At 73.2% G+C, this 115,169-nt stretch carries 96 protein-coding genes (1 of these 96 only partly in view); 51 read left to right on the forward strand and 45 right to left on the reverse strand.

Features of this window, described 5'->3' with window-relative positions:
• From AC07BS_RS12690 to AC07BS_RS12720, 7 genes are all read right to left on the reverse strand, one after another.
• Positions 1–741 carry the 5' portion of an MgtC/SapB family protein gene (locus AC07BS_RS12690; RefSeq protein WP_478640461.1) on the reverse strand. The gene continues 57 nt to the left of window position 1, outside the view, so the window shows 741 of its 798 coding nt (coding positions 1–741); its start codon is at positions 739–741; its stop codon lies beyond the left edge, outside the window.
• 171 nt (positions 742–912) lie between these two features.
• Positions 913–2,352, reverse strand: a complete 1,440-nt coding sequence (locus AC07BS_RS12695; protein ID WP_478931929.1) for a trypsin-like serine peptidase — start codon at positions 2,350–2,352, stop codon at positions 913–915.
• Positions 2,353–2,760: 408 nt separating this feature from the next.
• Positions 2,761–3,894 carry an XdhC family protein gene (locus tag AC07BS_RS12700; protein WP_478640465.1) on the reverse strand — a complete coding sequence of 378 codons (1,134 nt, stop codon included), beginning with the start codon at positions 3,892–3,894 and terminating at the stop codon, positions 2,761–2,763.
• Positions 3,895–3,913: 19 nt separating this feature from the next.
• Positions 3,914–5,302, reverse strand: a complete 1,389-nt coding sequence (locus tag AC07BS_RS12705) for an NCS2 family permease (protein ID WP_478640468.1) — start codon at positions 5,300–5,302, stop codon at positions 3,914–3,916.
• A 78-nt stretch (positions 5,303–5,380) separates the two neighbouring features.
• On the reverse strand, positions 5,381–7,759 hold the full coding sequence (pucD, locus tag AC07BS_RS12710) for a xanthine dehydrogenase subunit D (RefSeq protein WP_478931932.1): 2,379 nt from the start codon (positions 7,757–7,759) through the stop codon (positions 5,381–5,383).
• Between the two features lie 4 nt (positions 7,760–7,763).
• Positions 7,764–8,252, reverse strand: coding sequence for a (2Fe-2S)-binding protein (locus AC07BS_RS12715; protein WP_478931934.1), 489 nt, complete (start codon positions 8,250–8,252; stop codon positions 7,764–7,766).
• A complete protein-coding gene (locus AC07BS_RS12720; RefSeq protein WP_478931936.1) occupies positions 8,243–9,139 on the reverse strand; it encodes an FAD binding domain-containing protein in 897 nt (298 codons plus the stop codon). The genes AC07BS_RS12715 and AC07BS_RS12720 overlap by 10 nt, the downstream gene beginning before the upstream one ends.
• Positions 9,140–9,303: 164 nt before the next feature.
• On the opposite strand from AC07BS_RS12720, the gene AC07BS_RS12725 reads away from it, so the two are divergent.
• Together AC07BS_RS12725 and AC07BS_RS12730 are read left to right on the forward strand one after the other, a co-directional pair.
• Entirely contained in the window at positions 9,304–10,983 is a 1,680-nt protein-coding gene (locus AC07BS_RS12725; RefSeq protein ID WP_478932111.1) for a PucR family transcriptional regulator, read from the forward strand.
• 208 nt (positions 10,984–11,191) lie between these two features.
• Complete coding sequence (locus AC07BS_RS12730) at positions 11,192–11,965, forward strand: hypothetical protein (protein ID WP_478932113.1); 774 nt, start codon at positions 11,192–11,194, stop codon at positions 11,963–11,965.
• Between the two features lie 173 nt (positions 11,966–12,138).
• On the opposite strand, the gene AC07BS_RS12735 is transcribed toward AC07BS_RS12730, so the two are convergent.
• On the reverse strand, positions 12,139–12,867 hold the full coding sequence (locus AC07BS_RS12735) for a GntR family transcriptional regulator (RefSeq protein ID WP_478640475.1): 729 nt from the start codon (positions 12,865–12,867) through the stop codon (positions 12,139–12,141).
• Positions 12,868–12,985: 118 nt separating this feature from the next.
• On the opposite strand from AC07BS_RS12735, the gene AC07BS_RS12740 reads away from it, so the two are divergent.
• Both AC07BS_RS12740 and AC07BS_RS12745 read left to right on the forward strand, forming a co-directional pair.
• The gene (locus tag AC07BS_RS12740) at positions 12,986–13,804 is read left to right on the forward strand and encodes a (2Fe-2S)-binding protein (RefSeq protein ID WP_478931938.1); all 819 of its coding nucleotides are present in this window, start codon (positions 12,986–12,988) and stop codon (positions 13,802–13,804) included.
• A gap of 196 nt (positions 13,805–14,000) precedes the next feature.
• The gene (locus AC07BS_RS12745; protein ID WP_478640478.1) at positions 14,001–15,050 is read left to right on the forward strand and encodes a DUF2637 domain-containing protein; all 1,050 of its coding nucleotides are present in this window, start codon (positions 14,001–14,003) and stop codon (positions 15,048–15,050) included.
• A gap of 20 nt (positions 15,051–15,070) precedes the next feature.
• Here the strand turns inward: AC07BS_RS12745 and AC07BS_RS12750 are convergent, their stop codons facing one another.
• Together AC07BS_RS12750 and AC07BS_RS12755 are read right to left on the reverse strand one after the other, a co-directional pair.
• Positions 15,071–15,685, reverse strand: coding sequence for an ATP-binding protein (locus AC07BS_RS12750; protein WP_478640481.1), 615 nt, complete (start codon positions 15,683–15,685; stop codon positions 15,071–15,073).
• Positions 15,686–15,809: 124 nt separating this feature from the next.
• Positions 15,810–16,901, reverse strand: a complete 1,092-nt coding sequence (locus tag AC07BS_RS12755; protein WP_478931941.1) for a protein phosphatase 2C domain-containing protein — start codon at positions 16,899–16,901, stop codon at positions 15,810–15,812.
• A gap of 2,178 nt (positions 16,902–19,079) precedes the next feature.
• Between AC07BS_RS12755 and AC07BS_RS12760 the strand changes: the two genes are divergently transcribed.
• Positions 19,080–19,769, forward strand: a complete 690-nt coding sequence (locus AC07BS_RS12760) for a helix-turn-helix transcriptional regulator (RefSeq protein WP_478640485.1) — start codon at positions 19,080–19,082, stop codon at positions 19,767–19,769.
• Positions 19,770–19,790: 21 nt separating this feature from the next.
• Here the strand turns inward: AC07BS_RS12760 and AC07BS_RS12765 are convergent, their stop codons facing one another.
• The 4 genes from AC07BS_RS12765 to AC07BS_RS12780 form a co-directional block, all read right to left on the reverse strand.
• Complete coding sequence (locus AC07BS_RS12765; protein ID WP_478640488.1) at positions 19,791–20,288, reverse strand: methylated-DNA--[protein]-cysteine S-methyltransferase; 498 nt, start codon at positions 20,286–20,288, stop codon at positions 19,791–19,793.
• A gap of 1 nt (position 20,289) precedes the next feature.
• A complete protein-coding gene (locus AC07BS_RS12770; RefSeq protein WP_478931943.1) occupies positions 20,290–21,804 on the reverse strand; it encodes a DNA-3-methyladenine glycosylase 2 family protein in 1,515 nt (504 codons plus the stop codon).
• A gap of 103 nt (positions 21,805–21,907) precedes the next feature.
• Complete coding sequence (gene rsgA, locus AC07BS_RS12775; RefSeq protein WP_478640492.1) at positions 21,908–23,005, reverse strand: ribosome small subunit-dependent GTPase A; 1,098 nt, start codon at positions 23,003–23,005, stop codon at positions 21,908–21,910.
• Between the two features lie 198 nt (positions 23,006–23,203).
• Entirely contained in the window at positions 23,204–24,379 is a 1,176-nt protein-coding gene (locus tag AC07BS_RS12780) for a YihY/virulence factor BrkB family protein (RefSeq protein ID WP_478640495.1), read from the reverse strand.
• A gap of 237 nt (positions 24,380–24,616) precedes the next feature.
• Here AC07BS_RS12780 and AC07BS_RS12785 point away from each other — a divergent pair, with 237 nt between their 5' ends.
• The 13 genes from AC07BS_RS12785 to AC07BS_RS12845 all read left to right on the forward strand — a co-directional run bounded on the left by AC07BS_RS12785 (position 24,617) and on the right by AC07BS_RS12845 (position 36,225).
• Positions 24,617–25,885 carry a GAF domain-containing protein gene (locus tag AC07BS_RS12785; RefSeq protein WP_478640496.1) on the forward strand — a complete coding sequence of 423 codons (1,269 nt, stop codon included), beginning with the start codon at positions 24,617–24,619 and terminating at the stop codon, positions 25,883–25,885.
• A gap of 72 nt (positions 25,886–25,957) precedes the next feature.
• Positions 25,958–26,554 carry a GNAT family N-acetyltransferase gene (locus AC07BS_RS12790; protein WP_478931947.1) on the forward strand — a complete coding sequence of 199 codons (597 nt, stop codon included), beginning with the start codon at positions 25,958–25,960 and terminating at the stop codon, positions 26,552–26,554.
• Positions 26,555–26,681: 127 nt separating this feature from the next.
• Positions 26,682–26,765, forward strand: a complete 84-nt coding sequence (locus tag AC07BS_RS12795; RefSeq protein ID WP_362250088.1) for a putative leader peptide — start codon at positions 26,682–26,684, stop codon at positions 26,763–26,765.
• A gap of 118 nt (positions 26,766–26,883) precedes the next feature.
• Positions 26,884–28,581, forward strand: a complete 1,698-nt coding sequence (locus AC07BS_RS12800) for a nitrite/sulfite reductase (RefSeq protein WP_478640499.1) — start codon at positions 26,884–26,886, stop codon at positions 28,579–28,581.
• A 91-nt stretch (positions 28,582–28,672) separates the two neighbouring features.
• The gene (locus AC07BS_RS12805; protein WP_478640501.1) at positions 28,673–28,837 is read left to right on the forward strand and encodes a hypothetical protein; all 165 of its coding nucleotides are present in this window, start codon (positions 28,673–28,675) and stop codon (positions 28,835–28,837) included.
• The gene (locus AC07BS_RS12810; protein WP_478931949.1) at positions 28,834–29,517 is read left to right on the forward strand and encodes a phosphoadenylyl-sulfate reductase; all 684 of its coding nucleotides are present in this window, start codon (positions 28,834–28,836) and stop codon (positions 29,515–29,517) included. The genes AC07BS_RS12805 and AC07BS_RS12810 overlap by 4 nt, the downstream gene beginning before the upstream one ends.
• The gene (cysC, locus tag AC07BS_RS12815) at positions 29,499–30,068 is read left to right on the forward strand and encodes an adenylyl-sulfate kinase (RefSeq protein ID WP_478931951.1); all 570 of its coding nucleotides are present in this window, start codon (positions 29,499–29,501) and stop codon (positions 30,066–30,068) included. The genes AC07BS_RS12810 and cysC overlap by 19 nt, the downstream gene beginning before the upstream one ends.
• Positions 30,069–30,156: 88 nt before the next feature.
• Positions 30,157–31,074, forward strand: a complete 918-nt coding sequence (gene cysD, locus AC07BS_RS12820) for a sulfate adenylyltransferase subunit CysD (RefSeq protein WP_478640507.1) — start codon at positions 30,157–30,159, stop codon at positions 31,072–31,074.
• 2 nt (positions 31,075–31,076) lie between these two features.
• The gene (locus AC07BS_RS12825; RefSeq protein ID WP_478931953.1) at positions 31,077–32,402 is read left to right on the forward strand and encodes a sulfate adenylyltransferase subunit 1; all 1,326 of its coding nucleotides are present in this window, start codon (positions 31,077–31,079) and stop codon (positions 32,400–32,402) included.
• Positions 32,403–32,585: 183 nt separating this feature from the next.
• On the forward strand, positions 32,586–33,686 hold the full coding sequence (locus AC07BS_RS12830) for an aliphatic sulfonate ABC transporter substrate-binding protein (RefSeq protein ID WP_478931954.1): 1,101 nt from the start codon (positions 32,586–32,588) through the stop codon (positions 33,684–33,686).
• A 55-nt stretch (positions 33,687–33,741) separates the two neighbouring features.
• Positions 33,742–34,575, forward strand: a complete 834-nt coding sequence (locus AC07BS_RS12835; RefSeq protein WP_478931956.1) for an ABC transporter ATP-binding protein — start codon at positions 33,742–33,744, stop codon at positions 34,573–34,575.
• Entirely contained in the window at positions 34,562–35,461 is a 900-nt protein-coding gene (locus AC07BS_RS12840; protein ID WP_478640513.1) for an ABC transporter permease, read from the forward strand. The genes AC07BS_RS12835 and AC07BS_RS12840 overlap by 14 nt, the downstream gene beginning before the upstream one ends.
• An 11-nt stretch (positions 35,462–35,472) precedes the next feature.
• Positions 35,473–36,225, forward strand: coding sequence for a sirohydrochlorin chelatase (locus tag AC07BS_RS12845; RefSeq protein WP_478640514.1), 753 nt, complete (start codon positions 35,473–35,475; stop codon positions 36,223–36,225).
• 25 nt (positions 36,226–36,250) lie between these two features.
• Here AC07BS_RS12845 and AC07BS_RS12850 read toward each other — a convergent pair whose 3' ends face one another.
• Positions 36,251–36,883, reverse strand: a complete 633-nt coding sequence (locus tag AC07BS_RS12850) for a LysE family translocator (protein ID WP_478931959.1) — start codon at positions 36,881–36,883, stop codon at positions 36,251–36,253.
• Between the two features lie 113 nt (positions 36,884–36,996).
• Positions 36,997–38,208, reverse strand: a complete 1,212-nt coding sequence (locus AC07BS_RS12855) for a macrolide family glycosyltransferase (RefSeq protein WP_478931960.1) — start codon at positions 38,206–38,208, stop codon at positions 36,997–36,999.
• A 105-nt stretch (positions 38,209–38,313) separates the two neighbouring features.
• Between AC07BS_RS12855 and AC07BS_RS12860 the strand changes: the two genes are divergently transcribed.
• A complete protein-coding gene (locus AC07BS_RS12860; protein ID WP_478931962.1) occupies positions 38,314–39,186 on the forward strand; it encodes a phosphotransferase enzyme family protein in 873 nt (290 codons plus the stop codon).
• Between the two features lie 31 nt (positions 39,187–39,217).
• On the opposite strand, the gene AC07BS_RS12865 is transcribed toward AC07BS_RS12860, so the two are convergent.
• From AC07BS_RS12865 to AC07BS_RS12875, 3 genes are all read right to left on the reverse strand, one after another.
• Positions 39,218–40,162, reverse strand: coding sequence for a zinc metalloprotease (locus AC07BS_RS12865; protein ID WP_478640519.1), 945 nt, complete (start codon positions 40,160–40,162; stop codon positions 39,218–39,220).
• A gap of 208 nt (positions 40,163–40,370) precedes the next feature.
• Positions 40,371–41,105, reverse strand: coding sequence for an exonuclease domain-containing protein (locus AC07BS_RS12870; protein WP_478931965.1), 735 nt, complete (start codon positions 41,103–41,105; stop codon positions 40,371–40,373).
• Between the two features lie 115 nt (positions 41,106–41,220).
• A complete protein-coding gene (locus AC07BS_RS12875) occupies positions 41,221–42,471 on the reverse strand; it encodes an SAV2148 family HEPN domain-containing protein (protein WP_478640522.1) in 1,251 nt (416 codons plus the stop codon).
• Positions 42,472–42,730: 259 nt separating this feature from the next.
• Between AC07BS_RS12875 and glgX the strand changes: the two genes are divergently transcribed.
• Both glgX and treY read left to right on the forward strand, forming a co-directional pair.
• A complete protein-coding gene (gene glgX, locus AC07BS_RS12880) occupies positions 42,731–44,863 on the forward strand; it encodes a glycogen debranching protein GlgX (RefSeq protein WP_478640525.1) in 2,133 nt (710 codons plus the stop codon).
• 46 nt (positions 44,864–44,909) lie between these two features.
• Complete coding sequence (gene treY / locus AC07BS_RS12885; protein WP_478931968.1) at positions 44,910–47,234, forward strand: malto-oligosyltrehalose synthase; 2,325 nt, start codon at positions 44,910–44,912, stop codon at positions 47,232–47,234.
• 45 nt (positions 47,235–47,279) lie between these two features.
• On the opposite strand, the gene AC07BS_RS12890 is transcribed toward treY, so the two are convergent.
• Together AC07BS_RS12890 and zapE are read right to left on the reverse strand one after the other, a co-directional pair.
• Positions 47,280–48,167: a polysaccharide deacetylase family protein gene (locus AC07BS_RS12890; RefSeq protein ID WP_478640528.1), complete on the reverse strand. Its 888-nt coding sequence runs from the start codon at positions 48,165–48,167 to the stop codon at positions 47,280–47,282.
• Positions 48,168–48,202: 35 nt separating this feature from the next.
• Positions 48,203–49,327, reverse strand: a complete 1,125-nt coding sequence (gene zapE / locus AC07BS_RS12895; protein ID WP_478640529.1) for a cell division protein ZapE — start codon at positions 49,325–49,327, stop codon at positions 48,203–48,205.
• Positions 49,328–49,399: 72 nt separating this feature from the next.
• On the opposite strand from zapE, the gene AC07BS_RS12900 reads away from it, so the two are divergent.
• Complete coding sequence (locus AC07BS_RS12900; RefSeq protein ID WP_478640531.1) at positions 49,400–50,173, forward strand: pyrimidine reductase family protein; 774 nt, start codon at positions 49,400–49,402, stop codon at positions 50,171–50,173.
• Positions 50,174–50,333: 160 nt separating this feature from the next.
• On the forward strand, positions 50,334–50,855 hold the full coding sequence (locus AC07BS_RS12905; RefSeq protein WP_478931971.1) for an indole-3-glycerol phosphate synthase: 522 nt from the start codon (positions 50,334–50,336) through the stop codon (positions 50,853–50,855).
• Here AC07BS_RS12905 and AC07BS_RS12910 read toward each other — a convergent pair.
• Together AC07BS_RS12910 and AC07BS_RS12915 are read right to left on the reverse strand one after the other, a co-directional pair.
• Positions 50,780–51,547 (reverse strand): ABC transporter ATP-binding protein, encoded by a 768-nt coding sequence (locus tag AC07BS_RS12910; RefSeq protein WP_478931973.1) that lies wholly within the window; start codon positions 51,545–51,547, stop codon positions 50,780–50,782. The genes AC07BS_RS12905 and AC07BS_RS12910 overlap by 76 nt on opposite strands.
• On the reverse strand, positions 51,544–52,608 hold the full coding sequence (locus AC07BS_RS12915; protein ID WP_478931975.1) for an ABC transporter permease: 1,065 nt from the start codon (positions 52,606–52,608) through the stop codon (positions 51,544–51,546). Before AC07BS_RS12915 ends, AC07BS_RS12910 begins: the two co-directional genes overlap by 4 nt.
• Before the next feature lie 172 nt (positions 52,609–52,780).
• Between AC07BS_RS12915 and AC07BS_RS12920 the strand changes: the two genes are divergently transcribed.
• The 4 genes from AC07BS_RS12920 (at position 52,781) to msrB (ending at position 56,517) form a co-directional block, all read left to right on the forward strand.
• Positions 52,781–53,968 (forward strand): sensor histidine kinase, encoded by a 1,188-nt coding sequence (locus AC07BS_RS12920; protein WP_478931977.1) that lies wholly within the window; start codon positions 52,781–52,783, stop codon positions 53,966–53,968.
• Complete coding sequence (locus AC07BS_RS12925) at positions 53,965–54,606, forward strand: response regulator (RefSeq protein ID WP_478931979.1); 642 nt, start codon at positions 53,965–53,967, stop codon at positions 54,604–54,606. Before AC07BS_RS12920 ends, AC07BS_RS12925 begins: the two co-directional genes overlap by 4 nt.
• A gap of 79 nt (positions 54,607–54,685) precedes the next feature.
• Complete coding sequence (gene murC, locus AC07BS_RS12930; protein WP_478931981.1) at positions 54,686–56,080, forward strand: UDP-N-acetylmuramate--L-alanine ligase; 1,395 nt, start codon at positions 54,686–54,688, stop codon at positions 56,078–56,080.
• A 29-nt stretch (positions 56,081–56,109) separates the two neighbouring features.
• A complete protein-coding gene (msrB, locus tag AC07BS_RS12935; RefSeq protein WP_478640548.1) occupies positions 56,110–56,517 on the forward strand; it encodes a peptide-methionine (R)-S-oxide reductase MsrB in 408 nt (135 codons plus the stop codon).
• A gap of 18 nt (positions 56,518–56,535) precedes the next feature.
• Here the strand turns inward: msrB and AC07BS_RS12940 are convergent, their stop codons facing one another.
• From AC07BS_RS12940 to AC07BS_RS12975, 8 genes are all read right to left on the reverse strand, one after another.
• A complete protein-coding gene (locus tag AC07BS_RS12940; RefSeq protein WP_478640551.1) occupies positions 56,536–56,835 on the reverse strand; it encodes a hypothetical protein in 300 nt (99 codons plus the stop codon).
• A gap of 67 nt (positions 56,836–56,902) precedes the next feature.
• Positions 56,903–58,696 carry a malto-oligosyltrehalose trehalohydrolase gene (gene treZ, locus AC07BS_RS12945; protein WP_478931984.1) on the reverse strand — a complete coding sequence of 598 codons (1,794 nt, stop codon included), beginning with the start codon at positions 58,694–58,696 and terminating at the stop codon, positions 56,903–56,905.
• A 60-nt stretch (positions 58,697–58,756) separates the two neighbouring features.
• Positions 58,757–59,119, reverse strand: a complete 363-nt coding sequence (locus tag AC07BS_RS12950; protein ID WP_478640555.1) for a 5-carboxymethyl-2-hydroxymuconate Delta-isomerase — start codon at positions 59,117–59,119, stop codon at positions 58,757–58,759.
• A 108-nt stretch (positions 59,120–59,227) separates the two neighbouring features.
• A complete protein-coding gene (locus AC07BS_RS12955; protein ID WP_478640558.1) occupies positions 59,228–60,310 on the reverse strand; it encodes a hypothetical protein in 1,083 nt (360 codons plus the stop codon).
• On the reverse strand, positions 60,307–61,989 hold the full coding sequence (locus AC07BS_RS12960; protein WP_478640560.1) for an L-aspartate oxidase: 1,683 nt from the start codon (positions 61,987–61,989) through the stop codon (positions 60,307–60,309). Before AC07BS_RS12960 ends, AC07BS_RS12955 begins: the two co-directional genes overlap by 4 nt.
• Complete coding sequence (locus AC07BS_RS12965) at positions 61,986–63,230, reverse strand: ATP-grasp domain-containing protein (RefSeq protein WP_478931987.1); 1,245 nt, start codon at positions 63,228–63,230, stop codon at positions 61,986–61,988. The genes AC07BS_RS12960 and AC07BS_RS12965 overlap by 4 nt, the downstream gene beginning before the upstream one ends.
• A 267-nt stretch (positions 63,231–63,497) precedes the next feature.
• Positions 63,498–64,166, reverse strand: a complete 669-nt coding sequence (locus AC07BS_RS12970; RefSeq protein ID WP_478931989.1) for an ABC transporter — start codon at positions 64,164–64,166, stop codon at positions 63,498–63,500.
• Positions 64,163–65,017, reverse strand: coding sequence for an ABC transporter ATP-binding protein (locus AC07BS_RS12975; RefSeq protein WP_478640566.1), 855 nt, complete (start codon positions 65,015–65,017; stop codon positions 64,163–64,165). Before AC07BS_RS12975 ends, AC07BS_RS12970 begins: the two co-directional genes overlap by 4 nt.
• A 23-nt stretch (positions 65,018–65,040) precedes the next feature.
• Here AC07BS_RS12975 and AC07BS_RS12980 point away from each other — a divergent pair, with 23 nt between their 5' ends.
• Both AC07BS_RS12980 and AC07BS_RS12985 read left to right on the forward strand, forming a co-directional pair.
• Positions 65,041–65,781, forward strand: coding sequence for an aminoacyl-tRNA hydrolase (locus tag AC07BS_RS12980; protein ID WP_478640568.1), 741 nt, complete (start codon positions 65,041–65,043; stop codon positions 65,779–65,781).
• A 43-nt stretch (positions 65,782–65,824) separates the two neighbouring features.
• Positions 65,825–67,090, forward strand: coding sequence for a polysaccharide deacetylase family protein (locus tag AC07BS_RS12985; protein ID WP_478931992.1), 1,266 nt, complete (start codon positions 65,825–65,827; stop codon positions 67,088–67,090).
• A gap of 43 nt (positions 67,091–67,133) precedes the next feature.
• On the opposite strand, the gene AC07BS_RS12990 is transcribed toward AC07BS_RS12985, so the two are convergent.
• Entirely contained in the window at positions 67,134–69,197 is a 2,064-nt protein-coding gene (locus AC07BS_RS12990; RefSeq protein ID WP_478640572.1) for a transglycosylase domain-containing protein, read from the reverse strand.
• Positions 69,198–69,381: 184 nt separating this feature from the next.
• Here AC07BS_RS12990 and AC07BS_RS12995 point away from each other — a divergent pair, with 184 nt between their 5' ends.
• A complete protein-coding gene (locus AC07BS_RS12995) occupies positions 69,382–69,783 on the forward strand; it encodes a BlaI/MecI/CopY family transcriptional regulator (protein ID WP_478931994.1) in 402 nt (133 codons plus the stop codon).
• A gap of 20 nt (positions 69,784–69,803) precedes the next feature.
• Here AC07BS_RS12995 and AC07BS_RS13000 read toward each other — a convergent pair whose 3' ends face one another.
• A complete protein-coding gene (locus AC07BS_RS13000; RefSeq protein ID WP_478640577.1) occupies positions 69,804–70,493 on the reverse strand; it encodes a nuclease-related domain-containing protein in 690 nt (229 codons plus the stop codon).
• Between the two features lie 365 nt (positions 70,494–70,858).
• Here AC07BS_RS13000 and AC07BS_RS13005 point away from each other — a divergent pair, with 365 nt between their 5' ends.
• The 3 genes from AC07BS_RS13005 to AC07BS_RS13015 all read left to right on the forward strand — a co-directional run bounded on the left by AC07BS_RS13005 (position 70,859) and on the right by AC07BS_RS13015 (position 74,388).
• Entirely contained in the window at positions 70,859–71,617 is a 759-nt protein-coding gene (locus AC07BS_RS13005; RefSeq protein WP_478931996.1) for a DUF4142 domain-containing protein, read from the forward strand.
• A gap of 324 nt (positions 71,618–71,941) precedes the next feature.
• Positions 71,942–72,655: a DUF1996 domain-containing protein gene (locus AC07BS_RS13010; RefSeq protein WP_478932115.1), complete on the forward strand. Its 714-nt coding sequence runs from the start codon at positions 71,942–71,944 to the stop codon at positions 72,653–72,655.
• Between the two features lie 170 nt (positions 72,656–72,825).
• Positions 72,826–74,388, forward strand: a complete 1,563-nt coding sequence (locus AC07BS_RS13015) for an alpha/beta hydrolase (protein WP_478640586.1) — start codon at positions 72,826–72,828, stop codon at positions 74,386–74,388.
• Positions 74,389–74,497: 109 nt separating this feature from the next.
• On the opposite strand, the gene hemQ is transcribed toward AC07BS_RS13015, so the two are convergent.
• Positions 74,498–75,211, reverse strand: a complete 714-nt coding sequence (gene hemQ, locus AC07BS_RS13020) for a hydrogen peroxide-dependent heme synthase (protein WP_478931998.1) — start codon at positions 75,209–75,211, stop codon at positions 74,498–74,500.
• A 4-nt stretch (positions 75,212–75,215) separates the two neighbouring features.
• A complete protein-coding gene (hemG, locus tag AC07BS_RS13025) occupies positions 75,216–76,661 on the reverse strand; it encodes a protoporphyrinogen oxidase (protein WP_478932000.1) in 1,446 nt (481 codons plus the stop codon).
• Between the two features lie 141 nt (positions 76,662–76,802).
• On the opposite strand from hemG, the gene AC07BS_RS13030 reads away from it, so the two are divergent.
• The 4 genes from AC07BS_RS13030 to AC07BS_RS13045 all read left to right on the forward strand — a co-directional run bounded on the left by AC07BS_RS13030 (position 76,803) and on the right by AC07BS_RS13045 (position 80,793).
• Complete coding sequence (locus tag AC07BS_RS13030) at positions 76,803–77,996, forward strand: thiolase family protein (protein ID WP_478640595.1); 1,194 nt, start codon at positions 76,803–76,805, stop codon at positions 77,994–77,996.
• A 94-nt stretch (positions 77,997–78,090) separates the two neighbouring features.
• Entirely contained in the window at positions 78,091–78,825 is a 735-nt protein-coding gene (gene pcaH, locus AC07BS_RS13035) for a protocatechuate 3,4-dioxygenase subunit beta (RefSeq protein ID WP_478640598.1), read from the forward strand.
• Entirely contained in the window at positions 78,826–79,344 is a 519-nt protein-coding gene (locus AC07BS_RS13040) for a peptidase associated/transthyretin-like domain-containing protein (RefSeq protein ID WP_478932003.1), read from the forward strand.
• Between the two features lie 51 nt (positions 79,345–79,395).
• On the forward strand, positions 79,396–80,793 hold the full coding sequence (locus AC07BS_RS13045) for an FAD-dependent oxidoreductase (protein WP_478932005.1): 1,398 nt from the start codon (positions 79,396–79,398) through the stop codon (positions 80,791–80,793).
• 74 nt (positions 80,794–80,867) lie between these two features.
• Here the strand turns inward: AC07BS_RS13045 and hemE are convergent, their stop codons facing one another.
• Positions 80,868–81,932: a uroporphyrinogen decarboxylase gene (gene hemE, locus AC07BS_RS13050; protein WP_478932007.1), complete on the reverse strand. Its 1,065-nt coding sequence runs from the start codon at positions 81,930–81,932 to the stop codon at positions 80,868–80,870.
• Positions 81,933–82,023: 91 nt separating this feature from the next.
• Between hemE and AC07BS_RS13055 the strand changes: the two genes are divergently transcribed.
• The 5 genes from AC07BS_RS13055 to AC07BS_RS13075 all read left to right on the forward strand — a co-directional run bounded on the left by AC07BS_RS13055 (position 82,024) and on the right by AC07BS_RS13075 (position 88,472).
• The gene (locus AC07BS_RS13055) at positions 82,024–82,689 is read left to right on the forward strand and encodes a DUF3000 domain-containing protein (protein ID WP_478932009.1); all 666 of its coding nucleotides are present in this window, start codon (positions 82,024–82,026) and stop codon (positions 82,687–82,689) included.
• Positions 82,690–82,892: 203 nt separating this feature from the next.
• On the forward strand, positions 82,893–83,552 hold the full coding sequence (locus AC07BS_RS13060; protein ID WP_071963467.1) for a response regulator transcription factor: 660 nt from the start codon (positions 82,893–82,895) through the stop codon (positions 83,550–83,552).
• Positions 83,553–83,629: 77 nt separating this feature from the next.
• Positions 83,630–84,907, forward strand: a complete 1,278-nt coding sequence (locus AC07BS_RS13065; RefSeq protein ID WP_478640612.1) for an HRDC domain-containing protein — start codon at positions 83,630–83,632, stop codon at positions 84,905–84,907.
• A 224-nt stretch (positions 84,908–85,131) separates the two neighbouring features.
• Positions 85,132–86,349, forward strand: a complete 1,218-nt coding sequence (locus AC07BS_RS13070) for a thiolase family protein (protein WP_478640614.1) — start codon at positions 85,132–85,134, stop codon at positions 86,347–86,349.
• Complete coding sequence (locus tag AC07BS_RS13075) at positions 86,346–88,472, forward strand: 3-hydroxyacyl-CoA dehydrogenase NAD-binding domain-containing protein (RefSeq protein ID WP_478640617.1); 2,127 nt, start codon at positions 86,346–86,348, stop codon at positions 88,470–88,472. The genes AC07BS_RS13070 and AC07BS_RS13075 overlap by 4 nt, the downstream gene beginning before the upstream one ends.
• Before the next feature lie 98 nt (positions 88,473–88,570).
• Here the strand turns inward: AC07BS_RS13075 and AC07BS_RS13080 are convergent, their stop codons facing one another.
• Positions 88,571–89,584 (reverse strand): hypothetical protein, encoded by a 1,014-nt coding sequence (locus AC07BS_RS13080; protein WP_478932012.1) that lies wholly within the window; start codon positions 89,582–89,584, stop codon positions 88,571–88,573.
• 18 nt (positions 89,585–89,602) lie between these two features.
• Here AC07BS_RS13080 and AC07BS_RS13085 point away from each other — a divergent pair, with 18 nt between their 5' ends.
• The 5 genes from AC07BS_RS13085 to AC07BS_RS13105 all read left to right on the forward strand — a co-directional run bounded on the left by AC07BS_RS13085 (position 89,603) and on the right by AC07BS_RS13105 (position 95,994).
• A complete protein-coding gene (locus AC07BS_RS13085) occupies positions 89,603–90,748 on the forward strand; it encodes a CapA family protein (protein WP_478932014.1) in 1,146 nt (381 codons plus the stop codon).
• 167 nt (positions 90,749–90,915) lie between these two features.
• Positions 90,916–93,132 (forward strand): cache domain-containing protein, encoded by a 2,217-nt coding sequence (locus AC07BS_RS13090; RefSeq protein ID WP_478932016.1) that lies wholly within the window; start codon positions 90,916–90,918, stop codon positions 93,130–93,132.
• Positions 93,133–93,137: 5 nt separating this feature from the next.
• Positions 93,138–94,412, forward strand: coding sequence for a poly-gamma-glutamate synthase PgsB (gene pgsB / locus AC07BS_RS13095; protein WP_478932018.1), 1,275 nt, complete (start codon positions 93,138–93,140; stop codon positions 94,410–94,412).
• Positions 94,409–94,891 (forward strand): poly-gamma-glutamate biosynthesis protein PgsC/CapC, encoded by a 483-nt coding sequence (locus AC07BS_RS13100; protein WP_190061494.1) that lies wholly within the window; start codon positions 94,409–94,411, stop codon positions 94,889–94,891. Before pgsB ends, AC07BS_RS13100 begins: the two co-directional genes overlap by 4 nt.
• A gap of 29 nt (positions 94,892–94,920) precedes the next feature.
• The gene (locus AC07BS_RS13105; protein ID WP_478932020.1) at positions 94,921–95,994 is read left to right on the forward strand and encodes a C40 family peptidase; all 1,074 of its coding nucleotides are present in this window, start codon (positions 94,921–94,923) and stop codon (positions 95,992–95,994) included.
• 101 nt (positions 95,995–96,095) lie between these two features.
• Here AC07BS_RS13105 and AC07BS_RS13110 read toward each other — a convergent pair whose 3' ends face one another.
• Positions 96,096–97,202, reverse strand: coding sequence for a PLL family lectin (locus AC07BS_RS13110; RefSeq protein WP_478640633.1), 1,107 nt, complete (start codon positions 97,200–97,202; stop codon positions 96,096–96,098).
• A gap of 100 nt (positions 97,203–97,302) precedes the next feature.
• On the opposite strand from AC07BS_RS13110, the gene AC07BS_RS13115 reads away from it, so the two are divergent.
• On the forward strand, positions 97,303–97,752 hold the full coding sequence (locus AC07BS_RS13115; RefSeq protein WP_478932022.1) for a PIN domain-containing protein: 450 nt from the start codon (positions 97,303–97,305) through the stop codon (positions 97,750–97,752).
• 22 nt (positions 97,753–97,774) lie between these two features.
• Here the strand turns inward: AC07BS_RS13115 and AC07BS_RS13120 are convergent, their stop codons facing one another.
• The 7 genes from AC07BS_RS13120 to AC07BS_RS13150 all read right to left on the reverse strand — a co-directional run bounded on the left by AC07BS_RS13120 (position 97,775) and on the right by AC07BS_RS13150 (position 111,314).
• Entirely contained in the window at positions 97,775–99,301 is a 1,527-nt protein-coding gene (locus AC07BS_RS13120; protein ID WP_478640637.1) for an amino acid permease, read from the reverse strand.
• A 206-nt stretch (positions 99,302–99,507) separates the two neighbouring features.
• Positions 99,508–101,445, reverse strand: coding sequence for a 1-deoxy-D-xylulose-5-phosphate synthase (gene dxs / locus AC07BS_RS13125; protein ID WP_478640638.1), 1,938 nt, complete (start codon positions 101,443–101,445; stop codon positions 99,508–99,510).
• 233 nt (positions 101,446–101,678) lie between these two features.
• Positions 101,679–103,025 carry a sugar ABC transporter permease gene (locus tag AC07BS_RS13130; RefSeq protein WP_478932025.1) on the reverse strand — a complete coding sequence of 449 codons (1,347 nt, stop codon included), beginning with the start codon at positions 103,023–103,025 and terminating at the stop codon, positions 101,679–101,681.
• A complete protein-coding gene (locus AC07BS_RS13135) occupies positions 103,022–103,816 on the reverse strand; it encodes an ATP-binding cassette domain-containing protein (protein ID WP_478640642.1) in 795 nt (264 codons plus the stop codon). Before AC07BS_RS13135 ends, AC07BS_RS13130 begins: the two co-directional genes overlap by 4 nt.
• Before the next feature lie 164 nt (positions 103,817–103,980).
• Positions 103,981–105,087: a substrate-binding domain-containing protein gene (locus AC07BS_RS13140; protein WP_478640645.1), complete on the reverse strand. Its 1,107-nt coding sequence runs from the start codon at positions 105,085–105,087 to the stop codon at positions 103,981–103,983.
• A gap of 242 nt (positions 105,088–105,329) precedes the next feature.
• The gene (locus AC07BS_RS13145) at positions 105,330–106,532 is read right to left on the reverse strand and encodes an ROK family transcriptional regulator (RefSeq protein ID WP_478641097.1); all 1,203 of its coding nucleotides are present in this window, start codon (positions 106,530–106,532) and stop codon (positions 105,330–105,332) included.
• Positions 106,533–107,390: 858 nt separating this feature from the next.
• On the reverse strand, positions 107,391–111,314 hold the full coding sequence (locus AC07BS_RS13150) for a polymorphic toxin-type HINT domain-containing protein (protein WP_478932028.1): 3,924 nt from the start codon (positions 111,312–111,314) through the stop codon (positions 107,391–107,393).
• Positions 111,315–111,637: 323 nt separating this feature from the next.
• Here AC07BS_RS13150 and AC07BS_RS13155 point away from each other — a divergent pair, with 323 nt between their 5' ends.
• The 3 genes from AC07BS_RS13155 to AC07BS_RS13165 form a co-directional block, all read left to right on the forward strand.
• Positions 111,638–112,153, forward strand: a complete 516-nt coding sequence (locus AC07BS_RS13155; RefSeq protein ID WP_478932030.1) for a hypothetical protein — start codon at positions 111,638–111,640, stop codon at positions 112,151–112,153.
• Positions 112,154–112,308: 155 nt separating this feature from the next.
• Positions 112,309–113,895: a S1 family peptidase gene (locus AC07BS_RS13160; protein ID WP_478932032.1), complete on the forward strand. Its 1,587-nt coding sequence runs from the start codon at positions 112,309–112,311 to the stop codon at positions 113,893–113,895.
• Positions 113,896–114,396: 501 nt separating this feature from the next.
• A partial coding sequence (locus tag AC07BS_RS13165; protein ID WP_478932118.1) for an SGNH/GDSL hydrolase family protein occupies positions 114,397–115,169 on the forward strand: 773 nt, incomplete at its 3' end.

The raw sequence follows: 115,169 nt of genomic DNA on the forward strand, positions 1-115,169 counted from the left end.
GTCGTCCTCGCCGTTCTCCTCGTCCGGGCCGCGCAGGACGGTCCAGCTGACCGCCGACACGGCGGGCTCCAGCGAGAGCCGGCTCACGGCCTCCTCCAGGAGACTGTCGTCGCGCCGTTCGGTGGTCAGCTCGGCGGACACCGTCACCTTCCCCGCCGTCTCGGCGTCCCGGCTGTGCACGGAGCGCAGCCGGAACCCGGGCCGGGCGACCGCCTGCACCACGAGGGTCCGCACATGGGCCTCCTCGGGTTCGGTGCACACCACCTCGAAGTGGTAGTCGGTGACCACCTCGGCGGCGCCGAGCGCACCCCGGTCCAGGCCCCGGGCGAGCGGCCGCAGCAGCGTGTTGGCACCGACCACCCCCACCGTGCCGAGCGCGGCCAGCACATACAGCCCGGTCCCGGCGAGGGCGCCCACCGCCGCCGAACACCACAGGGTGGCGGCGGTGTTCAGGCCACGGACGCTGAGCCCGTCGCGCATGATGACACCGGCGCCCAGGAAGCCGATGCCGGAGACGATCTGCGCGGCGACCCGTGAGCCGTCGTAGCCGGTGGTGCTGGTCGCGGTGGAGAAGCCGTAGGTCGACAGCAGGACGAAGAGCGCGGACCCGGCCGCGACCAGCGCGTTCGTCCGCAGTCCCGCCATCCGGGCGCGCCACTGGCGCTCCAGGCCGATGATCGCGCCGAAGCCCAGTCCGGCGCCGATGTTGACCGCCAGCGGCCACTCGTCGACGTATGCCATGGTCCGTCCTCCTCCGTCTCCCTCGTCACTCTCTTATCGGCCGGTCACAGCCATGTGCTGAACCTGCCCGGGTGGGGACGGCCAAAGACCGTACGCCGGGCGGATCGCGCTCGCGATCCGCCCGGCGTACGGGGCCGGGACGGGGCCCGGGGTGGTGCTGGGGAGGTGGTGCTACGGCTGCACCAGCGGCTTCCACGTGCCGAGGGCGTCGCCCCGGGTGCCGTCGTAGAGGGACGTCTCGCCGTTGGACCAGCGCACGACGAGGTCGTCGGGGCGGCCGCCGCCGCTGAAGTCGCCGGCGGTCATGACCGGGGACGACCAGGAGGCGTTGGGGCCCTGGAGGCGGGTGCCCGACAGGCCGGAGCCGGTGTAGGCGAAGCTGCCCAGCGAGCCGTCGGCCCAGCGCACGACCACGTTGGAGGCGTCCTTCCCGGCCGGGCGGAGGCTGGTCAGCGCCTGGGCGTTGCGCCAGAACGAGCCGGAGGCGGCGAGCTGCTTCTCGCTGCCGAGGCCCGTGGAGCTCACCCCGGAGTGGAGGGTGACCTTGCCGTCGGCCCAGCGCACGACGAGGTCGTTGGCCTTGTCGGTGGAGTTGTAGCGGCCCGCCGTGATCTGCGCGGCGTCCTTCCACGCGGAACCGGCGGCCGCCAGGGTGTACTCCTTGCCGAAGCCGGCGGGCTTGACGTCCTCGAAGTAGCTGACCTTGCCGTTGTCCCAGCGCACCATGAGGTCCGGCAGCGCGGAGCCGCTGAAGGCGCCCGCGGTGACGGCCTTGGCCCGCTTCCAGAAATCGGCCTTGGCCAGTCGCTTCTCGGAGCCGAAGCCACCCGCGCCGTCGCCCGTGTAGAGGGTGACCTCGCCGTCGCTCCAGATCGTCACCATGTCGTCCCGGCCGTCGCCGGTGACGTCGCCGGAGACCAGGTGGTTGGCGTGGGTCCAGGTCGAGGCGGCGCCGGCCAGCCGGGCCGCGTCCGAGGGCTGCTGGTAGGCGGCGCGCTGCGGGGTGCGGTCGGCGACCGCGTCCTGGTAGAGGGCGCGGATCTCGCCGTCGTAGACCGGGGAGTAGCTCAGCCAGTCGTCGTTGGCGGTGTTGCCGCCGCCGTTGAAGCCGCCGACGTTGCCGATGATGTCGCCGGTGCGGGACTTGGCGTCGTAGTTGGTGATCCACGGGCCGCCGGAGACGCCGCCGTAGTAGCCGCCGCAGGCCATCTGCATCTGGCGGAAGCCGGCCAGCCGCGAGGTCGGGATGGTGCAGGTGACGGCCCGCTGGTCGGGGTTGTAGGCGCCGGGGTAGCCGATGACGGTGACCGTGCTGGTCCAGCGGGGGGTGTCGGTCAGCCGCAGGCCGCCGGTGCGGTCCTCCACCCGCTCGCCGCGCGCGTTGGGCGACAGCCGGGCGAAGCCGAAGTCGAGGTTGGAGTCGACGCCCTTGCTGTTCCGCGTGTAGCGCGGGTCGGTGAAGACCTTGTCGACGGGGAAGACGCCGTAGGGCTGGTGGGCGGCGTCGAGGCCCTTGCGGTACTGCGGGACGAAGATGAGCTTGCCGCCGCCCGCCAGGGCCTTGGCGCAGTGGCCGGCGGTCAGCACGAGGTTGCGGCCCGCGCTCTGCACGACGCCGGCGGTGCAGTAGGTGGCGCCGGTGGTGCCGGAGCTGCTGAAGAACGTGCCGACGGCGGGTATGCCGTCGCCGAGGGTGCCCTGGGGGGGTGCCGGTGGGCGCGGCGAGGCGCGGTACGGCCGCGACGCCGGAGCGGGGCCGGGCCACGGGCGGCGCGACCTGGCCCGCCTCGACCGGCGTGGCGCCGGCCATGCGCTCGGCCGTCCAGTACTGCTCGGCGGTGCGGGCGTCGCCCGACGGCCGCGGGGCCGCGACGGCCACCGTGGCGGTGGCGGTCGTACCGCACGCGGCCATGGTCAGCGCCACGGCGAGGGCGCGGGTCCAACCGGGTCTGGAAGGAGACAAGATGACTCTCAGAACTAGGGGAACAAGAGTGCGATGCATAGTGGCACATCGCACGTCTATGCGATTCTCCGGGGCTCCGGGGACCACCGCGGCTCGTGGTGGATGGGCGTCCGCCCGCCCGTGAGCGGGCCGCCCGCGCCGCCCCGCCGGACCGCGACGATCTCGGCGGCGATGGACAGGGCCGTCTCCTCGGGCGTACGGGCCCCCAGGTCGAGCCCGATCGGGGACCGCAGCCGGGCCAGCTCCGCCCCGGTCAGGCCCGCCGCGCGCAGCCGGGCCAGCCGGTGCGCGTGGGTGCGGCGCGAGCCCATGGCGCCGACGTACGCGAGGGGCCGCCGCAGGGCGCGCTCCAGCAGGGGGACGTCGAACTTCGCGTCGTGGGTGAGCACGCAGACGACCGTGCGGGCGTCGAGGTCCTGGCCGTCGAGGTAGCGGTGCGGCCAGTCCACGACGACCTCGTCGGCTTCCGGGAAGCGCGCCCGCGTCGCGAAGACGGGCCGGGCGTCGCACACGGTGACGCGGTAGCCGAGGAAGACGCCCGCCCGGACCAGCGCCGCCGCGAAGTCGATCGCACCGAAGACCAGCATCCGCGGTGGCGGAACGCGGCATTCCACCAGGAGCCGCACCGGTGCGCCGCACAGCGAGCCGTCCGCGCCGACGTCGACCGGTGCCGTACGGCCCGCGTCCAGCAGGGCCAGCGCCTCCCGGGCCGCCGTCGCATCCAGCGCCGGGCCGCCGCCCAGGCCGCCCTCGGCCGTGCCGTCGGGGCGGACGAGCAGGGCGCCTCCCCGCGTCCCGGGCGGGCCGGAGACGACCCGGACCAGGGCGGCGGTCCCGCCGAGCGCGGCCTCGGACAGCGCCGCGGCCAGCACCGGGCGCCCGCGGACCGGAGCGACCAGGACGTCGAGTTCGCCGCCGCAGGTCAGACCCGCGGCGAAGGCGTCCTCGTCCGAGTAGCCGAACCGTTCCAGCAAGGTCTCCCCGGTCTCCAGGGCCGTGCGGCACAGCTCGTACACCGCGCCCTCCACACACCCTCCGGAGACCGAGCCGACGGCCGTGCCCGCGGCGTCGACGGCCAGGGCGGCGCCGGGCGGGCGGGGCGCGCTGCCCCGGACGGCCACCACCGTGGCCACCGCGAAGTCACGGCCCTCCACGCACCACCGGTGCAGTTCCGAGGCGATGTCCAACACGGCGGACCCCCTTGTCTCCCTATGTCGCGCCCAGCCAGCGCTCGATCGGATGCAGGGCGAAATAGCCCGCGAAGACCAGCGTCAGCACCCACATGAAGACGCCCGGCTCGCGCCAGCGGCCCTGCCCGGCCTTGATGACGGTGTGGGCGATGACACCGCCGCCGACGCCCGCGGTGATGGAGTACGTGAACGGCATCAGCACCACCGTCAGGAAGACCGGGACGGCGACCGCCCGGTCCGTCCAGTCGATGTGGCGGGCGTGGCTCGCCATCATCGCGCCGATGACGACCAGCGCGGCCGCCGCGATCTCGCCGGGGACGATCCTCGTCAGGGGCGTGACGAACAGGCACGCCGCGAAGAGCAGCCCGGTGACGACGGACGACAGGCCCGTACGGGCCCCCTCGCCCACGCCCGTCGCCGACTCCACGAAGACCGTCTGGCCCGAGGCCCCGGCCACCCCGCCGATCGCCCCGCCCGCGCCGTCGACGAGCAGCGCCCGGCTCAGGCCCGGCATCCGGCCCCGCTCGTCGGCGAGTCCGGCCTCGGTGCCCACGCCGATGATCGTGGCCATGGCGTCGAAGAACCCGGCCAGCACCAGGGTGAAGAGGATCATCCCCACGGTCGCTCCGCCGACCGCCCCCCAGCCGCCGAACCCCACCCGGCCGAACAGCGAGAAGTCCGGCATCGAGACGACGCTCCCGGTCAGCCGCGGGGCCCCGTTCTGCCAGGTGCGGGGGCCGGGGTCGACGACCACGTCGACGACGACCGCGAGCACGGTGCCCACGACGATGCCGACGAGGATCGCGCCGGGCACCTCGCGCGCCTGGAGCAGGAAGATCAGCAGCAGGGTGACGCAGAACAGCAGCACCGGCCAGCCGGCCAGCTCGCCCGCCGGGCCGAGGGTGACCGGGCCCCCGGACTTGGCGGCGTGCACGAAGCCCGCCTTGACCAGGCCGATCAGGGCGATGAACATGCCGATGCCCATGGTGATGGCGTGCTTGAGCTCCAGCGGGATGGCGTTCATGACGCGCTCGCGCAGCCCGGTGAGGACCAGCAGCACGATCACCCCGCCGTAGAGCACGCACATGCCCATGGCCTGCGGCCAGGTCAGCCGGGGCACGACCTGGGTGGAGAGCACCCCGGAGACCCCGAGGCCGGCCGCGAGCGCCAGCGGGACCCTGCCGACCAGCCCCATCAGCAGGGTGGACAGCGCCGCCGCGAAGGCGGTCGCGGTGATCAGACCGGACCGGGCCAGGGTGTGTCCGCCGGCGTCGGGGCCGGACAGGATCAGGGGGTTGAGCAGCAGGATGTAGCTCATCGCCATGAACGTGGTGACGCCGCCGCGCACTTCGCGGGCGAGCGTCGAGCCCCGTTCGGAGAGGTGGAACCAACGGTCGGGCCAGGACATGGGGCCTGCTCCAGGATTCCGGTGGGGGTGCGCGGGATGCGCGGGGTGCGCCCCTGAGGGGCGCGGGGAACGGAGCGCTCAGTCGCCGGTCAGACGCTCCGGCCGCACGGGGACCCGGTTCAGGGCCAGCCCGGTGGCCTGCCGGATGGCCGCCACGACGGCGGGCGTCGAGGAGAGGGTGGGGGCCTCCCCCACGCCGCGCAGCCCGTACGGCGCGTGGTGGTCGGCGAGTTCGAGGACGTCGACGGGGATCGCGGGGGTGTCGAGGATGGTGGGGATGAGGTAGTCGGTGAAGGAGGGGTTGCGGACCCTGGCCGTCACCGGGTCGACGACGATCTCCTCCATGACCGCGAGCCCCAGCCCCTGCGTCGTACCGCCCTGGATCTGCCCGGCGACGGCCAGCGGGTTCAGCGCCTTCCCGACGTCCTGGGCGCAGGCCAGCTCCACGACCTTGACCAGGCCCAGTTCGGTGTCCACCTCGACGACCGCGCGGTGGGCCGCGAAGGAGTACTGGACGTGCCCCAAGCCCTGCCCGGTGCGCGGGTCGAAGGGCTGGGTGGGGCGGTGCCGCCACTCCTCCTCGGCCTCGACCGCCTCGCCCTCCAGGACGTCCGCGAGCGTGGCGAGGACCTCGCCGCCGTCGGTGACCACCTTGCCGTCCTCCAGCAGGAGTTCGGCGGTGGCCCACGCCGGGTGGTACGTGCCGAAGCGCGCCCTGCCCCGCTCCAGGACCCGCTCCCGCACCAGCTCGCAGGCGTGCTTGACCGCGCCGCCGGTGACGTAGGTCTGCCGGGAGGCGGAGGTGGAGCCGGCGGAGCCGACGCGCGTGTCGGCGGGGTGGATCGTCACCCGGGCGACGCCGAGCTCGGTGCGGGCGATCTGGGCGTGCACGGTGACCCCGCCCTGGCCGACCTCGGCCATCGCGGTGTGGACGGTGGCCACGGGCTCGCCGCCCACCGTCTCCAGCCGGACCCGGGCGGTGGAGTAGTCGTCGAAGCCCTCGGAGAAGCCGACGTTCTTGATGCCGACCGCGTAGCCGACGCCCCGGACGACCGACTCGCCGTGGGTGGTGTTCGACAGCCCGCCCGGCAGCGCCCGGAGGTCCGCCTCGCCGCCCGCCGACTCCCACTGCCGGTCCGGCGGCAGGGGCATCGCCTTGACGCGCCGCAGCAGTTCGGCGACGGGCGCGGGCGAGTCGACGACCTGGCCTGTCGGCATCACCGCCCCCTGCGCCATCGCGTTGCGGCGGCGGAACTCCACCGGGTCGAGGTCCAGCGCGGCCGCGAGCCTGTCCATCTGCGCCTCGTAGGCGAAGCACGCCTGGACCGCGCCGAAGCCGCGCATCGCCCCGCAGGGCGGGTTGTTGGTGTAGAGGGCGAGGGCCTCGACGTCGACGTGGTCGACGACGTACGGGCCCACGGAGAGGGAGGCGGCGTTGCCGACGACGGCCGGGGAGGAGGAGGCGTAGGCGCCGCCGTCCAGCACGATGCGGGCCGTCATGTAGACGAGGTCGCCGTCGCGGGTCGCCCCGTGCTCGTAGCGGAGCTTCGCGGGGTGGCGGTGGACGTGGCCGAAGAAGGACTCGAAGCGGTTGTAGACCATCTTGACGGGCCGGCCGGTGCGCAGCGCGAGCAGGCAGGCGTGGGCCTGCATGGACAGGTCCTCGCGGCCGCCGAAGGCGCCGCCGACGCCGGAGAGGGTCATGCGCACCTTGTCCTCGGGGAGGCCGAGGACGGGGGCGATCTGGCGGAGGTCGGCGTGGAGCCACTGGGTGGCGATGTAGAGGTCGACGCCGCCGTCCTCGGCGGGCACGGCCAGCCCGGACTCGGGGCCGAGGAACGCCTGGTCCTGCATGCCGACCTCGTAGTCGCCGGTGACGACGACGTCGGCGCGGGCCCGCGCGGCGGCCACGTCGCCGCGGACGACGGGCTGGCGGTGGACGATGTTGGGATGGGGGACGTGGCGGGCGTGTTCGTCGGTGCGACCGGGGTGGAGGACGGGGGCGCCGGGGGCGGTGGCGCTCGCCTCGTCGGTGACGACGGGGAGCGGCTCGTAGTCGACACGTATCTTCGCGGCGGCGCGGCGGGCGGTCTCGGGGTGGTCGGCGGCGACGAGGGCGACGGGCTCGCCGTGGTGGCGGACGACGCCGTCGGCGAGGACGGGGGTGTCCTCGATCTCCAGGCCGTAGCGGGTGGCGGCGGGCAGGTCGGCGTGGGTCAGGACGGCGTGGACGCCGGGGGTGGCGAGGGCCTCGGCGATGTCGAGGGAGCGGACGCGGGCGTGGGCGTGCGGGCTGCGCAGCGTCACGCCCCAGAGCATGTCCGCGTGCCACAGGTCGGAGGCGTAGGCGAACTCGCCGGTGACCTTGAGGGTGCCGTCGGGGCGCGGGGCGGACTCGCCGATGCCGCCCCGCGTGCCGCTCGCCTGGGTGAGGCCGGTGGGGGTCAGGTCGCGCACGGTGTCAGCCCGCCTCTCCGGAACGGGCGGCGGCCAGGCGCACCGCGTCGAGGATCTTCTCGTAGCCGGTGCAGCGGCAGAGGTTGCCCGACAGGGCCTCGCGGATGTCGGCGTCGGACGGCTCGGGGACGCGTTCGAGCAGGTCGTCGGCGGCGACGAGGAGTCCGGGGGTGCAGAAGCCGCACTGCACGGCCCCGGCGTCGACGAACGCGCGCTGGACGGGGGAGAGTTCGTCCTCCGCCAGCCCGGCCCGTCCGGCCAGACCCTCGACGGTGACCACCTCGCGGCCCTCGGCCTGCCCGGCCGCCACCAGGCAGGCACACACCGGCACGCCGTCGAGGCGGACCGTGCAGGAGCCGCATTCGCCCTGCTCGCAGGCGTTCTTGGAGCCGGGCAGGCCCAGCCGCTCGCGCAGCACGTACAGCAGGCTCTCGCCCTCCCAGACATCGTCGGCCCGCCGGGGGCGGCCGTTGACGGTGAAGCTCAGGCGCATCGCGCTCCCCTCCCCTTCCCTTCGTCCCGGTGGTATGCGGCCCAGGCCCAGCCGAGCGTCCGGCGGGCCATGACGGCGACCGCGTGCCGGCGGTAGGCGGCGCTGCCGCGTACGTCGTCGATGGGGTTGCAGGCGCCCGCGGCGAGCGTGGCGAACTCGGCGGCGGCCGAGGGCGGTACGGTCCGCCCGGACTCCCAGTGGCCGCCCTCCTCCAGCACCGCGGCGAGGAAGTCCTCGGCCGCGCGGGCCCGTACGGGCGTGGGCGCGGCCGAGCCGATGCCGGTGCGCACGGTACGGCGATCCGGGTGGAGGGCGACGGCGAACGAGCACACGGCGATGACCATGGCGTTGCGGGTGCCGACCTTGGCGAACTGCTGGGGTCCGGTGGCCCGGCGGACCCGGACGGCCCTGATCAGCTCGTCGGGGGCGAGGGCGTTGCGTTTGACGCCGGTGTAGAACTCCTCGACGGGGATCAGCCGGGTGCCGCGCACCGACTGGACCTCGACGTCGGCGCCGGCCGCCAGCAGCGGGGGGTGACTGTCGCCGGCCGGGGAGGCGGCGCCGAGATTGCCGCCGACGCTGCCGCGGTTGCGGATCTGCGGGGAGCCGACGGTGCGGGCGGCGAGCGCGAGCCCGGGCAGCGGGCCTTGGAGGTGGTCCAGGACGCGGGCGTAGGGGACGGCGGCGCCGAGCCGGACGGCGGGGCCGTCGTCCTCCCACTCGTGGAGTTCGGCGACACGGCTGAGGTCGAGGAGGTGCTCGGGGCGGCGGTGGTCGAAGTTGATCTCGACCATCACGTCCGTGCCGCCCGCGAGGGGGACGGCCGAGGGGTGCGCCGCCTTCGCGGCGAGCGCCTCCCCCCAGTCGGCGGGGCGCAGGAAGTCCATGTCGGCCAGTACAGCGAGCCTCCGACAGGCCGGTGCAGTCACCGAAAACATGAAGCGGTTGGCTGGCCAGGCCCCACGTCTTGTAGATTCGAACGAAAGACGGGGTTCAGAAACCTCACTGCATTCCACTGGTGAACAAGAAGACAGATCGGCGGCGACCCACGATGCGGCTGCGCGCACTGCTGGAGACCGATGCGCTGGGCCTTCGGCTGCTCGGCGGCGAGGACGAGCTGGACCGTACGGTGCGCGGCGTGATGACCACCGACCTGCGCGACCCCAGCCGCTACCTCTCCGGCGGGGAGCTGGTCCTCACCGGACTCGCCTGGCGGCGGGAGCCGGCCGACTCCGAGCGGTTCGTCCGCATCCTGACGGCCGCCGGCGTGGCCGGGCTGGCCGCGGGCGAGGCGGAGATCGCCTCCACCCCCGACGACCTGATCGAGGCCTGCGCCCGGCACCGGATGCCGCTGTTCTCGGTGCACGAGACGGTGTCGTTCGCGTCCATCACCGAGCACGTCGTGCGGCAGGTCTCCAGCGAGCGCGCCGGGGACCTGGCGGCCGTCGTCGACCGGCACCGGCGGCTGATGACGGGCGGCCCGGCGGGCGGCGGCCCCGAGGTCGTACTGGACCTGCTCGGCTCCGACCTGGACCTCCGCGCCTGGGTGCTGTCCCCCACCGGCCGGCAGATCGCCGGCTCCTCGCTGGCCGGCGCGGGCCCGGACCTGCCGCCGGCCGTCGGCGCCGCGCTCGCCGGCGAGCACCTGGCCGCCTCCCGCGGCGGCCGGCGCGACCCCCACCGGGTGACCGTGGGCGGCACCACGTACTCCCTGTTCCCCGTTCGGAGCAGCGGCCGGACCGCGTCCGCGCGGGACGTGCGCGAGACGGTGCTGTCCGAGTGGCTGCTGGCCGTCGAGGCGGACGCCGGCGACTGGCCGGAGGAGCGGCTGGACCTCCTGCACGGCGTCACCCAGCTGATCGCCGTCGAGCGCGACCGGCGCGACGCGGCCCGTACGGTACGGCGCCGGCTCGCCCAGGAGGTCCTGGAGCTGGTCCAGGCGGGCGCCGCGCCCGCCGAGATCGCGGCCCGGCTGCGGGTGGCCGCGCCCGTGCTGCTGCCCGGGCTGGGCACGGCCCCGCACTGGCAGGTCGTGGTGGCCCGCGTGGAGTGGGAGGACGGCGACATCCCCGGCGGCCCGGTCGCCCAGGCGCTGCTGGAGGAGGTGCTGGTCGACCCGGCGGCGGCCGGCCCCGAGCCCTCGGACCGCATCGCCGTGGCCCACACCGGCGACGAGGCCGTGGCGCTGGTGCCGCTGCCGGCCGAGCTCACCGGGGCCGAGGAGCTCCCGCCGGCGGGCCTCCACGCGGACGCGCTGCTGGCGTTCGTCCGCGAGCCGCTGGCCGCGGGCCTGGCCGACGACGGGCGGCTGACCTTCGGCGTCAGCGCCGCCGTCCACTCGGCGGAGGGGCTGCGCGGCGCCCTGGAGGAGGCCCGGCACGCCCGGCGCGTCGCCGCCGCCCGGCCGGGCCGGGTGTGCGCCGCCGGCCACCAGGAGCTGGCCTCGCACGTCCTGCTGCTGCCCTTCGTGCCGGACGACGTCCGCCGCGCCTTCACCGCCCGGCTGCTGGACCCGCTGCGCGACTACGACCGCCGCCACCGCGCGGAGCTCATCCCCACGCTGGAGGCGTTCCTGGACTGCGACGGGTCCTGGACGCGCTGCGCCACGCGGCTGCACCTCCACGTCAACACGCTGCGGTACCGCGTGGGGCGCATCGAGCAGCTGACCGGCCGGGACCTGTCCCGCCTGGAGGACAAGCTGGACTTCTTCCTCGCCCTGCGCATGAGTTGAGGGCGCCCGCCGCCCCGAGGGTCCCTTTATCACATGAGCGGACTCCCCCTCCTGACGGAGATCGTTCTTCGGTAGCCTTCCCCCTCGGTGGGAGTTTGTGAATTGGTTCACACCTGACCCTTGGCCGGGCCCGGGTCTTCGTGCTGAGATCGGAGCAGGCTTCCAGCTCGACGGCGCGCTTGGGGAGGGCACTGTGGCGGACACCGCCATGCGGAATTCTGGGTTGTCGGAGCCACACACACCGGGGGAGGACCCCCTCGGCCCCCTCGGCCACGCCGCCTGGCGGCTGCGGTCGAGGGCCTGCTGGGAGGACGCCGCCGCGCTGCTCGCCCCCCGGGCCGCCGCCGAGGTGGACGTCGCGCTGCGGCGCACGGCGGTGCTGACCGAGCGGTGCGTGTTCACGGGCGAGGGGTGGCGGGCAGCGGAGGACGCGCTGCGCTCGGCGGAGGCGCTGGCCACGAACGACGAGGAGCGCGGCGCCGCGGCCTGCGAGCGCGGCCACCTGGCGTACGCCGCCACCCTGCTGGGCGTACGCGACCGGGCCGACGAGGCCCGCTCGGCGCTGGGCCGGGCGGCGGCGCTGCTGACGCCGCGGTCCCCGACGCGGCCGCTGCTGGACTTCCGGCGGGGCCTGATCGCCCAGCACCTGTCGGACAACCCCTCCGACGCCACCGCAGCCTTCACCCGCGCCCACGCGGGCGCGAGCGCGCACGGCCACCGGCTTCTGCTGTCGTCCACGTGGCGGCATGTGGCGGCGATGGCCGAGCACGACGGCCGCCTGACGGAGGCCCGGCACGGCTTCGCCGAGTCGCTGCGCATCCGCGAGGAGCTCGGCTACCTGGTGGGCATCGCGCCCGCGCTGGCCTCCCTGGCGGCGGTGCTCCCGGACCCCGCGGAGGCCGCCCGCCTCCGCGCGGAAGCCCTCCGCCTGGTCCGCCTCCTGGGCGGCGTCCCCTCCTGGCTGGCGGCGCGGCTGAGCTAGGGCCCGCCCGGCGGGGAGGTACGAGCCGGGCTCGGCGTACGGCCGGGAACCGGCTCCGTGGCGGAAGCGCCCCGGCGCGCGTCCCCGCACCGCGCGACCCGCCGCAAGGCGCGCAGCACCGAGCGGCATCCGCCGCCGGACGCCGGGGCGCCCGGCCGGTCCCCCGGACCGGGTCAGGACCGGTCCGGGGTCCGTACGCCGCAGTGGTGCCTCGCCACCGTCTCCGCCGTGGCCAGGTCGCCCGTCGCCAAGGCGTCCAGGAGGGCGAGGTGTTCGGCCGCGTCGATCACCGGGTCGGGCGTCGCCGCCCACTGGGCCCGGCGGTGGAGTTCGCCGGCCACCGCCACCAGCTGCCGGTTGCCCGAGAGGTCCAGGAGCGCCGCGTGGAAGGCCCGGTCCGCCTCCGTGTAGGCGGCCAGGTCGCCGGTGGCGGCGACGGCCGCCGTGGTGACGGCCAGCGTCCGCAGCTCCCGCCAGCGCGGGGCGGGCACGGCACGGGCCAGCCGCAGCAGGGCCGGCACCTCCAGGAGGGCCCGGACCTCGGCCAGCTCGGCGAGGTCGCGCGCGGTGCGGCTGGTCACGCGGAAGCCCCGGTTGGGGACCACCTCGACGGCCCCCTCCAGCGCCAGCTGCTGCATGGCCTCGCGCACGGGCGTGGCCGACACCCCGAAACGCTCCCCCAGCGCGGGGCCCGAGTACACCTCGCCCGGGACGAGCTCACCGCTGACGAGGGCCCTGCGGAGGGCGTCGAGCACCTGGCCGCGCACGGAGTGCCGCTGCGGCACCCGGCGCGCGTACTGGCTCTCGTCGTGGGTGTGCTCCCCGCGCGCGCTCGGCGTGGCCTGCCGCGGAACCCCCGCCGCCGGCCGCGATACTGCGCTGTGGGGTCTGCCCTGCTCCATCCGGTTCCTCCTGGTCTCATAGGGAAACCTAAGGCGGCACGTCCGGCAGTTCAAACCCCGGCCGACGCGGGTAAGGTAAGCCTTACCTGCCAACGATCGGGATTCGGTGGTCCCTCCCATGCCTGCTGCCCCGGCCACGTCTCCCCTCGCGGGGGCCTACGCCCGGTTGACGGAGCTCCTCCCGGCGGTGACCGTGTCGTGCGCCCCGCCCCGGCACGGCGACGGCTGGGTGACGGCGGCCGGCCTCGCCGCCGGCGGCGCCGACCTGGACGCCTTCCTCGCCTGGGACGAGACCCAGGTGCTGCGCGACTACGGCCTGCGGGCCCGCCCCGACGTCGTGGCGAGCTTCGGACTGCACCGCTACGCCTGGCACGCCTGCCTGCTCCTCACGGTCCCCTGGTTCCTGGACCGCCGGGTGCCCCGCCTCCCGGCACGGGCCGTCGCGCTGCACCGGGCCAGCGGCCGGATCACGGCGGACGTCGCCGGATTCACCTGCCTGCCCGCCGACCCGGCCGCCACGCACCCGGGCGCGCGGGCCGTACCGGACGAGGAGGCGCTGCGACGGGAGCTGCGCTCGGCGGTGGCCGCGCACCTCGCCCCGGTGCTGGCCGGCTTCGGACCCCGCATGCGGCGCGGCCCGCGCGCGCTGTGGGGCATGGCCACCGACGAGACCGCCGAGGGACTGTGGCACGTGGGCCGGCTGCTCGGCCAGGAGGAGCGCGCCCGCCGGGAGCTCGAGCTGCTCCTGCCCGGGGCCACCGCCCCCTTCGTCGGCGGCGCGTCGTTCCGCGAACTGACCGGCCCCGGCGGCTGGTCGGCACCCACCCGCGACCGCGCGAGCTGCTGCTTCTTCTACACCCTGCGGCCGGAGGACACCTGCATCACCTGTCCCCGCACCGGCGACGCCGACCGCGTCGAGAGGCTGTCAGCCGGCTGACAGGTCCACTCCACTCCTTTCAGTGGTGTGAATAGAACTCAATTCCCTTGACGCTGGGCGGCGTTCGAATCTTTTCGTAGCTCTCCGTATATCCCTGCCGTCCATTCGCGGCGAGTTGCCGTGAAACCCCTTGGCATCCGGCCGGGTTCCGTCAGGATGGCGCGCGAAACCCCGTACTGCATGCAAGGGACGCAAGATGAGAGTGACCGACATACCGCTGAACTGGGTGCTTCCCAGTGCCGTGGCGCTCATCGGGGCAGTGGTGGCGGTGACGGTGTACGCGCGCGGCCGGCGGCCCGCCCCGGAGGACACGGCGGCCGGCGCCGACTCCTGGGAACGCAACGAGGAGCGCAGACGCCGCAAGGAAGCCGTCTACGGCATCGCCTCCTACGTACTTCTCTTCTGCTGCGCCGCCGTCGCCGCGGCCCTCTCCTTCCACGGGCTGGTCGGCTTCGGCCAGCAGAACCTGGGGCTGACCGACGGCTGGGAGTACCTGGTGCCGTTCGGCCTGGACGGGGCCGCGATGTTCTGCTCGGTCCTGGCCGTGCGCGAGGCCAGCCACGGCGACGCCGCGCTCGGCTCCCGCATGCTGGTGTGGACCTTCGCGGGCGCCGCGGCCTGGTTCAACTGGGTGCACGCGCCCCGGGGCATGGACCACGCGGGCGCCCCGCAGTTCTTCGCCGGCATGTCGCTGTCGGCGGCCGTGCTCTTCGACCGGGCCCTGAAGCAGACCCGCCGCGCCGCGCTGCGCGAACAGGGCCTGGTGCCCCGCCCGCTGCCGCAGATCCGGATGGTGCGCTGGCTGCGGGCACCCCGGGAGACCTTCGGCGCCTGGTCGCTGATGCTGCTGGAGGGCGTACGGTCGCTGGACGAGGCCGTCGAGGAGGTCCGCGAGGACAAGCGGCAGCGCGCCCAGCACCGGCTGCGCCGCCGGGAGGCGGGCAAGCTGGAACGGGCCCGGATCAAGGCGCTCAACCGCCAGCACCGGATGTGGGGGCGCGCCCGCGGCGGCCGGCAGGTCGAGGTGACCGGCCCCGCGATGCCTCCCGCCGCCCAGATCGGGTCGCAGGCCGGCCCGGAGCCTTCCATAGTCGAGCAGGGGCAGCTTCCGGTACGTTCCCGGCCGCTCCAGGCGGTGGGCAAACCCGAGCCCATCGACCTGACCGCCGAGGACGACACCCAGGCCATCCCCCGCCTCGACTCGCTGGAGGCGAAACTCGCCCAGATCGAGCGCCAGTTCGGCTGAGGCTCGCGGTCCCCGAACCGTCACGCGCGGGCGGTCCGGGGATCGCGCGCGTCGAGCTCGAACCACACGGCCTTGCCCACGCCGTGGGCCCGGACGCCCCACCCGTCGGCGAGACCGTGGACGAGCAGCAGCCCCCGCCCTGAGGTGGCGGCGGTGTCGACGCCGTCCGGAGGCCCGGTGCCGCTCCCGGCCCGGGCCTCCGGCGTGGGCGGACGCAGCACCGGACGCCGCGCGACGACGTCCCGCACCTCCACCCGCAGCCGTCCCCCGGCCCCGCCGGCCGGGCCCTCGCCCAGCAGCACGACGACCACCGCGCCGCCGTCGGTGTGCACGAGCGCGTTGGTGACCAGTTCGCTCGTCAGCAGCTCGGCGGTGTCCGCCCGCCCGGGATCGCCCCAGCCGGCCAGCAGGCCGCGCAGGGCGCCGCGTACCTCCGCCACGGCCGCCAGGTCTCCGGGCCCGATCCGTCTCTCCCACGGCGGCGGCGCGGCCGTACGATCGGCCGCCGTACCGCTCTCCCGCCGGGCCTCTTCCCGGACCTCCTCGTGGAGCGTCCTGTCCCCGGACCCGGCCCCGGAACCTCCCCCGCGCTCGCACCGCTCCGCGCCCGCCCAGTGTGCAGTCCGCCGTCTCATCGCTCGCCGACCCGACCCCTCCCCGGCGCCCCGGCATCGAACACGCTCACGGCAGAATGCATGCCCAACGGCCGGTGCGACGACTCCTGTTGAGGCATCAACATCGTGACACGGACGGCGCGCGCTAAACCTCCCACACCGCGCACGCGGAACGGTCGTCGGCGTATCCCTTCACGCGCAGCTGCGCGTCCGCGAGGAACTCGGCGAGCCCCGGCGGCTCCTCCCGCGCCCACCGCTCCGCGAGCCGGACCCCCAGCTCCGCCTCGCCCCGCAACGGATCGGCCAGACCCGCCGTGCACACCAGCAGGACGTCACCGGGCCGGGCCACGGAGGCACGGAACCGGAACGGCTCGCCGGGCACCTCGGCCGGGTCGATGACCGGCGCGGTCCCCGGCGTGGGGATGCCGAGGTCCACGGTGATCCGGTCGGCCGCCGTGTAGTCGGCCGCCGCGCTCTCGCCGGAGGCCCCCGGCTCGTGCGGCTCGGGGTCCAGGTCCTGCCAGGCGCCGTCGCGCAGCCGGAACAGCCCGCCCGCGCCGACGCCGAAGAAGACGCGCGTCCGGCAGCGGACGTCGGCCGGCAGCAGCAGGCAGCGCAGCCCGGCCGTGTACTCGGCGGCCGGCAGGCCCAATTCGGTCGCCCGGACGCGCAGCCGCCCGTAGGTGCGGTCGGTCAGCCGGTGCAGACCCGACTTCAGCTCGTCGCGACGGCCGGCGTGGATGTCCTCGGCGAGCCGGGCGTGACTGCGGCCCACGGCACCGCCGATCCACTCGCACACCTCGCGCGCCGCCCGGTGCGCGCCCTCGGCCGCGCGGGCGCCGCTCGCCAGAGCGACCAGCAGCAACGCGTCGTCGCCGGTGCCGAAACGAGCGGTGAGCAGGGCGTCGCGACGCGGCTCGCCGCGGTAGCGCGCGGAGTCGCCACGCAGCGAGGCGGCCCGCAGGGTCATGGCACCGTAACGGGCACCGTCCAGCACCGTGTCCGGTACGAGGTCCTCCAGCCCGCCGGGGTCGGCGGGCGGCCAGGCGGTCGGCTCGGCGTCGTAGGTGGGCGGCCGCCGGCCCACGAACTCGGTGGCCCGCAGCCGCGCCCCGTTACGGGGAACGGCCACCGCGGACGGCGGCAGCTCGGACACCTCGGTGGTGTCGGCGGAGTCGGGAAGGACGGGGGCGTACGGCACACCGGCGACCTCCAGGGCTCCGGAGAGGCCGGTCACGCGGGAGAGGTCGGTACCGACGGCTCCGCCCGGGGGCGCGGGGAGGGCGACCTCGCCGGAGCCGGCGGGAACGCCGTCCGTACCGGGGGCACCGGCTTCGCCCCGGGCTCCGAAGGCCCCGGCGTCGGCGGGCGTACCGAGCCCGCCAGGGGCGGCGGGAACGCCCGGCCCGGCGGAGCTCCCGGGCTCACCCGGAGCACCGGGAATGCCGGGGACGACAGGGATCCCGGGGGCACCCGGGACACCGGGAACGCCGGAGACGCCCGGCATCCCGGGGCTACCCGGACCACCGGAAGCAGCAGGCGCGGCGGAGCTTCCGAGCCCGCCCGGGAGGTCGACTCCGCCCCGGACGCCGGGCATCGCAGAGGCGCCGGGGACACCAGGCATCCCGGAGGCACCCGGGACACCGGGAACGCCGGAGACGCCTGGCACCCCAGGGGCACCCAGGACACCGGGAACACCGGATGCGGCGGAGCTTCCGGGCCCGCCTGGGACGTCGGCTCCGTCCCGGACGCCGGGCATCCCAGAGGCACCCGGAACGCAGGGAACACCAGGTGCGGCAGGCGTTCCGGGCCCGCCCGGGACATCCGTCCCGCCCCGGACACCAGACACAACGCCCGCTCCGGGACCGGCGGCTTCGCCAGCGAAACCGGCCGTGCCCGTTCCGCCCGGCCCTCCGGAACCGGCAGCGGCTCCGCGACCTCCCGGGTCGCCGGGAACGCCAGGCGACGCAGCGGGGTTTCCGGGCCCACCCGGGTCATCCGGTCCGCGCCGGACCCCGGGCGCCCCGGCCGCGCCAGGACCGGCGGCTTCGCCGGGGAAGCCGGCCGTGCCTGCTCCGCCCGGGGCGCTCGGGACACCCAGAACGCCGGAGCCGACAGCGGGCCCGCGACCACCCAGGTCGCCGGGAACGCCAGGCATGGCGGAGTTTCCAGGGCCGCCCGGGACATCCGTCCCGCCCCGGAACCCGGGCGCGCCGCCCGCGCCAGCTCCGGCGGCTTCGCCGGCGAAACCGGCCGTGCCCGTTCCGCCCGGCCCTCCGGAACCGGCAGCGGCTCCGCGACCACCCGGGTCGCCGGGAACGCCAGGCGACGCGGCGGAGTTTCCGGGCCCGCCCGGGACATCCGTCCTGCCGCCCCGGACACCAGGCACGCCCCCTGCCCCGCCCGGGTCGCCGGGAACGCCGGGCGACGCGGCGGAGTTTCCGGAGCCGCCCGGGGTATCCGTCCTGCCTGGGACGCCGGCTTCACCCCCGGCGCCAGGGAGCCGTGCCTCACCCGAGGCACCAGGCACGCCCCGGGCAGCGCCCGGGGCATCGGCGGCGGTACGCCCGGACCCGTCCGACCTGTCCGACCCGCCGGGACGGCCCGCGCGGCCCCGGACTCCGCGGGCCTCCGCGCGGCCGCGTGCGCCGGGGGGGACGCGGACGGGCCTCGCGCCCGCCGCTCCCCCGGTTCCTCCGGCCGCCCTCGGCCTCCTGGCCGCACCGGGCTCCCCGGCCTCCGGCGGCTTCGCGCGCGGCGCGCTCGGCGTGATCTCCGCTACGCCCGTGACCTCCGCGATGTCCATGATCCCCCCGTCATCCGGCGTAGCCGGACCGGTCGCCGGGGTCTCGCGGCGGGGCGGGGGCGGTGGGGAGACCCGGGTCCTCGGGTCCGGGGGCGGGGGCCCCTCGGGCCGCGGCAGTGGGCCTACGGGCGGGCGGAGTTCGGGGCCGGGCGGCCGGGCGGCGGGGACCGGCAGGGCGCCGTCGCACGGCGCCGACCAGCGCTTGGCCTGCCGGGGCACTCCGCGCGAGAGGGCGGGCGAGAGCCCGGACGGGGACGCGGAGGGCGGGCCCGGAAGGACGGGCCCGGCGGGTGGCGGTGGCGGCCCGGCGACCCTCGGTCGCCGGGGTTCACCCCGCGGACGAACCGATTCCGGCCCCACGACGGCCGAGGCGGAGGAGAATCTGTCGTCGAGGCTGTCGCCCGTGGCGGCGCCCCCGGTGTCGGGCTCACTCCTGCCGTACAACTCGCGCCACCAGGCGTCCTCTTGTTCGGCGTAATGGTCCCCCTGCTGACTCATGCCCTTATTGTCCACACTCCGGGGCATACGGGAAGAGTGCACGGCGAACACCACCCCAGGGATGATGTCCTCGGCCGCGAACGCGGCCGAGGGTATGGGGAGGGGTGTGGCGTGCTCGGCACGACGGGTCTGAACGCCATCCCGCAGACGGCACAGGGGGAATGGCCGTCCGAGCGGGATGCGGTGGAAGTGGTGACGGGCGCCGAGGCGGTCGCCCGTCGCCTGCTGCGGCTGCGGGTGGGCGCGGCGGAAGAAGTGTGCGTCATGTTGACGGGCAGGCCCCGGGGGTTGACGGAGAGACCCTGGGACGGCGTCCCGGACGCCACGAGCACGGTGCCGCATCGCACGGTCGTCGAACACGCCCGTACGGACGTCCGGTCGGACGGCGACCGCGTGCGGGTGGTCGACCGGATACCCGCCGAACTGGTCATCGCCGACCGCCGAACGGCCCTGGTGCCGCTGGCGGCCGGCACCGCGGAGTGCGCGGCGCTGCTCGTCCGCTCCGGCCCGCTGCTGGACGCGCTGGTCGACCTCTTCGAGGACGTCTGGCACGAGGGCCGGCCACCGCTGCCCGGTGGTCCCGGTCAGAGTTGCGCTGCGGCCGGGCCGGACGCGGCCGATCTGCGGATCCTGTCCCTGCTGCTGGCGGGGCTGACGGACGCCAGCGTCGCCAAGCAGCTGGGGCTGGGCCTGCGGACCGTGCAGCGGCGGGTCAAGCGCCTGATGGAGCTGGCCGGCGTCACCACCCGGCTGCAACTGGGCTGGCACGCCGCCGAGCAGGGCTGGACCGAGCGTCGCTGACGCGCGGTCCGGCCGGCCGTGTCAGGCGGCCGATCCCTCCAGCTCCAGCAGCAGCCGCTTGCGCTCCAGGCCGCCCGCGTAGCCGGTGAGCGAGCCGTCGGCGCCGATGACCCGGTGACAGGGCCGCAGCACCAGCAGCGGGTTGGCGCCGACCGCCGAGCCCACCGCGCGGACGGCCATGCGGGACGCGCCGACCCGGGCGGCGAGCTGCCCGTAGCTGGTGGTGGCCCCGTAGGGCACGGAGTCCAGCGCGTCCCAGACCGCGCGGCGGAACTCCGTGCCCCCGACGGCGAATTCGAGGTGGAACTCCTTGGCCTCGCCCGCGAAGTAGGCCGCCAGCTGCCGCCGCGCCTCCGCGAAGGCGGCCGGGTCGCGCCGCCAGTCGTCGCCCACGACCGGCGCGTTCTTCTGGCCCGGCACGGTCAGCGAAGCGATCGCGGTGCCGCCCGGCGCGCCGGCGGAGGGGCGGCCGGTGAGCAGCAGCGTCCCCAGCGGGCTGTCGATCTCGGTGTAGAGCATGTCAGGCGTCCTTCACAGCGGGTTCGGCGGTACGGGCGGGAGCGGTACGGGCGGAGGCCGCGGTCCACAGGTGGTGCACGGCGTAGGAGCGCCACGGCCGCCAGGCATCGGCGTCCCCGGGCGCGGCGCCCAGTGCGGCGAGCCCGTGCCGTACGCCGGCGTCCCCCGTCAGGAAGACGTCGGGGTCACCCAGGGCCCGCATGCGGATGTACCCGGCGGTCCACGGGCCGATGCCCGGCAGGTCCAGCAGGGCCCGCTCGGCGGCCTCCCGGTCGGCGCCGGGGTCGAGGCCGACCGTGCCGTCGGCCAGGGCCCGGCCGACGACGCGCAGGGTGCGCCGCCGGGCGTCGGGCATGCCCAGCTCGTCGAGCGGGGCCTCGGCCAGGATGGCGGGCTCGGGGAAGACGTGGGTGAGCGCGCCGTCGGGGGCGGCCAGCGGCTTGCCGTACGCGGCCACGAGCGTGGCGCCCAGCCGCGCCGCGGCCGTCAGGGAGACCTGCTGGCCCAGGACGGCGCGGACGGCCAGTTCCTCCGCGTCCGCGGCGCCCGGCGAGCGCAGCCCGGGCCGGGCGGCGACCGGTGCCCGCAGGTGGGGGTCGGCGCCCAGGGCCTCGGCGACCGCGTACGGGTCGGCGTCCAGGTCGAAGAGGCGGCGCACCCGCTGGACGGCGGTCGACAGGTCGCGCGGGTCGGTCAGGTGGAGGCGGCAGTCGAGCCAGGTGCGGTGGCCGTCCGGGTCGGGGCCGCCCTCGTGGACCTCGGCCACTCCGGTGCCGTAGGGCAGCCGCAGGGTGCGGCGGTAGAGGCGGGCGCCGGGGGCGCCGGTCATCTCCTCGATGCCGGCGATGGCCCGCCGGCCCAGGAAGTCGAAGATCTCGCGGGCGGCGTACGGGCCCCGGTGGGCCAGTCGCAGCGGGACGCCGGTGGGCGCGGGCGCCGCGGTGCCGGAGCGGCCGCGCAGCTCGCTGGGGGTGCGGGCGTAGACGGCCCGGATCGTGTCGTTGAACTGCCGGACGCTCGCGAAGCCCGCCGCGAAGGCGACCTCCGTGACCGGCAGTGCGGTGGTCTGCAGCAGGACGCGGGCGGTGTGGGCGCGCTGGGCCCGGGCCAGGGCCACGGGGCCGGCGCCGAGCTCCTCGGTGAGCTGGCGGTGCACCTGGCGGGAGCTGTAGCCGAGGCGGGCGGCGAGCCCGGCGACGCCCTCGCGGTCGACGACGCCGTCCCCGATGAGCCGCATGGCGCGGCCGACGAGGTCGGCGCGGACGTTCCACTCCGCCGAGCCGGGGGCGGTGTCCGGGCGGCAGCGCCGGCAGGCGCGGAACCCGGCCCGCTGCGCGGCGGCGGCCGAGGGGTAGAAACGGACGTTCTCCCGCTTGGGGGTCACCGCCGGGCAGCTGGGCCGGCAGTAGATGCCGGTGGTCCGCACGGCGGTGAAGAAGTCGCCGTCGAAACGCGCGTCCCTGCTGCTCACCGCGTGGTAGCGGAAGTCGTCGAGTCGGCCTGCGGTGTCCTTCATGCGTTCCAGTCTGCGCCACCGCGGGGGGCTTCACTGGCGGGAATCGGACATGGCCCTCGCGGTGCGCGAGGGCGCCATGTCCGGGCAGGTCGGCCGCCGTGGGTCAGCGGCCGCCGCCGCGCTTCTGCTCGGCCCAGCGCCGACCGGCCGCCTGCTTCACCTTCCACTCGCGGCGGATCTCCGCGCGCAGCCGGGCGTCGGTGCGCGAGGCGATCCAGGTGTTCTCGCGGATCAGCTTCTGGTAGCTCTCCAGCCGGCGGTGGGGCAGCTCACCGCTCTCGACCGCGGCCAGCACCGCGCAGCCCGGCTCGCCGGTGTGGGCGCAGTCGTGGAAGCGGCAGTCGCCCGCCAGGGCCTCGATCTCGGCGAACGTCTGCGCGACGCCGGCCTCGGCGTCCCACAGGCCCACCCCGCGCAGACCGGGGGTGTCGATGAGCACCCCGCCGCCCGGCAGGGCCAGCAGATTGCGCGTGGTGGTGGTGTGCCGGCCCTTGCCGTCGCGGTCGCGCGTGGTCCGCACGGCCTGGACGTCCTCGCCGGTGAGCGCGTTGGCGAGGGTGGACTTGCCGGCCCCGGACTGGCCGAGGAGCACGGACGTGCCGCCGGCCAGCACGGCGGCGAGGACGTCGACGCCCTCGCCGGTCTCCGCGCTGACGGCCAGCACCTGGACGCCGGGCGCGGCGGCCTCGGTGTCGGCGAGCAGATGGCCGAGCGCGCCCGGGTCGGGGACGAGGTCGGCCTTGGTCAGCACGACGAGCGGGGTGGCGCCGCTCTCCCAGGCCAGGGTGAGGAACCGCTCGATCCGGCCGAGGTCGAGCTCGACGGCCAGGGAGACGGCGACGACGGCGTGGTCGACGTTGGCCGCGAGGACCTGGCCCTCGGACCGCTTGGAGGAGGTGGAACGGACGAAGGCCGTGCGCCGGGGCAGCAGGGCCCGGACGTAGCCGGTGGCCGGGTCCACGGCGGCCCAGTCGCCGGTGCACATGATGGACAGGGGGTCGCCGGTGGCGACGAGCGCGGCGTCGGCCATGACGTGCCGGGTGCCGTCGCCGTCGGCGACGACGAGGTCGCAGCGGCCGCGGTCGACGCGGACGATCCGCCCGGGGACGAGGCCCTCGGCGGCGTGGGGAGTGAAGTCGTCAGCGAACGCCGCGTCCCAGCCGTAGGCGGAGAGGGGGCGTGCGGAAACGGTCTCGGACAAGACGGTGGTCCTTCAGGAGGGAGGTGGGATGGATCTGCTTCCGGATGCGGGCGCGGCCCGTCGCAATGACAGTCATCACGTGGTCACCTCTCCTGGTTGTGCCGTGTACTTGCGCGGCGATCGTAGACGCGGCGAGGGCGGGGTCGCCACGGATTTTCCCGTGGCCACCCCGCCCTCGTGCCGGTCGGCGTACCCGCGCTACTCGCGCCGGTGCTTCGCGTGCTTCGGCTGGTGCTCCGGCTTGGTCAGCCGGGACCGTACGTCCTCGGGCGGCAGGAACTGCGCCCAGCGCTCGGGGAACTCCGAGGGCGGCTCGCGGTCCTGGCCCATCACGCCGTCCTCCGGCTCCCAGGGGTCGTCGTCCATCTCGTGGACCAGGGCCATGGCGGCCCGTTCGTACGCGGCCCGGGCGGCGGCGGCCTCGCGCCGGCGGTCGACCTCGGCGCGGGCCTCGGCCGTGGTGACGGACGGCCAGACGCGGTCCAGCGCGGCGTTCACGGCGGCGCCGACGAGCACCGCGAAGGCGGAGACCCCGATCCACAGCAGCACGGCGACGGGCGCCGCCAGCGAGCCGTAGATGGTCACGCCCTCGACCGTGTGCGTGAGGTAGATGCGCAGCAGGAAGCTTCCCAGGACCCACATCGTCAGGGCCACGAAGGCGCCCGGGATGTCCTCCGCCCAGGGCGAGCGGACCGGGACGGACACGTGGTAGAGCGTGGTGAGGAAGGCGATCGACAGCACGATGACGACGGGCCAGTAGAGGAAGCGGACGACGTCCGCACTCCAGGGCACGACGCCTTCCACCGCCTCCGGTCCGGCCACCGTCAGCGGCAGCACCACCGCCCCGATGGCGAGGGCGACGACGTAGAGGGCGAAGGCCAGCAGCCGGGTGCGGACGATGCCGCGCCGGCCCTCCAGCCCGTACATGATCGTGATGGTGTCGACGAAGACGTTCACCGCGCGGGAGCCGGACCACAGGGCGATGGCGAAGCCGATGGAGATGACGTCGGGCCGGCCGATCCTCAGGACGTCCTGGACGAGCGGCTCGGCGATCTCCTTGGTGCCCCGGTCGGACAGGACGGTCGAGGAGGCCGCCAGGATGTTCTGCTGGATGGCGCCGATGGTGTCGGTGTCCGCCCAGTCGTCCAGGTAGCGGAGCAGGCCGAGGAGGCCCAGCAACAGGGGCGGCAGCGACATGAGCGTGAAGAACGCGGCCTCGGCGGCCAGTCCCGTGACGCGGTACTCCACGCAGGAGTTGACCGTGTCCTTCAGGAGCAGCCACGTCATCCTGCGTTTGGAGACATTTCGGTACAGAGCCCTGGCCCTGTGGAGCCGGCCGACCTGCCGCCCCGAATGTTCTTTTGCTGCCTGCACGCGCTAACCGTATCCGCCACGGGCGGGTCGGTCGTTCCGGGCGGCACCGGCGGCCGGGGGCGCGGAAGGGGGCCGACGGGAGGCCGCGGAGGGTGATGCTGCGCCGACTCGGCACCACCCTCCGGCCGCTCGTTGTCAACTTTCCGCCCGGGGCGGGGGCGTTCGCAATGGTTGCATGGCGTTGCAATATCCCGGATGCCCCCGCGCGCACCGCCCCTCGCCGGGCACCATTGCAGCGTGAAGCGCATACCAATCGACACGGCGCTGCTCCCCGCGATCCGGGAGGCCGCCCTCGCCGGCGCCCCGCCGCCGGCGCGGCCGCGGCCCGTGATCGGGGAGTCGTGGCACCGCGCGCGCGGCCACGGGGTGGACCCGGAGTCGGGCCGGACGGCACCGCGGATCGCGGCCGACGAGGTGGAGCACCTGCGGCACGCCTCCCCGCTGGGGGTGCTGCTGCCCCAGCTGCGCGAGGGGCTGCTCGAGGCGGCCGACGCCGTCCGGCACCTGATCGTCGTGGCCGACGCGGAGGGGAGGGTGCTGTGGCGGGAGGGGAGTCCGGGGATCCGCCGGAGCGCCGACCGGCTGGGCTTCGAGGTGGGGGCCTCCTGGACGGAGGAGGTGGTGGGGACGAACGGGATCGGGCTGGCGCTCGTCGAACGCCGCCCGGTGCAGGTGCACTCGGCCGAGCACTTCGTCCGCACCCACCACGCGTGGACGTGCGCGGCGGCCCCGCTCCACGACCCGCGGGACGGGCGGCTGCTGGGCGTGCTGAACGTCAGCGGCCCCGCGGCGGCCTTCAACCCCACCACGCTGGCCCTGGTGACGGCCGTGGCCAAGGTATCCGAGGCGGAGCTGCGGGCCCGGCACTGGGAGTCCGTCGACCGGCTGCGGGCGGTCGCGGCACCCATGCTGGCCCGCCTCGGCGGCCGGGCGCTGGCGGTGGACCGCGACGGCTGGACGGCGGCGGTGACGGGGATGGCCCCGGTGAGCCGGGTGGTGCTGCCGCGGGACGTCCGGCCGGGGCGGGTCTGGCTGCCGTCGCTCGGGCCGTGCGAGATCGAGCCGCTGCCGGACGGCTGGCTGGTGCGCGTCGACGCGTCCGGCGACGGTGACGCGCCGCCCGGCCGCCTGGTGCTGGACCTGCGCCGGCCCCGCTCCTGGACGGTCACCGTCTCCGGCCAGGCGGGCCACTGGACGCACGAGCTGAGCCCGCGCCACGCCGAGCTGCTCTACGTCCTGGCCCGGCACCGCGCCGGGCGGACGGCCGCCGAGCTGGCGGCGGACCTCTTCGGCGACGCCACCCGTACGGTCACGGTACGGGCGGAGATGTCGCGGATGCGGCGCACGCTGGCGGGGGTGCTCAGCCACCGCCCGTACCGCTTCGCGGACGGCCTGGACGTCCGGCTGCTGGCCCCCCACCGGGCCGTCGACCTGCTGCCCGCCTCGACGGCACCGGTGGTGCTGGCCGCCCGCCGGGAGCTGGAGGGAGGCTGGGAGGGAGACTGAGGGAGGGGCCGGAGGGAGAGGCCGCAGGGGGGCGGGTGATCCCGGCGGGACGCGTGTGATGGGGTGCCGTGCATGAGCAAGAGCGCGACGACGACCGTGACCACCTGGTCCCTGGAGCAGACCTCGCCGGAGGACCTCAGGCCCGCCGGCGCCCCGGACCCCGCCGCCGGGGTGCGGATCGAGCGGGCCGAGGTGCCCTCGCCGGAATTCAGCCGTTTCCTCTACACGGCCGTGGGCGGGGACGTCACCTGGACGGACCGGCTGCCGTGGACGTACGCGCGCTGGCGCGCCCACCTGGAGCGGCCGGGCGTCGAGACCTGGGTGGCCTACGAGCGCGGGACGCCGACCGGGTACATCGAGCTGGACCCGCAGCCGGAGGGGACGGTGGAGATCGTCTACTTCGGGCTGGTCGAGGCCTTCCGGGGGCGCCGCATCGGCGGACATCTACTGGCGTACGGCACGGCGCGCGCCTGGGACCTGGCCGAGCGGTGGCCGGACCGCGAGCCGACGAAGCGGGTGTGGGTGCACACGTGCAGCAAGGACGGACCGCACGCGCTGGCCAACTACGAGCGGCGCGGATTCCGGGTGTTCGAGACCCGGACCGAGGAGGAGCCGGACGTCCCGGCTCCGGGCCCCTGGCCGGGAGCGCTGGGCGACGGGGCCGCGTAGCCGCCACCCCGCGACACCCGGCGGACAGCCGTCCGCGACCACGATGCCGTCCCGTATTTCGGGACGGCATTTCTCATGATACGGACAACAGTGGACTGGCCGAAGACCGCCGTGCCACGCTTCCGTCATGTCCCGCGCTGGAGTTGCCCTGGTGAGTCGACGTCACGTCGACCTCGGCCGCATGTCCAGCGCCATCTGTCCGGCGGGCTGACAGTCACAGCACCACCGCACTTCCCTCGCCGCCCGGCGCCGCGCGGCCGAGGACGCTCATTTCTCGCTCTTCCCGCACCCTCGCTGCGGACGTATGCGGATCTTAAGGACATTTCCCCATGGCTGACTCCCCTTCGCATCCCCCTGCCGCCACCGCGCGGCGCAGGACCGGCCGTCATCGCGGCGAGGGCCAGTGGGCCGTCGGCCATCTCACGCCGCTCAACGCCAACGAACAGGTCAAGAAGGACGACGACGGTCTCAATGTGCGGACACGCATTGAGACGATCTACTCCAGGACCGGCTTCCACTCGATCGACCCCGCCGATCTGCGCGGCCGCATGCGCTGGTGGGGGCTGTACACCCAGCGCAAGCCCGGCATCGACGGCGGCCGGACGGCGATCCTCCAACCCGAGGAGCTGGACGACGAGTTCTTCATGCTCCGGGTCCGTATCGACGGCGGCCGGCTGACCACCGGGCAGCTGCGCGTCATCGGCGAGGTCTCCCAGGAGTTCGCCCGCGGCACCGCCGACATCACCGACCGGCAGAACATCCAGTACCACTGGATCCGCATCGAGGACGTCCCGGAGATCTGGCGGCGGCTGGAGGCCGTGGGCCTGTCCACCACCGAGGCCTGCGGCGACACCCCGCGCGTGATCCTCGGCTCGCCCGTGGCGGGCATCGCCGAGGACGAGATCCTCGACGGCACGCCCGCCATCGAGGAGATCCAGCGCCGCTTCATCGGCAACCCGGACTTCTCCAACCTCCCCCGCAAGTTCAAGTCGGCGGTCTCCGGCTCCCCGCTGCTGGACGTCGCCCACGAGATCAACGACGTCGCGTTCGTCGGCGTGCGCCACCCCGAGCACGGCCCGGGCTTCGACCTCTGGGTGGGCGGCGGCCTGTCCACCAACCCCAGGATCGGCGTCCGGCTGGGCGCCTGGGTGCCGCTGGAGGAGGTCGCCGACGTCTACGGCGCCGTCATCGGCGTCTTCCGCGACTACGGTTACCGCCGGCTGCGCAACCGGGCCCGGCTGAAGTTCCTCGTCGCCGACTGGGGGGCGGAACGGTTCCGCCGGGTGCTGGAGGAGGAGTACCTCCACCGCCCGCTGCTCGACGGACCCGCGCCGGAGCAGCCCGTCGAACGCTGGCGGGACCACGTCGGGGTGCACCGGCAGCGGGACGGCCGCTTCTACGTCGGGTTCGCCCCGCGCGTCGGACGGGTGGACGGCGCCACCCTCACGAAGATCGCGGAGCTGGCCGAGGCGCACGGTTCCGGCCGGCTGCGCACCACGGCCGAGCAGAAGATGATCGTGCTCGATGTGCCGGAGGAGCAGGTCTCCTCGCTGGTCTCGGGCCTGGAGGCGCTGGACCTGCGGGTCGCGCCCTCGCCCTTCCGGCGCGGCACGATGGCCTGCACGGGCATCGAGTTCTGCAAGCTCGCCATCGTGGAGACCAAGGCGCGCGGCGCCTCGCTCATCGACGAACTCGAACGCCGGCTGCCGGAGTTCGACGAGCCCGTCACGATCAACATCAACGGCTGCCCGAACGCCTGCGCCCGTATCCAGGTGGCGGACATCGGTCTCAAGGGGCAGTTGGTCGCCGACGAGCGGGGCGAGCAGGTCGAGGGGTTCCAGGTGCATCTGGGCGGGGCGCTGGGCCTGGAGGCCGGGTTCGGCCGCAAGGTGCGCGGTCTGAAGGTGACGTCGGCACAGCTCCCGGACTACGTCGAGCGGGTCCTGCGGCGCTTCCAGGCGGAGAGAACCGAGGGGGAACGGTTCGCCCAGTGGGCGGCCAGGGCGGATGAGGGGTCTTTGTCGTGAGCGACGCACGCGCGGCCACTCGGCCGCGGACGACGACGATGGCCGCACCGCTGCGCCGCGCGGGCGGAGAAGCGAACAATCAGGAGGGGCCATGAGCGAGCGCGCCGCCCCGTTCTACTGCCCCTACTGCGGTGACGAGGATCTGCGGCCCGGTGAGCAGGGCCACGGCGTCTGGGAGTGCGGCTCCTGCAACCGCGCGTTCAAGCTCTCCTTCCTCGGGCTCCTGTCCCGGGGCCCGGTCGAGGAGCGAATATGACCGGCCTCGAGAAGCTCGCCGCGAAGGCCGGCCGCGAGCTGGAGGACGCGCCCGCGCTGGAGATCCTGCGCTGGGCGGCCGACACCTTCGGCGAGCGCTTCTGTGTGACCTCCTCCATGGAGGACGCGGTGGTCGCCCACCTCGCCGCGCGGGCCCGGCCCGGCGTCGACGTCGTCTTCCTGGACACCGGCTACCACTTCCCGGAGACCATCGGCACGCGCGACGCGGTGGCGGCCGTGATGGACGTCCGCGTCGTCACCCTCACCCCCCGGCTGAGCGTCGCCGAGCAGGACGCGGCCCACGGCCCGCGGCTGCACGACCGCGACCCCGACCTGTGCTGCGCGCTGCGGAAGGTGGAGCCGCTCGCCAGGGGCCTGGAGCACTACGACGCCTGGGCCACCGGGCTGCGCCGCGACGAGTCCCCCACCCGGGCGCACACCCCGGTGGTGGGCTGGGACGCGCGGCGCCGGAAGGTCAAGGTGTCCCCCATCGCCCGCTGGACCCAGGACGACGTGGACGCCTACGTCGCCGAGCACGGCGTGCTCACCAACCCGCTGCTGATGGACGGCTACGCCTCCGTCGGGTGCGCGCCGTGCACGAGACGGGTACGGGAAGGCGAGGACGCGCGCGCCGGCCGCTGGGCGGGCCGCGGCAAAACGGAATGTGGGCTTCACGGATGACAGGGAGAACCGGCATGAGCGTGGGCGCCACCGTGTGGCTCACCGGCCTGCCCAGCGCGGGCAAGACGACCATCGCGCGAGCCGTCGCCGAGCGGCTGCGCGGCGAGGGACGACCGGTGGAGGTGCTGGACGGCGACGAGATCCGCGAATTCCTCTCGGCCGGCCTGGGCTTCTCCCGCGAGGACCGGCATACCAACGTCCGACGGATCGGCTTCGTCGCCCGGCTGCTGGCCGCGCACGGCGTGACGGTGCTCGTCCCCGTCATCGCGCCGTACGCGGACTCCCGCGAGGCGGTCCGCAAGCACCACGGGGCGCACGGCACGGGCTATGTGGAGGTGCATGTGGCGACCCCGGTGGACGTGTGCTCCGTCCGGGACGTGAAGGGCCTGTACGCCCGGCAGGCCGCGGGCGAGCTCTCGGGCCTCACCGGCGTCGACGACCCGTACGAGGTGCCGGCCGATCCGGACCTGCGGATCGCGGCGCACGAGCAGGGCGTGGAGGAGTCGGCGGAGGCACTGTACGGGCTGCTGGCGGGGAGGGGGTTGCTGTGAGCATCGCACGCGCGGCCGCCGGGCCGCAGACGACCAAGATGGCCGCACCTCTGCGCCGCGCGGGCGGAGAAGCGAACGAGGAGATGCTGTGAATGCCGTGGCGGACAGTCCGTACGCCCTCACCCATCTGGACGCGCTGGAGTCCGAGGCCGTGCACGTCTTCAGAGAGGTGGCCGGGGAGTTCGAGCGGCCCGTGATCCTGTTCTCGGGTGGCAAGGACTCCATCGTCATGCTGCACCTGGCGCTGAAGGCGTTCGCCCCCGCGGCCGTCCCGTTCGCGCTGCTGCACGTGGACACCGGGCACAACTTCCCCGAGGTGCTCGGCTACCGCGACCGCACGGTCGCCGAGCTGGGCCTGCGGCTGCACGTGGCGTCCGTGCAGGACTTCATCGACCGGGGCGAGCTGCGCGAGCGTCCCGACGGCACCCGCAATCCGTTGCAGACGGTGCCGCTGCTGGACGCCATCGCCCGGCACCGCTTCGACGCGGTCTTCGGCGGCGGGCGGCGTGACGAGGAGAAGGCCCGGGCGAAGGAGCGGGTGTTCTCGCTGCGGGACGAGTTCGGCGGCTGGGACCCGCGCCGGCAGCGCCCGGAGCTGTGGCAGCTCTACAACGGCCGGCACGCCCCCGGCGAACACGTGCGCGTCTTCCCGCTGTCGAACTGGACCGAGCTGGACGTCTGGCAGTACATCGCCCGCGAGAAGATCGACCTGCCCTCGATCTACTACGCGCACGAGCGCGAGGTGTTCGCCCGCGACGGCATGTGGCTGGCCCCGGGCGACTGGGGCGGCCCCCGCGACGGCGAGCGTGTGGAGAGACGCAGAGTGCGCTACCGCACCGTCGGCGACATGTCGTGCACGGGTGCCGTCGACTCCGACGCCGCCACCATCCACGCCGTCATCGCCGAGATCACCGCGTCCCGGCTGACCGAGCGGGGCGCGACCCGGGCCGACGACAAGCTGTCGGAGGCCGCGATGGAGGACCGCAAGCGCGAGGGGTACTTCTAGGCATGAGCACCGAGACCGACCGGGCGACGTCACTGCTGCGCTTCGCCACCGCGGGAAGCGTCGACGACGGCAAGTCCACGCTCGTGGGCCGCCTGCTCCACGACTCCAAGTCGGTGCTGGCCGACCAGCTGGAGGCCGTCGAGCGGGCCTCCCTGGGCCGCGGCCAGGACGCCCCCGACCTGGCGCTGCTCACCGACGGGCTGCGGGCCGAGCGCGAGCAGGGCATCACCATCGACGTCGCCCACCGCTACTTCGCCACGCCCCGCCGCCGTTTCATCCTGGCCGACACGCCCGGCCATGTGCAGTACACCCGCAACATGGTCACCGGCGCCTCCACCGCCGAGCTGGCCGTGGTGCTGGTCGACGCCCGCAACGGCGTGGTCGAGCAGACCCGCCGGCACGCCGCCGTCGCGGCGCTGCTGCGGGTCCCGCACGTGGTGCTGGCCGTCAACAAGATGGACCTCGTCGGCTACGCCGAGTCCGCCTTCGCCGCGATCGCGGGGGAGTTCGGCGCGTACGCCGCCTCGCTGGGGGTGCCCGAGGTCACCGCGATCCCGATCTCGGCGCTCGCGGGCGACAACGTGGTGACCCCGTCCGCGCACATGGACTGGTACGGCGGCCCGACCGTCCTGGAGCACCTGGAGACCGTGCCGGTCGGCAGCGATCCGACCGCCGAGCCCGCCCGCTTCCCCGTCCAGTACGTGATCCGCCCGCGGACGGCCGCGCACCCCGACTACCGGGGCTACGCGGGCCAGGTCGCCTCCGGGGTGCTGCGCGTCGGCGAGCGGGTCACCGTCCTGCCCTCGGGGCGTACGAGCACGATCGCCGCCATCGACGGCCTGGCCGGGCCGGTGGACGTGGCCTGGGCGCCGCAGTCGGTCACCCTCCGGCTCGCCGACGACCTCGACATCTCGCGCGGCGACCTCATCGCCCCCGCCGACGCGGCGCCCACCACGACCCGGGACGTCGAGGCCACCGTCTGCCATGTGGCCGACCGCCCCCTGCGCACCGGCGACCGCGTCCTGGTCAAGCACACCACCCGGACCGTCAAGGCCCTGGTGAAGGCCGTGCCGTCGCGGCTGGCCCTCGACGACCTCACCCACCACCCCGACCCGGGCGAGCTGGCCGCCAACGACATCGGGCGGATCGTCCTGCGCACCGCCGAGCCCCTCGCCCTCGACGCCTACGCCGACTCCCGGCGCACCGGTTCCTTCCTCCTCATCGACCCCGCCGACGGCACGACGCTGACGGCGGGCATGGCGGGAACGGCGTTCGCCGCGGACGCCCCGCGCGCGGCGGCCGACGACGACGGCTGGGACTTCCAGTGATGACGGGGCAGGCGCGGGACGCCTTCGCGACGTTCGACAAGGAGGGGGGCCGGATCGGCAGCGGCGCCCTCGGCAGTGGGCAGGGCGGTGTGGGGCGATGTGCGGGCTGACGTCCGCCCCTGCCCGGCGACTCCCCCGTCCCGTGTCCACCGTCCCCCTCGCCGAACGAGAGGAACCCCCCTCGTGCCGTCCCCAGCCCGCCGGCGCCTGCTGGCGCTCGCCGCCCTGCCCCTGCTGATCAGTGGCCTCGGGGCCTGCGGCTACGGGTCCCAGAAGGACTCGAAGGCCGCCGGTCCCGCCGCCGCCACGGGCACCAAACTCTCCGCCGACACCGTGCGGATCGGCTACTTCCCCAACATCACCCACGCCACGCCGCTGATCGGCGAGCAGGAGGGCATCCTCCAGAAGGCGCTCGGCGGTACCAAGGTCCGGTCGACCACGTTCAACGCTGGCCCCTCGGAGATCGAGGCGCTCAACGCCGGCTCCATCGACATCGGCTGGATCGGGCCGTCGCCGGCGATCAACGGCTATGTGAAGTCCGGGGGCAAGAGCCTGCGTATCGTCTCGGGCTCGGCCTCCGGCGGTGTGAAGCTCGTCGTGGACCCGAAGAAGATCGGCTCCCTGGAGGACGTCAAGGGCAGGCGGATCGCCACGCCGCAGAAGGGCAACACCCAGGACGTGGCCTTCCTCGACTGGATCGCCCGCCAGGGCTGGAAGGTCGACCCGCAGAGCGGCAAGGGCGACGTCTCGGTCGTCCGTACGGACAACAAGGTGACGCCCGACGCCTTCAAGTCGGGCTCCGTGGACGGCGCCTGGGTGCCGGAGCCGACGGCGTCCAAGCTGGTCGCGGAGGGCGGGAAGGTGCTGCTGGACGAGAGCACCCTGTGGCCCGGCGGGAAGTTCGTGATCACCAATGTGATCGTGTCGCGGACGTTCCTCGACGCCCACCCCGACGTGGTCGAGGCGGTGCTGCGCGGCTCGGTGCGCACCAACGCCTGGATCGCGGCGAACCCGGACCGCGCCAAGGCGTCGGTCAACGCGGCGCTCGCGCGCCTGACCGGCAAGGAGCTCCCGGCGGAGGTGCTCGACCCCGCGTGGCAGTCCATCACCACGACGGACGACCCGCTGTCGACGACGCTCCAGGCGCAGGCGGACCACGCGGTGAAGGCGGGACTGCTGGAGAAGCCGGACCTGTCCGGCATCTACGACCTGGGCCCGCTGAACAAGGTGCTCAAGTCCGAGGGCAGGCCCGCGGTCGAGGCGCCGAAGCCGGAAAGGCAGTGACGTGTACGCGGCAGTAGGGGCCCGCAGGCCCGCTCCCCGATCAGGAGGTGTCCGGATGACCCCGGCTCTGAGCACCGACACGCCCGGTCCCCTCGGCAGGGCCGGCGATCCGTCCGGCACGGCCGTCCTCGACGACGACATACGGCCGGCGGTCCGCATCGACCGCGTCCACAAGCGCTACGGCCGCCCCGGCGCGGAGCGGGCCGTGCTGGAGGACATCACGCTCGATGTGCGCCCCGGAGAGTTCGTGTGCCTGCTGGGCGCCTCGGGCTGCGGCAAGTCGACGCTGCTGAACCTCGTGGCCGGCCTCGACCGGCCGTCCGCCGGCACCATCGAGGTGCCCGGCGGGCGCCCGGCGCTGATGTTCCAGGAACACGCGCTGTTCCCGTGGCTGACGGCGGGCCGCAACATCGAGCTGGCCCTGCGGCTGCGCGGGGTGCCGCGGCCCGAGCGGCGGGCCGAGGCCGAGCGGCTCCTGGAGCTGGTCCGGCTGGGCGGCTCGTACGGCAAGCGGGTGCACGAGCTGTCGGGCGGCATGCGGCAGCGCGTCGCGCTGGCCCGGGCGCTGGCCCAGGACAGCCGGGTGCTGCTGATGGACGAGCCGTTCGCGGCGCTGGACGCCATCACGCGCGACGTGCTCCACCACGAGCTGACCCGTGTCTGGTCGCGGACGCGGCTGTCGGTGCTGTTCGTCACCCACAACGTCCGCGAGGCGGTGCGGCTGGGCGAGCGCGTGGTGCTGCTGTCGTCCCGGCCGGGCCGGGTCGTCCGGGAGTGGGAGGTGGACATTCCGCAGCCGCGCCGGATCGAGGACGCGGCGGTGGCCGACCTGTCGGTGGAGATCACCGAGGAGCTGCGGAGGGAGATCCGGCGCCATGGCGGGAACTGACACGGCCCGGACCCCGGGCCGGGCCGCCGAGGACGGCCTCGCGGGCCTGGAGGCCGGCCTCGACGCGCTGGACGCGGTCCCGGCCGGGCGCCCGCCACTGCGGCAGGTGCTGCTCACCAAGGTGCTGCCGCCGGTCACGGCGGCGGTGCTGGTGGTGGTCGTGTGGAAGCTGCTGGTGCTGGCCGGTGTCACCGACGACTACAAGCTGCCCGACCCGTCGGCGGTGTGGGACAGCCTGCGCGAGCTGTGGCTGGCCGGCACGCTGTTCGACATCGTCTGGACCAGCGTCTCGCGCGGCCTGCTGGGGTTCCTGGCGGCGCTGGCCATCGGTACGCCGCTGGGCCTGCTGGTGGCGCGGGTCCCGTTCGTCCGGGCGGCCCTGGGGCCGATCCTGTCGGGGCTCCAGTCGCTGCCGTCGGTGGCCTGGGTGCCCGCCGCGGTGATCTGGCTGGGCATCACGGACGCGGCGATGTACGCGGTGATCCTGCTGGGCGCGGTGCCGTCCATCGCCAACGGCCTGGTCTCCGGCATCGACCAGGTGCCGCCGCTGTACCTGCGGGCGGGCCGCACGATGGGCGCCACCGGGGCGCGCGGAGCCCGGCACGTCCTGCTGCCGGCCGCGCTCCCGGGCTACATCGCCGGGCTGAAGCAGGGCTGGGCGTTCTCGTGGCGCTCGCTGATGGCGGCGGAGCTCATCGCCTCCTCCCCCGACCTGGGCCTCGGCCTCGGCCAGTACCTGGAGAACGCCCGCACCGACTCGGACATGCCGGGGGTGCTGCTCGGCATCCTCCTCATCCTGTTCGTCGGCATCGCCATCGACCTGATCGTCTTCAGCCCGCTCGAACGCCGGGTGCTGCGCACGCGCGGCCTGGCGGCGCGTCAGTAGCCGGTCGCGACATGGTGCTGCTCCTCGTGGCGCACGGCAGCCGCGACCCCCGGCACGCGGCGACCGTCGCCGCGCTGCGCGACGGGATCGCGGCCCGCCGGCCGGGCCTGCGGGTGGAGGCGGGCTTCCTGGACTTCTGCGCGCCGTCCGTGCCCCGCGTCCTGGAACGGCTGGCGGCGGAGGGCGTACGGGAGGTGGTGGCGGTCCCGCTGCTGCTGACCCGGGCGTTCCACGCGAAGTCCGACATCCCGGCCGTCCTGAACCGGGCGACGTCCGTCCTGCCGTCGCTGACCGTCCACCAGGCCGGCGTCCTCGGCCCGTCGCCGCTGCTCACGGCAGCGCTGGAACGACGGCTGCGGGAGGCCGGGGTCCGCGACGGCGACCGGAGCTCGACCGGGGTCGTCCTGGCCTCGGCGGGCTCCTCCGACCCGGAGGCGATCGCGGTGATCGCTGAAATCGCGCGGGAGTGGCGGCACACCGCCGGTTGGTGCGCCGTGCGACCCGCGTTCGCCTCCGCCTCCTCCCCCCGTACCGAGGACGCCGTACGCGCGCTGCGGGCCGAGGGCGTACGGCACGTCGCGGTCGCCCCGTACGTCCTGGCCCCCGGCCGCCTCCCGGACCGCATAGCCACCGGCGCCCGGACGGCGGCCGCCGACACCCTGGCCACCACTCTGGGCCCGGCCCCGGAGGTCCTCACCCTCCTGCTGCGCCGCTACGAGGAGGCCCGCGCCGCGTCGTCCCGGCTCGTGGCGGCCACCGGCTGAGCGGGGGCGCCGGGACGATCGGGGCTCAGACCGATTCCGCCGCCGTGCCGACGCCCAGGGCCACCAGGACGCCGCCCGTCGTGAGTTCCAGGTTGCGGTGGACGCGGGGGCGGCGGAGCCAGGTGAGGGCTCGGGTGGCGCCGGCGGTGACGAGGAGGAGCCAGGCGGCCGCGACGAGGGCGTCGACGGCGCCGAAGAGGAGGGTGGTGCCGAGGACCGCGCCGCCCTCGGGGAGGAACTGCGGCACGACGGCGACGAAGAAGACGCCCACCTTGGGGTTGAGCAGGCAGCTGAACAGGCCCTGGCGGAAGGCCTCCCCGACGGCCGGGGCGGTGCCGGCGTCCGGCTCCGCCGTCGTCGCCGGTGCCGTGCCGCGGCGCTGGGCCCACAGGGCCTGGGCGCCGAGGAGGACGAGGTAGGCGGCGCCGGCCAGGCGGACCACGGTGTAGGCGGCGTCCCAGCGCTGGAGGGCGGCCGCGAGGCCGAAGGCGGCGGCCACGCCCCAGGCGAGGGAGCCGACGGCAGCGCCGAGAGCGGTCGCGCCGCCCGTGCGGCGGCCGCCGCGCAGGCAGTTGCGCAGGACGAGGAGGGTGTCCGGGCCGGGGGCCATGGCCACCAGGAGGGAGAAGAGGGCGAAGCCCAGGATCGCGCTGGTCATGAGGGTGGTGCTCCTCTCGTACGGTGCGTCGCCCCGAGCCTCTCACCACGAACGGCTGTCGCGCCCCGTGGGGGTTGGGCGCGACAGCCGATGGGACGGGACCGTACCAGGGGTTACCGGGATGCCCGAAGTTCCGCCTCGATCAGGTCGGCCGCGTACGGGGCGCCGCCCTCGGCGTTCACCTCGGCCTTGAGCTCCGCCAGGCGCGCGGCGACGGCGGGGTCGGCGGTGAGGGTGAGGACGGCCTCGCGCAGGGTGGCGGCGGTGGCCTCCTCGGCGGGGACGTGCCGGGCGACGCCGAGGGCCTGGAGGACGTCGGCGTTGCCGAACTGGTCGGCCGCCTGGGGCACGGCGACCATGGGCACCCCGGCGGCGAGGCCCTCCTTGCAGCCGCCCATGCCGGCGTGGGTGACGAAGGCGTCGGCCCGGCGGAGGACGGCGACCTGCGGAACCCAGGAGCTGACCTCGAAGTTGGCGGGAATCGTGCCCAGTTCGGCGATGTCGATGTGCTTGCCGATCTGCAGGACGACGTGCCAGCCGGGCAGGTCACCGAAGGCGGCGATGCACTCGCGGTAGAAGGCGGGCCGCTTGGTGAAGGTGGAGCCGAGGGAGACGAGCAGGACCTTCTCGGCACCGGCCGGGGGCTCCCAGGTCTGGTCGGGGCGGTCGCCCTGGCAGGAGCCGGTGAAGGACGAGACGGCGGGGTCGACCCGGTCGACGTTGGGCTGCATGGCGCGCGGGATGAGGGCGACGCACCGGTCGGGCCGGGTCGCGAAGAGCTCGGGGGTGATGGCGGTGATGCCGTTCTCCGCGAGCCAGCCGGCGAAGCGCTCGTGGTAGGCGCGGCCCTTGTCGGTCTCCAGCAGGGGGCGGAAGAAGGGCTCGGCGACCTCCTCCTCGTAGCCGTCCCAGGGGACGAAGTGCGAGCACATCTGGACGGCGGGCACCTTCCAGCGGTGGCCGAGCACGCGCGCCGCGTAGGTGAGGCTGTCGTAGAGGACGAGGTCCGGCTCGTCGTCCTCGTAGAGGGCGGCCAGCTGGGGCAGCGACCGGACCGAGTTCTCCAGGAAGAGCTCGAGATGGTCGATCATCTCGGTCCCCCACAGGTCGGGGTCGCCGTCCGTGGGTAACGGCGAGTCGTAGATGCGCGGCTCCGCACCGGTGGAGGCGACCAGGTCGGCGTACTTCTCCGGTATGGCGTAGGTGACCCGGTGACCGCGGTCGACGAGCTCCCGGATGACGTCGAGGCTGGGGTTGACGTGTCCGGCGGCCGCGACGTTGAACATCGCGATGTGGGCGGGGCGTTGACCCGTGGAAGTCGTCATGATCGGAGAATAGGAAGACGAAACGTACCGCTGAAGCGATTTCCCGCCAACCCCGGCGCGCGCCCCCGTGCGGTTCACCACACCGCCCCGGGGGACACTGGCGCGGTGGACACAGCATTTACGGAACAGCGGGCGCGCGAGCTCCTCGCGGCCGCCGGAACCCCCCTGCCCGCCGCGGACGCGACCCTGATCTCGCTCGGCGAGAACGCCGTCTTCGCCGCCGGGGACCTCGTCGCCAAGGTCGGCCGCGACGCCTCGCTCCTCGACCGCGCCCGCCGGGAGCTGCGGGTCGCCGCCTGGCTGGCCGAGGGCGGCGTGCCCGCCGTCCGGGCCGCGGCGCCCGAGGCACTGACGGCCGACGGCCACCCCGTCACCCTCTGGCGGCGGCTCCCCGACGCCGCACGCCCGGCCGGCACCGCCGACCTGGCGGAGCTGCTGCGGCTGGTCCACGCGCTGCCCGCGCCGGACTTCGCCCTGCCGCACCGCGACCTCCTCGGCGGCGTCGAGCGCTGGCTGCGCCTGGCCGGGGACGCGATCGACCCCGCCGACGCCGACTACCTGCGCGAGCGCCGGGACGGCTTCGCCGCCGCGGCCGCCGCGCTGACGCCCCACCTGACGCCGGGGCCCATCCACGGCGACGCCCTCACGCGCAACGTCCACATCGGGCCCGACGGCCCGGTGCTGGTGGACCTGGAGACCTTCGCCGTGGACCTGCGGGAGCACGACCTGGTGGTGATGGCCCTCAGCCGCGACCGCTACGGGCTGGACCCGGAGGCCTACCACTCCTTCGTCCACACCTACGGCTGGGACGTGCGCGAGTGGGAGGGCTGCGGCGTGCTGCGCGGCGCCCGGGAGACGGCCAGCTGTGCCTGGGTGGCGCAGCACGCGCCGGGCAACCCGGCCGCCCTCGCGGAGTTCCGGCGCCGGGTCGCCTCGCTGCGGGACGGCGACCCGGCGGTGCGCTGGTACCCCTTCTGAGCGGCCGCCCGGGCCCGTCCCCGGACAGGCCCTACGGCGCCGGGGCGGAGAGGAAGGAGGAGCGGGGGCCGTCGAGGGTGGCGTCGATCCGGGTGGCCTGGCCCGCGGTGAACATGAACATGGCCGCGTCGTCGACGTAGTCCATGAAGTTCATGAACATGTCGCCGTGGGGGCCGTTGCGGCAGGAGAGGTGCGGGAAGACCGGGGTGCCGAAGTTGGGGCCGCCCTGGTTGGGGGTGTCGGCGACGAGATCGCTGCCGCCGCAGCCGGTGCCGTCGTCGCCCCAGATGTGGTGGAGGTTCAGCCAGTGGCCCACCTCGTGGGTGGCCGTGCGGCCGAGGCCGAACGGCGCGGTGGCGGTGCCGCGGTTGCCGAAGGCGGTGTCGCGGACGACCACGCCGTCGGTGGCCGCCGGGCCGCCGGGGAACTGGGCGTACCCCAGCAGGCCGCCCTCCAGGGCGCAGACCCAGAGGTTCAGGTAGCGGTCGGCGGGCCAGGCGTCCCGGCCGCCGCGGGCCGTGGACTTCACCGCGTCGTCGGTGCCGAAGCCGGTCACGGTGGTCGCGGTGCGGGTGATGCCGCCGGTGGCCCGGCCGTCCGGGTCGGTGGTGGCGAGGCGGAAGGCGACCCGGCAGTCGGCGGCGCGGTCCCGCCACACCTCGGGCACGCCCGCGACGTCCGGGTTGAGCATCCGGAAGTCCTGGTTCAGGACGTCGATCTGGCTGAGGACCTGGGCGTCGTCGATGTTCCGCTCCGGGCCGTCGTGGACGACGTGGACGACGACGGGCACGGTCGTCACGCCCGTGCGGGCGGTCACGGCGTGCCCTCTCTCGTAGGCGAACGCGCGGTTCTCGATGGCCGTACGGGCGCGGGCGTAGGCGGCGTTCTCGGTGAGCAGCCGGCGGTGGACCTCCATGGTCCCGCACAGCAGCCCCTCGGGCGGCCGCCCGGCCGCCGGCGGAGGGTTCTCGGGCACGGTGCGCCTCCTCGGATCGCCGCGACGCGCAGCGGCGGCGGCGGCGGTGATGGGGGGTGAGCGCGGGCCCGGTACGGATTACCGTAGACCCGGACAGCCCCGGCATCCATGGGCATGACGGAATCCGGAAGAAGTACACCAAGGCATTCCGCATCCGCCCGCCCGGACGCCCCTCCAGCCCCTCAGCCCCTCCAGTCCCCCGCGCCGGCTACCCCCGCAGCGGCCAGGACCTGTCGACCACCGCCCCGGACTCCCCCTGCCGCCGCAGCCAGGCCTGATATCCGGCCGCCCACTCCGCGTACCACCGGACCTGGTCGCGGTGGAGCTCCCACGGGTCGGCGGCGGCGACGCCCGGATACCGGCGCGCGGTGGCCAGCGCCACGCGGACGGCCGCGAGGGCGTCCGCGCCCGCCTCGTGGGCGTCGTCGAGCACCACGCCGTACTCCCGGCAGACCGCCTCGAGCGTGCGCCGGCCCTTGCGATAGCGGTCGACGTGCCGGTCGATGGTGTACGGGTCGACGACGGGCCCGGTGCCGAAGCCGGGGCCGGTGCCGGTGCCGGGGCCGGGACCGCCCAGCCGCTCGCCGAGCGAGGGCAGGCCGTGCCGGCGCAGCTCCGCCGCCAGCAGGCTGAGGTCGAAGGAGGCGTTGTAGGCGACGACCGGCACGCCCAGCGCCCAGTGGCCGGCGAGGGCGGCGGCTATCTCGTCCACGACCTCGGCCGAGGGCCGCCCCTCGGCGGCGGCGCGCTCGGTGGTGACGCCGTGGATGGCGGCCGCCTCGTCCGGGATGGGCACGCCGGGGTCCGCCAGCCAGAGCCGGCTCGCGGCCACCTCCCCGCCCTTGGTCTCCAGGACCGCCGCCGTGACGATCCGCGCCCGGGCGGGGTCGGTGCCCGTGGTCTCCAGGTCGAATCCGATCAGCCGCTCCTCGTGCCAGGCCATGGCGGTTCCCCCCTCTGGTGGTGCTTCCCCCGTCTGGTCACCCAGCCTCGCACAGGGCACTGACAACCCCCGGGACACGTCCCGGGACAGGCCCCGGCCCCGCCGGACGCGGCGCTCAGGAGACCGGCCGGGAGTCGGCCCAGACCCCCTCGAACTCCTCGCGGTAGGTGCCGAACAGCCCGCCGTCCTCGTCGGCGGACCGGCCCTGACGCAGCACGTCGCGGCCGCCGCCGCGCAGCACCAGCACGGGGGACTCCATGCCGCGGGCCCGGCGCAGGTAGGGCTGGACGACGGCGAGGCCGTCCGAGCCGTCGCCGTTGACGAGGTAGGCGGTGAAGCGCGGGGTCTCGTCGAAGACGCGGATCTCGAAGGCGGCGGGGTCGCGCAGCCGGTCGCGCACCCGCCGCATGTGCATGATGTTCATCTCGACGGACCGGCTGATCTCGCCCTTCTTGATGCCCAGCTCCCGCTCGCGGCGGCGTACGGCGCTGCTGGCCGGGTTGAGGAAGAGCAGCCGGGCCCGGCAGCCGGTCTCGGCGAGCCGCACCAGGCGGCGCCCGGAGTAGTTCTGGACGAGCAGGTTCAGGCCTATGCCGACGGCGTCGAGGCGGCGGGCGCTGCCGAAGAGGTCCTCCACGGGCAGCTGGCGCTGGAGCCGCACCCGGTCGGGGTGGACACCCACGACGTCGGCGAAGCGGTCGCCGACGAGGTCCTCGACGGCGTCGACGGGCAGCCGGTCGGCCGAGGGCCCGTGGGCGCCGGTGCCGCCGCCGAGGATGTCCAGCAGCCGCGCGGAGGCGCGTTCGGCCTGGGCGAGGACGGTCTCGGAGAGGGCGCGGTTGCGGGAGACGACGTTGCGGGCCACCTCCAGCTCGTCCAGTGCGAGTTCGAGCTCGCGCCGGTCGTCGAGGTAGGGCTCGAAGCACGGCCAGTGCTGGACGAGGAGCTCGCGCAGCTGGGGCAGCGTGAGGAAGCTGAGGACGTTGTCGTCCGCCGGGTCGAGCAGATAGCCCTTGCGGCGGCTGACCTCGCGGACGGCCACGGCGCGCTGGACCCACTCCTGGCCCGCGGGCCCGGCGGCGGCGACGACCCATTCCTCGTCGCCGTGCACCGGCTCGTAGACCGGGCGCAGCACGGCGGCCACGACCGCCCGCAGCCGCTGTTCGACGAGATTCAGCCAGATGTAGGCGCGTCCGGCCCGGCGGGCGCGCGTGCGCACCTCGTCCCAGGCCTCCGCGCCCCAGTCCAGTTCCGCCCCGATCTCCCGGGGCCGGGTCAAGGACATCACGCCCGGTGGCGTGTCGGTCGAGCCGTCACCCTCGGGACTTCCGTCTCCAGGGGGCAGCTCCAGCCCGCCCGAGCTCACCAGTGCACCGCCTTCCGCCCCCGTCCAACGATCAAGGCAGATTACTGTGCGGGCGCGGGGCGGTGCATCCGCGCTCGTCGGAGGCCCGGGACAACTCGGCCGCCGGACGTGGCCGTTGTCCGACGGCCGTGCCACGGACGTGATCTGATTCATAGCCAGAAGGGTGGGAGGCGGCCCGGCGGTGGCCCGCGTCACCCGGTCGCCACGGTTTTGGGGAAGATCTGCGGAAAGGGCCGCCCGGGGTGGAACACTTTCGCTCATGCAGGTCTGGCCGGGACAGGCGTATCCCCTGGGCGCGACGTACGACGGCGCCGGCACCAATTTCGCGGTCTTCTCGGAGGCCGCCGAGCGCGTGGAGCTGTGCCTGCTGCACGAGGACGGCTCGGAGACGGCGGTGGAGCTGCGCGAGTCCGACGGCTTCGTACGGCACGCCTATCTACCGGGGGTGATGCCGGGTCAGCGGTACGGCTTCCGGGCGCACGGCCCGTACGAGCCGGAGCGGGGGCTGCGCTGCAACTCCGCCAAGCTGCTGCTCGACCCCTACGCGAAGGCGGTGAGCGGGGCGATCGACTGGGGCGAGGCGGTCTACGGCTACCACTTCGGGCGGCCGGAGAAGCGCAACGACATGGACTCGGCGCCGCACATGATGACATCGGTGGTGGTCAACCCGTACTTCGACTGGGGCGACGACCGGCCGCCGCGCACGGACTACCACCGCACGGTCATCTACGAGGCGCACGTCAAGGGCCTGACGATGTGCCACCCGGCGCTGCCGGAGGAGGTGCGCGGCACCTACGCGGCGCTGGCGCACCCGGCCGTGATCGAGCATCTGACGGAGCTGGGGGTGACCGCCATCGAGCTGATGCCGGTCCATCAGTTCGTCAACGACCACCGGCTGGTGGACGCGGGGCTGGCCAACTACTGGGGTTACAACACCATCGGGTTCTTCGCCCCCCACAACGCCTACGCCTCGTGGGGCGACCGGGGCCAGCAGGTGCTGGAGTTCAAGTCGGCGGTGCGGGCGCTGCACGCGGCGGGCATCGAGGTGATTCTCGATGTGGTCTACAACCACACGGCCGAGGGCAACCACCTGGGGCCGACGCTCTCCTTCCGGGGGCTGGACAACTGCTCGTACTACCGGCTGGCGGACGACCCGCGCTATCACACGGACACCACCGGCACCGGCAATTCCCTGCTGATGCGCAGCCCGCATGTGCTCCAGCTCATCATGGACTCGCTGCGCTACTGGGCGACCGAGATGCGGGTGGACGGCTTCCGCTTCGATCTGGCGGCGACGCTGGCCCGGCAGTTCCACGAGGTGGACCGGCTCTCGTCGTTCTTCGACCTGGTGCAGCAGGATCCGGTGGTCAGCCGGGTCAAGCTGATCGCCGAGCCGTGGGACGTCGGGGAGGGCGGCTACCAGGTCGGCAACTTCCCGCCCCTGTGGACCGAGTGGAACGGGAAATTCCGGGACACCTGCCGGGACCTCTGGCGGGGCGAGCCGGCCACCCTGGCCGAGTTCGGCTCCCGCCTGACCGGCTCCTCCGACCTGTACCAGGGCGACGGCAGGCGCCCGCTGGCCTCCGTCAACTTCGTCACCTGCCACGACGGCTTCACCCTCCACGACCTGGTCGCGTACAACGGCAAGCACAACGAGGCCAACGGCGAGGACAACCAGGACGGCGAGAGCCACAACCGCTCCTGGAACTGCGGGGCCGAGGGCCCGACCGACGACCCCGCGGTGCTCGCCCTGCGCGAGCGCCAGATGCGCAACTTCATCGCCACCCTGATGGTCTCCCAGGGCGTGCCCATGCTCAGCCACGGCGACGAGTTCGCCCGCACCCAGGGCGGCAACAACAACGCCTACTGCCAGGACAACGAGGTCTCCTGGCTGCGCTGGCCGGAGGAGGGCGACACGGGCGAGGCCGCCGAGCGGGCCCGCCGGATGCTGCGCTTCACCCGGTCGCTGGTGTGGCTGCGCCGCGACCACCCGGTCTTCCGGCGGCGCCGCTTCTTCCACGGCCGCCCGGTGCAGGGCACCCACAACGATCTGTCCGACATCGCCTGGTTCACCCCGGAAGGGGAGGAGATGCGGGACAGCGACTGGCAGGCCGCCCACGCCCGCTCCCTGACCGTCTTCCTCAACGGGAGCGCCATCTCGGAGCCCGGGCCGCGCGGCGAGCCGGTCCTCGACGACTCCTTCCTGCTGATGTTCAACGCCCACGACCGGCCCCTGGAATTCGTCGTCCCCGCCGACCACGGCCGGCGCTGGCGGGTCGTCCTCGACACCGCCCGCCCCGACGGCGTCGTGTCCGGCGGCCCCGAGGTCGGCGCCGGGGAGCGGCTGACGCTCACCGACCGCAGTCTGGCCGTCCTGCGGCGCCCCGCCTGACGGCGGCGGGTCATGACCCCCGGGAGCGGTGGGTACGCATGTTCCCGTGAAGCGCGACAGCACCGCCCCGCCGACCGCCACCTACCGGCTCCAGCTGCAGCCCGGCTTCCCCTTCCGGGCCGCCGAACGGGCCGTGCCCCACCTCGCCGCCCTGGGCGTGTCCCACCTCCACCTCTCCCCCGTCCTGGAGGCCGTCCCCGGCTCCACCCACGGCTACGACGTCGTCGACCACGCCGCCGTCCGCGCCGAGCTGGGCGGCGAGGAGGGACTGCGGGCCCTCGCCCGCACCGCCCACGCGCACGGGCTGGGGCTGATCCTCGACATCGTGCCCAACCACATGGCCATGCCCGCGCCCGAGCGGCTCAACGGCCCGCTGTGGCACGTCCTGCGCGACGGCCCCGCCTCGCCCTGGGCCCGCTGGTTCGACATCGACTGGGCCGAACACGGCGGCCGGCTGCTGCTGCCCGTGCTCGCCGGGCCGCTCGGCGACGAGCTGGAACGCTTCACGGTGGACGGCGACGTCCTGCGCTACCACGCGCACGTCCTGCCGCTGCGGCCCGGCACCGAGCGGCTGCCCCTGACCGAGCTGCTGGACGCCCAGTGGTACCGCCCCGCCTGGTGGCGCCTCGCCCGCACCGAACTGAACTACCGCCGCTTCTTCACCGTCTCCGAGCTGATCGCGCTGCGCGCCGAGGACCCCCAGGTCTTCGCCGCCACCCACGCCACGGTGCTCGCCCTGCTCGCCGACGGCGTCCTCGACGGCCTCCGCGTCGACCACCCCGACGGCCTCGCCGACCCGGCCGGCTACCTCCACCGCCTCGCCGGCGCCACCGGCGGCCGGTGGACCGTGGTGGAGAAGATCCTCAGCGGCGACGAACGGCTGCCCGCCGGCTGGCCCGTCGCCGGCACCACCGGCTACGACACCCTGCGCCACCTCGACGGCCTCTTCACCGACCCGGACGGGGCCGGCGAGCTGGCCGCCGCCTACCGCGCCTTCGCCGGCCCCGCCGCCGACCGGGGCGGCGACTGGCAGCCGACCGTACGCCGCGCCGCGTACCGCATCGTCACCCACGAGCTCGCCGCCGAGACCGACCGGCTGGTCCGCACCGCCGCACGGCTCCGCGAGACCTCCCACCACCTGCGCGACCACGCCCCCTGGGCGCTGCGCACCGCCCTGTGCGAGATCCTCGTCCGGCTGCCCGTCTACCGCCCCTACGCGCTGCCCGGCCGGCCCGTCACCGCGACGGACGCCGCCCTGCTCGACGAGGCCGCCCAAGGGGCGCGCACCGCCTTCACCGTCCCCGAGGAGGCCCGGGCCGTCGAGTTCATCAGGGACGCCGCCCTCGGACGGCTGGGCGACGGGCCGGACCAGCGGGACTTCTGCGCCCGCTTCGCCCAGACCGCCTCCGCGCTGCGCGCCAAGTCCGTCGAGGACACCGCCTTCTACCGCTACGCGCCCCTGCTGTCCGCCAACGAGGTCGGCGGCCTGCCGGACCGCCCGGCGGTCACCCCCGCGGAGTTCCACGCCCACTGCGCGCGGCTCCAGCGCGACTGGCCCGCCACGGGCACCGCCCTCTCCACCCACGACACCAAACGCAGCGCGGACGTCCGCGCCCGGATCGCCGCGCTCACCGCCCACCCTCGGCAGTGGGCGGACCTCATGGACCGGCTGTGGGCCGACGTCCCCGGCCCCGACCCGCACGTGGCCTGGACCGCCTGGCAGACCGCCTTCGGACTCGGCGAGGCCGACCCCGCGCGGCTCGTACCGGCCGTCCTCAAGAGCGTGCGCGAGGCGGCCCTGCTGACGACATGGACGGAACCGGACGCGGCCTACGAGGAGGCGGTCCGCGCCTTCGTCGAGGCCGGCCCCGGCGGCGAACCGTACGCCGGGCTGGCCCCCCTGACCCGGGCCACCGCGCCGAACGTACGGGCGCATGTCCTGGGGGCGACGCTGCTGCACCTGACGATGCCGGGGGTGCCGGACGTGTACATGGGCACCGAGCGGGTGTACGCGGCCCTGGTCGACCCGGACAACCGGCGGCCCCCGCGCTTCGACGAGCCGGCACCGGCCGGGCTGTCGGCGGAGAAGCTGGCCCTCACCCGCACGGCCCTCCGGCTGCGCCGGACGCATCCGGAGTGGTTCGGGGCGGAGGGGGGCTACGAGCCGCTGGAGGCGCCGGAGGGGGTGGTGGCGTTCGGGAGGGCGGGGGCGGTGGTGGTGGGGGCGGCGCGGCTTCCGCACCGGATCCCTCCGGGGGAGAGGGTGCTGGCGTTGCCGCGGGGGGTGTGGCGGGATGTGCTGAGCGGGCGCGTGTACGAGGGCTGGGTGCGACTGGACGGGTCGGTCGTGTTGCTGGTGCGGGAGGGGTGAGCCTTTCAGCCCGTCCGGCGATCGAGGACACCGGGCGCAGCCCGGTCAGGCGTCGCGCATGAGGTCCGAGACTCGGACGAGCTCGTAGCCCTTCTCCCGTAGCGCCGGGACGATCCTCCGGACCGCCTCCTCCGTTGTCGGGGCCGCGCTGCGGGTGCAGTGCATCACCACCACCGAGCCCGGCCCGGCCTGTGAGATCACCGTGGTGGCGACGGGCCCCGCCTGCTTCGCGAAGGCGTCGCCGCTGACGACGTCCCACTGCACGGCGGTCACCTTCGCCGGGCCCAGTTCCTTCAGTACCGTCCGGTCGTGGCAGCCGCCCGGGAAGCGGAAGTACGGCACGGTGTTGCGGACCCCGGCGGTGCGGAAGGCCGCGAAGGCGCGCTCGACGTCGGCGCGGGCCGCGCCGCGCGGCACGGCGGGCAGGCCGTAGCAGGGGGTGCTGAACGCGTGGTGGCTGTAGGAGTGGTTGGCGACCTCGAAGAGGGGGTCGTCGCCGATGGACCGGGCCTGGTCCGGGTACTGCTCCGCCCACCGGCCGGTCATGAAGACGGTGGCGGGCACCTTCAGGCGGCGGAGCGTCGCGATGAGCCCGGGGTTGTCGAAGTGCTCCCCGCGGGCGGCGCGCGGGCCCTGATCGGACGTCATGTCGGCGTCGAAGGTGAGGGCGACGCGCTTGGCGCCGTCGCGGCGGCCGTGCGAGAAGACCGGGGTGGTGCCGCCGGGGCCCGGCGGCAGGGTGGGCGCGGCGGTGGCCGCCGGCGCGGACGACGGTGCGGCGGGGGCCGCCGGGGCGGAGGAGGCGGTCTTCCGCCCGTCGGCGGCGGCCGGGCGGCCCGTGCCGTCGGAGCCGCCGCAGGCGGTGAGCGCCGCCCCGCACAGGAGCACGGCGAGGACCGCGCGAGCGCGCGGGTGGGGGTGGGTGGGGAGCACCAGGGAACCGTACCGCCCCCGGGGAGCGGGCCCCGCTACTTCTCGACGAGCCCCTTGGCGTCGCGGGCGAGGGCGGTGAGGCGGGAGATGGCGCGGAAGTACTTCTTCCGGTAGCCGCCGTTCAGCATCTCCTCGCTGAAGAGCTCGTCGAACGGGCGGCCGGACGCCAGCACCGGCACCTCGCGGTCGTAGAGGCGGTCGGCGAGGACCACCAGGCGCAGGGCCGTCGACTGGTCCGGGACCGGGCGGACGCCGGTCAGGCAGACGGCCTCGATGCCGTCGCACATGGCGCCGTAGCGGCTGGGGTGGACGGTGGAGAGGTGGTCGAGCAGGTCGGGGAAGGCGTCGAGGGAGGCGCCGGGGGTGGTGTGGGCGACGCGCTCGACGGTGGCGTCGTCGAAGGGGGCGGGCGCCTCCGGCAGGCCGCGGTGGCGGTAGTCCTCGCCGTCGATGCGCAGTGGGCGGAAGTGGGCGGAGAGGCCCTGGATCTCGCGCAGGAAGTCGGCGGCGGCGAACCGGCCCTCGCCGAGCTTGCCGGGCAGGGTGTTGGAGGTGGCGGCGAGCGCCACGCCGGCGTCGACGAGCTTGCCCAGGAGGGTGGAGACCAGGACGGTGTCGCCGGGGTCGTCGAGCTCGAACTCGTCGATGCACAGCAGCGTGTGACCGCCGAGGGTCCGCACGGTCTGCTGGAAGCCGAGGGCGCCGACCAGGTTGGTCAGCTCGACGAAGGTGCCGAAGGCCTTCCGCTCGGGGGCGGCGGCGGTGGCGTGCCAGAGGGAGGCCAGCAGGTGGGTCTTGCCGACGCCGTAGCCGCCGTCGAGGTAGACGCCGCGCGGGCCGGTGGGCGCCGCGGGCTTCGCCTCGCGGCGGAACCAGCGCCTGCGGCCGCCGTCGCCCGCGGCCGGGCCGCCGAGGCCGCCGGCGAAGGCGGCGAGGGTGGTGACGGCCTGCGCCTGGCTGGGCTGCTTGGCGTCGGGTATGTAGTTGTCGAACCGCACCGAGCCGAAACGCGGCGGGGGCACCATCTCGGCGACCAGACGGTCGGCGGGGACGTGCGGGGCGCGCGAGGTGAGGGCTACGGGCCCGCCGTCGTGCCCGGCTCCGGAGCCGGGTGCGGTGGTGCCAGTGGCGCTGGTGGGTACTGCGGTGGAGGACGACACAGCTGTCCAGCGTAGCCCCGGATGCGGGCGGGGAGGCTCGCACGGGGGGCGAGCCATGTCACACTGCCGCCTATGCGACGCCTGTTCCCCTCCCCGCTCAGCCCCGCCGATCTCGAGGACCGCGAATGGGGGCTGGACGAGCTCGCCGGGCTCTACGCGTACCCGGACGACATACCGGCCGGGACGGCGTGGCTGCGGGCCAACATGGTCTCCTCCCTGGACGGCGCCGCCCATCACGAGGGCCGCTCGCAGCCGCTGTCCTCGGCGGCCGACATGCGGATCTTCGGGACGCTGCGGGGGCTGGCCGACGCGGTGGTGGTCGGGGCCGAGACGGTGCGGCAGGAGGGCTACCGGCCCGCGCGGGCGCGGGAGGCCTTCGCGGCGCGGCGGGCGGCGCTCGGGCAGGGGCCCGCGCCCGTCATCGCCGTGGTGAGCGCCGGGCTCGACCTGGACTTCTCGCTCCCCCTGTTCACCTCGCCGCTCGTGCCGACGCTCGTACTGACGGGCGCGGACGCCCCGGCGGAGCGGGTGGCGGCGGCGCGCACGGCGGGCACCGAGGTGGTCGTGGCGGGCGAGGGGCGCGGGGTGGATCCCGCGCGCGTGCCCGGTGTGCTGGCCGGGCGGGGGCTGACGCGGCTGCTGACGGAGGGCGGTCCCCGGCTGCTGGGGCAGTTCGCCTCGGCCGGGGTGCTGGACGAGATGTGCCTGTCACTGGCTCCGGTGGTGGCCACGGGCACGGCGCCACGGATCATGGCGGGGCCGCCGCTGGCGGTCCCGGAGCGGTTCGCGCTGGGATCGGTGCTGGAGGAGGGCGGTTTCCTCTTCACCCGGTACCGGAGGATCTGACAATCGACGGAATTTCCCGTTCCGGTTCCGTTCCCGTGGGCAGAATTGAGTCAGACGCTTTCCCGAGGGCAGTGGACCAAAACAGGCGGGCTCACGGGAGCACGCGCAGGATGGTTTCTGTTGGGCCCGGTGGCCCAAGGAGAAGAAGGGCGCGCCCACCGTGTTCACGAGCGTATTGATGATCGAACAGCCGCTGTCCGGCACGGATGTCGACTTCGTCACGACCCTGCACGACGACGCCATGTCCTTCGTCGTCCTCATGCGCCCCAGAGGTGACGAGGACCGGCTGCTGCGCGCCATCGACGACGTGGCCCTCGGCGAGCTGGAGCAGGCCGTCCACGAGGCCGACGAGCCGGAGGGCGAGGCGGCCCTGCGGCCGGCCGCCCTCGCGCTGGAGCACTCCCTCCAGCGCCTGCGGGCGGCGGGCTGCGAGGCCGTCGGGCAGATCATCGACAACCACCCGCTGGACCTGCTGCGGTCCGTCGTCGAGCAGACCCACGCCGACGAGGTCATCGTGCTGACCGCACCCCACCTGGTCGAGGAGTTCTTCCACCGCGACTGGGCCTCCCGCGCCCGCCACAAGGTCGGCGTGCCCGTCCTCAAGCTCTACGCGCACGGCGACGACGAGGAGGACGCGGCGGGCGGCGAGGGCTCCGTACGGACGGGCGGCGCCGAGGAGTGAGCCGGGCCGGCGGCCAGCCGGCCGTCGGTCATCGTCAGCACCCGGTCGGCGCGGCCCAGCAGCGCCCGGTCGTGGGTGACCAGCACGGTCGCCGTGCGGTGCCGCCGGGTGACCTCGGCCAGCAGCTCCATGACGCGCTCGCCCCGCTCGTGGTCGAGCGCCGAGGTCGGCTCGTCCACCAGCAGCACCGCGGGGCCGCCCCACAGGGCGCGGGCGATGTTCACGCGCTGCCGCTCGCCGCCGGACAGCTGGTGCGGGCGGCGGCGCCGCTTGGCGGCGTCCAGCCCGACCGATGCCAGCAGCTCCCCCGCCCGGGCCCGGCTCGCCCGGACCCCCTCGCCGCGCAGCCGCGCCACGGCCAGCAGCTGTTCCTCGGCCGTCAGCGAGGGCAGCAGGTTCGCCTGCTGGAAGACGACGCCGATCCGCTCGCGGCGCAGCGCGGTGCGCTCCCGCGCCGTCATCGGGCCGGTGTCGCGGCCCGCGACGACCACCCGCCCCGCGTCCGGGCGCAACAGGGTCGCCGCGACCGCCAGCAGGGTGGACTTGCCCGAGCCCGACGGCCCGGCGACGGCCACCAGCTCGCCGGGCGCCACGGTCAGCGACACCCGGTCCAACGCGGTGAGCGCGCGGTCGCCGTCCGGATAGGTGAGGAGGACGTCCTCCAGGCGGAGGGCGGCGGTCGAGGTGCTCATCGGGTGGCTCCCAGGGCGGTCAGCGGGTCGACGGACGTGATGCGGCGTACGGCGAGCGCGGCCCCGGCCAGGCCCAGCAGCACCATCGCCGCCACCGGGAGGGCCACCGTGGACGGGCCCAGCTCGAAGGGCACGGCCCGGGCGGCGAACGCACCTCCCGCCGTGCCGGCGGCCGCGCCCGCGGCGGCCCCGGCCACCAGGACCACGGCGGCCTGGCCGAGGGCGTCCACCAGCAGGTGGCCGCCGCTCGCGCCCAGCGCCTTCAGCACCGCGACGTCCGGGCGCCGCTGCACCGTCCACACCGTGAAGAAGGCCCCCACCACCAGCGCGCTCACCACGAAGAGGAAGCCCTGCACCAGCAGGAGGGTGCCGTGCTCGGCCGCGTAGCCGTCGATGCCGTCGAGCGCGTCCGCGCGGGAGACGGCCCGGGTGGTGCGCGCGACGTCCCCGGCGGGCGCGCCGCCGCCGGTCACCGCCAGCGCGGAGGGACCGCCCTGATGGCTCACCCGCCGCCAGTCGGCGAGCGTCGTCCACACGGCGGGCGCGTGCCCGTGGCCGCGGTCGGGGGTGACGCCGCTGACGGTCAGCTCCCGGGCGCCCAGCGTGATCCGGTCCCCCGGGCGCAGCCCGTGCGTCCGGGCCAGCCGCTCGCTCACGGCCACCTGCCCCTCCCCCGGCTGGTCGCCGCGCAGCGGGGCCGGGCGCAGCCGCCCGGACGTGCCGAAGACGCTCACCGACGTGGCCGAGCCGTGGGCGGTCAGCCGGGTCATGGCCACGCCCAGCGGTTCGGCGGACCGTACGCCCGGCGCGGCGCGCCACGCGGCGGCCTGCCGGTCGTCCAGCGTGCTGTTGGAGAACGACACCTCGGGCTCGGCCCCGGCCGGGGCGCCGAAGACGATCCGGTCCGCCGGCAGCCCGGCGACGGCCGACGACGCCTCGCGGCCGAGCCCGTCGGTCAGGCCGTTGAGGAAGACCACCAGGGTGGTGATCAGCGCGACGACGGTGCCCATGAGGGCGAACCGTCCTCGGGCGAAGCGGATGTCACGGAGCGCGACGAACAAGGGATCCTCCGGGGCCGGTGCGGGACCCCTCCAGCCTTCCGGCGGGGGCCTCCCTCCGGTATCGGGGCAAGGGGTGGTCGTGGGCTCGCCCGTCCGGTGCACACGGAAATCCATCGAACGGTTGATGCCCGGCGTGGCGGCGGGCCCCGCGCGGCCCCGTACGCTCGACGGGATGAGACCCGCCGGCCCCCGTGACCCCGCCCACGTGCCCTCGCCGCCGCTGGTGCGCCTCGCGCTGCACGCCGCCTTCTACGCGCTGCTCGCCGTCGCCTCCGTCCATGCCCTGGCCGGGCGGGCGCCGGGCGCGGTGCCGGCCCTCGCGGTGGCGCTGGCCGGCGCGTACGGCGCCGGGGTCGTCCGGCGCGCCGCGCGCCCCGGGGCGTGGCTCGCCGCCGTCACCGGGCTGTGGCTGGCGCTGCTGGCCGTGGACCGCGGCTTCAGCTACGTCGCGTTCCCGCTCTTCTTCCTCTTCCTCCGCGCCATGCCGGTGCGGTGGGCGCACCCGGCCGTCGCCGCGGCCACCGCCGCCGTCGTGGCGGCCCAGGCCGGCGGGCCGGGCGGGCTGACCGTGCCCAAGGTGGTCGGCCCGGTGGCCGGCGCCTGCGTGGCGATCTTCACCGCCTACGGCTACGCGGCGCTGTCCCGCGAGAGCCGCCGCCGCCAGTTGCTGATCGACGACCTCGTACGGACCCGGGACGAGCTGGCGGCCGCCCAGCGCGAGGCCGGCCGGCTGGCGGAGCGGCAGCGGCTCGCCCGCGAGATCCACGACACGCTCGCCCAGGGCCTCTCCAGCATCGTGCTGCTCGCCCGCGCCGCCGAGGGCGCCGACCCCGGCACGGCCCGGGCCCGGGTCCGCGAGATCGGCCGGACCGCCGCCGACAACCTCGCCGAGGCCCGTCGCTTCGTCCAGGCCCTCACCCCGCCCGCCCTGGAGGACGCGCCGCTGCCCGAGGCGCTGCGCCGGGTGACCGCGCGCACCGTCCCCGGGGCCGTCTTCCGCCTCGACGGCGAGCCCTGCCCGCTGCCGGTGGAGACCGAGGTGGCCCTGCTGCGGCTGACCCAGGAGGCGCTGGCCAACGTCGCCCGGCACGCGCGGGCCGAGCACGCCGCCGTCACCCTCGCCTACCTCGACGGGCAGGTGACCCTCGACGTCTTCGACGACGGCGTCGGCTTCGCGCCGGGCGACGGCCCCGCGGACGGCCGCCGCACCTTCGGCCTCCACGGCATGCGCGAGCGGATCGCCGAGCTCGGCGGCACCCTCGTCGTCGAGTCGGCGCCGGGCGAGGGCACGGCGATCGCCGCAGCCCTGCCCACCGGGGCGGGAGCCCTGGACCCGGCGGCCCTGGAGGAGGCGGCGTGAACCGGCTCATCGGGGTCCTCCTGGTCGACGACCACCCCGTCGTACGGCGCGGGCTGCGCGCCATGGTCGACGACCTGCCGGACGTGACGGCCGTGGGCGAGGCCGCCGACGGCGCGGAGGCGCTGCGGCTGCTGGACGAGGGGGTACGGCCCGACGTCGTGCTCATGGACCTCCAGATGGGCGCCGGGATGCACGGCGTGGAGGCCACCCGGCGCATCACCGCGCTGCCCCGCCCGCCCGCCGTGCTGATCCTCACCACGTACAGCACCGACGCCGACATCCTGGCCGCCGTCGAGGCCGGGGCCACCGGCTACCTCCTCAAGGACGCCCCGCCCGAGGAGGTGGCGGCCGCCGTCCACGCGGCGGCGCGCGGCGAGACCGTGCTGGCCCCGCCGGTCGCCGCCCGGCTGCTCGGCCGGGTGCGGGCGGGGGGCCGGCCGGCGCTGTCGCCGCGCGAGACGGAGATCCTGGGCCTGGTGGCCGAGGGCCTGGCCAACCGGCAGATCTCCAAGCGGCTCTTCATCAGCGAGGCGACGGTCAAGACCCACCTCGTGCACATATACGACAAGCTGGGCGTCGACAGCCGTACGGCGGCGGTCGCCGCGGGCCTGGCGGCGGGACTGATCCGGGCGGTGTGACGGGCGCGGGCGGGGCCGTCCGGGCCGGGGCATAGAGTTGGGCCCGCAACGACCACCGACCCCCCAGGGAGCACCGCACATGGCACCGGCCGTCCCCACGACGATGGACCGACCGCACTTCATCGGCATCGGCGGCGCCGGCATGTCGGGCATCGCGAAGATCCTCGCCCAGCGCGGCGCGGTCGTCGCCGGCAGCGACGCGAAGGAGTCGGCCACCGCCGCGGCCCTGCGCGAGCTGGGCGTCACGGTGCACATCGGCCACGCCGCCGAGCACCTGGCGGCCGACGCCACCTGCGTCGTCGTCTCCAGCGCCATCCGCGCCGACAACCCCGAGCTGGCGGCGGCCGCCGAGCGCGGCGTGCCGGTCGTCCACCGCTCGGACGCGCTGGCCCGGCTGATGGACGGGCTGCGCCCGATCGCCGTCGCGGGTACCCACGGCAAGACGACCACGACGTCGATGCTGGCCGTCTCCCTGGACGCCCTGGGCCTGGACCCGTCGTACGCCATCGGCGGCGACCTCGCCGGCCCCGGCACCAACGCCCGGCACGGCTCCGGCGAGATCTTCGTCGCCGAGGCGGACGAAAGCGACCGCAGCTTCCACAAGTACGCGCCCGAGGTCGCGATCATCCTCAACGTGGAGCTGGACCACCACGCGAACTACGCGTCGATGGACGAGATCTACGAGTCGTTCGAGACGTTCGTCGGCCGGGTCCGCCCCGGCGGCACGCTGGTCGTCTCCGCCGACCAGGCCGGCGCCCGCGAGCTCGTCGAGCGCGTCTCCGGCCGTCACGACGTCGAGATCGTCACGTACGGCACGGCCGAGGACGCCGACGTGCGCGTCCTGAAGGTCGTCCCGCGCGGCCTGGCCAGCGAGGTCACCATCCTGCTGAACGGCAGGATGCTCACCTTCGCCGTCTCCGTGCCCGGCAGCCACTACGCGCACAACGCCGTCGCGGCCCTCGCCGCGGGCGTGGCTCTCGGCATCCCGGCGCACAACCTCGCCTCCGCGCTCGGCAAGTTCACCGGCGTGGGCCGCCGCCTCCAGCTCAAGGGCGAGGCCGGCGGCGTGCAGGTCATCGACTCGTACGCCCACCACCCCACCGAGATGACCGCCGACCTGGAGGCCATCCGGGGCGCCGCGGCCGACTCCCGGGTGCTGGTCGTCTTCCAGCCCCACCTGTTCTCCCGCACCCAGGAGCTGGGCACGGAGATGGGGCGGTCGCTGGCGCTCGCCGACGCCTCCGTGGTCCTGGACATCTACCCGGCCCGTGAGGACCCGATCCCGGGCATCACCAGCGCGCTGATCATCGACGCGGCGCGGGAGGCCGGCGCGGACGTCCGCGCCGAGCACGCCATGGCGGCGGTCCCGGACGTGATCGCGGGAATGGTCCGGCCCGGTGATCTCGTTCTGACCATGGGCGCGGGAGACGTCACGGACCTCGGTCCGGCGATCCTGGCCCGCCTGGAGAACTGACACCGGCACCCTGCGGAAGGACGCGCGACATGGCCTACGAGGTCGAGAAGACGGACGAGCAGTGGCGCGCGGAGCTGACCCCGGCGGAGTACGAGGTGCTCCGCCGGGCCGGCACCGAACCGGCCTTCCGCGGTGAGTACACCGACACCACGACGGCGGGCGTCTACGTCTGCCGGGGCTGCGGCGCGGAGCTGTTCCGGTCCACGGAGAAGTTCGCGAGCCACTGCGGCTGGCCGAGCTTCTTCGACCCCCGGGACTCCTCGGCCGTCGAGCTCCTGGAGGACCGTTCGCACGGCATGCTGCGCGTGGAGGTCCGCTGCGCGCGCTGCGGCTCCCACCTGGGCCACGTCTTCGAGGGCGAGGGCTACCCCACCCCGACGGACCAGCGCTACTGCATCAACTCCGTCGCGCTGCGGCTGCACCCGGCCGAGGACTGAGCCGGGACGCGGCGGCCCTCAGCCGTTGCGTCCCAGGGCCTCCAGGCCCTTGCGGAGGTCGTCGGCGTTCATCACGGGGTGCAGCTCGATCTCGGCCTCCATCGTCCGGAAGAGCTCCTCGCAGATGGCCGGCATCTGCGAGGGGTCCGTCATGTCGAAGACCATGAGGCAGGAGCGGCCCCCGTCCAGCGCGGTGAAGTAGGCGGCCTCGGGCCGCAGCCGCTCCATGAGTCCCTCGACGACCCCGGCCAGGGTCCCGTCGCGAAGCGCCTCGTTCGCCGCACGGGTGTCCATCCGTGCCCTCAGAAGCGTGCGCATGGCCGTCACTTCCCTCGGAGCGGCGCACCGCACCCGGCGCTGTGGACCCGCGCTCGCGAAGGAGCGGTCACGCCCCTTCCAGCGTCTCCCCGGCCCGGGTCGCGCGCAACCGGCCCCCCGTCCGCAGCACGACGGCGGACTCCGCCGGGAGCGTCAGCGTGCCGTCCTCCGTCACCGGCGCCGGTGTTCCCCAGGCGGCCGCCACCTCCGTACGGGCCGGGAGCGGGCCGAGCGGCAGGCGGGCCGGGCGGCCGGTGAGGTTGACGGCGACGACGACCGGTCCGCGGCGGAAGGCCACCGTCCCCGGCGGGGTGACCGACAGGGCGTCGTACGTCCACGCGGGGTCGGTCAGCGCCGGCTCGGCGTGCCGCAGGGCGATCAGGCGGCGGTGCCAGGCGAGCAGTCCGGCGTGCGGGGCGCGGTCGGGTTCGGTCCAGTCGAGGCAGGAGCGGTCGCGGGTGGCCGGGTCCTGGGGGTCGGGGATCTCGGCCGGCGGCCAGCCGTGGGCGGCGAACTCGCGGCGCCGGCCGGTGCGGACGGCCTCGGCCAGTTCCGGGTCCGGGTGGTCGGTGAAGTACTGCCAGGGCGTGCGGGCGCCCCACTCCTCGCCCATGAACAGCATCGGGGTGAAGGGCGCGCACAGCACCAGGGTGGCCGCGCAGGCCAGCAGGCCCGGGGAGAGCCGGGCGGAGAGGCGGTCGCCGAGGGCCCGGTTGCCGACCTGGTCGTGGGTCTGGGCGTAGGCCAGGAGGCGGTGGGCCGGGGTGACGCGCGGGTCGAGGGGCCGGCCGTGGGGGCGGCCGCGGAAGGCGGAGTGGACGCCGTCGTGGAAGAAGCCGCCGCGCAGGGTCTTGGCCAGGGCGTGGCCGGGGTCGGCGGCGAAGTCGGCGTAGTAGCCCTGGGACTCGCCGGTGAGGGCGGTGTGGAGGGCGTGGTGGAAGTCGTCGTTCCACTGGGCGTGGAGGCCCTGACCGCCGGCCGCGCGGGGGGTGGTGGTGGCCGGGTCGTTGAGGTCGGACTCGGCGATGAGGAAGAGCGGGCGCCCCAGCCGGTCGGCCAGCGCGTCGACGGCGGCGGACAGGTCGGCCAGGAAGTGCCGCGGGCCGGTGTCGGCCAGGGCGTGCACGGCGTCCAGCCGCAGTCCGTCGAGGCGGTAGTCGCGCAGCCAGGCCAGCGCGCTGTCCGTCAGGTACGCCCGGGTCTCCGCCGAGCCGGGGGCGTCGAGGTTGACGGCGGCGCCCCACGGCGTGTGATGGCTCTCGGTGAAATAGGGCCCGAAGGCGGGCAGGTGGTTGCCGGACGGGCCCAGGTGGTTGTGCACCACGTCCAGGACGACGCCCAGGCCCAGCCCGTGGGCCGCGTCCACGAAGCGTGCCAGCCCGTCGGGGCCGCCGTAGGGCTCGTGCACGGCCCAGGGGGCCACGCCGTCGTAGCCCCAGCCGTGCCGGCCGGGGAACGGGCAGACCGGCATGAGTTCCACATGGGTGACGCCGAGTCCGGCGAGGTGGGGCAGCCGTCCGGCGGCCGCGTCGAAGGTGCCCTCGTGGGTGAAGGTGCCGATGTGCAGCTCGTAGAGCACCGCCCCGGGCAGCGGGCGGCCGGGCCAGGGGTGGCGCCAGGGGAAGCGGCCGGGGTCGTGGACGGCACCGGGCCGGCCGGGGCCGTCCGGCAGCCGGCGGGCGCGGGGGTCGGGCAGGACGGGCCCGTCGCCGAGGGCGAAGCCGTAGCGGGTGCCGTCGGTGGCGGGCGCCTCGCGCCGCCACCAGCCCGTGCGGGCCGTGTCGCGCTCCATGGCGTACGTCCGCCCGTCCGCCCACAGCGCGACCCGGCCGGCCTCCGGTGCCCACACCTCGAACAGCACGGCGGCTCCCCTCGGACGTCGTGCCCTCCATGGTGCCGTCCGGCGGCCGTCCGCGACAGGTCAGTCGGCGAAACCCGGTGCCCGGGTGCGGTAGTGGGGGCTCAGTTCGTGGACATCGGCCGAGACGCCGACCGGGCCGGCCGGGGCGGTCGTCCGCAGCGCGAAGTCCAGGACCCGCTCGACGAGCACACGTTTCGTGTCCTCCGCACGCCCGGGCAGGATGCCCAGCTGGACGTGGAGCAGGCCCTCCTCGCGCGTGCCGTCGCCGACGACGACCGTGCCGGCCTCACGGAAGCGGGTCTTGCAGCTGGCGACGGTGGCGTCGATCGACGCGACGACGACGGCGTGCAGCCCCCGGGCGAAGGCGTGGGCGTCCAGGGTGTCGAAGAGACCCGGCGAGTGGTCGACGGTGATCTGGGGCAACGGGGGCTCCTGCGGGGTGTCGTGGGGGTGCGGCGGCCGCGGGACGGCGGCCGGGATGTGCCGCCGGGGGCCGCCGCGGTGTGCGCGGCGGCCCCCGGCGGACGGGCGTCAGCCGGCCGGGGCCACGGCCGGCGCGGCCTCCTGCCGGGCGCGCCCGGTGTACAGCAGCAGCGATCCGGCGAGGACGCAGGCCAGGCCGAGCCCGCCGATCAGCTCCGGGCCCAGGTCACCGGCGAACCGGCTGAGCGCGACGCACAGTCCGGCGCCGACGCCTGCCGCTGCCTCCTTGTGGAAGAGGCAGCCGGCGCCCGAGGCGGCCACGTCCAGGTAGCTGACCGCGCACTCCGCGAGGGTGCACAGCAGGATCCACAGCGAGGCGCCGGCGAGCGACTCCACCCGGAACCAGCCGGGCGCGGCCAGCACGAGCATGCAGCAGGCCAGGACCGCCAGGACCGAGCGGGTCCGGGTGGCCGGGGTGCCCCGCCCGGTGATCAGGCCCATGACGGGCTTCTGCAGCACGATGATCACGAGGGCGTTCAGGCTGACCAGGTAGCCGTACCAGCCGGGCAGCGTGCCGGAGGCGTGCAGCAGGTACTGCGGGAGGATCGAGAAGACGGCGAACAGCTTGATGCCGATGGCCACGCCGAGCAGTGCCCACCCCGCCCTGCCGCGGCGCGACGCCGCGGGCGGGGCGGAGGGGGCGGGCGCGGCCCGTCCCCTCCCCCGCACGGCCCACAGCGCCAGAGCGCCCGCCGCCGCCAGGATCACGACCAGGGGGGCCAGGAAGCCCGCCAGGCCCCACGACGGCCGGACCACGGCCACGTAGACGCCGGCGAGCAGACTGCCCCCGTTGAGCGCGATCTTGTTCCAGGAGGCGCCGGAGGCGTTCTCCGAGACGGCGGCCTTGAGCACGTAGCCGCCGACGCTCAGCCCCAGGCCGACCACCAGCGCGGCCGCCAGATGGACCGAGGGGTCCGGGACGAGCCACAGGGCGGTGCCCCCGGCCGCGGCCAGGAAGCACACGCCGCCGGCCGAGCGGCCCGCCCAGCGGATCACCAGGGGCGAGAACACCAGCAGGACCCGGTAGCCCAGGACGAGCACGGTGTTGGAGTACGCGTCGAGGAAGACGTTGGCGCGCGCCAGGAACGCGAACAGGCAGAGCGCGGACAGGAACCGCAGGACGTACGTCACGGCGCGCCGGTGTCCTCGCCCGCCGTCCGGCCCGTGCCGTGGTCGTAGGGGGACCAGGCGAACTGGTCCTCCTTCAGCACCGCCGCCGTGCCCGCGAACTCCGCGTCCGTCCCGGGGAAGTCCTCGCGGAAGTGGGAGCCGCGCGACTCCTTGCGCAGCAGCGCCCCCTCGACCACCGCCTTCGACGCCAGCAGCAGGTTCCGCAGGTCCAGGTAGGTCTGCACCTGGCCGGCGGCGCGGGAGCCGGTGGCCAGTTGGATCCGCCGCGTACGGTCCTCCAGGACGCTGAGGAGGCCGAGCATCGTGGTCAGTCCGCGCTCGGTGCGGATGGGGCCCGCGTGGCGGTACATGGCGTGCCGCAGGTCCTGGAGGACGCTGTCGACGGACTCCGTGCCGCCGGGCGGGGCGTGGAAGGAGCCGGTCACCCGGATCTCCCCGGCCGGGCCGGCGGACCGGACGGCGGCGGCCTCGCGCCCCGCGATCCGGCCGAAGACCAGCGCCTCCGACAGGCCGTTCCCGCCGAGGCGGTTGGCGCCGTGGACGCCGCCGGCCGTCTCACCGGCCGCGAGGAGGCCGGGGACGCCCGTGCGAGTGGTGGTGTCGATCCGCAGCCCGCCCATGAGGAAGTGGGCCGTGGGGCGGATGCCCAGGGTGTCGTCGGCGGCCGGGTCGAAGCCCGCCTGGACCAGCCGCTCGTGGAGCGCCGGGTACAGGCCGGGGATGACGTCCCGGCAGGTGGAGATGTCGAGGTGGACGGAGCCGTCGTCGAAGGCGCGGCCCTCGACGATCTCGCGGTAGATGCCGCGCGACACCACGTCCCGCGTCGCCCGCTCGCCCCGTTCGTCGTGGCGGAGCATGAAGCGCTCGCCGTGCCGGTTGAGCAGGACCGCCCCCTCGAAGCGCAGCGCCTCCTCGACCAGCGAGCCGTCGAAGGTCAGCACGTCGGAGACCAGGCCCGTGGGGTGGAACTGCACGAACTCCATGTCGACGGCGTCGGCACCGGCGTACAGCCCCAGGGCCAGGCCGTCGCAGGTCTTGTCCATCGAGGCCGCCGACGGCGCGTACATCGAGGCGCCGCCGCCGTCCGCGAGGACCACCGCGTCGCCGGGGATCTCCAGCATCTCCAGGCTGTCGACCGCCATCGCCTCCAGGCCCCGCACGGCGCCGTACGCGTCGAGCAGCAGCCGGGTGGCGCGCAGCCCGGAGTGGACGGTGACGCGCCCCTCGGCGACGAGGCCGGCGAGCGTCGCGTCGAGCGCCCGCTGGATGTGGTAGCCGAGGCGGTCCTCCAGGTGCACGCCGCGCGGGGCGCCGCAGCCGCCGAACGGGCGGGTCGCGAAGCTGTCGTCGGCGGCCCGCTCGAAGCGCAGCCCGATGCCCTCGAGCCAGTACACCAGCTCGCGCGACCCCTCGCAGAGGGTGCGGGCGAGGGCGGGGTCGTTGGCGTGCGCGCCGCCGACGAGGGTGTCGTGGAGGTGCGCCTCGACGCTGTCGCCGGGCACGACGGCGGCGTTGAAGGCGTGCGTCTTCCAGGTGCAGCCGCCCGCGGAGGCCCAGCGGTAGGCCGTGTTCTGGTAGATCGCCTTGGTGACGAGGACGACGTCCGCGCCCGCGTGGGCGGCCTCGACGGCCGCGGTGAGACCGGCTCCGCCGGCCCCGACGACGATGACCCTGCTCATACCGCTTCGACCCCCGTCAGCGATTCGATCCTGTCGGCGCACGCGGCGAGCACGGCGCACGTCTCCTCGTAGCTCGGCGTACTGCAGATCACGTAGCCCGTGAAATCGGCGTTGTTCTCGACCCGGGGCGTGACCCGGTCACCGGCCCTCTTGGTGAGGACCACTTCCTCGACGCCCGGGAATTCCGCGCGGATCCGCTCGGCATCGGGCAGCGACGTGAGAATTCCCTCGGCCCCCGCCCGTATCATCCGGATTCCCGCGTACCCGCGCTGCTCGACGAATTCCGGGGCGGGCTTGCCGTACCGGCTGTGGTTCAGCCACGCCTGCCACGGATCGAAATCGAAGGCGAGCGCCGCGAGGTCCCAGATGCGCATGCCGGCGGGTCGCAGATTGGGTTCGACAACGGCCGTCTCCTGTCCTCCCCGCAGGAGAAAGACCTCGTTGTGGAACGCGCTGCCGCCGTAGCCGCAGACCTCGGCGGCCACGAATCCGCTGCGCTCGACGCGTTCGCCGGTCCCCCGGTCCAGCGGGGCCGGCACGATCTGCTGGATCTCCGCGCGGAACTCCCCCTCCGTGGTGAGCTTTTCCGTCACCCACGAGAAGCCCGCCACATGGTCCACGCTGTACTCGCGGGCGCCGTCGACGCATTCCTCGGCCATCACCCCGCCGGCCAGGTACGGGGTGAGCGAGTCGAACACCTCACCGATCCGCTCCTCCGCCTCCACCCGGGTGCAGCCGCGGCTGTTGCCCTCGGCCCGGGGCTTGAGGAAGATCCGGGACGGGGCCACCTCGCGCCAGAACTCCCGGGCCTCGTCGGCGCCGCGGATCTCGCGGGCACGGATGCTCCGGTGGAAGTCCGGCAGTTCCCCGTGGGCGCGTTCGCCGGTCCGGTAGGCGTACTTGTCCGCGGCGCCGGCGGCCCGCGCGGGGTCGGCGCCGGGCAGGCCGAGCCGCTCCGCGAGCAGCGCGCCGACCGGAACGCCCTTGTCCGAGAAGGGGAGCACGCCGACGAGCTCGATCGTGTGCTCCCGCAGGAAGTCCACGACCAGGTCCACGTTCTCCGCCGTGGGCTCGAGGTCGCACTCGATGCAGTGCCCGATCGCCGCGCGATCGGCGTCCGAGATTCCGTTCTTGCAGAGGATCAGCTCCGCGTCATGGAATTCCCGGGCATAGGATTCGATTTTCTTGACGTCACCGAGACGGGTGTTGTTGTAGCCCATCACGATAAATGCGCTGGTCACGCTTCCACGTTCCTTGCATGGCGTTGACATTCGCATCGAAGGGCAGCGCCTCGCATACCACCCCCCAATGGCACGGGAAGGACGCTAACACTCTGCGTATCGATGCGATCGCACGAGGTGCGTGAGGATCACCACATGTGAACAACACGTGACCCGGCGGCGCGAGAGATCCGCGCTATGTCCGGTATGCCGACCGGTTACCCGCGGAAAGCGCACCGAAAAGGAAGTAAAGGCTCCGGCAGTGAAGGGCAAAAACCCGCCCGTGGCTCACTCCCGGCGCCCGTTCGCCGCGCAGGCCAGGGCCATGGCGCCCGCCGCGAGCACGGTGGCGCCGGCCAGGGGTGCCCACGGCGTACGGACGGAGCCGTCCAGGGAGCCCGTCACCAGCCCCTGCACGGCGGCCTCGGCCGGGGAGCCGGTGGCGAACAGGACGAGGAACGCGCCGAGGACGGTGGCCGCCACGGACCGGGCCGGGCCGCGCAGCAACGGCCGGTTGCACAGCGCCCCCACGGCGACGCCGAGCAGCGCGCACGTCAGCGCCGCCGTCTCCCCCGCCAGCAGGGCGGGCCCGAAGGGGACGGCCACCGCGCGGTCGGCGCTGCGCGGGGCGCTGGTCACGGCGACGACGACGGCGCAGACGGCGCCGAGGACCGTCGCGGCGAGGGAGGCGGTCAGCAGGGCGGCGAGATGGGCGCGGGCCGGGCCGGCGGCCGCGGCGGAGCAGGCCCGGGCGGCGGGCGGTTCGCCCGTGACGCAGACCCGCGTCAGCCAGGCCGCAGTGGGGACCAGCACGGCCGCCGCGTAGCCCAGGGAGTCCAGCACCGCCTCCCCCGGCCGAACCCCGACGACCAGCAGCGCGCCGTGGAGCAGCAGGGGCGCGAGCCACCGGTGGGAGCGCAGCAGCAGGGTGGCCTGGTAGCGCAGCAGGGCGGTCACCGGTCCTCCTCCAGGGGGGTCACGGCACGGACGTGCCAAGGCGGACGGGCCGTCAGGAGCGCGCGGAGCAGCGCGTCGGAGCGGTCCGCCGCGACCGTCAGCCGGACGGTGCCGGGGAGGCCGCCGGGAGCGTCCTCGCGCTCGGGGTCGCCGGGCAGGTCCGCGGGGAGTACGGCGCCGGGCGGGCCCTCCGCCTCGACGCGCACCCGCGCCCCGGTGGCCGGGGCGGGGGCGGCGGGGGTGCCGGTGTGCCGCACCCGGCCGGCCTCGACGCGGAGGACCGCGTCGGGCAGCCCGGCCAGCCGGCGCGGGTCGTGGTCGACGAAGACGACGGTGCCGCCGGCGGCGACGCGGTCGGTGACGGCCCGGTCGAGCAGGGCCCGGGAGGCGGTGTCCAGGCCCGTCCAGGCCTCGTCCAGCACGAGCAGGTCGGGCGCGCCGAGCAGTGCCTGGGCGACGGCGACCTTCTGGCTGGTGCCCTTGGAGAGTTCGGACAGCCGGGTGCGGGCGTGGTGGCCGGCGCCGAACCGCTCCAGCCACATGGTCGCGGCCCGCGCGGCGTCGGCCCGGCCCAGGCCGTGGACGCGGCCCATCGCGGTGAGGTAGCCGGCCGCCGTGAAGGGCAGGGCGGGCGGGAAGCGTTCGGGGACGTACGCGGTGCGCGGCCGGCCCTCGACGCGGCCCGTGGTGGGCGCGTCGATGCCCGCGAGCACCCTCAGGAGCGTCGATTTGCCGCTGCCGTTGGCGCCCTCGACGCGCAGCAGGGACCTCTCGGGTATCTCCAGGCCGACATCGCGCACCACCCACGGGCCGCCGATTCCATAGCGGCGACCGACCCCCACCAGTCTCATGCGGCCCACGGTAGCGTGGGGGCGTGACCAGCCCAGACGCCTCTTCCGCCTCATCGGCCCCGCCTGTCCGGTCGGCGGACCGCCGCGACGACGCCCCGCAGTTCGTCCTCCCGCTCGTCGTGCGCGTGGAGCGGGCCGACCCGCCCGCCCGCACCGACGCCCTGGAGACGGCGGCGCGGGCCGTGCTCACCCTGCTGTCGGACGAGCGGGCGACCGCCGCCGGCGGCGAGTGGGAGCAGGCGGTGCGCGACTGGCAGGACGCCCGCATCCGCAAGGTCGTCCGGCGGGCCCGGGGCGCGGAGTGGCGCAAGGCCGGGCTGCTGCCGGGCATCACGGTGCCCGGCCGGACCGCCGAGGTGCGGGTCTTCCCGCCGGTGCCGCTGGACGGCTGGCCCAAGGAGCTGGTCAAGCTCCAGGTGTCGGGCACGGACCTGGACGACCCCGAGGCGCCGGCCGCGCCCGATCCCGCGCGCCCGGTGCTGTGGCTCAACCCCGGGCTGGAGATGTCGGCGGGCAAGGCCATGGCGCAGGCCGGGCACGGCGCCCAGCTGGCCTGGTGGGCGCTGTCCGACGCGGAGCGCGAGGCCTGGCGCGCGGACGGCTTCGCGCTGTCCGTACGGACCGCGGAGGCGGGCCGGTGGGCCGAGCTGACGGCGAGCGGGCTACCGGTGGTACGCGACGCCGGCTTCACGGAGATCGCCCCCGGCTCCTCCACCGTGGTCGCGGACCATCCCGCCCTACGGAACTGTCACACAAGCCTGTGATACTGGCGCCGGAACATCTGTACTGGCGCCGGGGAGCACGAAGTTGTCTAAGAGGTCTCTGTACGGAGGGACGGCCCTGGGCGCCGCGTGCGTGGCCGTGGCCCTCGTGGCCGGCCTGACGGGCGTCGGCCAGGACGGGGAGGACGGCAGGCGCGGCGTCGCGGGCGCCGCGTCGCCCGCGCCGGAGAGCGGGGCGAAGAACGAGGTCAACGGCGGCAAGAAGCCGGAGGAGGTGTGGGACGGCAAGGTCCGCGTCCTCGGGGACGGGTCCACGTCCTACACCGGTCCGCAGCCGAAGGTCGCCAAGCCCGAGAAGCTGAAGCCGGGCGAGCGGCCCCCGCAGTTCGTGGTCTTCTCCTGGGACGGCGCGCTGGAGAACGACGACCGGCTGTTCTCCCACTTCCGCCAGGTGGCCAAGCAGAACAACGCCCAGATGACCTACTTCCTGACCGGCATCTACCTGCTGCCGAAGTCGGAGCGGCAGAAGTACCAGCCGCCCCGGCACAAGCCCGGCGAAGCGGCCATCGACTTCACCTCCGACGCCCACATCAAGGACACCCTGGCGCAGCTGCGCGGCGCGTGGCTGGACGGCAACGAGATAGGCACGCACTTCAACGGCCACTTCTGCGGCAAGAACGGCGGCGGTGACTGGACGACGGAGGAGTGGAAGAAGGAGATAGCCCAGTCCTACTCCTTCGTGCAGAACTGGAAGACCAACACCGGCTTCAAGAACCTCCCCCCGCTGCCCTTCGACTACGAGAAGGAGCTGGTCGGCGGGCGCGCCCCCTGCCTGGAGGGGCAGAAGACGCTCATACCCGCGGCGAAGTCCCTCAACTGGCGCTACGACGCCAGCTCGCCGGGCGACTTCCAGCTCTGGCCCTCGAAGATCGACGACATCTGGAACTTCCCCCTCCAGCTGCTGCCCTACCCGAAGACCGAGCGCCAGGTCCTGTCGATGGACTTCAACTTCCTCTTCAACCAGTCCGGCGACAGCACCAACGGCGACCCGGCCAAGCGCGCGACATGGCTGAAGGACACCCGCGAGGGCTATCTGAACGGCTTCAACCGCGTCTACAACGGCAGCCGCGCCCCGCTGTTCATCGGCAACCACTTCGAGACCTGGAACGGTGGCATCTATATGAAGGCCATCGAGCAGGTGATGAAGGACGTCTGCACCAAGGACGGGGTGCGCTGCGTGTCCTTCAAGCAGGTGGCGGACTGGCTGGACGCCCAGGACCCGAAGGTGCTGGCGAAGCTGCGCGGGCTGGACCCGGCGCAGGCGCCGGACTGGAAGACCTTCATCCGCTGACCGCCCGCGCCGCCGCTCCCGGCGCGGCCCGGCGCCGTCCCCGCTACCGCTTGGCGCGGCTCATGTAGGCGGTCCAGATCTCCAGGGGGTACGTGCTCCCGCGCACCGTCTTCGCGGCCCCGCCCAGCCCGTCCAGCGGCAGCGGCTCCTGCGTCCTCGGGTCGATGCGGAAGAGCGAGACGGCGGTGGCGGTGCCGCCGCGGTAGCCGGCGAACCACGCCGACTTGTTGTCCGGACCGGTGCCGTTCTTGCCCGCGGCGCCCGCCCCGGCGGCCCGGGCGCCCGTGGCCGAGCCGCGCAGCACGGCGTCGCGCAGGGCGTCGTCCACCGAGGCCGCCACGCTCGCGGGCAGGGCGCGCTCGACGGCCGGCCGGTCGACCTTCACGGGGTCGCCGTTGCGGCTGAGCCGCTCCACGGAGTAGGGCTCGCCGTTCATGCCCTTGGCGGCGAAGGTGGCGTAGCCGCCGGCCATGCGGATGGCGCTGGGCGTGCTGGTGCCGAGGGAGAAGGCGGGCACCTTGGCGCCCAGGCTCTCGGCGAGCAGCCCGGTCTCCACGGCCACCCGGCCCACCCGGTCCAGGCCCACGTCCATGCCCAGCTGCATGATCGGCCCGTTCACGGAGCGCGCGACGGCGTCCTTGAGGGTGATCGGGCCGTACGACCGGCCGTCGTCGTTGCGCGCCTTGACGATCTTCCCGGAACGGTCCCAGTAGGGGCCCTCGGGGGTACGGATGGCCACCTTGTCGTCGCCGTTGTAGACGGTGGCGGGCGTCACCGGGGTGCGTGCCCCGCCGCGCTCGCGCTGGATGCCGTCGCGCAGGGCGGCCGCGTAGACGAAGGGCGTGAAGGCGGTGCCGGCCGGGACGACGGTGGAGTTCGCGTCGTTGAAGCCCTGCTGGAGGTAGCCCGGGCCGCCGTAGAGGGCGACGATGCGCCCGTCGGTGGTGACGGAGGCGGCGCCGACGCGGACGTATTTGTCGGCCTCGCGCTTCTCCGGGTCCAGCTTCCCGCGGGCCTCCTCGACGGCCTTGGCCAGCGCGTCGACGTCGGCCTTCCGGAAGGTGGTGCGGATCTGGTAGCCGCCGAGGTCGAAGTCGGCCTCGGAGACCTCGCTGTGGGCACTCACATAGGCGCGGGCGAGGTCGACGAGGTAGCCGGTCTGCCCGGTGAGCCCGGCCGGCTTCGGCGGGTCCTTGGGCTCCGGGAACGTGGTGTAGCCCGCGCGCTCCTTCGGGGAGAGCTTTCCGATGGTGACCATGCGGTCGAGGATCCAGTTCCAGCGCTCGACGGCGCGCTCGTGGTTCTTCTTGCCGAGCGCGGGGTCGTAGAGCGCCGCGCCCTTGAGCAGGGAGGCGAGGAAGGCGCCCTCGCTGGGGTTCAGCTGCGAGACGTCCTTGCCGTAGTAGGCGTGGGCGGCGCGCTGGATGCCGTAGCTGCCGCGCCCGTACCAGCTGGTGTTCAGATAGCCCTCGAGGATGTCCGACTTGCTCATCTTGTTGTCGAGCTTGATGGCGATGAACATCTCGGTGAGCTTGCGGGTGAAGGTCTGCCGCTGGTTGAGGTAGGCGTTCTTCACGTACTGCTGGGTGATCGTGGAGCCGCCCTGGGTGTCGCCGCCGGTGAGCATCCGGGAGACGGCGCGGGTCATACCGCTGACGGAGATGCCGCTGTCGGAGTAGAAGGTCTCGTTCTCCGCGGCGAGCGCGGCCCAGCGGACCTTCTCGGGGACCTTCTCCAGGGCCGTGTCCTGCCGGTTCACCGGGCCGGTGCGGGCCATCTCGGTGCCGTCGGCCCAGTAGTAGACGTTGTCCTGCTGGGTGGCGAAGGCATTGAGGTCGGCGGGTATCTCCGTGCGCGCGTAGAGGATCGCGACGGTCGCCGTCAGGGTGCCCAGGACGAAGCCGAGGAGCCCGAGGGTCTGGCGCCAGGAGGGGATCCAGCGGCGGAAGCCGGTGCGGCCGGGGCGGGGGTAGACGGGCCTGAGGCGGCTCAGCGCGGCGAAGCGGCTCCGCGGGGTGCCCCGCTTGCCCCGGCGACCATAGGCAAAGTTGGAGCCTTTGTCGGCATGTGCCCCATTTTTCCGTCGCCGTTCCCTTCGCTCAGCCACCGTGCGCGCCCTGACCCCGTCCGAACATCCGTCGCTGCTTCTACAGCTCGATTCCGGGGCGAGTCTGCCACAACCGGAATCTGATGATCAGTCAGATTACCCAAGGTTCACCGAGCGACTTATGGACCCTTTACACTCATGTAGAGGAAATCGGAAGACTGAGCGAGAAGGATCACCGAGAGACATGGCAGCGACCGTCCCCGCCGCCGTCGTGCGCCAGGGCAGGCGCCGGGCCAGTGGCGCCCTGGAGGGCGAGGTCCTCGCCGCGCTGCAGCGGGCGGGCACCCCGCTCACCCCGCGCGAGGTGCAGGCGACGCTCCCGGGCGAGCTCACGTACAGCACGGTGGTGACGATCCTGTCCCGGCTGCACGGCAAGGAGATCCTCACCCGCACCCCGCGCGGCCGGGCCTACGCCTACGCGCCCCTCACCGACGAGGCGGGCCTCGCCGCCCGCCGGATGCACAAGGTCCTCGACGGCCGGGCCAACCGGGAGGTCGTGCTCACCCGCTTCGCGGACGGGCTGACCGACGAGGACGCGGCCCTGCTGCGCACCCTGCTGACCGGGGCCGTGCCCGGGCCCTGGTAGCCACGACGCCCCGGTGTGTTTCAGGCTTTCAGCCACACGCGCCGGTTGCGGGCGACCGTGTGGATGCGGTCCACCCGGTCCGGGTGCAGCACCCCGCCCAGCGCGCCCAGTCCGGACACCTCCTCGTCCCGCAGCACCCTGACGTCCCCCGCCGACTCCCTGCCGTCCACCCCCGCGGCCCCCACGAGCACCAGCACCGCCAGCACCGGCACCGCGAACCCGCAGCCCCGCGAGAGCACCAGCGAGGACCGCTGGGCGCTGTGCCGCGCGTGGCGGACGTACGGCAGCGGCCGGCGCTCGCCGGCCACCGTGACCGAGGAGTCGTCGACCTCCACCCTGGCCCCGCCGATCTGTTCGGCCGCGACGCAGAACACGCCGCCGGGGCCGATCAGCAGGTGCGGGATCACCGCGTCGCCCGGCAGCACGATGGAGTGCACCACCTCCCAGCCACCCGGCGTCAGCCCCTCCAGCTCCGCCCCGACGAACTGCTCGGCGGCCAGCGCCCGGCGCCAGCCGTCCTCCACCGGACGCCGGCCGAGCAGCCGGGCGAACGCCAGGCGCAGCCGCCCGGCCCGGGAGGCGTCGAGCCGGGCCCGCAGGGTCTCCCCCGGCCGGTTCGGCGCGAGATCGTCGTCGGGGGGCAGAAAGAGCCTTTCGGGGTCGTACCGCTTTCCGTTCGCGCCCCTCTTCGCTTCCGGTCGTTCACGCACGCCCATCACCCCCACCCGCCATATTGCCGCAGAAGTGCGGGAACCAACCCATTCGACCACCCGTTGGATGAGGCGAGGCCCCGCGGTGACCCCCCGATCGCGGGGCCTCCTCCATTCCCGGGCGCCGGGCGTGCGCCCCGTCGCCCCGGGCGCGCGAAACCGCGCAACGTATCAATCCACCCGGCCGTCACGGGCCCGTTCGCCCGAAGCGTGACGCGGCCCACAGCCCCCGCCGGATTTTCCTCCGGGGTCCGAACCGCAGGCCGGAGCGGGAATCGGGGCCGCGCGCCCGCACACGGATTCGTCGAATCCGCTTGCCGATCACCTCCGGGCCTCTAGCGTGCCGTCCCGCACAAGGAGGCCCCATGCGATCCCTCACCGGAACCGGCCTGGTCGTCACCGCGCTCGCCGCGACCGTGGCCGCCCTGCTCTTCCCCCTCTGGTCGTACCGCGACCGCACCGGCACGGGCGTGGCCGCGACGGCCGCCGACCCGACCGCCGGCTCCGTCCCCACCCGCTTCGGCCCGCTGTCCGCGGCCGACCGCGACTTCGTCGAACGGGTCCGGCTGGCCGGGCTCTGGGAGACCCCGGCCGGCCAGGAAGCCCTCGACCGCGGCACCACGGCCGCCGTCCGGCTGGCCGGCCGGCACCTCGTCGAGGGCCACACGGCCCTCGACCAGCATGTGCGCGACGTGGCGCGGCGGCTCGGCCTGGAGCTCCCCGGCCGGCCCAACCCCGAGCAGCGCCGCTGGCTGACCCGGCTCGGCGCGGCGCACGGCGACGCCTACGACCGCGAGTTCGTGGGCATCCTGCGGCTCGCCCACGGCAGGGTCTTCTCCCTCGTCGGGCAGATCCGCGCCGGCACCCGCAACGCGGTGGTGCGCGAGCTGGCCGAGGACGCCAACACCACGGTCCTGGACCACATGAAGGTGCTGGAGGACACCGGGCTGGTCGACTTCGACGCGCTCGCGGCCGGCTCCGCCCCGCCGGCCCCGCCCACCTCCCGGGCCGTACCACCGCCGGCCGCCGTGACCCCACCCGCACCCGCGTCCCCGTCCACCACCGCGGACCCGACCGCCTCCGCGACCACCTCCCCCACCGCCTCCCCCCGCGAGGAGAGTTGATTCCCATGGCCGCCAGTCACCGGCGCCGCCTGAGCACCACCCACCTCGTCCTCATCACCCTGGCCGCGCTGCTCGGCTCGGCGGGCGCGTTCGCCGCCGTGACCGGCAGCGCCTCCGCCCGTACGACCCCACCGGCAGAGGCCGCGGCCGCCGCCCCGGACGACCACGCCCACGCGGGCCCCTCCCCCGCCGACTTCACCGACATCCGCCGCGCCCGGCCCGACGCCCGCCCGCCCGCCGCGGACCCTGCCCACCGCCTCCACCGGCACCTTCACCGCCCGCTGCGGCCGCAACGAGAACGGCCACCGCAACCCCGACAACTTCATCGTCACCCCGGGCGTCACCAACGGCGCCCACCACCTCCACGACTACGTCGGCAACCTCTCGACCGACGCCTTCTCCACGGACGCCTCACTGCGTGCCGCCGGCACCACCTGCGCCCGGGACGACCGGTCCGCGTACTTCTGGCCGGTGCTGCGCCTGGTGAAGGAGAAGGGCGCCGGCACCGACGGCAACACCGGCCGGGTCCTGACCCCCGACAGCGCGTCGCTCACCTTCCTCGGCAACCCGTCGGCCAAGGTCGGCGCCATGCCGGCCGGGCTCCGGGCGATCACCGGCGACGCCAAGGCCTTCACGGCGGGGCCCGGCAACGCCCGCGCCCGCTGGGGCTGCACCGGCGTCCCCGGCCGGCACCTGGCCGACGCGTACCCGCTCTGCCCGCGCGGCAGCCGGGTCGTGCGCCTGCTGGACTTCCCCAGCTGCTGGAACGGCCGGGACGCCGACAGCCGGGACCACCGCGCGCACCTCGTCTTCCCCGACCCCGGGACCGGCCGCTGCGCCGCCGGCTTCCGGCCCGTGCCGCAGCTGCGGATGGAGCTGACCTACAGCGTTCCGCGGGGCCCGGTCTTCGCCGTCGACAGCTTTCCCGAGCAGCTGCGCAAGCCCGCAACGGACCACGCCGACTTCGCCAACGTCATGCCGGAACGGCTGATGGACACCGTGGTGCGCTGCCTCAACAGCGGCCGCCGCTGCGGCTGACCGGCGGGGACGGGCGGACGACGGGCGGAGCACGGACGACCGCCGCCCGAGGCACCGGGGGCGGGCCCTTCGGGCGCATTCCCGCCCGACATCGCACCCGGTGCTTTACTTCATCAACGCATGACCGAATTATCCCTTTTGCCGTATTGCATATGAAGGGATATGTGCCCGTGAGATCAGCAGCCCTGTACGGAACCCTAGGATCACTGATCCTCACCGGGCTCACCGGCGTCCCGGCCGGCCAGGCCCACGCCCTGGACCCCGGCCTCGCCGAGGCCCGGGGCGTGGCCGTCGCCGCCTCCCGGGCCGCCGCCGAGGGCGTCGACTTCGGCGACTGCCCGGCCGTGGAAGGGCTGCCCGACCCCGTCGAGTGCGGCACCGTCTCCGTCCCGCTGGACTACGCCCACCCCAACGGCAAGCACATCCGGCTCACCGTCAGCCGCGCCCGCGCGACCGGCGACGACGACCAGCGCCAGGGCGCCATCGTCTTCAACCCCGGCGGCCCGGGCGGGAACGGCATGTTCTACCCGCTGCTCAGCCGGCTCCCGCAGTGGCGCGCCATCGGCGACGCCTACGACCTGATCGGCTACGCCCCCCGCGGCGTCGGCCGCTCCGCGCCGCTGTCCTGCGTGGACCCGGCCGGCTTCGTCAAGGGCCCCACCGAGGCGCCCCAGCACCCCTCCGCCGCCTACAAGAAGCGCCAGCTCCTCAAGGCCCGGGCCTACGCGCGGGGCTGCGCGAAGCGGAACGGCGCCGCCCTGCGCCACTTCACCAGCCTCAACAACGCCCGCGACCTCGACGTCCTGCGGGCCGCGCTCGGCGAGAAGAAGCTCACCTACATGGGCGCCTCGTACGGCACCTACTTCGGCGCCCTGTACGCCGAGATGTTCCCCACCCACGTGCGCCGCATGGTCTTCGACAGCATCGTCAACCCCGACCCGCTCAAGGTCTGGTACGGCAACAACCTCGACCAGTCGGCCGCCTTCGAACGGCGCTGGTACGACTGGCGGCGCTGGGTCGCCCGGCACCACGCCGTCTACCACCTGGGCCGCTCCCCGGAGGAGGTCCTCGCCTCGTACGAGAAGGCGTCCGGGAAGCTCGCCAAGCGGGCCGCGGGCGGCACGGTGGGCCCCGGCCAGATGCAGTCCGCGTTCCTGAAGTCGGGCTACGCCGACAGCCACTGGGCGCGCGACGCCCAGGCCCTCTCGGCCTATCTGCGCGGCGACGAGAAGCCGCTGATCGCGCTGGCCGCGCCCGGCCGCGAGAACGCGCGGGCCGCCGAGAACGAGAACGCCGTCTACACCGTCGTCGAGTGCAACGACGCCGCGTGGCCGCGCTCCTGGCAGCGCTGGGAGAACGACAACGACCGGCTCGCCGGCCGGGCCCCGTTCGAGACGTGGAGCAACGCCTTCATGAACCTGCCGTGCGCGTTCTGGCAGGGGCCGCGGCAGAAGCCGCTCGACGTACGGACCGACAAGAAGGCGGGCCTGCCGCGGGTGCTGCTGCTGGCCGCCGAGCGGGACGCGGCGACACCGTACAAGGGCGCGCTGGAACTCCAGCGCAGGCTGGGCGGCTCGGCACTCGTCACCGAGCGCGGCGCCGGCACCCACGGCATCGGCGGCGGCCCCAACCCCTGCGTCAACCGGCACCTGGAGCGGTACCTGCTCGCCGGCGAGCTCCCGGCCCGGCGCGCGTACTGCGCACCACGCCCGGAGCCCCGCGCGACGACGTAAGGACGTAACGGCGTAACGGGTCAGGCGAGCCCGGCCACCAGGTCCGCCACGTCCTTACGGCGACCGGTGCTGCAACTCCCGGGGGACCACCCCCGGACCCCCGGCCGGGTCAGGCGAGCCCCGCCACCAGGTCCGCAACGTCCTTACGGCAACCCGTGTAGAACGGCACCTCCTCGCGCACGTGCATCCGTGCCTCGGACGCGCGGAGGTGCCGCATCAGGTCGACGATGCGGTAGAGGTCGTTCGCCTCGAAGGCCAGGATCCACTCGTAGTCGCCCAGCGAGAACGAGGCGACCGTGTTGGCGCGGACGTCCGGGAAGCCGCGGGCCATCTTGCCGTGGTCGGCGAGCATGCGGCGGCGGTCCTCGTCGGGCAGCAGGTACCAGTCGTACGAGCGCACGAAGGGGTACACGCTGACGTAGTCGCGCGGCGTCTCGTCGGCGAGGAACGCCGGGATGTGCGACTTGTTGAACTCGGCCGGGCGGTGCAGCGCCATGTTCGACCAGACCGGCTCCAGCGCACGGCCGAGGCGGGTGCGGCGGAAGAGGTTGTAGGCGTCCTGGAGGGCGTCCGAGGTCTCGGAGTGCCACCAGATCATCACGTCCGCGTCGGCCCGCAGACCGGACAGGTCGTACGTGCCACGAATCGTGACGTCCTTCTCGGCGAGCTGGGCGAAGAGCTCCTCGACCTCGTCGGCCCAGCCGGCGCGGTCCTGCGGCAGCACGTCGCGCAGCTTGAACACCGACCAGAGGGTGTAGCGGATGACCTCGTTGAGGTCCTTGGCCTTCTTGCCGGCGTTCGGGATCTTCTGCGCGTCAGTCATGTTCCTATTCTCCCCCCTCGTCCCGCGCGTCCTCGGCCAGGGTGGCCAGTAGCTCGTCGGCGGCGCGGTGCGCGCTGGAGACGCACGCGGGGATGCCCACGCCGTCCAGGACCGCGCCGCACAGCCGCAGGCCCGGCAGGCGGGCGATGTGCTCGCGGACGCGCGCGACGCGCGCCCCGTGGCCCACCGGGTACTGCGGCAGGCCGGCGTCCCAGCGGGTGACGCGGGTGGCCACCGGCGCGGCCGCCAGGCCCACGGCGGCGCCGAGGTCCTTCAGGGACAGCGCGACCAGCTCGGCGTCCGGGCGCTCCAGGTCCTTCTCGTCGCCGTACCGGCCGACGGAGGTACGCAGCACGAAGAGGTCCGGGTCGGCGTCGGCGTTCCAGCGCCACTTGTTGCTGGAGAAGGTGGAGGCCTTGATCGTGCGGCCGTCGACGGGCGGTACCAGGAAGCCGCTGCCCTGCAGCCGGTCCTGGACGTCGGAGCGGCGGAAGGCCATGGTGACCAGGGCCATGGAGGCGTACTCGACCTCGGTGAGGCCGTCGACGGCGGCGCCGGCCCCCGCGCCGCGGCAGGCGCGGGCGATCAGGCGCGCGGCGTCGGGCGCGGGGACGGCGACGACGACGCCGTCGGCCGGCAGCGTCTCCCCGGCCACCTCGACCAGCCAGCCGTCGCCCCGCCGCGCGACCTCCGTGACCGGGGCGTGGAGGCGGATCTCGCCGCCCAGGGCGCGGATCGTGTCCGCGACGGCGAGCGGCAGCCGCCCGACGCCGCCCTCGATGCCCATGAAGACGGGGCCGGTCCGCCGGGGGGCGGCCGCGGCCCGCTCCTGGAGCGCGTGGACGGCGGCGGTGAGCGTGCCGTGGGCGCGGGCGGCCTCGAAGAGCTGGGGCACGGCGGCGCGCAGCGAGATGCGGTAGGCGTCGCCGGCGTAGACGCCGCCGAGCAGCGGTTCCACCAGCCGGTCGACGACCTCGCGGCCCATGCGCTCGGCGACGTAGGCGCCGATGGCGACGTCCTCGCCGAGGTCGGTGGGCGGCAGTTCGGCGTCCTGGCCGACGCGGGCCAGGCCCTCGGGCGAGAGCACTCCGGAGGCGGCCAGCGCGGCGAGGTCGCCGGGCACGCCCATCATGTGGCCGGTGGGCAGCGGCCGGAGCTCCCCGCGGGTCCAGATCGCGGCGGTGGCGGCGGGCGGCCGCAGGGCGTCGCCGAGGCCGGCGGCGCGGGCCAGGCCGACCGCCTCGGGCCGGCGGGCCAGCATCGACTCGGCGCCCAGGTCCACGGGCGTGCCGGCGATCTCCCCGGCGTGGAGCTTGCCGCCGACGCGGCCGGACGCCTCCAGGACCGTGACCCGGGCACCGCCCTCCAGCAATCGGTGGGCCGCCGCCAGGCCCGAGATGCCGCCGCCGATGACCACCACATGCCGCGAGGGGGAGTGTGCTGAGCTCATGGCCCCACTGTGTCAGACCCCTGCTCAGCCCCTCCCGGCCACCCCGGGGACACCGTCATGGGCACCGTCGGCCATTGACACCGTCCGGCGCCCGGCCGAGACTCGCGCGCACACGATCACCCGAACGTTTACGGAGACCCCATGAACGACCGCATCCGGGATGTGTACATCGTCGACGCCGTCCGCACCCCGGTCGGCAAGTACGGCGGCGCGCTGTCCGCCGTACGCCCCGACGACCTCGCCGCGCACGTCGTCCGGGAGCTGGTGGCCCGGGCACCGGAGCTGGACCCGGCCCGGGTCGACGACGTGGTGTTCGGCAACGCCAACGGCGCGGGCGAGGAGAACCGCGACGTGGCGCGCATGGCGGTGCTGCTGGCCGGGCTGCCGGTGACGGTGCCGGGGACGACCGTCAACCGGCTGTGCGCCTCGGGCCTGGAGGCGGTCGTACAGGCCTACCGGGCGATCGCCGTCGGCGACGCGTCGGTGATGATCGCCGGTGGTGTGGAGTCGATGAGCCGCGCCCCCTGGGTCCTGCCCAAGCCCGGTCGGGCCTTCCCGGCGGGCCATCAGGAGCTGTACTCCACGACGCTGGGCTGGCGGATGACGAACCCGGCGATGCCGCCGCGGTGGACGGTGTCGCTGGGCGAGGGCGCGGAACGGGTCGCCGACCGGCACGGCATCACCCGCGCGGCGCAGGACGCGTTCGCGCTGGCCAGCCATGAGAAGGCGGCCCGGGCCTGGAAGGACGGGGCGTACGGGGCCGAGGTCGTGCCGGTGCCCGGGGTGGACCTGCCGCGTGACGAGTGCATCCGCGACACCACGTCGGCGGAGGCGCTGGCCGCGCTGAAGCCGGCGTTCCGTACGGAGGGCGGCACGGTCACGGCGGGCAACTCCTCCCCGCTGAACGACGGCGCCGCGGCCCTTCTGCTGTGCGACGAGGAGGGGCTGCGGGCGGTGGGCCGGGAGCCGCTGGCGCGGGTGCGGGCCTCGGCCGTCACGGGCATCGAGCCCGACCTCTACGGGCTGGCGCCGGTCGAGGCGGTGCGCCGGGCGCTGCGGACGGCGGGCCGGACGTTCGCCGACCTCACGGTCGTCGAGCTCAACGAGGCGTTCGCGGCGCAGGCCCTGGGTTGTCTGGCCGAGTGGCCGGAGCTCGACCCGGCCGTGGTCAACCCGCGCGGCGGGGCCATCGCCATCGGCCATCCGCTGGGCTGCTCCGGGGCCCGGCTGACCGGCGCCGTGGCCCACCAGCTGGCGGCGGCCGGGTCGGGCACGGGGCTGGCGGCGCTGTGCATCGGCGTCGGGCAGGGGCAGGCGCTGGTCCTGGAGCGCTGACGCCGGGCGCGGGAGGCCCGGGGTGCCGGGAAGCTGACCGATAACGGCCGCCCCGGCGCGGATCACGGCCGTCCGGGCGGGGTAGTCCCAGTCCATGGCAGCGAACGGACCGGCACGGGAGAGGCAGCGGACCGGGGGCGGCGGCTTCGGTGAGGCCCCGGTCTACACCGGCGCGGTGGAGCGCAGACCCCGGCAGCCCCCGGTGCCGGTGGCGCCCGACCCCGGGGCCGTCGAGCTGACCGGGCCGGTCTTCGGCCCCGGCGCCGTCGGCCCCTTCGACTCCGATCTGACGCGGCAGCACGCGGGCGAGCCGCTGGGCGAGCGCATCACGGTGAGCGGGCGGGTCCTGGACGGCCGGGGCCGTCCGGTGCGCGGCCAGCTGGTGGAGCTGTGGCAGGCCAACGCCGCCGGCCGCTACGCCCACCGACTGGACGACCGCCGGGCCCCGCTCGACCCCCACTTCACGGGTACCGGGCGGTGCCTGACCGACGCCGCCGGCCGCTACCGCTTCACCACCATCCGGCCCGGCGCCTACCCCTGGGCCTCCCACCCGCACGCGTGGCGCCCCGCCCATCTCCACTTCTCGCTCTTCGGCACGGCCTTCACCCAGCGGCTGGTCACCCAGATGTACTTCCCGAACGACCCGCTCCTGCCGTACGACGCGGTGCGCAACGCCCTCGCCGACGCCGACGCCCGGCGCCGCCTGGTCGCCGTCTACGACCCCGACCTCAACGAGCCGGGGTCCTCGCTCGGCTACCACTGGGACATCGTGCTGGACGGCCCGGACGCCACCTGCGCCGTGCCCGCCCCCGCGAAGGGAGCCCGCTGAATGCCGCTGAGCCCCACTCCCTCCCAGACCGTCGGGCCCTACTTCGGGATGACGCCGCCCTTCCCCGGGGGCGCCGACCTCGCGCCCGCCGGCCACCCCGACGCCGTCGTCCTCCACGGTTACGTCCTGGACGGCCTGGGCGCACCGGTGCCGGACGCCCTGCTGGAGTTCTGGCAGACGGCCCCGGACGGCTCGCCGCCCGAGGCCTTCACCGGCTTCGCGCGGGTGCCCACCGACGGGGAAGGGCACTACGCGCTGCGTACCCTGCCGCCGGGCGGGGCGCCCTACCTCGCGGTGTGCCTCCTCGCGCGCGGCCTGCCGCACCACCTCTTCACCCGTGTCTATCTGCGCCCGCCGGAGGACGACCCGCTGTTCGCCGCCCTGCCCCCCGCGCGGCGCGCCACCCTCCTGGCGGCCCACGACGCGGCCGCGCCGCGCTCGTACCGCTTCGACGTGCGGCTGCGGGGGGACGAGGAGCATCCGGAGACGGTGTTCCTCAGCTTCGGTGCCACCCCGTAGCGCGGGCCGTACCGTGGGCCGCGGGGGCCCGGTGAGGCGAGTGGAGGCCCGATGACGGCAGGGCGGCAGCGGCGGATGGTGGTCGTCGGGGGCGACGCGGCGGGCATGTCCGCCGCGTCGCGGGCGCGCCGGCTCCTGGATCCGGACCGGCTGGCGATCACCGCGTTCGAGCGCGGCGGCTTCTCCTCCTACTCCGCGTGCGGCATCCCGTACTGGGCCGGCGGCGTGGTCGGCGGCCCGGACGCGCTGATCGCCCGGAGCCCCGAGGAGCACCGCCGGCGCGGCATCGACCTGCGCCTGCGCACCGAGGTGACCGAGCTGGACCTGCCCGGCCGGCGGGTGCTGGCCCGGGACCTGGCGTCGGGCGAGGAGACCTGGCACGGCTACGACGACCTGGTGCTGGCCACGGGTGCCCGGCCGGTACGGCCGCCGCTGCCGGGCATCGGGGCGCGCGGGGTGCACGGGGTGCAGACGCTGGACGACGGGCGGGCGCTGGTCGAGGGTCTGGGGGCCGCGCCCGGGCGGCGCGCGGTCGTCGTCGGCGCCGGGTACATCGGGGTGGAGATGGCGGAGGCCCTGGTCCGGCGGGACTTCGCGGTGACGGTGGTGGAGCGGTCGGCGCAGCCGATGGCGACGCTCGATCCGGACATGGGGGCGCTGGTCCGCGAGGCGATGACCGGCATGGGGATCGAGGTGGTGACGGACACGGCGGTGACCGCGATCCGCACCGACGGGGACGACCGGGCCGTGGCGGTGGCCACGCGGGAGCGGGAGTTCCCGGCGGACGTCGTCGTGCTGGGCCTGGGGGTACGGCCCGAGACGACGCTGGCCGAGGCGGCGGGGCTGCCGCTGGGCGCGTCGGGCGGCCTGCTGACCGATCTGGCGATGCGGGTGCGGGGGCAGGAGAACATCTGGGCGGGGGGTGACTGCGTGGAGGTCCTCGACCTGGTCGCGGGCCGCACCCGGCACGTCCCCCTGGGCACCCACGCCAACAAGCACGGCCAGGTGATCGGAACCAACGTGGGCGGCGGCTACGCCACCTTCCCGGGCGTGGTGGGGACGGCCGTGAGCAAGGTCTGCGACCTGGAGATCGCCCGCACCGGGCTGCGCGAGAAGGACGCCCTCGCCGCGGGCCTGCGCTTCGTGACGGCCACGATCGAGTCGTCGAGCCGGGCCGGCTACTACCCGGGGGCGCGGCCCATGACGGTGAAGATGCTGGCCGAGCGGGGCACGGGCCGGCTGCTGGGCACGCAGATCGTGGGCCGCGAGGGCGCCGCGAAACGCGTCGACGTCGCGGCGGTGGCCCTCACGGCGGGAATGACGGTGGAACGGATGACGGCGCTGGACCTGGGGTACGCGCCACCGTTCTCCCCGGTCTGGGACCCGGTGCTGGTCGCGGCCCGCAGGGCCGCGGCAGCGGTGGCGTCCTCCAGCCCGGCCGGCGATTGAGGCCCGGGGGTCCGGGGGCGGAGCCCCCGGTCACGGGAAGGGGCGGGGGTGGGGAAGGAACCGCCGGAGCGCTCCTATCGCGCCGTACGCTCGTGCACGTACTGGACGAGGTGGGTGAGGGCGTCCGGGTCCATGCTCGGCATCACCCCGTGGCCCAGGTTGAAGACGTGACCCTCCAGGCCGGCCGCCGCCGCCAGGACCTCGTCCGCCTTCGCCTCGACCGCCTCGCGCGGGGCGAAGAGGACCGCCGGGTCCAGGTTGCCCTGGAGCGCCTTGCCCGGGCCCACCCGGCGGGCGGCCTCGTCGAGGGAGACGCGCCAGTCGACGCCCACGACGTCCGCGCCGGCCTCGCCCATCAGGCCCAGCAGCTCGCCGGTGCCGACGCCGAAGTGGATGCGCGGCACGTCGTAGCCGGCGACGGCGTCGAAGACCTTGCGGGAGGCCGGCATGACGTAGCGGCGGTAGTCGGCGGGGGCGAGGGCGCCGGCCCAGGAGTCGAAGAGCTGGACGGCGCTCGCGCCGGCCTCGATCTGGACGCGCAGGAAGGCGGCGGTGATGTCGGCGAGGCGGTCGACCAGGTCGGCCCACAGCTCCGGGTCGCCGTACATCATGGCCTTGGTGTTCTCGTACGTGCGCGACGGGCCGCCCTCGATGAGGTAGCTGGCCAGGGTGAAGGGCGCGCCGGCGAAGCCGATGAGCGGGGTGGCGCCGAGCTCGGCGGTGAGCAGGCCGACGGCCTCGGTGACGTAGGGGACGTCGGAGGGGTCGAGGGCGCGCAGCCGGTCGAGGTCGGCGCGGGTGCGCACCGGCCGCTCGACGACCGGGCCGACGCCGGGCTTGATGTCGAGGTCGACGCCGATGGCCTTCAGGGGCACCACGATGTCGCTGAAGAAGATGGCGGCGTCGACGCCGTGGCGGCGCACGGGCTGCAGGGTGATCTCGGTGACGAGCTCGGGCCGCATGCAGGACTCCAGCATGGGGATGCCCTCGCGGACCTTGCGGTACTCGGGCAGCGAGCGCCCCGCCTGCCGCATGAACCAGACCGGGGTGTGCGGGACGGATTCGCGGCGGCAGGCCCTGAGGAAGGCCGAATCGTGTGCCGCGGTGCGGCCCGTCTGCTGCTGGCTGCGCTCACTCATGCCCCAAATCTTCGCACGGGCCGAACGAGTGACCCGCCCGTGTGGGTGTCCCTACCCGGAACCGGGGGTCGTTCCGCCTAGTCTTCCGGGCATGGCTGCGGCGCAGGGACACCTCTCGGACGGTCCGGACGACGCGGATGGGGAGGGCACCCCGTCCGTCTTCCGGCAGGCGGTCGCGGGGCTGCAAGGGGTTCGCCTGCGGCCCGAGATCGAGCTGGACGCCACCCCGCCGCCCCAGCGGCTGGCCCCGTTCTCGTACGCCCTGGAGGCGGCGGTCGTGGTGGACGACGAGGAGCTGGCCGACGGGCGGCTGATCCTGCTCCACGACCCGGCCGGGCACGAGGCCTGGGGCGGCACGTTCCGGCTGGTCACGCTGGTGCACGCGGAGCTGGAGCCGGAGATGGCGGCGGATCCGCTGCTGCCGGAGGTGTGCTGGTCGTGGCTGACGGGGGCGCTGGAGGCGCGCCGGGTGCCGTACGCGGCGATCAGCGGCACGGTGACGCGGGCGGGGTCCCACTACTTCGGGGGGCTGCGCGAGCGGGAGCCCTCGACGCGGATCGAGATCCGGGCCTCGTGGTCGCCGGTGGTGGCGTCCGCCAAGGGCCGGGGGGCGGCGGGGCACGAGGTGCCGGACACGGCGGCGCATCTGTCGGCGTGGTGCGACCTGCTGTGCCAGATCGCGGGGCTGCCACCGGGCGGGGCGCCGGAGGCGGGCATCGTGACGCTGCCTCAGCGGCGGGGGCCGCACAGCCGCTGAGCTGGGGTTCTGTGGCGGGGTGAAGCACACAATGATCGGTCAGCCGTCTGAATTGCCCGAATTGTTACTCACCAATTCGTGATCATTCCCTAAAGCCGGACCGTTTCGTTGCCGAAGGACCTTGTGACCCTTCCCGTACGGATCGCCCCGGCTTATCCCCAAGTCGGCACCCGTCCCCACCACTCCCCCCAACTGGAGGCCTGGTGTCCGTTCTCCTCGAGCAACCCGCTAGCCTCGCCTACCGCCCGAACAAACCCACCGCCATGGTCGTCGTCGCCGACCCCCGCGTCCGCTCCACCGTCACACGCCACCTGTGGGCGCTGGGCGTACGCGACGTGATCGAGGCGTCGTCCATCGCGGAGGCCCGGCCGCGCATCGGCAGCCCGCGCGACATCTGCGTGGCAGACGTCCACCTTCCCGACGGCTCCGGCCTGACCCTGCTCTCCGAGACCCGCGCGGCCGGCTGGCCCAACGGTCTGGCCCTGTCCGCCGCCGACGACATCGGCGCCGTACGCAACGCCCTCGCCGGCGGCGTCAAGGGCTACGTCGTCACCGGCACCCGCACCAACCTCGGCGTCCCGGGCCGCCCCGGTGCCGCCCCCATCGGGTCCGCCGCCGCCCGGATGCAGCGGCGCCCGCCCGGCGCCCCCGGTCACCCCGGTGGCTACCGCGAGCTGTCCGGACGCGAGGTCGAGGTCCTGCGGCTGGTTGCGGAGGGCCAGTCCAACAAGGCCATCGGCGTCTCCATGGGCCTCTCGGCACTCACCGTCAAGAGCCACCTCGCCCGCATCGCGCGCAAGCTCGGCACGGGCGACCGGGCCGGAATGGTGGCCGTGGCACTGCGCACCGGCATCATCCACTGACCGCCCCCGCGGCCGCCGCGCCCGTCGCCGGAACGTTCCGGCGACGGGCGCTTGCCATCCACGGATACCCTTGACCGGTGACCGACGCCCAAGAGACCGCAGAAGACACCGCACTGCGAACCACCGGGGGCGGCCCCCCGGACGACGTCGATTCGGCGCCGATCCCCCTGTTGGAGCCACGTGAGGGCATCCCCCCGGTCGTCGCCGACGCCGAGGGGCTCGCCGCCGTGGTCGCGGCCTTCGCCGCGGGCCGCGGCCCCGTCGCCGTCGACGCCGAGCGTGCCTCCGGCTACCGCTACGGCCAGCGCGCCTACCTGGTGCAGCTGCGCCGCGAGGGTGCCGGGACCGCCCTGATCGACCCGGTGGGCTGCCCCGACCTGTCCGCCCTGGGCGAGGCCGTCGCCGACGCCGAGTGGGTGCTGCACGCCGCCACCCAGGACCTGCCCTGTCTGCGCGAGATAGGGATGACCCCGCGGCGGATCTTCGACACCGAGCTCGCCGGACGCCTCGCCGGCTTCGCCCGCGTCGGCCTCGGCGCCATGGTCGAGAACGTCCTGGGATACGCCCTGGAGAAGGGCCACTCCGCCGTGGACTGGTCCACCCGCCCGCTGCCCGAGCCGTGGCTGCGCTACGCCGCCCTGGACGTGGAGCTGCTGGTCGACCTGCGCGACGCGCTGGAGACCGAGCTGGACCGGCAGGGCAAGCTGGAGTGGGCACGCCAGGAGTTCGACGCCATCGCCTCCGCGCCGCCCGCCCCGCCCCGCAAGGACCCGTGGCGCCGCACCTCCGGCATGCACAAGGTGCGCCGGCGCCGCCAGATGGCCGTGGTGCGCGAGCTGTGGACCGCGCGCGACCACATCGCCCAGCGGCGCGACGTCTCCCCCGGCAAGGTGCTCGGCGACGGAGCGATCATCGAGGCCGCCCTGAACATGCCGCCGAACGCCCAAGCGCTCGCCGCCCTGCCCGGCTTCGGGCACCGCATGAGCCGCAAGCAGCTGGAGCAGTGGCAGACCGCCGTCGACCGCGCCCGCGCGCTGCCCGAGGCCGAACTGCCCCAGCCCGGCCAGCCGCTGACCGGCCCGCCCCCGCCGCGCGCCTGGGCCGACAAGGACCCGGTGGCCGCCGCCCGCCTGACGGCCGCCCGCGCGGCCGTCACCGAGATCGCCGAGCGGCTCACCATGCCGCAGGAGAACCTGATCACCCCCGACACGGTCCGCCGCCTGTGCTGGGAGCCGCCGCGGAACCCGACGCCGGAGGCGGTGGCGGAGACCCTCACCGCGCACGGGGCGCGCCCGTGGCAGGTGGAGCAGGTGACACCGGGCCTGGTGAAGGCGCTGACGGAGACGACGGGCTGAGTCGGCTCCTACGGACGGGCTGGAGAAATCCAGCCCGTCCGGCGTTTGAGGACCGGGGTCCGGGGCGGAGCCCCGGGGACGGAATGTGACCTTCGCCGCTCCCGCCGAAGGGTCTGGGCAGCATGGTTACCCGCAAGTAGCATGACGGATGTCAGCCCGCACCGCGGCGGAGCCGTATCGGCATGCCCGCACGCGCAGCGATCCGTACCTGGAGGAGAGCCAACGTGCCTCGTACCGCTAGGGACGTCGTCTTCGTCGACGGCGTCCGCACCCCGTTCGGCAAGGCGGGCCCGAAGGGCATCTACCACGAGACCCGCGCCGACGACCTGGTCGTCAAGTGCATCCGGGAGCTGCTGCGCCGCAACCCGGACCTCGACCCGGCCCGGATCGACGAGGTCGCCATCGCCGCGACGACGCAGATCGGTGACCAGGGCCTGACCCTGGGCCGCACCGCCGGCATCCTCGCGGGCCTCCCGCAGTCCGTGCCCGGCTACTCCATCGACCGCATGTGCGCCGGCGCCATGACCGCCGTGACCTCGGTCGCCGGTGGCGTCGCCCTGGGTGCCTACGACATCGCCCTCGCCGGCGGCGTCGAGCACATGGGCCGCCACCCCATGGGCGAGGGCGTGGACCCCAACCCGCGCTTCGTCTCGGAGAAGCTGGTCGACGAGTCGGCCCTCTTCATGGGCATGACCGCCGAGAACCTCCACGACCGCCTGCCGCACCTCACCAAGCAGCGCGCGGACGAGTACGCGGTGCGCAGCCAGGAGAAGGCCGCCAAGGCCTACGCCGACGGCAAGATCCAGGCCGACCTGGTGCCGATCTCCGTGCGCCGCACGTCGCCCGAGGGCGGCGAGACGGGCTGGGGCCTGGCCACCACCGACGAGCCGATGCGCCCGGGCACCACGCTGGAGAACCTGGCGGGTCTGAAGACGCCGTTCCGCCCGCACGGCCGGGTCACCGCGGGCAACGCGGCCGGTCTGAACGACGGTGCCACCGCCTCCCTGATCGCGGCCGAGGACGTCGCCCGCGAGCTGGGCCTGCCGATCAAGATGCGCCTGGTCTCGTACGCCTTCGCCGGCGTGGAGCCCGAGGTCATGGGCATCGGCCCGGTCCCGGCCACCGAGAAGGCCCTGGCCAAGGCCGGTCTGACGATCGACGACATCGGTCTGTTCGAGATCAACGAGGCCTTCGCCGTCCAGGTGCTCTCGCTGCTGGACCACTACGGCATCGCCGACGACGACCCGCGCGTCAACCAGTACGGCGGCGCCATCGCCTTCGGTCACCCGCTGGCCTCGTCGGGCGTCCGCCTGATGACCCAGCTCGCGCGGCAGTTCGAGGAGCAGCCGCACGTCCGTTACGGCATCACCAGCATGTGCGTCGGCTTCGGCATGGGCGGCACGGTCATCTGGGAGAACCCGCACTTCGAGGGGGACAAGTGAGCACCACCGCAGAGCTGCTGAAGGGTGCGGCCGAGCTGTTCCCCGACGAGGTCGTCACCCAGGCGCACGTGCGTCACCTGGACCTCCCCGGGGCCGGCCGGTTCGCGCTGATCACGCTGGACAACGGCTTCGACCACACCAAGCCGACCACCTTCGGCCCGAAGTCGCTGGCGAACCTGAACGTCGCGATCGACCAGGTCGAGGCCGAGGCCGCGGCCGGCGAGATCGTCGGCGCCGGCATCACCGGCAAGCCGTTCATCTTCGCCGTCGGCGCCGACCTCAAGGGCGTCGAGCTGCTCAAGCGCCACGAGGACGCGCTGGCCATCGGCAAGGGCGGCCACGACGTCTTCAAGCGTCTGGCCTCGCTGGCCGTGCCGACCTTCGCGTACTACAACGGCGCGGCCATGGGCGGCGGTGTCGAGGTCGGTCTCCACTGCACCTACCGCACCGTCTCCAAGGCGATCCCCGCCTTCTCCCTGCCCGAGGTCTTCCTGGGTCTCGTCCCGGGCTGGGGCGGCTGCGCCCTGCTGCCGAACCTCATCGGCGCGGACCGCGCGGTCTCGGTGATCATCGAGAACTCGCTCAACCAGAACAAGCAGCTGCGCGGCAAGCAGGTCTTCGAGCTCGGCATCGCCGACGCGATCTTCGAGGGCGCCGACTTCCTGGAGCAGTCGCTGCTGTGGACGGCCTCCGTCCTCAAGGGCGACACCGAGGTCGTCCGGGCCGAGATCGACCGCGGCGAGGCCTGGGACCGGGCCGTCGAGCGCGGCCGTCTCATCGCCGACTCCAAGGTGCACGGCGCCGCTCCGGCCGCCTACCGCGCGCTGGACATCATCGCCGCCGCCAAGAACGGCGACCTGCGCCAGGGCTTCGACGCCGAGGACCAGGCCCTCGCGGACCTGATCATGGGCGGCGAGCTGCGCAGCGGCATCTACGCCTTCAACCTGGTGCAGAAGCGCGGCAAGCGCCCCGCCGGTGCCCCGGACAAGTCGCTGGCCCGCCCGGTCAACAAGGTCGGCGTCGTCGGCGCCGGTCTGATGGCCTCCCAGCTGGCGCTGCTGTTCGCCCGCCGCCTGGAGGTGCCGGTCGTGCTGACCGACATCGACCAGGAGCGCGTCGACAAGGGCGTGGCGTACGTCCACGGCGAGATCGACAAGCTGCTCGGCAAGGGCCGCATCAACCAGGACAAGGCCAACCGCCTCAAGGCCGCGGTGACCGGCTCGCTGGACAAGGCCGCCGCCTTCGGCGACGCGGACTTCGTCATCGAGGCCGTCTTCGAGGAGATGGGCGTCAAGCAGCAGGTGTTCGCCGAGGTCGAGGCGGTCGTGCCGGCGCACACCATCCTGGCCACCAACACCTCCTCGCTGTCGGTCAGCGAGATGGCGTCGAAGCTGAAGAACCCCGAGCGGGTCGTCGGCTTCCACTTCTTCAACCCCGTCGCGATCCTCCCGCTGCTGGAGATCGTCCGCGGCGAGAAGACCGACGACGCCTCGCTGGCCACGGCCTTCGGCGTCGCCAAGAAGCTGAAGAAGACCGCGGTGCTGGTGAAGGACGCCCCGGCGTTCGTCGTCAACCGCATCCTGACCCGCTTCATGGGCGAGATCCAGAACGTCATCGACGAGGGCACGCCGGTCGCGGTGGCCGAGAAGGCCGTCGAGCCGCTCGGTCTGCCGATGTCGCCGCTGGTCCTGCTGGAGCTGGTCGGCCCGGCGATCGGTCTCCACGTCTCCGAGACGCTGGCCGGCGCCTTCCCCGACCGCTTCAAGGTCTCCCCGAACCTGGCCGCCGTGGTCAAGGCCGGCAAGCGCGGCTTCTACGTCTACGACTCCGGCAAGCCGGAGCTGGACCCGGAGGTCGCGGCGCTGCTGGTGCAGGGCGACAGCGTCCTGACGGAGGAGCAGGTCCGGGACCGCGTCCTGGAGGCCGTCGCGCAGGAGATCGGCCTGATGCTCGACGAGGGCGTCGTCGCCGAGGCCCAGGACATCGACCTGTGCCTGATCACCGGCGCGGGCTGGCCCTTCCACCTGGGCGGCATCACGCCGTACCTGGACCGCGAGGGCATCACGGAGCGCGCCATCGGGCGCCGCTTCCTGGCCGAGGGCGTGGCGAGCGTCCCGGCGTAGCCGCGGATACCACGGCGGGGCGGGGTCGGGGGCTTTGTCCCCCACCCCGCCCCTTCCCGTAAGGCCTCAAGCGCCGGCCGGGCTGAATCGGGCCCCGGTCACCACCGCCGCGCGACCTCCGCCAGGGCCCGTACCACCCTCGCCACCAGCTCGTCGCTCAGCCGCACGGTCCGGCTGTGCTCCACATGCAAAAACGGCACGCCCGCCGCATCCGCATGGTCCCCCTCCACATTCGTGCGTCCCTCCAGCCGCCCGCAGTACCGCTGCCACACCTCGCACACCCGCAGCTTCTGTTTACGCAGGCCGGACGCCAGCCGTCGTGCCGCCGGCAGCCCCGCGTCACCCTTGCCGGGTGAGACGACCACGTCGTGGTCCGGCAGGCTGCTGTCGGCGAAGCCGTGGACCTGGACGGCGGGCAGGCGGCGGTCGGCCAGCGTGGCGGACACGGTGGCGAAGACCGAGTCGGAGCGGTGGGCGACGTCGGCGGGGCCGGAGCCCTCCTCGCTCCCGTCGCTGCCCGGGTCGGCGCCGGCGGCGCGGTGGGCGCCCGCCAGGACCAGCACGCCACCGGGGGCGCTGCGCAGCAGCCCGATGCCGAGCTGCTCGGAGCGCTGGTCGGCGGCGGGGTGGGGGACCTGGACCGACCAGCGGACGGGTCCGCGCAGGTCGACGTAGATCCGGCCCCAGCCGCGGGTGGTCTCGCCGTCCCGGGTGGCGTCGGCGATCTCGGCGAACTCCCGGCCGCCGTCGCGGTCGACGAGGGTGCGTACGGTGTAGCCGGCCCGGGCCAGGGAGCGTTCGGCGGCGGCGTGGTCGCCGTCGAGGAGCAGGCGGACGCCGTCGGCGATGGCCCGCCGGTCCGCCGGGGCGGGGATCCGGTACTGTCCGCCCTGCGTGATGCGGTCGGTGAAGGACGTGATCCAGGCGCCGAGGTCGACCGAGCCGGCGGGGTCGGGCGGGGCCGTGTGCCGGGCCGCGCCGTCCGCGGTCGTACGGCCGTGGCCGCCGCCGTCGCTCTTCGCGCAGCCGGCCAGTCCGGCGCACCCGGCCAGCGTCACCGCGCCGAGCAGCACGGAGACGGCGGGAACGGTGATTACCGGCTTGAGCCTCATGTCGGTAAAAATACCCCGGTGAAGCGCTTCCCCCGCCGCCGTCTCGTCCCCGCCCTGGCCGCCGCGGCTCTCCTCGCCGTGACCACGACGGGATATCTCTACCTCAGTGACGACGACGGCGTCGATGAGGCGTCGTTCACACTGGCCGCGGGCGGCGACATCCTGATCCATCCGGAGATCACGGATCAGGCCCGGAAGGACGCCGCGGCGGCGGGCCGGCCGGGCCCGGATTTCGCCGCCGTCATGGCCGGCGTCAAGCCGGTGGTGAGCAAGGCGGACCTGGCCGTGTGCCACCTGGAGACGGTCATGGCCGATCCCAAGGGGCCCTTTCTCGGCTACCGGAAGTTCAGCGTGCCGCCGCAGATAGCCGGGACGCTCAAGGACATCGGCTACGACACCTGCTCGACGGCCTCCAACCACACCCTCGACCACGGCCCCGAGGCCGTGAAGCGCACCCTGGACACGCTCGACGCGGCGGGGCTGAAGCACACCGGCTCGGCGCGCAGCGCGAAGGAGGCGGCCACCCCGAACATCCTCGACGTGAAGGGGGTGAAGGTGGCGCAGCTGTCGTACGCGTACGGCTTCAACGACACGACCGTGCCCAAGGACAAGCCGTGGCTGGTCAACGAGATCGATCTCAAGCGGATGGCGGCCGACGAGAAGGCGGCGCGGGCCGCCGGCGCCGAGGTGGTGATCGCCAGCGTCCACTGGGGCCGGGAGGGCCACAACGAGGCGAGCAAGAGCCAGCTGCGGATGGCGAAGCGGATCGCCGACAAGACCGGCATCGACCTGGTGATCGGGCACCACGCGCATGTGGTGCAGCCCTTCGAGAAGGTCGGGGACACGTGGGTGGCCTACGGTCTGGGCAATCAGGTGGCGCGGCACGCGGAGCCGGTCGGCATCACCGAGGAGGGGGTGATGGGCTGGTTCGAGTTCGGCAGGAGAAACGGCAAGTGGTCGGTGAAGGACGCCCGCTTCGTCCCGACCCTGGTGGAGCTCGAGCCGAAGATCCGGCTGGTGGACGTGGGGGCCGCGCTGCGCCGGGAGGACCTCACCGCGAAGCGGCGGGCGCGCTATCGGACGGCCTTCGAGCGTACGCGCGGCATCGTCCTCAATCGCGGCGCGGAGGACGACGGATTGCGTCCGCTCACCCTTTCCGAATAGTGACGCCAAAAGGCCGGATTTGACCGTGGCCACACAATCCCTTTTGGCAAGACTTTAGAATTTGCCTACAATCCGATCGATTGACCTTCAATGACGCAGTGCGGCCGACTGTTCAGGAACCCCGTGGTCCCGGTGTGCCCCGCGTGCCGCGACCGAGAGGAAGACTGTTGTCCGCTTCGCGCGGCACCCGCCGTCGCAAGGTCCGCCGCCGCGCCGACATGCCCCTGCTGGGCGGTGCCCGGCCTCCCATAGCCGCCCTGCTCGCCCTGCTGCTGGCCGTGGCGGGCACCACCGCCCTCGTGCTCGGCGACCGCGACCGGTCCGCGATCGACACGGCCGTCCTCACCTCTCAGCAGCACGTCGCCGAGGACGGCGCCCTGTCGCTGCGCGCCTCGCTCGACGAGAGCATCACCGACATCCAGCGGGCCGCCGCCGTCTACGCCGGCTCCGACCCCGACGACGTCCTCGACCGGCTCGGCAAGGTCTACAACAAGTGGCGCGGCACCGCCGTCATCGACCCGGCCGGCGGCACCCTGCTCGCCGCCCGCGGCGAGAACATCCCGCTCGACACGATCATCAAGAGCAAGGGCGGGAAGAAGGGCGAGGACGGCAAGGAGGCCGACCCGCTCGGCCCCCGCCTGGTCAAGCTCCCCTCCGGCGACACCCGCATGCTCGTCGTCGCCGCCCTCCCCGGCGCCTCGGCCCCCCGGCTCCTCGTCGCCTCCGGCACCCTCAACGTCCCCGGCATCTCCTCCGGCGAGGACCGCTCCCTGCTGGTCGTCGACTCCGCCGGCACCGTCCTGGCCAGCGACGGCCCGTCGGTCGCCCGCAAGGCCTGGGCCAAGAACGCCCGCAGGACCGCCGCCGCCCAGTCCGCGAAGACACCCGAGGCCGGCAGCGGCCACCCCGGCGCCAGCGGCCACCTCATGGGCGACAAGCGCGGCGACGTCCGTACGGCCGTGGGCTACGCCGCCGCCGGCCGCACCCCCGGCGAGACCAGCGCCGCCGGCACCCTCGGCCTCTCGGTGATCACCTCGGTCGACGTCACCGAGGACCCGGCCGTCGTCCGCACCCAGGCCTTCGGCCTCGTCGCCGCCGGCGTCCTCCTCGTCCTCGCCCTGCTGGTCGGCTGGGTGCTGCTGCGCACCGTCCAGCGGCCGCTGCTCCGCCTCTACCTGGAGAGCCGCCGCCTCGCCCGCGGTGAGCTCGACCGCCCGGTGGAGCGCTTCACCGGCCGCGAGGCGGCCCGCACCGGCGCCGCGCTGGAGAGCCTGCGCCGCCAGCTGCTCGGCGGCCGCCCCACCCGCACCGGCCGGGCCCGCGGCGGCTTCGGCGCCACGGCCACCGTCGCCGTCTGCGCCCTGGTCCTGCTCGCCTGGGCCGGCCCGCTGCTGCTGCTCGTCAACCGCGCCGGCGCCACCGTGTCCGTACCCCAGCAGCTCGTCGACGACCAGCGCCGGCGCACCGACACCGCCTCCGACCGCGTCCGCAAGGCGCTCAACGAGGGCTGGGCCGACGTGGCCTCCGTCGCCCAGACCCTGGCCGGCGGGAAGACCGCGGAGGGCGCCGAGAAGGCCGTCCTCGACAAGACCCTGCGTGAACACGGCCGCTACCGGTCCGTCTACGTCATCGACGGGGCGGGCAAGGTCCTCTCCCGGGCCGGGGACGCGCCCCACCACCCGGGCGGCAAGCCCCCGCACGCCGACGCCGTCGTCCAGCTCAACACCTCGGGCAAGGAGCCGGCCGTCGCGGCCTACGCGGCCGTGCCCGGCAGCAAGGACCGCGCGGTGGTCGGCGAGTACGACCCGCAGTTCCTCATCTCCCTGGTCACCCGGCCCGGCCTGGGCCAGGTGTGGCTGATCGACAAGGGCCACCGCATCGTCGCCGCCGACCGCGCCCACGGCTTCCGGGCCTTCTCCAAGCTGCCCGGCGGACACCTCGACGACCTCGCGGTCACCGCCCGCAAGCACACCGAGAAGTCGTCCGGCACCGCCGTCCTCCACCGCAGCGGCTCCTCCTCCGACATCGCGGCCGCCGCGCCCTTCACCGGCGGCGGCGCGGTCAAGGACCTCGACTGGCAGGTCGTGAGCTCCCAGCCGACCTCCTGGCTGGAGCTGCCCGAGTACAGCGCCCAGCGGCGCACCATGCTCGCCGGGCTGCTCGGCCTGACCGCCGCCGTGGCCTGCCTGGGCTGGCTCTACATCATCGTCATCCGCCCTCTCCACGCCCTGGCCGACCGGGCCGAGGCGCTGGCCGGCGGCGACCGCAGGACGGTGCTCTTCCCGCAGCACCACGACGAGGTCGGCGCGGTCGTGCGGAACCTCGAACTCATCCGGCAGCGGCTGCGCGCGAGCGCCGAGCGGCCGACGGCCGGAAGGAACTGACCACCGTGCTCTTCCTCTACACCGTCCTGGTGATCTGCTGCGCCATCGTGCTGGTCGCGGGCGTGATCGAGCAGCGCCGCCACTTCACCAACCTCGACCTGATCCCCACCCGGGTGCTCATCAACGGCATCCGCGGCAAGAGCTCCATCACCCGGCTGTGCGCCGGCGCCCTGCGCGGCGGCGGGCTGGTCACGGTCGCCAAGACCACCGGCACCGCGGCCCGCTTCATCCACCCGGACGCCACCGAGGAGCCGGTCTACCGCAAGTTCGGCATCGCCAACGTCGTCGAGCAGATCGGCATCGTGCGCCGCGCCGCCGCCTACCGCCCGCACGCCCTGGTGATCGAGTGCATGGCCGTCATGCCGGCCCTGCAGGAGGTCAACCAGACCAAGCTGATCCGCTCCACCATCGGCGTGCTGTGCAACGTCCGCGAGGACCACCTCGCCGAGATGGGCCCCACCCTGGACGACGTCGCCCGCTCGCTGAGCCGCTCCATGCCGCACGGCGGCATCTGCGTCACCGCCGAGCGCGACCGGCTGCACATCCTGCGCCAGGAGGCCGCCAAGCGCGACTGCCGGCTCATCGCGGTCGACCCGGAGACGGTCACCGACGCCGAGCTGCGCGGCTTCAGCTGGTTCACGTTCAAGGAGAACGTCGCCATCGCCCTGGCCGTCGCCGAGCTCCTCGGCGTCGACCGCGCCACCGCGCTCCAGGGCATGTACGACGCCCCGCCGGACCCCGGCGTGCTCTCCGTGGAGCGCTACCTCACCCCCGACGGCATGCCGTTCCGCTTCGCCAACATCTTCGCGGCCAACGACCCCGAGTCGACCCTGATGAACGTCGAACAGCTGCTCAGCCTGGGCGCCGTCGAGCGGCCGCTGCACGTCCTCATCAACTGCCGCCCCGACCGCGTCGAGCGCAACGGCCAGATGGGCGAGATCATCCCCCGGCTGGCCCCCGACTCGGTCTTCCTCATCGGCCACCCCACCAAGAGCGCCCACGACGCCATCCCCGCCGAGTGGCGCGACCGGGTCGTCGACCTCGGCGGCGACCGGCGCGACGCGGCCGAGCTGGAGCGGGAGATCCTGGGCCGGCTGGGCCCGGGCGCCTCCCTGGTGGCCATCGGCAACATCCACGGCCAGGGCGAACTGCTGCTGGAGCGGCTCGCCGAGCTCCCGGCGGACGAATCCGCGCAGCCGCAGCAGACGCCGCCGCAGCAGCCGGAGGAGTCCGCGGTGTATGTCCCGACGTATATAGAGTCCACAGGAGATTTCCGTTGATCCCCGCCGTCCTCACCCCGGAGATCGCCGCCATCGGGATCGCCCTGGGCCTGCTGTTCTCCCTGGTCTGTTACCTGACCACCAACCTCTCCCCCGGCGGCATGATCACCCCCGGCTGGCTGGCCCTCACCCTGGTCGAGGACCTCCAGCGCGCCGCCATGGTCGTCGGCATCACCGTGCTGACCTACCTGGGCACCCTGCTGCTCCAGCGCTACGTCATCCTCTACGGCAAGCGGCTGTTCGCCGCGGTCGTGCTGACCGGCGTGGTGCTCCAGGCCACCCTCTACGTCATCCTCCAGCAGCAGTTCCCGCTGATGTACGCGAACCAGACGCTCGGCTTCATCGTCCCCGGCCTGATCGCCTACCAGCTGGTGCGCCAGCCCCGCGGGGCGACGCTGCTGGCCACCGGCACCGTGTCGCTCGCCAACTACGTCGTCCTGACCGCCGGCATCCTGCTCGGCTTCATGCCCACCGCCTGACCCGTCCCAGACCCACGGAGCGCAGATCGATGTCCCGGAAGAAGCCAAAGGGCCCCGGTAAGCAGCGTGCGATACAGACGCTCGTCGTGCTCGGCCTGCTGGGCACCAGCGCCTACCTGACGGTGGAGCTCCGCGAGCAGCAGGAGGAGAAGGCGCCGCCCGTCCAGGCCGTCGGCGGCTCGGCGAACACGGCCGCGGGCAAGGCGCTCCCCTCCGGCGAGCGGCGCTTCGAGCGGCTGGCCAACCCGGCCCGTACGGTCGTCCGCTCCGGCGACGGCGCGGTCCTGGCCACCTTCACGGACAGCGCCCGCACCGCCGTGCTCACCGGCCCCAGCCGGACCTTCACCGAGCCCAACTACACCTCGGCCAAGGTGACCACCGACAGCTGGGTGCGCCTGCTGCCGGAGGCCTGGAAGGAGGGCGCGGAGAAGTCGGCGTGGTTCAAGGAGTGGTTCGGCAAGAACCTGAACAGCAAGGAGGCGGACGTCTTCGCCTTCGCCATGGACTACCTGGAGGGCGCCCCGCAGAAGAAGGACGCCCGGGGCGTCCCCTACGCGGGCGACGCCCAGTTCGGCCCGCTGAACCCCAAGGGCTCCGAGGCCGGCGACATGCGCCTGGAGCAGTCGGACTTCTACGACTACCTCGGCATCCCGTACACCTTCCGCGACGGGACCGTGGAGAAGCCCGAGGCACAGCGCTTCCGGGCCATGGACTGCTCGGGCTTCGTCCGCACCGTCTACGGCTACCGCGCCCGCTACCCGCTGCTGGGCAAGGACATCAAGGGCGACGGCCTGCCCCGGACGGCCAACGGCATGGCCCGCCTCTCCCCCGGCGTACCGGTGCTGGAGCTGACCGGCAAGCGCCCGGAGGCCATCGACAAGCTCCAGCCGGGCGACCTGGTCTTCTTCGAGATCGACAAGCGCACCGGCGACCGGCTCGACCACGTGGGCATCTACATGGGCCTCGACACGGACGGCAAGCCCCGCTTCATCTCCAGCCGCGAGGAGGCCAACGGCCCCACCTTCGGCGACAAGGGCGGCACGGCGCGCCTGGACGGCAACGGCTTCTACGCGACGGGCCTGCGCAGCGCGAAGCGGCTGTGATCGTTGAACGCCGGACGGGCGGAAATATCAGCCCGTCCGGGGGCACCTCCCAGCGGTAGCCGGGGGAGACTGAGAACCGGGGTCCGGGGCGGAGCCCCGCGCTACCCCACCCGAGTCCAGGGGCCCAGCGCCAGCCCCGGCTCATCCACCCGCTGCCGCGCGACCCGCAGCGTCCCGTCCACCCCGATGACCGCCACCACCAGGCGGTCCTTCGCATCGAGGGCCAGCGCCGGAGCGCCCACGCACTCCTCGCCCGTCTCCGACCAGCCCGCCTCGACGGCCTCGTCCTCCCGGCCGGCGTACGCGGTGACGGCCGGCAGCCCGGAGGCGGCGCGCTGGGCGAGGACCGTGCATTCCTGCCCGTCCAGCGTGGTGCGGAGCACCGCCACGGGGCCGCTCGCCTCGCCGCCCAGGGAGGGCACGGCCACCGGGGCGGGGGCCTCGGCGCCCTCCTGGTCGCCGGGGCCCGTGGGCGCGGCGGGGCGCTGGACGTGGAGGACGCGGTCGGCGGAGTCGCGCCAGAAGTGGACGATGCCGCCGTCGGCGGCGGGGGCCGAGGAGGCGGAGCCGGTCAGCGGCTTGGCCGGGGTGTTCAGGACGCGCCGCAGCGGGCCGCCGGGCTCCTCCTGGCGCCAGCGCAGGACGAATTCGCCGGCGGGTGCGAGGAGTTCGACGCGTCCCTCGGGGGTGACGGCGGCGGACATCGTGTCGAGGACGTGACTGCCCTTCATATCCGTCCAGGGCCCCCAGACGCCGCGCGCGTCCTGGCGCCGCCCGCAGACGCCGCCGCCGGCGTTGCGGACGAAGATGTGGAGGCCGACCCGGTCGACGACGGCCGTGGGGGCGCCGATCTGGTCGGCGCGCTGCCAGTCCTGACCGTAGGGGGTGCCGATCGAGCGCCAGGTGGTGAGGGCGCGGCCGGGCTGGAACTGGGTCGTGTAGACGACGTCGGTCTCGGCGCGGCCGTCGTCGTGGGCGCGGCGGCGCAGCCCGGCGAGGCTGACGTAGCCCTCGGGGCTCTGCGCTATGGACAGGTACGGCTCCAGGCCCGGCACCTGGAAGCGCTCGGGGCCGGTCCACTCGGGGCCGCCGGGGCGGGTCTCGGTCCACCGGACGAGGCCTCCGGAGGCGGGCGCGTAGGCCGTCAGCCGTCCGTCCTTGCCCCGCAGCAACCAGCCGGTGGTGGGGGTGGACGTCCGCACTGCCATGACTCGCTGCCAGCCTCTCTTGGAGCTTTTTGTCGACCCTCGACAATAACATTGCGCCCGCTCGCGGCTCCCGGGCCGTCGGTCGTGCGAGGCTGGCGCCATGAGACCCGCAGTTCTTGTCGTGGACGCCGCCAATGTCGTGGGATCCGTGCCCGACGGCTGGTGGCGCGACCGGCGGGCCGCGGCCGAGCGGCTGCGCGACGCCCTGGTGCCGTACGCGGAGGCGGGGCTGCCGTCCCCGGCCCTCGATCCGCCGCTGCCGGGGCCGCTGGAGGTCGTGCTGGTGGTGGAGGGCGCGGCGCGGGAGGTGCGGTCGGTGCCGGGGGTGCGGGTGGAGGCGGCCGGGGGCAGTGGCGACGACGCCGTGGTGGAACTGGTGGCCGCCCGGGAGCCGGGCCGGCGCTGCCTGGTGGTCACCGCGGACCGGGAGCTGCGGGAGCGGGTGCGGGCGCTGGGTGCCGAGGTGGCGGGGCCGCGCACGGTGCGACCGGCGGGTCCGACGGGCCGTCCGCGCCCCGGACGGGACGCGGACGGCGGTACGGACGGGTAGGACGGCGGGTGGGGCGAACGGGTCAGATGGTGGGCCGCTGGACGCGCTCGGCCTCGCTGACCCGGCTCTTGCGGCGTCCGTAGATGAAGTAGACGACGACGCCGATGACCATCCACACGGCGAACCGCACCCAGGTCTCGGCGGGGAGGTTCAGCATCAGCCACAGCGATCCCAGGATGGAGAGCGCCGGGACGACGGGGACGAACGGGGTGCGGAAGGCGCGCGGCAGGTCGGGGCGGGTGCGGCGGAGGATGACGACGCCGAGCGCGACGACGACGAAGGCGAAGAGCGTGCCGATGTTGACCAGTTCGGCCAGCACGTCGATGGAGGTGAAGCCCGCGACCACGGCGACGACGACGCCCAGCAGGATCGTCGAGCGGTACGGCGTGCCGTAGCGGGGGTGGACGGTCGAGAAGAAGCGGGGCAGCAGGCCGTCGCGGCTCATGGCGAAGAAGACCCGGCTCTGGCCCAGCAGCAGGATCATGCAGACGGAGGTGAGGCCGACGGCCGCGCCGAAGCTGATCAGGCCGGCCCAGAAGGGGTGACCGAGGTCCTTGAAGGCGTCGGCGAGCGGCGCCTTGGTGGAGAGCCGGTCGTACTTCTCCATGCCGGTGACGACGATGGACACGGCCACGTAGAGCACCGTGCAGATGATGAGCGAGCCGAGGATGCCGCGCGGCAGGTCGCGCTGCGGGTTGCGGGTCTCCTCGGCGGCGGTGGCGACGATGTCGAAGCCGATGAAGGCGAAGAAGACCACGGCGGCCGCGGCGAAGATGCCCATGACGCCGAAGTTGGACGGGGTGAAGCCGAACATCACCTGGATCAGCGGCGCCGAGAGCCCGCTGCCGCCCTCGGTCGACTTGGCGGGCGGGACGAACGGTTCGTAGTTGGAGCCGTTGATGAAGAAGGCGCCGACGATGATGACGAGGAGGACGACGGTGACCTTCACCCCGACCACGACGGCCGTCACCCGCGAGGACAGCTTCATGCCGGCGACCAGGATGCCCGTCAGGAGCAGCACCAGGGCGGCGGCGAGGATGTCGAAGCCGAAGCCGCCGTCGTGCACCCCGGACAGGGCCGACGGCAGATGCCAGCCCGCGTTGTCCATCAGCGACTGGATGTAGCCGGACCAGCCGACGGCGACCACGGCGCAGCCCAGCGCCAGCTCCAGGACGAGGTCCCAGCCGATGATCCAGGCGGGCAGCTCGCCGAGCGAGGCGTACGAGAACGTGTACGCGGACCCGGCGACCGGCACGGTGGAGGCGAACTCGGCATAGCACAGCGCGGCGAGGCCGCACGCCACACCGGCCACGACGAAGGCGAGCGCGACGGAGGGTCCGGCGTTCTCCTTGGCGACCTTTCCGGTGAGGACGAAGATGCCGGTGCCGATGACGACGCCGACACCGAAGACGGTGAGATCGAGTGCCGAGAGGTCCTTTCTGAGCGCGTGCTCGGGCTCCTCGGTGTCCTGGATGGACTGTTCCACGCTCTTGGTCCGGAACATGCCGCCCCTGCCGCGGCCGTTCCGGTCGGATTGCGCTGTGCTCATCGGCTCACCTCCACCTGGTCGGCGTCACACTCGTCCTCCCTGAACTGAGCGAGTGTCCGCGATGATCGGTGCCCTGAACGGGCGGCCACAGCCACCCCGTCCAGGATTCACCCGATGGAGGTCCGGCGCATCCATGCGGAAGGGCCGACCGGACCACTCGTACGTGGTCGCGGCCGGCCCTTCCGGTGCGGCGGTGTGAGCGGGGGTCAGTCCCGCACGGCGTCGGCGGTCTCGGCCGGGCCCTCGGGGACGTCCTCCAGACGCCCGTCGAGCTTCGCGACGAGGCCGGTGACCTGACGGGCGATGTCGGGAGCCGTCAGCCCGATCTCGGCCATGACCTCCTTGCGGGAGGCGTGGTCGAGGAAGCGCGGCGGGATGCCGAAGTCGCGCAGCGGGAGGTCGACGCCCGCGTCGCGCAGCGCCTGGGCGACGGCCGAACCGACGCCGCCGACACGGCCGTTGTCCTCGACGGTGACGACGACGCGGTGCCGCTCGGCCAGGCCGGGCAGGGCCTCGTCGACGGGCTTGACCCAGCGCGGGTCGACGACGGTGGCGGAGATGCCCTGCTTGTCCAGCAGGTCGGCGACCTCCAGGCACATGGGGGCGAGGGCGCCGACGGAGACGATGAGGACGTCCGGACGCTCGGTGCCCTCGGCGGGCTCGCGCAGGACGTCCATGCCGCCGACGCGGCCCACGGCCTCGACGGCCGGGCCGACCGTGCCCTTGGAGTAGCGCACGACGGTGGGCGCGTCCTTGACCTCGACGGCCTCGCGCAGCTGGGCGCGGACCTGGTCGGCGTCGCGCGGGGCGGCGATCCGCAGGCCGGGCACGACCTGGAGGATCGACATGTCCCACATGCCGTTGTGGGAGGCGCCGTCGTCGCCGGTGACGCCGGCCCGGTCGAGGACGAAGGTGACGCCGCACTGGTGGAGGGCCACGTCCATGAGCACCTGGTCGAAGGCGCGGTTGAGGAAGGTGGCGTAGACGGCGAAGACCGGGTGGAGGCCGCCGGTGGCCAGGCCGGCCGCGGAGGTGGCGGCGTGCTGCTCGGCGATGCCGACGTCGTAGACGCGGTCGGGGAAGGCCTTGGCGAACTTGCCGAGGCCCACGGGCTGCATCATCGCGGCCGTGATGGCGACGATGTCCTCGCGCTCGCGGCCGAGCTCGACCATCTCGTCGGCGAAGACGGAGGTCCAGCTGGCGCCGCCGGAGGCGACGGGCAGGCCGGTGTCGGGGTGGATGGCGCCGATGCCGTGGAAGCGGTCGGCCTCGTTCTGCTCGGCGTGCTTGTAGCCGCGGCCCTTCTGGGTGAGGCAGTGCACCAGGACGGGGCCGCCGAAGCGCTTGGCGCGCTGGAGCGCGGACTCCAGGGCCTCGATGTCGTGGCCGTCGATCGGGCCGACGTACTTCAGGCCCAGGTCCTCGAACATGCCCTGCGGGGCGATGAAGTCCTTGAGGCCCTTCTTGGCGCCGTGCAGCGTCTCGTAGAGGGGCTTGCCGAGGACGGGGGTGCGCTCCAGGAGGTCCTTGCCGCGGGCCAGGAAGCGCTCGTAGCCGTCGGTGGTGCGCAGGGTCGCCAGGTGGTTGGCGAGGCCGCCGATGGTGGGCTCGTAGGAGCGCTCGTTGTCGTTGACGACGATCACCAGCGGGCGGTCCTTGGCCACGGCGATGTTGTTGAGCGCCTCCCAGGCCATGCCGCCGGTGAGCGCGCCGTCACCGATGACGGCGACGACGTGGTCGTCCTTGCCCAGCACCTGGTTGGCCTTGGCCAGGCCGTCGGCCCAGCCCAGGACGGTGGAGGCGTGGCTGTTCTCGATCACGTCGTGCTCGGACTCGGCGCGCGAGGGGTAGCCGGACAGGCCGCCCTTGGCGCGGAGCTTCGAGAAGTCCTGGCGGCCGGTGAGCAGCTTGTGGACGTACGCCTGGTGCCCCGTGTCGAAGAGGATCTTGTCCTTCGGGGAGTCGAAGACGCGGTGCATGGCGATGGTCAGCTCGACGACGCCCAGGTTGGGGCCCAGGTGGCCGCCGGTCTTGGAGACGGCGTCGACCAGGAAGGTGCGGATCTCCGCGGCGAGCCGGTCGAGCTGCTCCGGGCCGAGCCGGTCCAGGTCGCGCGGTCCCCTGATGCGGGTCAGCAGGGCCACCCGTGCCTCCTCTTGATCGAGCTGTCGGCTGATAGAAGCGTGCAGAAGCTCGGAGAAGCTTCCAGATCCGTCGAGTCTAATGTTCCGCCCGCGGTGGCGATGAACGGGTGATGCCCGCCGCACCACCCGACCGGCCCCGCGGGGGCCCCGTAGGACCCCAAACCGCCGGAAAGGGGCGCGGGTGGGCCCCGGACCGCACCGGCCCGGGGCCCACCCGTTCGTACGTACGAGCCCTACGCCCGTCCGGCGGTCTTCTGCGTCCTGCGGGAGACCGAGTCGATCACGACGGCGGCCAGCAGCACCGCGCCGGTGATCATGTACTGGACGGCCGAGGCGATGCCCAGCAGGGCCATGCCGGAGGCGATGGACTGGATCACCAGCACGCCCAGCAGCGCGGACCAGGTCTTGCCGCGCCCGCCGAAGAGACTGGTGCCGCCGATGACGGCCGCGGCGATGGCGTTCATCAGCAGGCTGCCGGCCCCGGAGGACTGGTTGGCCGCGTTGATCTGGGAGGCCAGGAACATGCCGCCGAGCGCCGCCATGGTGCCGGAGAGCGCGAAGACGGAGATCCGGACCGCCGCGACGTTGATGCCGGCCCGGCGGGCCGCCTCGACGCTGCCGCCCAGGGCGAAGACCTTGCGCCCGTAGGACGTGCGGCGCAGCACCAGGTCCAGGGCGACCACCACCCCGAGGAAGATCACCACGGCCAGCGGGAGGCCCTTGTACTCGTTGAAGAGCCAGGCCACCACGTAGGCGGGCACCGCCAGGGCGCCGGTCCGCAGCAGGATCTCGCTGAGCGGGCGGCTGGGGACGCCGACCGCCTCGCGCCGCTTGCTGTCGCGCAGCGAGACCAGCAGGAACGCCAGGACGCTCAGGGTGGCCAGGCCGTAGGCGGCGGCGACGTCGCTGAAGTAGTGGTTGGTGAGCCCCGCGACCAGACCGGAGTCGTCGAGGTTGATCGTGCCGTTGGACCCGAGGACCTGGAGCATCAGGCCGTTCCAGCCGAGCAGACCGGCCAGGGTGACCACGAAGGCGGGGACGCCGATCCGGGCGAAGAAGAAGCCGTGCAGCGCGCCGACGAGGGCGCCGGAGAGGATCGCCGCGACGAGCGCGAGCCACTCGGGCACGCCGTGGTTCACGTTGAGCACGGCGAAGGTCGCCGCGGCCAGGCCGCTGACCGAGCCGACGGACAGGTCGATCTCGCCGAGGATCAGCACGAAGACGATGCCGACGGCGATCAGGCCGGTGCCGGACGCGGTGACGAAGAGGTTGGAGAGGTTCTCGGCGCCGAGGAAGGCGGAGTCGCGCAGCTGGAAGACCAGGCCGATCACGATCAGCCCGACCACGACGGGCAGCGAGCCCAGCTCGCCGCTGCGCAGCTTGCGGCGGAATTCGGCCCAGTAGCCGGCGAAGCCCTCCTGGCGCACCAGCAGGCGCGGGTCGACGGCCGTGACGGCGGCCGCCGCGGCGGGCGGGGCCTCCGGCGGGGCGTCCTGGGGGGCGCCCTCGGGCTCGTTCCCGGGCTCGGGCTCCTTCCCGGGCTCGTTCCTGGGTTCGTCCTTGGACAGGTCGGTTGTCACGGGGTCGCCTCCCCGGCGGTCGTGCGGGCCTTGCGGCGGGTGACGGCGTTGTCCGTGGCGCCGGTGATCGCGGAGATGATCTCTTCCTGGGAGGTCGTGCGGACGTCGAAGGTGCCGTTGTTGCGACCCAGCCGCAGCACGGCGACCCGGTCGGCGACGGCCTTGACGTCGGCCATGTTGTGGCTGATGAGGATCACGCCGAGGCCCCGCTCGCGCAGCCGCTCCACCAGGTCCAGGACCTGGGCGGTCTGCTCGACGCCGAGGGCGGCGGTGGGCTCGTCGAGGATGACGATCCGGGGCTCGCCGAGCAGCGAGCGGGCGATGGCGACGGTCTGCCGCTGCCCGCCGGAGAGCGAGGCGATGGGGATCCGGACGCTGGGGATACGGATGGACAGGGTGGAGAGCAGCTCACGCGAGCGGCGCTCCATCTCGACCTCGTCGAGCACCCCCGCGCGGACGATCTCGCGTCCGAGGAAGAGGTTGCCGACCACGTCGAGGTTGTCGCACAGGGCGAGGTCCTGGTAGACGGTCGCGATGCCCAGCTCCTGGGCGGTGTGCGGCCGGTCCACGGTGACGGGACGGCCCTCCCACTCGATCACGCCGTCGTCGGCGGGGCCGACGCCCGCGATGGTCTTGACGAGGGTGGACTTGCCGGCGCCGTTGTCGCCGACCAGGGCGACCACCTCTCCGGCGTGGATCTCCAGCTCGACGTCCGTGAGTGCCTGGACGGCGCCGAACCGCTTGGAGATCCCGCGCAACGCCAGCACGGGCGTAGCGGACACGTGCATCATCTCCTTCACCCGCCCGGCCGGCGGACCGCTCCGCCGGTCCGGCCGGGGTCCGTCCGGTGCCGGGGGGGCGGGCCGGACGGGGTGCTCGTTGGGGGCTGACAAGGGGGCCGCGGCGGCGGGGGCGGCCGCCGCGGCCGGGAGCGGACCGGCCGCTCCGGGGCGGACTACTTCAGCCCGGCCTTCTCGCACTGCTCCTTGTACTTGTCGGTGCAGATCTCGTCGAGGCCGAAGAAGCCCTCCTTGCCCACGTACTTCCCGATGTCGGCCTTGGTCAGCGCGAAGGGGGTGACGATGATGGACGGGACCTTCTTCTGGGTGCCGCTGTCGACGGTGCTCTTGGCGACGCCCTCGACACCCTTGCCCTTGGCGAGGGCGACGGCCAGCTCGGCCGCGGCGTCCGCCTCGGGCTTGTAGGGCTTGTAGACGCTCATGAACTGCTCGTCGGCGAGGATGCGCTGGACGGCGGAGAGTTCGGCGTCCTGGCCGGTGACCGGCGGGAGCTTGTCGAAGCCGGCGCTCTTCATGGCGGTGATGATGCCGCCGGCCATGCCGTCGTTGGCGGAGTAGACGCCGACGATGTTCTCCTTGCCGAGCGAGGAGATGGCGCCCTTCATGTTCTCGTTGGCGTTCTCCGGCTTCCACTCCTTGGTGTCGTACTCCTTGCCGACCTTGACCTTGCCGTCGAGCACGGAGTGGGCGCCGTCCTTGTACATCTTGGCGTTGGGGTCGGTGATCGCGCCGTTCATCATCACGATCTCGCCCTTGGAGGCGTTGTCGCCGAGCTCCTTGAGCAGCGACTCGCCCTGGATCTTGCCGACCCGCTCGTTGTCGACGGAGGTGTAGGCCTTGATCGGGCCTTCGGCCAGCCGGTCGTACGCCACGACGGGAATGCCCTTGTCGGCCGCCTTCTTCACCGAGGAGGCTATCGACTTCGCGTCCACCGCGTCGACGATCAGCGCGTCGACCTTTTTGGTGATCATCGTGTCGACCTGCTGCTGCTGGACCGAGGCGTCCTGCTTGGCGTTCTCGTAGAGGACGACGGTGTCCGCCCCCGCCAATTCCTTGATCTTCTTCTCGATCAGCGGCTTGTCGAAACGCTCGTACCGCGCGGTCTGGTTCTCCGGGAGCAGGAGGCCGATGGTGAGCGGGCCGTCCTTGTCCTTCTTCTTCTCCCCGCCACCGGCTTCCTTGGCACTGCCACAGGCGGCCAGGCCGGCGGCCAGGGAAACGGTGGCCACGGCCACTGCCGTGCGACGCAGATGAGAATTCACTTGCAGATACCTCCCTGACGAGGCCGCGTCGTTGCGGCCGAGGTGGCTGGAAGTCAACTCGGCCGCCAAGTGAGCGTCAAGAAGTAAATCCTTAACGAGATGGCAACGATGCCATTCGTTATCTGTGTGAACTCAAGGCACGCCGGAGCGTCACTCGTCCCGTGCGGCCGGGTCGTTGCCCGTGGACGTCCGCCGGTGTCCGTCAGCGGCCGTCAGCGGCCGTCAGCGGCCGTCAGCGACCGTCAGCGGCCCGGGGCGGGCGCCAGAGCCACCCCGGTGCCGTCCAGCAGCGTCGCGTCGCCCATCTCGCTCAGGACGAGCGCCAGCGCGCCCAGCACCTCGGAACGGCCGCCCAGCGCGCCCGGGACGATCTCCAACTGCCGCGCGGCGCTGGGGATCGCGTAGCGCGAGACGGACTCCCGGACGGTCGCCAGCACCAGGTCGCCGGCCTCGGCGAGGTCGCCGCCGAGGACGACGCGGCGCGGATTGAGGAGATTGCACAGATTCGCGACGCCGCTGCCGATGTGCCGGCCGACGTCGGCGATCACGCGCCGGCAGCCCGGATCGCCCTCGTGCGCGAGCTGCACCATCTTCGCCATCGTCAGGTCGGCACCGTGGGCCGAATGCAGCAAAGGCAGGACATAGCGGGCGGCGGTGAAGGTCTCCAGGCAGCCGCGGTTGCCACAGCGGCAGACCGGGCCGGACTCGTCGAGGGTGATGTGGCCGATCTCCCCGGCCGTGCCGCCCGGACCCCGGTAGATCTGCCCGTTGATGACGAGCCCGGCACCGACACCACTGGCGACCTTGATGTAGGCGAGGTCGGCGGCCCCGCGCCCGGCACCCCAGACCAGTTCGCCGAGGGCGCCGAGGTTGGCGTCGTTGTCGACGTGGACGGGCACCCCGAGCCGGCCCGCGAGCTCGTCCCGGGGATTGGTGCCGGCCCAGCCCGGCAGGATCGCGGTCGAGCCCAGCACACCGGACTCCACGTCGATGGGCCCGGGCACGCCCAGACCCACCCCGACGATCTTGTCGGGGCTGATGCCCGCCGCCGCGATCAGGCTCTTGACCAGGTGTTCCGCCCGGGCCAGCCCCTGGGCGGCGGAGGCGTCCACATCCAGCGGTTCGGCCTCCTCGGCCAGCACCCGGTGGGCGAGGTTCCCGACGGCCACCCGCAGGTGGGTGTGGCCGAAGTCGACACCCACGACGATCCCGGCGTCACCGGAGAGCGAGACGGCTCGGGCCCGCCGGCCCCCGGAGGAGGTGGGCGTCACCTCGACGGTCCCGCCCTCCTTCAGCTCCCGGACGATATTGGAGACCGTCGCCGCCGACAGGCCGGTGGCCCGGGCGATCTCCGCCTGGGTGAGCGACCCCGCCATGCGCACCGCGCGCACGACCCGCTCCAGGTTGGCCCGGTGCAGCGACGACTGCGACCCCGGAGTCTCCACGCCCATCCACTCCCGCCTCGCCGGGCCGGCACGACCGCCGCCCCACGGGCCGGACCACAACACTGGAGCCCGGCCATCCATACAACATCTGAACTCTAAGCTCAGCCGCGTGGAGGACAGCCCGTCAAGGCCTTGAACCACATCGAAGCCTCATCGTAGGGCGAGCGTCCATGGGTCAGCTCCGACCAGCCGCTGTCCTCGATCACCAAGAAATCCTCACCTGCGAGCGCCTTCCTCAAGAGCTCGACTCAGGGGGTGAGACAGGACTGCCACGCTCGATCGAGGCCAGCGTGGCAAGCCCCGCAGCAAACCGGAGTTCGTCTTCGCCGACCGCAGCTACCATCGACAGATCCGGGCCGAAAGATCTTGCCCATCATCGCCCGCCGAGCTATATCCCACAGCGGCGGACTGGACACTACCGTCCGGTAACAGAGCGGACGTTCATCCGACTCTACGGCTTCAGGCCCCTGTGCATTCACTGAGAACGAAATGTCGCTGGTTGGGCCCCACCGACGCTCACATCGACGAGGCCCAAGCTCCTCGAATTCCGAGCGGCCCTACCGAGCCGCTCGCTCGACGCCTAGCTGAAAGATCTCAGCCTATACATCTTCCACATTCCAGGCGTCTTGTAGCTGCACCTCAGGATCCCAGCCCTCGGGGCGATGCGAGCCGTTCATCCACTGACACCCACCTTCCCTCCATTTCCTCCTCGCCCGAGCAATACCAGCAGGCGTCGCATCTTCATATCCGAATTCGACTCCACAGCAATCACAGATTTCATAGCTCGGAGTGTTGCCGTCCACTCCCCACGGGGGGCTGCCCTGCCGCAGGCCGCAGACTCGACAGTACCAGGCGTCATCATTGAGCATTGAAATAGTCCAGATTAGTCGGGTATCCATGATTTGCTGGATCTGGCTTGAAGTACGTACGCGGAACCCCAGATGAATCCAGGACGCCGAACTCGTTCGTTGTAGGATCGAACCGAATCACATCGCCATTCTTCCTCGTTCGCGTCAGCACATTCGGGTTGGCGCTGCGGAGAAATTTAGTGGCTGCCTCAACATACTCCTTTGCGTTATTGATCTCTGGGAACTCAGCCCTGTGCTTACGCCAATGGCCATAGGCATTTTCAACCGGCGACTTTCTTCCCGCACTCCAGCAACTTGAGTTATGCACCAGGACCGGCGTAGCACCCGCCAGGACATAATACGTGTGCAGGTCGTCGACTGTCAGGTTGTAGGTTTTGGCTGTCTTCGCGAAGGATCGATTTGCCTCTACTTCCACCGCACGCCCATCCACAGTACGCAGAGTCATGCCGGGACGGACCCGGGCGGCGCTCACCCATGACTGTTCCGATGGCGACCAGAAGGGATGCTCGTAGGTCGCCGTGATTTTTTCGGCGCCATGCGAAGTGGATACGGTCAGCTCATTGAAATATTTGTCATGCTCGGTGGTGATTACGTCAGTCACCGCACGAGGTGCGGTCATACCCGTGAGAGGATCGGTCGCGATTACTCGCTCACCGACCTTGATGGACTCGATGTCCTTAACCACGTTTCCCGACATGAGCACCTTGGTGCCAGCAAGAAAACATTCCATACACTTCGATGTCTTCGCAATCCGAGATTCCTGGGCTACTCCTTCCACTCCTTCGACAACAACTTTTTCTGCAGTCCTCAGCTTGCCGACAGGCAGGACCACTAGAGCCGCCATCACGCATTTACCCAGGGAAGGGTTCTCAGTACAGTCCCTGACGTCATTGAGACCCGTGATAGTCCAAGCGATTCGAGTCAGAGTCGGGTCGGGAGGCGTAGTGTCGATCGTCCATTCACCTGGCGCGGCCACGCACGCAGCAAGGCCACCAACCTCATTCTGAGTATTCGCTCGGCATTTTCTTTTCGCTTTCTCTCTGAGTTCCTTGCTCCTCTCTTTGCGTTGCTGTTCAGCCAACCGCTGAGCCTCCACCTGCTCAGCTTGGCGCTTCTTCATGACATCGCCCCAAGCCTGGGCGGCAAGGGATTTGGCCTCTTTCGAGTTCTTTCCAGCTGCCACAGCGGAACTGAAGGCGTTGTCTGCGTATCCGGCTGCCTCACTGGCAGAGCTCCGCGCATAATCCGCGGAAAATTCCGCTTGAGCCGCCGACTCCATGGCCGCAGAGGCGTCACTGTCAGCAGCGTCGGCGGCATTGCGTGCCGTCGTGGCCGACTGCGCCGCCTTGGCGGCAGAGCTCTCGGCCTGGCGGGCGGACTGGTCAGCGGCCTGCGCGTACCCCTTGGCATCATCCGCGGACTTCCGAGCTTCCTCGGCAGCCTTCTTCGCCTCGTCGTCGGCACGCTTGGCTACGGCTGCTGCCCTCGCGGCGATCCAGCGGTTCTCCTGCGCTTTTGACGCGATCTTGGAACCCTGATGAATCAGGACTTGGAGCTGAGCGATGTGGGTGGCGGCAAGTTGGTCCTTGCGGTCGGCCATGTACTGGCCCGCCTGAATGAACGTGTGAAGTTGATCGGCAGGACCTGCGAGAGCTACCTTGGCTGCGGCCTGCACCTCGGGCCCACCATCGTTGACGAGCCTGGAAGCGAGCACCCGTTCATCACTGTTACGTGCCTGATGCTGGCCATTGGCGATGAAAGCGACCAAGTCTTTGGGGTCTTTACTGCCCAGCGCAGCCTTGCCGGCCTCTTCCACACCCGGACCACCAGAACTGATGATCTGTGAAACACGGACTCGGTAATCTGTCTTCCCAGCCGTGTATTGGCCTGTGATGTAGAAGTCCCTGATCTGCTGATCACTGCCCTTGAGCGCTTCTTGAGCTGCGGTACGCACTGATTCGTAAGGGCTCTGGATGGACAGGTCGACGACCCACTGACGGGTTTCATCCCGTTGTGCCTTATCCCAACCACTGCGGATGTACTCCAGGACATCATCGTCAGTACCTGCGAGTGCCCAACTTGCAGCCTCCTGGCTGAATGGCCCACGGACCTTCAGTGCACGAAGGGCCAGATCTCTCCCCTTGGCCGCGATTCCCTTGAAGTCCGCCCCAGGCTTAGCCGCTTCGCCGGCCAGGTTCCTGGCCACGTCATCCAGTGCATTGGCTTCCGCCACCTGTGAGGCAGCAGCAGAGGTGAACTGCGCCGCCTGCACCTGGTCCGACTTCGCGCGCTCGATAGCGGCAGCGGTGCGAGTGGCGAGCTCCTCTCCCTCGGCCTCTCGTGCGATGGCGAAGACTTTTTTGGCCGTTTCCACTGCAGAGCTTGCAGTGTCGGCGGCCTCCTTCGCCGCAGCGGCCTGCTTAGCAGACTCAGTAGCCGCGTCCTTGGCCTCACCCGCGTGCTTGGCCGCATCCTCGGCAGCCTGCGCAGCCTTGTTCGCATGAAATGCGGCGGAGTTGGCCGCATCACGTGCCTCATAGGCAGCACCGGCGGACTTGCGCGCCAATGACTCTGCCACCGTGGCAGCTCGATTGGCCTCTCGGGCGTGCCGCCGGGTCTCCGCCGCAGCCGCCTTCGCCTCACTGGAGTGAACGCCGGCCGCGTCCGCATACCCGCTCGCTTCATCGGCAGCGTCCGCAGCGTCATTCGCATCGGACACGGCGCTCAACGACGCCTTCGCTGCCTCCCCGGCAGCCCAAGATGCCTTGCCGGCTTGTTCAGCTGCATCAGCCGACTTCTTCGCAAGTCCAGCTGCAGTACGTGCCTGCTTGGCGTAGTTCTTGGCCTCCTCGGACTTGCCTGCGTCACGCGATGCCGCAATCGAGGCGTTGAAGGCTCGCCCGGCTGCCTCGGCTGCCGCGTTGGCCGCATTGGCGGTCTGCGCAGCGGCAAGAGCGGCGATGCGGGCGGAGCGGTTGGCGGCGTTGGCGGCACCGATGGCCTGCTGGGCCGCACTCGCAGCGGCACGGGCCGCATCCGCTGCCTGCTGGGCCTTGACGGCGGCCAGCTTAGAATCGTCTCTGGCCGCCTTGGTCTCTCTCGCCGCTCTCTGAGCGGCTTCCTTGGCCAGTCCAGATGAGGTCACTGCGCGGAGTGACGCCTTTTGCGATGCTTCGGTCGCCTGCTGCGCGCGCAGGCCTGCTTGCTCTGCCTGCTGGGTCAGTTCTGCAATGGTGGCGTGTTCCTGATCGCGATTCCGCGCCGTGAACTGACCCACCTCGAGGAATTCGGTCCTGTCCTCAGGAGTACCTTGCAACGCAAGCTTTCCGGCGGCCTGCACGTTAGGCCCACCGTCACCCACGATCTGGGAGACTAGAACCTTGTCGTCCGTTACGCGTGCGTCGTACTGGCCTTTTTCGAGGAATATAGCGACGTCAGCCGGAGTCCCCTGAAGTGCCTTTTTACCAGCTTCCTGGACCCCGTACCCCCCATAATAGATGACCCGGGACGCCTCGACACGCTGGTCTTCCGCAAGAGAGACCTTCCAGCCATCTCTCAGGAACGTCCGTAGATTTTCAGGGGTATCCTGGATGGCCTTTTTCGCGGCCTCGCGGACGGCTGGACCGCCAACATTGAAGATGCGGCTTGCATCAATAGAGTCGTCGATGCGCTGAATGCCCGGTCTAGCCTCAAGGAACTTCCTGATGTCCTCATCGGTGCCTCGAAGGGCTTCCTCGGCCGCCCTTCTTACCCCAGCACCTCCGGACTCCCATAAATCAACCACCGCCGAGCGGTCCCACCGTCGCTGCCATTGGGCGTCCGCCGCGCCATCCGCAATGGCCGCACTACCATCGAGCAGGCCGGCAAGAAGCACAACAGGAAGTGATGCAGAACAGGCGTCGCGCAGCCACAATCGCCATCTCCTACCCGACTGCAGCAGCCCCATAGGTCTCGATGCCCCAGCGCCGGAACATAATCGCCATCTCATGGCAACGGCCCCTTTCAGCCAATCCGGGTTCCGGAATATCAAACTCCGGATTCAAGCAGTTCAATCTCGAACAAGCACGGCCTCGACATACATGGATCGATACGCGCCACTGGCGCATTCATGCACTTTGACAGTGCAACTCGACCCACAACCCCCAGGCAATGACAGACTTCCCGGCATCATACATATGCTTTACTTGCCGCATCACAGAGCGCCACTTCAGCCTCAACTCAAACCGGAAGGCAGGCATGCAGATTTCTCGCGCCCAAAAAGCGCTCATGACCACATCTTTTGCGTTGATTGCACCGTATGCCGGATTTTCTGCAGCTCAAGCAGCCACGCCGAGCACCACCCCACGCGCCATGGCCGAATCGACATCCAACGGCGACGAAATGCCGTTAGCCATCGAGCAGTTCCAGTACCCCGACAGTGCGAAGATCCTCAAGGAGAGAGGCATCACGCTGCACAAAGGTGATGGCCATATCACGTTCACCAGCTGCGCCAATACCCCCGACATCAAGGTCAGCTCTCGGTTGAGCGAGGAGTATTTCTGCTTCGCTGTCAAGGGGAAACAGGGACATCTCGTGCTCGAGCTCCCCGGCGCCTACGGCATCTGGACCGCCGACCACCCTGTCCAGGCCAAAATCACTGCGGATGGTCAGAGCACTGTCATCAACGCTCCCAAGAACGACTACAAGGCGTTCGGCGAAGCGGGCAGTGACCGCAAGCCTGCTGTCTTGCTAGAACTCCGCGTCACCGGCTGACAGAGCTACGCGCCATACCGTGCGTGTTTCGGCCTGAAGCGTGCCACCTGCGGGCCTGGCGACATCGAACAGTGTCGGGATCCAGCCGCCGAAGCACCTTCATTTTCTGGCCTGCTCCATGAACTGAGCCGCCTACCCCAAGCAGGAAGTACAGCATGTCCATCAAACGTCCGCGCACAGCGTGGATCACAGCGTTCCTCTTATCTGCCGTCGCAGCAACGGCATTCACAGCCGCTCCCGCACACGCCGTCGTGGGTCAGCCCGTCAACGACTCCTTCACCTTCACCGCCAAGCTCGACATCGGCGGCGAACGCGGCTGTTCCGCTGCCCTCGTGGCACCCCAGTGGCTCGTCACCGCGGCCAGTTGCTTCGCCGAGAACCCTGCTCAGAGCTTCAAGGTCCCCGCCGGCGCGCCCAAGCTCAAGACGACCGCCATCGTCGGCCGCTCCGACCTGTCCCTCGAGACGGGCAGCGTGGCCGATGTCGTCGAGCTCGTCCCCCGTGAGGACCGCGATCTGGTCATGGCGAAACTGGCCCAGCCGATCGCTGGGGTCGCGCCCGTGAGTATCAGCCCGACCAAGCCCATCGACGGTCAGGACCTCTGGGTTTCGGGCTATGGCCGGACCAAGAACGAGTGGGTGCCGGACCGCCTGCACTACGCCAAGTTCTCTCTCGGAAGCATCAAGGACACCACGATCGGCCTTACGGCCAAGTCCGAGGGCGCCGCCCTCTGCCAGGGCGACACTGGTGGCCCTGCCTTCCGCGACATCGGTGGCCGGTTCGAACTCGTCGGCGTCAACAGCCGTTCATGGCAGGGCGGATGCCTGGGATCCGACGAGAAGGAGACCCGTACGGGCGCCGTCAGCACCCGTGTCGACGACATCGCCACCTGGATCCAGACCACCTCATCCCGTGACATCCTGCCCGGCAGAAAGTGGACCGAGGCGCAGCACCTGGTCCCGGGCTACTTCACCGGCGGCTCGCCCGGCGCCGGCCGGCACATGGACCTGTTCGTCGCTTGGAAGGACGGCTCGGCCAGCCTCTTCCAGGGTGCCGATAGCAGCGACCCCAAGTACCCCTTCTCCGCCGAGCACAAAATCGCCCGCAGCGGTTGGCTGACCGCCGTGTCCGTCGCAGGCGGGAACTTCACCGGAAGCGGATCCGACGGTCTGGTCGTCCGGTGGCGGTCGGGCGAGGTGACCTGGTTCTCCCATGTCGACCAGAACGGGTTCAGCAAGGAAGAACAGCTCAGGCCCGCCAACGACACGTGGGTGAAGTACGCCAAGCTGATGACGGTGGGCAAGTTCACCGACAACGCCCAGCGGGACGACCTGATGGTCGTCTGGAACAACGGGTCCATCTCGCTCTTCGCCGATCTCGGGGCCAACGGGCTCAAGCGTGAGATCCAGCTGCAGAAGGCCCTGCAGGCCGGAACGTACATCGAGCAGATCAGCACCGGAGAATTCACCGGTAACGCGACTTCGGACCTCCTGGTCCGTTGGATCGACGGTTCAGCCAGCATCTTCCCGGGTGTCACCGCCAGCAGCAAGCCGTTCCACGACGAGATCCAGTTCCGTCCCAAGAACTCTCCGTGGAAGAACACTCTGTCGGTCACAGGGGGAGCCTTCTCGGCCAACACTCGTCCCAGCGACATTCTCGTCCGCTGGAACGACGGAAATCTCGGGCTGTACCCAGCCGTCGACTCGAGCGGCACTCACGGCGAGGTCGATCTCCTCAAGTAGCCGCGGGCTGGCAAGGTCATGCCTTGCCTCGCCCCGGCAGTCGATCACCTGCCGCACCGACCGGGCCATAGAACGCCAACTTACGTATCAACAAGCTGCGGAGCTTGCCGTGATCGGATCGCGCCAGGCTCCGCAGCCGATGCGTGGCGCCCGGGCATGCCCGATACATGTGACAGAGAGTTCATTGTTTTGAAGACACGTTCCCACTATGGCAGCAGTGCGTTATGTTCCGGCACGGATCACGCGCCGCGCTGGAAGTCGCACGTCTTCCGTCCATCGCTGCGACCCATCGCACACAAGCTGTCCGCGGCGGCACTGACCGCGGGGCTGTTGGCCGGCGGTGCGTTCACAGTCGGCGCCCAGCCCGCGCATGCCCGGACCGGAACCCGTCCCGCACCGTCCCCGAGTCCGCATGGTGACGGACGGAAGCCGGCCCCGTCAGTGTCTCCGACCGCATCCGCGGCCGTCGCGAAGAACTGGAAGGCGCCACGGCTCGCCGTCATGCCCCTGGGTGACTCGATCACTCACGGGGCCGGCAGCTCAAACGGCTCAGGTTACCGAGCAGATTTGTGGAAGCAGCTGGGCCCGCACACGGAAAAGCTGGACTTCGTGGGATCCAAGCGGAACGGCACCCTGCCCGACCCTGACCACGAAGGGCATTGGGGCTGGAAGATCGGCGGCTTGACCGCCAACATCGACAGATGGCTGCCCGATGCGAAGCCCAATGTGGTATTGGTGCACATCGGCACCAATGACATGCACGACGACTACCAGGTGGACACCGCTCCCCGTCGTCTTGGCGAGCTCATCGACAAGATCAGGTCGGCCGCTCCCGAGATGACTGTGCTGGTCTCCTCCCTGGTTCCTTCCTCGGATACCGCAACTCAGAAGCGCATCGAGCGGTTCAACGCCGTGATTCCACAGCTGGTGGCGGAACGACGAAGCCAAGGCCTGCACATCGGGTTCGTCGATATGAAGGAAGTCACCACACGAGACCTCGCCGACGACCTTCATCCCAATGACAGCGGTTACGTCAAGATGGCAAACGCCTTCTCTGACGGACTCGGCCGCGCTGCCGCTGATGGCTGGATCCGTCAGAGCGTGGACATCAAGCCCGCTCCCCCGATTCGCAAGGCGCCTCCCGGCGATTACCGGGTCGATATCAACGGTGACGGCAAGGCCGACTACCTCACCGTCCAGGACAACGGAGTAGTCAACGCCTGGATCAACAACGGCGGCAGCGGCCACGGCGGCTGGACCAACTACGGCACCTT

Source organism: Streptomyces sp. NPDC044063 (assembly GCF_056434285.1).

Excerpts from the sequence above, each read along its gene's own strand:
- AC07BS_RS13005 (WP_478931996.1), top strand. The coding sequence starts at position 70,859 with ATGCGATCCCTCACCGGAACCGGCCTGGTCGTCACCGCGCTCGCCGCG.
- AC07BS_RS12740 (WP_478931938.1), top strand. The coding sequence starts at position 12,986 with ATGCCTGCTGCCCCGGCCACGTCTCCCCTCGCGGGGGCCTACGCCCGG.
- AC07BS_RS13045 (WP_478932005.1), top strand. The coding sequence starts at position 79,396 with ATGACGGCAGGGCGGCAGCGGCGGATGGTGGTCGTCGGGGGCGACGCG.
- AC07BS_RS12745 (WP_478640478.1), top strand. The coding sequence starts at position 14,001 with ATGAGAGTGACCGACATACCGCTGAACTGGGTGCTTCCCAGTGCCGTG.
- AC07BS_RS12920 (WP_478931977.1), top strand. The coding sequence starts at position 52,781 with ATGAGACCCGCCGGCCCCCGTGACCCCGCCCACGTGCCCTCGCCGCCG.
- AC07BS_RS12850 (WP_478931959.1), bottom strand. The coding sequence starts at position 36,883 with ATGACCAGCGCGATCCTGGGCTTCGCCCTCTTCTCCCTCCTGGTGGCC.
- AC07BS_RS12995 (WP_478931994.1), top strand. The coding sequence starts at position 69,382 with ATGGCAGCGACCGTCCCCGCCGCCGTCGTGCGCCAGGGCAGGCGCCGG.
- cysC (WP_478931951.1), top strand. The coding sequence starts at position 29,499 with ATGTGGGCTTCACGGATGACAGGGAGAACCGGCATGAGCGTGGGCGCC.
- AC07BS_RS13115 (WP_478932022.1), top strand. The coding sequence starts at position 97,303 with ATGAGACCCGCAGTTCTTGTCGTGGACGCCGCCAATGTCGTGGGATCC.
- hemQ (WP_478931998.1), bottom strand. The coding sequence starts at position 75,211 with ATGACTGACGCGCAGAAGATCCCGAACGCCGGCAAGAAGGCCAAGGAC.
- AC07BS_RS12715 (WP_478931934.1), bottom strand. The coding sequence starts at position 8,252 with ATGCGCCTGAGCTTCACCGTCAACGGCCGCCCCCGGCGGGCCGACGAT.
- AC07BS_RS12705 (WP_478640468.1), bottom strand. The coding sequence starts at position 5,302 with ATGTCCTGGCCCGACCGTTGGTTCCACCTCTCCGAACGGGGCTCGACG.
- AC07BS_RS12805 (WP_478640501.1), top strand. The coding sequence starts at position 28,673 with ATGAGCGAGCGCGCCGCCCCGTTCTACTGCCCCTACTGCGGTGACGAG.
- AC07BS_RS12900 (WP_478640531.1), top strand. The coding sequence starts at position 49,400 with ATGCGACGCCTGTTCCCCTCCCCGCTCAGCCCCGCCGATCTCGAGGAC.
- msrB (WP_478640548.1), top strand. The coding sequence starts at position 56,110 with ATGGCCTACGAGGTCGAGAAGACGGACGAGCAGTGGCGCGCGGAGCTG.
- AC07BS_RS12790 (WP_478931947.1), top strand. The coding sequence starts at position 25,958 with ATGAGCAAGAGCGCGACGACGACCGTGACCACCTGGTCCCTGGAGCAG.
- murC (WP_478931981.1), top strand. The coding sequence starts at position 54,686 with ATGGCACCGGCCGTCCCCACGACGATGGACCGACCGCACTTCATCGGC.
- AC07BS_RS12825 (WP_478931953.1), top strand. The coding sequence starts at position 31,077 with ATGAGCACCGAGACCGACCGGGCGACGTCACTGCTGCGCTTCGCCACC.
- AC07BS_RS13135 (WP_478640642.1), bottom strand. The coding sequence starts at position 103,816 with ATGATGCACGTGTCCGCTACGCCCGTGCTGGCGTTGCGCGGGATCTCC.
- AC07BS_RS12735 (WP_478640475.1), bottom strand. The coding sequence starts at position 12,867 with ATGGAGCAGGGCAGACCCCACAGCGCAGTATCGCGGCCGGCGGCGGGG.
- AC07BS_RS13030 (WP_478640595.1), top strand. The coding sequence starts at position 76,803 with ATGAACGACCGCATCCGGGATGTGTACATCGTCGACGCCGTCCGCACC.
- AC07BS_RS12855 (WP_478931960.1), bottom strand. The coding sequence starts at position 38,208 with ATGACGACTTCCACGGGTCAACGCCCCGCCCACATCGCGATGTTCAAC.
- AC07BS_RS13160 (WP_478932032.1), top strand. The coding sequence starts at position 112,309 with ATGTCCATCAAACGTCCGCGCACAGCGTGGATCACAGCGTTCCTCTTA.
- AC07BS_RS13155 (WP_478932030.1), top strand. The coding sequence starts at position 111,638 with ATGCAGATTTCTCGCGCCCAAAAAGCGCTCATGACCACATCTTTTGCG.
- AC07BS_RS12845 (WP_478640514.1), top strand. The coding sequence starts at position 35,473 with ATGGTGCTGCTCCTCGTGGCGCACGGCAGCCGCGACCCCCGGCACGCG.
- AC07BS_RS12770 (WP_478931943.1), bottom strand. The coding sequence starts at position 21,804 with ATGAAGGACACCGCAGGCCGACTCGACGACTTCCGCTACCACGCGGTG.
- AC07BS_RS12725 (WP_478932111.1), top strand. The coding sequence starts at position 9,304 with ATGCGGCTGCGCGCACTGCTGGAGACCGATGCGCTGGGCCTTCGGCTG.
- AC07BS_RS12795 (WP_362250088.1), top strand. The coding sequence starts at position 26,682 with ATGTCCCGCGCTGGAGTTGCCCTGGTGAGTCGACGTCACGTCGACCTC.
- AC07BS_RS12750 (WP_478640481.1), bottom strand. The coding sequence starts at position 15,685 with ATGAGACGGCGGACTGCACACTGGGCGGGCGCGGAGCGGTGCGAGCGC.
- AC07BS_RS12810 (WP_478931949.1), top strand. The coding sequence starts at position 28,834 with ATGACCGGCCTCGAGAAGCTCGCCGCGAAGGCCGGCCGCGAGCTGGAG.
- AC07BS_RS12840 (WP_478640513.1), top strand. The coding sequence starts at position 34,562 with ATGGCGGGAACTGACACGGCCCGGACCCCGGGCCGGGCCGCCGAGGAC.
- AC07BS_RS12940 (WP_478640551.1), bottom strand. The coding sequence starts at position 56,835 with ATGCGCACGCTTCTGAGGGCACGGATGGACACCCGTGCGGCGAACGAG.
- AC07BS_RS12960 (WP_478640560.1), bottom strand. The coding sequence starts at position 61,989 with ATGAGCAGGGTCATCGTCGTCGGGGCCGGCGGAGCCGGTCTCACCGCG.
- hemE (WP_478932007.1), bottom strand. The coding sequence starts at position 81,932 with ATGAGTGAGCGCAGCCAGCAGCAGACGGGCCGCACCGCGGCACACGAT.
- AC07BS_RS13080 (WP_478932012.1), bottom strand. The coding sequence starts at position 89,584 with ATGAGGCTCAAGCCGGTAATCACCGTTCCCGCCGTCTCCGTGCTGCTC.
- AC07BS_RS12730 (WP_478932113.1), top strand. The coding sequence starts at position 11,192 with ATGCGGAATTCTGGGTTGTCGGAGCCACACACACCGGGGGAGGACCCC.
- glgX (WP_478640525.1), top strand. The coding sequence starts at position 42,731 with ATGCAGGTCTGGCCGGGACAGGCGTATCCCCTGGGCGCGACGTACGAC.
- AC07BS_RS12870 (WP_478931965.1), bottom strand. The coding sequence starts at position 41,105 with ATGGCCTGGCACGAGGAGCGGCTGATCGGATTCGACCTGGAGACCACG.
- AC07BS_RS12975 (WP_478640566.1), bottom strand. The coding sequence starts at position 65,017 with ATGAGACTGGTGGGGGTCGGTCGCCGCTATGGAATCGGCGGCCCGTGG.
- AC07BS_RS13120 (WP_478640637.1), bottom strand. The coding sequence starts at position 99,301 with ATGAGCACAGCGCAATCCGACCGGAACGGCCGCGGCAGGGGCGGCATG.
- AC07BS_RS12835 (WP_478931956.1), top strand. The coding sequence starts at position 33,742 with ATGACCCCGGCTCTGAGCACCGACACGCCCGGTCCCCTCGGCAGGGCC.
- AC07BS_RS12910 (WP_478931973.1), bottom strand. The coding sequence starts at position 51,547 with ATGAGCACCTCGACCGCCGCCCTCCGCCTGGAGGACGTCCTCCTCACC.
- AC07BS_RS12800 (WP_478640499.1), top strand. The coding sequence starts at position 26,884 with ATGGCTGACTCCCCTTCGCATCCCCCTGCCGCCACCGCGCGGCGCAGG.
- AC07BS_RS12720 (WP_478931936.1), bottom strand. The coding sequence starts at position 9,139 with ATGGACTTCCTGCGCCCCGCCGACTGGGGGGAGGCGCTCGCCGCGAAG.
- hemG (WP_478932000.1), bottom strand. The coding sequence starts at position 76,661 with ATGAGCTCAGCACACTCCCCCTCGCGGCATGTGGTGGTCATCGGCGGC.
- pcaH (WP_478640598.1), top strand. The coding sequence starts at position 78,091 with ATGGCAGCGAACGGACCGGCACGGGAGAGGCAGCGGACCGGGGGCGGC.
- AC07BS_RS13055 (WP_478932009.1), top strand. The coding sequence starts at position 82,024 with ATGGCTGCGGCGCAGGGACACCTCTCGGACGGTCCGGACGACGCGGAT.
- AC07BS_RS12765 (WP_478640488.1), bottom strand. The coding sequence starts at position 20,288 with ATGCTCTACACCGAGATCGACAGCCCGCTGGGGACGCTGCTGCTCACC.
- AC07BS_RS13110 (WP_478640633.1), bottom strand. The coding sequence starts at position 97,202 with ATGGCAGTGCGGACGTCCACCCCCACCACCGGCTGGTTGCTGCGGGGC.
- AC07BS_RS13040 (WP_478932003.1), top strand. The coding sequence starts at position 78,826 with ATGCCGCTGAGCCCCACTCCCTCCCAGACCGTCGGGCCCTACTTCGGG.
- AC07BS_RS13105 (WP_478932020.1), top strand. The coding sequence starts at position 94,921 with ATGTCCCGGAAGAAGCCAAAGGGCCCCGGTAAGCAGCGTGCGATACAG.